The sequence below is a fragment of the Burkholderia sp. BCC0419 genome, from assembly GCF_902830285.1.
In the GTDB taxonomy this organism is placed as follows: domain Bacteria; phylum Pseudomonadota; class Gammaproteobacteria; order Burkholderiales; family Burkholderiaceae; genus Burkholderia.
In genome coordinates, this window is sequence record NZ_CADESR010000001.1 from 801259 (window position 1) to 915744 (window position 114486).

Below are 114486 nucleotides of genomic sequence, written 5' to 3' on the forward strand. Positions count from 1 at the left end.
CTATGCATGGGGCCTCGTCGTGATCGAGTGCCTGACGGGCGATGTCGTCATGCACGGCACCAGCGTGGCCGAGATTCTCTATCAGCAGCTCAGCCCGGTGGATGTCGCGCTCCCGCCGTCGATCGCGTCGCATCCGCTCGGCTCGGTGCTGCGGCGCGCGCTGAACAAGAATCCGGAGCAGCGCGCCGCGTCGGCCGACGAACTGGCGGAGCAGTTCCGCGCGCTGAACTTCGCGGCGCTCGTCGGCCAGTTCGACGCAAGCCGCGCCGGCCGGCAGCGGCGCCCGCACCCGTTCGCGCCGCGTGGCGACACGATCGCGGCGGCCGGCGAGTACCGGCAGGTCACCACGCTGTGCTGTTGCGTGACGATTGCCGGGGAGGGCAGGCAACGCCACGCGGGAACGGATTATGGCGACTTGCTCGACGGCTACCAGGAGCAATGGCTGACCCAGTGCGCCGACATTGCCGTCGGCTATGGCGCGCACGCGGGCGGGCGGCTCGGCGACACGCTGCTGTTCCATTTCGGGCTGCAGGGCGACATCGACCGGCCCGCCCGCCGCGCGGCGCGCGCGGCGCTCGACATGGTGCGGGTGGCCGGGCGCGCGCGGCTGCCGGTGCCGGCGACGGTCGGCGGCATCGGCATCGGCGGCGGCGAAGGCTGGCGCGTCGAAGTGGCCGCTGCGATTCACGTCGGGCAGGTGCTCGCGCATGCATCGCATATGTCGGGCGTATCGACGCCCGCCGCGGCGTCACGATTGCTGAGGCTTGCCGGACCCGGGCAGATCCTGATCAGCGACGATGCGCGGCTCGCGCTCGAACGGCATGCCGACCATCGGCCGACCGCGCTCCGACTGCCGCACGCGGGCCTCCTGCCGCAGCCGGTTCATGAGTTGTTCGGCGAGCGGCGCGCCGATACGCCGTTCGATTCGCTCGACACCGGCGTGCGGGCGCCGCTGGTCGGCCGCGCGCGCGAACTCGACGCACTGTTGCGCCACTGGCAGGAGACGCTCGCACGATATCGTCGCGCGATGCGCGGCGAGCCTGCGCCGCACGGTGTGCCGCGGCTCGTCGTCGGCGAAGCGGGAATCGGCAAGTCGCGCCTCGTGCACGAGCTGTGCGAGGCCGTGCGGAGCCAGGGCCACGCGTTCGCGCATTGCGGGTGCCTGCCGGAACGCGAGAACCATGCGCTGTTTCCGATCCTGCGGTTCATCGGCGCGCATTGGCATATCGACGCCGACAGCCCGGCAGGCGGCGCACTCGACGCGATCGACGCGATGATCGCACCGCTCGAGTGCGACCATGCGGTGGCCCGCGCCGCGCTCGCGACCTGGCTGGGGCTGCCGTGCGATGCGAAGGGGTTCCTGTGGTCGAGCGCACGTGAACGGCACGCGCTGTTCGACGTCCTCGAGCAATTGATCGCGTCGCTCGGCAACGGTGCGCCGGTGCTGCTCGTCGTCGAGGACGTCCAGTGGATCGACCGCTCGACCGAGGATTTTCTCGCGTACCTGCAGCGCTCGCCGCGCGCGGCGGCGCTCGCCGTCGTCTTCACGTCGCGCCCAGACAAGCTCGGGCGCTGGCGCGGCGCGACCGAGCGCCTGGTGCTGCGCCGCCTGCCGCGCGACGATGCGCAGCGCCTGATGTCGGCGTACCTGGGGTGGGGCGCGCCGGATCAGGCCTGGCTCGACCTGCTTGCCCGTCGCACGGCGGGCATCCCGCTGTTCATCGAGGCCGTCGCGCGCGAGCTGACGACGAGCGGCGCGGACGGTTCGCTCGCGGGGCTGCGGGCAACGGATCCTTCTCCGCTGCCGCTGAGTCTCGGCGGCATGCTCGGTCTCGCGTTCGACCGGATCGACGACGCGCGCGACACCGCACAGCTCGCCGCGACCATCGGGCTCGAGGTCGATGCGCAACTGCTCGCCGACGCATCGCCGCACGATCGGACCACGCTCGACGGGCATCTGCGGCTGCTGCTCGAGGAGCGGATCGTGTACGCGCAGCATCGGCGCGATCGCGTGTTCTACGCGTTCCGCCACGCGTTGATCCGCGACGCCGCCTATGAATCGATGCCGCCCGCCGTGCGGCGCGGCAACCATGCGCGGGTCGGCCGCGCGCTGATCGCGGAAGCCGATCGGGGCGCCGGTGCGCACACGTTCGGTATCGCCGGGCACTTCGCGCGCGCGGGCGCCCTGGCCGACGCGATCGCGCATGGCATCGACGCGGCGCGCCGTGCGCTCGAGGGCGCGCGGTACGACGACGCGATCCGCTACGGGCAAGCCGTATTCGAATGGCTCGGCCACGCCGACTACGCGCAACGCGAACACGACAGCGCGCGCATCCGCACGACGTTGACGCACGCGACGATGGCGCGGTTCGGCTGGGCGGACCCGCAGGTGCGCGAGCATGCGGAGCAGCTGCTGCGGCAGGTGCAGACGCTCGGCGACCCGGCGCTCGAGATCAGCGCGCTATGGACCTTGTCGACCTACTACCACGTCGCGGGCGACCGTCCCACCGTGCGCGGGATCGGCTTGCGGCTCGACGCGCTCGCGACCGCGCGCGGCGATGCCGGCGTTCAGGTCGCGGCGGACGCGATGCGCGGCATGAGCCTGTGGGTCGACGGCCACTATGCGCGCGCCCGCGCCGCGTTCGAAGCGGTGCTGGCGGGCTACGACGTGCGGCGCGACGCGAGCCATCGCCGCATCCTCGGGCTCGATACGCGTGCGTGGACGATGGCGTCGCTCGCGAGCGTGCGCTGGTGCATGGACGAGGATCCGCGGGCCGCGCTCGCGATGGCGCACGACGCGGTGTACTGCGCGACCTGCCTCGACCATTTGCCGACGCTCGGCGTCACGATGATGTACCTCGCGCGCACGTACCAGCTTGCGGGCGATCGCGACGCGGCGCTCGCGCTGTCGGAAACGATTCTGCGCCTGTCGGAAATCCACCGGCTGCGCGCGGTCGAGCACTACGCGGCGATCATCCGCGCGTGGGCGCACGGGGATCGCGCGGGTGTCGTCGAGCATCTCGATGCGCAGCGGCAGTCGGGCGGACTGCTCGGGCTGACCTACTACGCGTCGCTGCTGGCGGAGCTGGATGCCGCGCGCGGCGAGCACGGCGCCGCGCTTGCCCGGATCGAAGCGTGCCTTGCCTGGTGCGAGTCGACCGGGGAGCGATATTACGAAGCGCAACTGCTGATGAAGAAGTGCGAGTACTTGCGCCTGGCCGACCCGCGGTGCGGCGGCGTGGCCGCGCTGGACGCGTGCCGGCGCGCGGTCGAAGTTGCAACGACGGCGGGCATGGGCCGCATCGCCAGGCTCGCCGGGACGCTGTTGCAGTCGTTGCCGTAAGTGGTTCCATTCGTCAATCAGGAGAACAGAGAGATGAGCAAGGATCTTCGATTACCGACGTACGAGCAGTTTCTCGAATACCGCGCCACCGTCATCCGGGCAATCGCGCTGGCGTGGCATTCGCCGCCGTTTCTCGACGAACTCGAGGCCGACCCGATCAAGGCGCTGCGCGAGCATTTCGACTATCACTTTCCGTTCCGGCTCGACCTGAAGGTGCAGCCCAAATCGTCCGAGTGGACGCCGACCGTCAACGGCGACTGGACGGCCGGCCGGCGAAACAAGCTCACGCTGTACCTGCCGCCCGCACCGGCGGACGAAGCGCAATTCGTGCAGGCGCTGGCCGCCTACAACGCGAACCACATCACCGTCATCGAATGACCGCGGGGAAACCGACATGGCAAACAACAACGCGAATCCGACGCTCGAATCGATGCTGGAGTTCCAGAAGGTCTATCTGCGCGCGATCGCGCTCTCGTGGCGGAATCCGGAATTCAAGGGCGAGCTGCTGGAGAAGCCGCTGGAGACGCTCGCGAAATACTTCGGTTACCAGTGTCCGTGGATCGTCGACATCGAGATCGTCAAGACGCCCGGCGATCATGGCTGGCAGCGTCACGGCGACGGCAGCGGGAGCTGGCACCTGCCGCGCAACGTGATGACGGTCGGCATACCGGAGCAGCCGGTGAGCCTGGACGAGGAGGCCGTGGCGCTCGCGGCCTACTGCGACGCCGGGCCGAGTTACCTGTTCACCTGCTGCTGACGCGGCGCGTCCGCGTCCTGCACCGTCGCGCGGCCCCGGGGTCGCGCGACGTTCGTTTACCCGCCGTATGGAACCCGACGATGCTCGATGACCTGTCGCGCGTGTTGCGCTTCAAACCGCATTTGCTCGTGCTCGATGCCGGGCCCGAGACCCTGTTCGTCGTCGACGAATTCAAGCGCGTGATGCTGTCCGGCGCGATCTTCGTGCAGATCGCGGCGTGCCTGCGCGCGCGGATGACGATCGCGGAGATCGTGACGTCGCTTGCCGGTGCGTTCGGCGAATGGGAGGTGCTCGCGCGTCTCGATCAACTGGTGCGGCGCGGGTACGTGCGTGCGGACCGGCCGCACGACGACGACGCGGCGCGCGGCTTCTTCGAGCGTGCCGGGCTCGACGGCGACGCGGCCTGCGCGCACGTCGCGCAATTGCGTGTCGCGGTCGAGCGGTTCGGTGCCGACGATACGGCGCTCAGGCGCGCGCTCGATGCGGCCGGCATCGACGTCGTGACGGAGGCCGGGCTGACCGTCGCGATCGCCGATACGCACGATCGCGACGATCTCGCCGCGTGCGCCGCCCGCGTCGCGGCGCGCGGCGGGGCGTTGCTGGTCGTGACGACGGGCGGCGTGCAGACGCTGATCGGGCCGTTGCTGGCCGGCGGCGACGCGCTCGCCGATGCGCCGTGCATCGAATGCGTGCGCTACTGGATTCGCGTCAACCGGCCCGTCGAAGCACTGCTCGCGCGCCATCACGGCAGCGACGCGGCGCGTCTGCCGCAGGCGGCGTCGCGTGCCGCTGCTTCCGCCGCGGCGGCACTCGTGGCGGCAACGGTCGAGCAGATCACGGTCAACCCCGCGGCATCGGAACGGGCGCAGGGGCATATCGTGGCGCAGCGCATCGATACACTGGCCGCCGAGCGGCACCGCGTGGTGAAGCGTCCGCAATGCCCGTGCTGCGGCAATCCCGCGTGGATGCGCGAACAGGCGGCGCGCGCGCCGCGTCTCGCGGATCGTGCGCCGCTGGCGCGGGCCGACGGCGGCTACCGTACCGCCGATCCGCAACAGGTGTTCGCGCGTCATGCCCATCTGGTGTCGCCGATCAGCGGCGCGATCGCTTACCTGCACCCGATGCCGAAGCGGCACGCGGGCCTGCGCAAGGTCTACGCGTCGGGCTTTCTCGTGTGCCCGGCGGCCGTGCCGGGCAGCAACCGCTTCGACAGGATCTGCTCCGGCAAGGGCCGCACGGACGAGCAGGCCCGGGCGAGCGCGCTGTGCGAGGCGCTCGAGCGATTCAGCAGCGTGTACCAGGGGGACGAGGCGACGCTGACGGGAAGCATCGAAAGCCTGCTCGCCGATCCCGCCTGCGACGCCGCGCCGATCCATGTGAACGACCTTCAGCAGTTCAGCGAACGGCAATTCGACGCGCGCGACGCGATCAACGCGCTGACCCGCGATGTTCGCAAACAGGTGCCGCCGCGCTTCACCGCGCGCGACGTCATCGACTGGACGCCGGCCTGGTCGCTCGTAACCGGCCGGCGCCACCTCGTGCCGCTGAGCTACTGCTATGCGGAAACGCCGGACAGCGCGCGGGCGCCGGCCGCCTGCGTGCACAACCCCAACGGCTGCGCGGCGGGATCGAGCGTCGACGAGGCGATTCTGCAGGGCATGCTCGAATTGATCGAGCGCGATGCGGTCGCGATCTGGTGGTACAACCGGATCGCGCGCCCCGGCATCGAACTGTCGAGTTTCGACGATCCGTATTTCGATGCGCTCGTGCGCGAATACGCGACGCTCGGATGGCGCTTGTGGGCGCTCGACCTCACCGCGGATCTCGGCGTGCCGACCGTGGCCGCGCTCGCGGAAAATCCGCAGGACGGGCGCTTCTCGATCGGCTTCGGCTGCCATCCGGACGGCGCCATCGCGATGCAGCGGGCGCTGACCGAAGTCAACCAGTTGCTCGACGTCGCTGCCGACGCGCCGCACCCGTGGGATCGCGACAAGCTCGCGGACACCGGTTTCCTGTATCCGGCGGCCGATCTGCCCCGCACGACCCGCTCGACGTGGCCGCCGATCGGCGCCGCGTCGCTGCCGGCGGCGATCGAGCAGGGTGTCGGACGCATCGCGGCGGGCGGCATGGACGTGCTCGTCGTCGACAAGACGCGGCCCGACCTCGGCCTGTCCGTCGTGCAGGTGATCGCGCCGGGGCTGTGCCATTTCTGGCCGCGCTTCGGCGCGCCACGGCTCTATTCGGTTCCTGTTCGAATGGGCTGGCGCGGGCAGCCGCGCCGCGAGACGGATCTGAACGAGGCGCTGCTGTTTCTCTGACGCGTCGGTCGCCGCGGTCGGCCGACCCGGCACCGCATCGACTGCAGCCGCGCGGCGGCCTCGGCCAGCTTGCCCGAGTGCCGCCGCGCGGTGCCGCTTCGATGCCGGATCGTGCCGTGACGATCGGGACGCGGGCCGGAGGCAGACGGTCGTGAACGGTAAAACTTGATCGGCAAATGCCCGGGGGCGCAGCGAATTATTTTCCGGCTATAGTGGAACGACTGGCGGTAGACGCGGCGCTGTTTGCCGGTGCCGGCCAGGTCATGACTGGACTGTAGACGGGTGCTGTATGAAAAATAAGACCGACAAGACCGCCGGACCGATCTGGGGCGTGGCAGCAGGGTTGCTTCTTGCTGGCGCGGGATTGAGTCTCGGTATTTTCCCGGCGGCGCTGCGCGGCGCGGGAAGCGCAAACGACTTCATGGCGTCAGGCGCCACGATGCTGGGCATCTTCCTCGTCGTCTATTCCACGCACGAACTGCGAAGAAAGCGCTCGTACTGAGCATTCGCGCACCGCTGATTCACGACGATCGACTCGAGCCGGCCGACGGCTCGGGATGCGCTACGTCTTGCGGATTTCGTGGTTGTAGACGAGTTCGACGATGCGCTTCGTCGGAATACTCGTGCGCAGACGGTCGACACCGTCGATCGGAAACCACTTGCATTTCTCGATCTCGTTGTTCGCTTGCGGCGTCTGGTCCGGCCCGACTTCCGCGAAGAACACGTGATGGATCTTCGCGAGCCCGGTGAACTGCATCGAGTACACCAGATGCTGGCCGGTCATGCCGGTTTCTTCGCACAACTCGCGATGCGCGGCTTCGAGCGGGGTTTCCCCGCGCTTGATCGTTCCGCCGGGAAGGGCCCAGCGCGACGCCGCACGCGTGACGAGCAACACGCGCTCGTCGCGATAGCAGACGACGGTCGCGCGTTCCTTGATCGGAACGGCAATCGTTTCGGGGGTGTTGTCGGGCGCGAGGATCGGGGGCATGCCGTGATTCTAACCAGCACAAATCGATCGGCCAAGGCGGCCTGACCGGGTTTGACGATTGATTGCCGCCGCTGCGCGGCCGGCCGCTGCGTGACACGCCCAAAGCACAAGGCTGGTGGCAGGGCCGTGCGCCGGGCCCCTGATGCCGTTTGGCACGACGACCGACGCGGCCCATCCCACGCGCCACGTTGTCGTGCGGTTCGCACCGCGATTGCTTTTACTTCTTTTCCGGCAGGAACCAGTTCATCACGAGCGCGCAGATGCCGCCCGTCGCCACGCCCGATTCCAGCACGTTCTTCAGTGCATGCGGCAGGCTATTCAGGATGTCCGGCACCTGCGACACGCCGAGGCCGAGCGCCAGCGACACCGCGATGATCAGCAGCGCGCGACGGTCGAGGTGGACGCCCGCGAGGATGTTGATGCCCGACGCGGCCACTGCACCGAACATCACCATCGCCGCGCCGCCGAGCACGGGCTCCGGCACGGCCTGCAGCACGCCGGCGACGACCGGGAACAAGCCGAGCACCACCAGCATCCCGGCGATCCAGATACCGACGTGACGGCTCGCGACGCCGGTGATCTGGATCACGCCGTTGTTCTGCGCGAATACCGAGCTCGGGAACGTATTGAACACGCCGGCCAGCAGCGAGTTTGCGCCGTTGACGAGCACGCCGCCCTTGATCCGCTGCATCCACACCGGCCCTTCGACCGGCTCGTTCGAGATCTTGCTGGTGGCCGTCACGTCACCGATCGCTTCGAGCGACGTGACGAGGTAGATGATCAGCATCGGCACGAACAGCGCCCACGAGAAGCCGATGCCGAAGTGCAGCGGCGTCGGCACCTGGAACAGCGCGGCCTGGTGCATGCCGGTGAAATCGAGGCGGCCGAGGAACGCGGCTGCGAGGTAGCCGATCACCAGTGCGATGACGAGCGCGGTGCTGCGCACCCAGACGACTGGCACGCGGTTCAGCAGGATGATCGTGCCGAGCACGAGGCCCGACAGCGTGAGGTTCTCGGCGCTCGCGAACGTGCCCTTGGCCATCGCGCCGTAGCCGCCGCCCATGCTGATGAGGCCGACCTTGATCAGCGTGAGGCCGATCAGCAGCACGACGATGCCGGTGACGAGCGGCGTGATCAGGCGCTTGACGAACGGCAGGATGCGCGACACGCCCATCTCGACGAACGACCCGGCGATCACCACGCCGAAGATCGATGCCATCACGGTCTCGACCGGCGTGCCCTGCTTGACCATCAGGCTGCCGCCGGCGATCAGCGGGCCGACGAAGTTGAAGCTGGTGCCCTGGACGATCAGCAGGCCGGCGCCGAGCGGGCCGAAGCGCTTGCACTGGACGAAGGTGGCGATGCCGGAAATCACCAGCGACATCGACACGATCAGGGTCGTATCGCGGCTGGACACGCCGAGCGCCTGGCAGATCAGCAGGCCCGGCGTGACGATCGGCACGATGATCGCCAGCAGGTGCTGGAGGGCGGCAACGAAGGCGACCATCGGCGCCGGCCGGTCGTTCGGGCCGTAGACGAGGTCGCGGGCCGCTTCTGCGGCGTCGGCGCCGTGGGGGGCGGATGGGGCGGAGGAGGCGGGTTGCATGGCGAGCGGGCCGGACAAGGTGGAAAGTGCGGCATTTTAGCCGAAGGGCCCGCCGGCGCCGCCTGGCCGGGCCGCCTACGCGGCGCGTGCTCCCTTGCCGCGCGCCGCTGCGCGTGGCGGGCGGGAATCCGGATACGCGCGCTGGCAGACGGCGATGACCGTGTCGCGCAGGCGGCGATGGACGGGGTCGCCGTGCATGCGCGGATGCCACAGCGCGGATACGAGGATCGCCGGCAGGCGGACCGGGATCTCGAAACTGCGTAGCCCGAGGGCTTCGGTGAGCCCCGGCGAGCACGCGTTGCCGAGGCTTGAGCGCGGCACCAGCGCGATCAGGTCGGTGCTGGCCGCGACACGCATCGCGTCCGGATAGCCCGGCACGACGACGTGCACGGCGGGGCCCGGGCCGGCCTCGCCGGTCGAGTCGTCGGCCGGCCCGCCGAAATCGCCGAGCTGGGCCGCCATGACGTGCCGGCAGGCTGCATAGCGGGCGGGCGTGATCCGGGCCGACGCGAACAGCGGATGCGCGGCGCGCGCCACCGCGACGTGCCAGTCGTGAAAGAGCATCCGCGTGTGCAGTTCGGGCGCGTCGTCGCCGCGCTTGCCGATTTCCAGGTCGACGGTGCCGTCGCGCAGCGCTTGCGGATCGCGATCGAGCTTCGGGACGAAGCGGATACGCACGTGCGGCGCGACGTCGGCCAGGGCGGCGACGACCGGGCCGGCCAGCATTTCCATGAACGATGCGGCCGCCCGGATGGTGAACGTGGCCGTGAGCGTCGCGAGGTCGACGTCGGCGGTCGCCGGCCGAAGCACGGCGCGCGCGTCGCTCGCGACGGCATGGACGCGGTCGCGCAATGCGGCTGCGTGCGGCGTCGGCACGAGCTTGCGCCCGGCGCGCACGAGCAATGGGTCGCCGGTGGCGATGCGCAGCCGCGTGAGCGTGCGGCTCATCGCGGACGTGCTCAGGCCCAGCCGGCGCGCGGCGCCGGTCACGCTGCCTTCCGACAACAGCACGTCGAGTGCGGTGACGAGGTTCAGGTCGATGTCTTCCATGCGGACAGGATACGCCACTGTGCGGTGTGGCCAGGCGTTCGATGCAATGATGGATTGCATTCGGTGCGTCTGGCGCCTGTCGTGGTGCGCGCCTATAGTGGGTGCATGACGAAACACGGCAAAGGCGAAAAACCATGCAATCGACCGAATCGAATCGACGAAACGTTCCCGCGATCCTGCTCGTTGCGGCGTCGCGCGGCCTCGGGCTGGCGATGGCGGAGGCATTCCTGCACAAGGGCTGGCACGTGACGGGTACCGTGCGCGAAGGATCGGGCCGCACGAAGCTGCACGACCTGGCCGACCGGTTCGACGGCCGGCTCGAGATCGGCACGCTCGACATCTGCGCGCCCGAGCAACTGGCCGCGCTGCGCGAGCGCCTGTCGGGCCGGCGCTTCGACATGCTGTTCGTGAATGCGGGCACGACCAACGATCCGAATGAAACGATCGGCGAAGTGACGACCGACGAATTCGTGCGCGTGATGATCACGAATGCGCTGGCGCCGATGCGCGTAATCGAGACGCTGCAGGATCGGGTGACCGACGACGGGCTGATCGGCGCGATGTCGTCGGGGCAGGGCAGCGTGACCAACAACGTCAGCGGAATGCGCGAGGTGTATCGCGGCAGCAAGGCCGCGCTGAACCAGTTCATGCGCAGCTTCGCCGCGCGTCAGGCCGATACGCGCCGCGCGCTGGCGCTGATGGCGCCCGGTTGGGTCCGCACCGAACTCGGCGGGCCCGACGCACGCCTGACCATCGATGAAAGCGTGCCGAGCCTCGTCGACGTGCTGCTGGCGAAGCGGGCGCGGCCTGGGCTCGAGTATCTCGACTATCTGGGGCGGACGGTGCCGTGGTGAACGTATGCCTTGCCGCGCGCGGTTGGTCTGGAAATAACGTTGCGTACGCAACGATTGAGCGGCGCGCCGACGTGCCGCTCGCTGCATCGCACAACCGACCACGCTTGACACCGGCGCGCTGCCCGCCGTAAATTGCGCAGGCAGATCTAGATAAGAGACTATCTGTAAGATGGTCTCTCCATGCGTCGATCGCATCTGCAATGTCGAGCCTCTTACAGAACAAATATACGGAGGCCGATTGTGCAAACGATCGCGGTCAAGCTTCATGGCATTGAAGACGTCATCTCCTTTCTCGACACGCGCCCCGGTATCGCGGGCAGGGCGGGACTCGTCTGGTGGCTGTCGCTCGGCGGGCTGTTTCTCGACGCATTTTCCAACTCGGCATTGAGTGCCGGCCTCGGGCCGATGACGCGCGAATTGCATCTGTCGGCTGCGCAGGTCGCATGGATGACGTCGTTCGCGTCGTGGGTCGCGATCGCATTCAACCCGATCGGCGGCTGGATGGCCGACCGCTGGGGCCGCGTACGGCCGCTGATCGCCGCGAAGCTGTTGTCGGTGATCGGCGCGCTGCTGGTGGTGTTCGCGCCGGATTTCAATACGATTCTCGCGGGCCGCTTCTTCGTCGGGATGGCGTACGGCATCGACTTCGCGATCGCGATGGCGATGCTCGCGGAGTTCACGCCGGGCCGCCTGAAGAGCCGGCTCAACACCTGGCAGGGCATGTGGTACACGGCCGTGTGCCTGAACCTGCTGCTCGCGCTGCTGTTTCATGCATGGCAGGTCGGCGATTCGATCTGGCGCTATTCGGTGGCGGCGACTGCCGTGTTCGGCGTCGCGATCCTCGCGCTGCAATGCGCGTTCCTCGTCGAAAGCCCGATCTGGCTCACCCGCAAGGAGCGGCTCGACGATGCGGCGCGCGCGATGACGCGCATCTACGGGCAGCCATTCGTCGCCGCGCCCGCGCATGAACGTACACCAGTCGTCAATCCGGCGACGCGCGGCCTCGCGAACGTGCTGCTGATCTTTCGCGGCGTCTACCTGCCGCGCACGATCCTGGCCGCGACCGTGCAGATCGGCCAGTCGATCGAATACTTCGCGATCGGCTGGTATCTGCCGCTGATCAGCGCGGCGCTGTTCGGCAAGGACTTCGTCTACGCGACGCTCGGCGCGCTCGTGTTCAACCTGTTCGGGATCGTCGGCGGCTTCTCGTCGTCGGCGGTCGGGCGCCGTGTCGGCCTGCGTCGCGCGTCGGCATTCGGTTTCGCGGCGGTCTGCGCGATGCTGGTCGCGCTCGGGCTGTTCCAGGCACGCATGCCGCTGTGGCTGTCGGTCGTCGTGCCGTCGCTGTTCATCCTGTTCCACTCGGCCGGCCCCGGCGCGAACGGCAAGAGCCTGTCTTCGCTGTCGTTTCGCGGCGAGCTGCGCGCGGGCGCGAACGGCATCGTCGGTGCGCTCGGCTCGATCGGTGCGGCGCTCGGCCTGCTGGTCTTTCCGCTGTTTCGTGCGCGTTACGGCCTCGAACACACGTTCCTGATCCTCGCGATCGTGCCGTGCGTGGCCAGTGCGATCTGCTTCGCGATCCGCTGGGACCCGACCCGCACCCCCGTCAATCCCGACAACGAACCCGACGCGCCGCACTTCGGCGACGACGCGCGCGTGCCGTCGGCCTTCCTGAAACCCGCCATCGAGAAAACGCAGCGATGACCGAATCCCGAAACGCCATTCTTGCGATCGACGAAGGCACGTCCGGCACGCGCGCCGCGCTCGTCGACGCGAGCGGACACGTGTCGTGCCTGGAATACCTGCCGCTGTCGGTCGAGAGCCCGCGGCCCGGCGTCGTCGAACAGGACGCGAACGCGATCCTCGACAAGACGCTCGCCGTCTGCCGCGCGACGCTTGCACACGCGCATGAACAGGGTGTGCGCATCGTCGCGCTGGCGCTCGCGACGCAGCGTGCGACCGCCGTGCTGTGGGACACGCGCACCGGCCGGGCGCTCGTGCCCGCGATGGTCTGGCAGGACACGCGCCATGCCGCCGAGCTCGATCGGCTCGCGGCCGACTGGGACCGCGTGCTGGTGCCGCAGGTCGGCCGGCCGGCGGGCGTGCGCTCGCCGTATCTGTGGGCCGTGCACCAGTTGCGCACGTCGCGCGCGGTGGCCGACGCGCATCGCGCCGGCTCTCTCGCGTTCGGCACGATCGATACGTGGCTGCTGTGGCATCTGTCCGATGCACGCACGTGCGTGACGACGCCGACCAACGCGACGTCCGCCAGCGCGTATCTGCTCGGCGAGCATCGCTATTTCGATCCGTGGCTCGACGCGCTCGGCTTTCCGCGCGAACTGCTGCCCGCGCTGCGCGAGGACGCCGACGCGTTCGGCCGCACGCGCGAGGACGTGCTCGGCATCGACGTGCCGATCCTCGCGTGCGCGGGCGATCAGTTCGCGGGCGCGGTCGGCCTCGGCTGCGTCGAACGCGGCCAGGCGATGTGCGTGCACGGCACCGGCAGCTTCGTCGACCTGCTGACGGGGACGGCGCGCCCCGACACCGGCTCGCATGCGCAACCCGGTCACGCGCACGACGGCACGCTGGCGATGACCGCGCGGCGGCACGGCGGCGTGTCGCATTACTCGCTCGAAACCTTCGTCGCGACGACCGGCTCGGCGTTGCGCTGGGTCTGCGAAAAGCTGCGCTGGTTCGACGATCCCGCGCAGATCAGCGCGCTGGCGGGCACCGTGCGGTCGGCGCGCGGCGTGACGTTCGTGCCGGCGCTCACCGGCCTGCGCGTGCCGCGGATGGAGCCGAATGCGCGCGCGCTGCTGTCCGGCATCTCGATCGCGACGACGCAGGCCGAGGTCGCCCATGCGGTGCTCGAAGGCATCGCGCATTCGGTCGCGTCGTGCATGGAGGCCAATGAGGCGGTCGCGCAGGCCGGCGTGTCCGAGCTGATCGTCGGCGGCGGCCTCGCGGGCAGCGACACGCTGCTGCAGATCCAGGCCGACGTGAGCGGCGTGCCGGTGCGGCGGATGCGCGAAGGCGATCGCGCGAGCCTGCGCGGCGCGGCGTTTCTCGCGGGCGCGGCGGGGCTGATGTGGGAATCGCTCGATGCGGCCCGCGCGACGCTCGTCACCGACGCCGTGTTCGAACCCTCGATCGATGCGGACAGCCGGCAGCGCCGGCGTGCGGCCTGGCATGCGCGGATCGCGTCCGAGCTCGCGCACGCGGCCGATTTTTCTCATGCGTAAGCACGGAGAACGACCAGCATGATGTTTTTGCCATCCAGAAAACCCCGGACGGACCGGGCCGGCATGACGGCCACCGAGCCGTTGCGCGTGAACCGCGACGAGCATCTGGCGCGACTCGAGGCCGATACGTTCGATGTCCTGATCGTTGGCGGCGGCGTAACGGGCGCCTACGCGGCGTTTGACGCGAGCCTGCGCGGGCTGCGCGTCGCGCTCGTCGAGAAGAGCGACTTCGCGTCGGGCACGTCGTCGAAGTCGTCGAAGATGGTGCACGGCGGGCTGCGCTACATCGAGCAGGGCAATCTCGGGCTCGTGCGCCATTCGCTGCTCGAGCGGCAGCGGTTGCGGCGCAACGCACGCCATCTCGTGCAGCGGCTGCCGTTCCTGTTCCCGGTGATGGAGCGCGAAGGCGTGTTCGACCGGCGTCTCGCGAAAGCTTTCGAAAGCCTGTTGTGGACCTACGACATCGCCGGCGGCTGGCGTGAAGGCATCCTGCACCAGAAGCTGACCAAGGCCGAGGTGCTGTCGCATTGCCCGACCTTCAACGAAACCTACCTGACGGGCGGCTTCCTGTACTTCGACGCGCGCGTCGACGATGCGCGCCTGACGCTGAACCTCGTGCGCACGGCCGCGTTTCATGGCGCGGCGGTGGCGAACCACGCACGCGTGGTCGAGCTGACGCGCGACGGCCACGGCAAGGTCGACGGCGCGATCGTGCACGCCGACGGCCGCGAGCGGCGCGTGCGGGCGCGCGTGGTCGTGATGGCGACCGGCGTATGGCTGCGCGACTGGACCGGCGCGCGCAAGGGCGACACGTCCGCGTTGCAGGTGCGGCCCGCGAAGGGCGTGCACGTCGCGATTCCGTGGCTGAAGATCCGCAACGACTGCACGGTGACGATCCCCGTGCCGGGCCGCAACCGCCGCGCGACGATCACGCGCTGGGGCAACGTGTCGTATCTCGGCACGACCGACGAGGACTACGACGGCGATCTCGACGACGTGCACTGCACGCGGCAGGAACTCGATTTCCTGCTGGAAGGCGCGCGCTCCGCGTTGAAAGTCGACCTGAGTGCTGCCGACGTGGTCGGCAGCATCGCCGGATGCCGGCCGCTCGTCGGGCCGCCCGGCGGCAAGACGATCGAGATGAAGCGCAATCACGAGATCCATGTCGCGCCCGACGGGCTCGTGACGATCGTCGGCGGCAAGCTGACGACGTCGCGGCACATGGCCGAGCAGACCATCGATACGGTCGGCAGGCTGCTCGGCCGCCGCACGCGCTGCCGCACGAAATCGGCGTACCTGCTCGGCGCGGCCGGCTACGACCCGCAGGCGATCGTCGCATCGGGCGGGCTCGCCGCGCATCTCGGCGAGCGCTACGGCACCGAGGCGCGGTTCGTCGGCGACCTCGCCGATGCGACGCCGTCGCTGCTCGCGCCGATCGTCGAAGGGCTGCCGTACAGCGAAGCGGAAGTGCTCTATGCAGTGCGCCACGAATTCGCGCGCAGCGTCGACGACGTGCTGTCGCGCCGCACCCGCGCGCGATTGATGGCGCGCGATGCATCGGCACGCGCCGCGCCGCGCGTCGGCGCCATCCTCAAGGCGGAGCTCGGCTTGTCCGATGCGGCCGTCGCCAGCCAGGTGAGCGACTACGTCGCCGCCGTCGCACTCGAAAAAGCCATCCTCATGGGAGAACACGGATGATCAGCAAGGAAGCCATCAAGCGCGGCTATAACCGCGGCAACTACGTCGTCGGCGCGCATACGCCGCCGCCCTACGCGCTGAACCTGCCTGCGGCAGGCGGCGCGCCGGTCGAGGCCGGCATGCAGCGGGCGCCCGTCGCGGTATCGCCGCAGCAGGTCGACGCGCTGCGCGCGGTGGCCGACGAGGTGCTCGTGCAGCCGGCCGACGTCGTCGCGTGGACGCGCGACTGGTGGGCCGCGTCGATGGTCGCGGAAACGGGCGGCCGGCCCGCGACGCCGCACGCGGTCGTCGTGCGGGTGTCGACGGTCGAGCAGGTGCAGGCCGTGATGCGCATCGCGCACGCGGCGACGCTTCCGGTGACGGCGTCGGCCGGCCGCAGCAACGTGACGGGCGCGGCGCTTCCGGTGCGCGGCGGCATCGTGCTCGACGTGTGCGGGCTGAACCGGCTGATCGGCGTCGACGCCGAGAGCCAGATCGTCGACGTCGAAGCCGGCATGTTCGGCGACGTCTTCGAGGCAACGCTGCAGCGCGAGCACGGGCTGACGATGGGGCACTGGCCGTCGTCGTTCGGGATCAGCACGGTGGGCGGCTGGATCGCGTGCCGCGGCGCGGGGCAGTTGTCGACGCGCTACGGCAAGATCGAGGACATGGTGTTCGGGATGGACGTGGTGCTCGCGGACGGCAGTCTCGTCACGCTCGGCGGCTATTCGCGCGCGGCGGTCGGCCCCGATCTGCAGCAGTTGTTCATCGGCAGCGAAGGCACGCTCGGTATCATCGTGCGTGCGCGCCTGAAGCTGCATCGGCTGCCGGACTACGGGCGCGCGATCGCGTACGGCTTCGACACGTTCGCGGCCGGCCTCGACGCTTGCCGCGAGATCCTGCAGCGCGGCGCGAATCCGGCGGCGCTGCGGCTCTACGACGCACTCGAAAGCGGCGTGCAGTTCGGCCTGCCCGACACGAACGTGCTGCTGATCGCCGACGAAGGCGCGCCGGAGATGGTCGACGCGGTGATGGCGATCGGCGCGCGCGTGGGCGACGCAAGCGGGCGCCGGCTCGACGGCGACGCGATCTTCGAGAAGTGGCTCGACACCCGCTACCTGACCGGCAAGAGCGCGGAAGGCTTCAAGCGCAGCCCGGGTTTCGTCGCCGACACGCTGGAAATGTGCGGCCGCTGGCGCGACCTCGCGGCGATCTATCGCGACGTGGTGGCCGCGTTGCAGGCGGTGCCGGGCACGCTGGCCGGTTCCGCGCACCAGTCGCATGCGTACGCGGACGGCGCCTGCCTGTATTTCTCGCTGCGCGGCGACGTCGCGGTGGCCGAGCGGGCCGCGTGGTACCGCGCGGCATGGGACGCGGCGAACGCGGTGCTGATCCAATACAATGCGGCGTTGAGCCATCACCACGGTGTCGGGCTGTTGCGTGCGCCGTACCTGCGCGATTCGCTGGGCACCGCGTTCCCGGTGCTGCAGGCGGTGAAGCGTGCGCTCGATCCGACGCATATCCTCAACCCCGGCAAGCTCGGTCTCGGCGACGAGACCGGCCCGCACGTCGACCGGTAAACGTCATGGACAAGTCGCTGGGCGCGCGTCTCGCCCGTCATCCCGTCATCGCCACGCTGTACGGCGTCGAGCAGGCCGACAGCTTCATCGACAGCGCGGCGGAGGTCGGCATCGTCGCGAACGTCGACCTGCGGCGGTTGCAGGCGGTGGTCGCGGCGCTCGCCCGGGCCGGCAAGTTCGTGATCGTCAACATCGACAGTTGCGATGGACTGTCGCAGGACAAGGGCGGCGTCGAGTATCTGGCCGATATCGGCGTCGCGAGTGTCGTGTCGACGCGCGTCGCGACGATCCAGCGCGCGAACCGCGCGGGGCTGATCACGATGCAGAAGGTGTTCGTGACCGACCGTTCGACGTGGCCGCGCAGCGTGAAGGCGATCGAGCAGAGCGATCCGAACCTCGTGCAGCTGATGCCGGCGCCGATGCTCGCGCACCTGAGCGAAGCCGACCGGCAGGCGCTGCCGCCGATCGTCGCGTCCGGTTTCGTCAGCAACGCGGACGACGTGCGCAGCGCGCGGCGGCACGGCGCGGTCGCGGTATCGACGAGCGACAGCGCATGGTGGAATTTCGACCCGTCGTCGTGACGGGCTTGTATCGAACCTGGAGCGCAGCATGAACGAACCCTATCTGCAGGTGATCGCGCATTACTTCGCGAAGCCCGGCAACGGCGACCGCGTGGTCGAACTGCTGGCCGAACTCGCGCCGGCCACGCGTGCCGAGCCGAAAAACCTCGACTACGCGTACTTCCGGTCGCCGGAGCACCCCGACCACATCGTGATCCTCGAGCGCTACCGCGATGCGGACGGCCTCGACGCGCATCGGGAAACGCCGCATTTCCAGCGGATCGGAATCGGGGCGATCATTCCGTTGCTCGATCGCCGCGACGTGTCGCGCTACATGGTGCAGCCGGACACCGGCACGGCGACGCCACCGGGAGGCACCCGATGAACCCGTTTCAATTCCGTACCGTTCCGACGCAGATCGTCGAATTCGGCGCCGCGCGCCGGCTCGGCGCGCTGTTGCGCGAACGCTTTCCGGCGCTCGCGCGGCTGTGTGTCGTCACCGATGCGTTCCTGCATCGCAGCGGCGTGCTCGCACCCACGCTGGAGAGCCTCGCCGCGCACGGCTGGCAGGTCACCGTGATCGACGACGTGATCGCCGATCCGCCCGAGCACGTGGTGCTCGAAGCGACCGAGCGGGCCGTCGCGGCCGATGCCGAGATCGTGCTCGGCCTCGGTGGCGGCTCGTCGATGGACGTCGCGAAGCTGATCGCGGTGCTCGCGCCGGGGCAGCAGGCGCTGGCCGACATGTACGGCGTCGACAAGGTCGCCAGCGCACGGCTGCCGCTCGTGCAGATGCCGACCACGGCCGGCACCGGCTCCGAGGTCACGGCCGTGTCGATCGTCACGGTCGGCGAGGCGCGCAAGATGGGCGTCGTGTCGCCGCACCTGTTCGCGGACGTCGCGATCCTCGACGCCGAACTCACGCTCGGCCTGCCGCGCGCGGCGACGGCCGCCACCGGCATCGACGCGATGGTGCATGCGATCGAGGCGTACACGTCCGCGCGGCTGAAGAATCCGGTGTCCGACATGCTGGCCACGCACGCGTTGACGCTGCTGTCGCGCAACCTGCTGGCCGCATGCGACGACGGCCGGAACCGGCACGCGCGCGAAGCGATGCTGGTCGGCGCGATGTTCGCGGGGCAGGCGTTCGCGAATGCGCCGGTCGCGGCGGTACACGCGCTGGCCTATCCGGTCGGCGGGATCTTCCACGTGCCGCACGGGTTGTCGAATGCGCTGGTGCTGCCGCACGTGCTGCGCTTCAACGCGCCGGCCGCTGCGCCGCTGTATGCGGAACTGGCGGCGATCGTCGCGCCGTCGGCCACGGGCAGCGACGAAGCGAGGACGTACGCGCTGATCGCCGAGATCGACCGGCTGATCGTCGCGACGGGGATCCCGCGCACGCTGCGCGAGGTTGGCATCGGCGAGGCGGACCTGCCGAGAATGGCGTCGGACGCGATGCTGCAGACGCGCCTGCTCGTGAACAATCCGCGCGAGGTGACCGAGGCCGACGCGCTGGCGATCTATCGGCAGGCATGGTGACGCGACGGGCGCGATGCTGCCGGCCGGTCGGGTACCGTCAATTCAGGTCGCGATCCTTGCAGGTCGGCTCGAGTTCGCCGTCGAAGTACTGATACAGGTGCACGAGCAACTTGTTGGCGCCGACCTTGCGCCCGAGGTAATGCGTGCCTTCCACCGACGTGCAGGTCGAGAATGCGAGTGGCAAGCCGCCGTCGAGCACGGCTTCCGGGTGTGCGCCCTGACGCACGAAATGCGCGGTGCCGACGACGCCGAAGCCGCGCGTGTCCGCCGGCACCGACTTCGGCAGCGACAGTGCGTACGCGGCGATCGTGCGGTCGTCGTGCAGGCTGTCGAGAATCTGGTTGCCGGGCTTGCCGGCGGGGCCGGTGACCGTCGCGCAGCAGCGCGCGACGCCTTTGTCGTCGTCGGGCAGCACTTGCAGCGACGTGCCTGCCGCGAGATGCGTATTCGGCGTGTAGTAGACGCCGTCGGCGACCACGCCGACCTGCTGCGCATGCGCGGCGAGGGAGACGGCGAGTGCCGGGGCGATCAGGAGCGGACGAGGCGGTCGGATGGGCATGATGGCGGCGATGATACACGTCGTGCGCAAGCGCCGCGCGGGCCGGGCACAGCCCGCGATCAGGCCCGCGACGCGTCGGCGCCGGCCGCGACCACGTACGCCGATGCCTGCTTCGTGCCGTCCGGCTTCGTCTGCAGGTACACGCCCTGGATTTCCGGCTCGAAGCCCGGCAGCGCATTGATCCCGGCTTCGAGCGCGCGGAAGTAGTCGAGCGCCGGGCCGCCCCACGCTTCGCCGGGCACCACGCAGAAGATGCCGGGCGGATAGGGCAGCGCGCCTTCGGTCGCGATCCGGCCTTCGATGCGCTCGAGCGTGACGAGCTCGACGTTGTTGCGGATCAGCTCGGCATTCGCGGCCTGGGGCAGCATCGCCTGCTTCGGGAACTGCGCGCGCCGGAACATCTGTTTCTGCAGATGCTTCATGTCGTGGCTGCGGTAGAAATCGTGCATGCGCTGGCACAGCTGCCGCAGACGCATGTTGCCGTACAGCTCCGGATACGCTTCGCACAGCGACGGAATCGCTTCGCGCAGCGGCGTGTCCTGATCGAGATGGCGCTCGAACTGCGCGAGGTGCGCGACCAGATGCTGCAGCTTGCCGGAACTCTCCGACGGCGTGAGCAGGAACAGGATCGTGTACAGGTCGGCTTTCTCGGGCACGACGCCGTGCTCGCGCAGGTAGCGCGCGAGGATCGGCGCCGGCGCGCCGAACGCCGCGTATTCGTGCGTGTCGCGATCGATGCCGGGCGTGGTCAGCAGCAGCTTGCACGGATCGACGAAATACTGGTCGTTCGCATAGCCTTCGAAGCCGTGCCACGTGTCGGCCGGATGGAAGCGGAAGAAGCGCAGGTCGTCGACGATCTGCTCGGTCGGGTAGTCGGCCCACGGGCGGCCGTCGACATGCTGCGGGACGAACGGGCGGATCTGTCGGCAGGTTTTCAGCAGCAGCTTGCGCGCATCGACGCCGTGTGCGACGCAGTCGCGCCACAGGCGCTTGCCGGCCGGGCCGGCATGCATCTGCGCGTTGACGTCGAGCGCCGCGAACATCGGGTAGAACGGGCTCGTCGACGCGTGGATCATGTACGCGTTGTTGAAGCGCCGGTGATCGCAGAAGCGCTTCTGCCCTTCGATGTGGCTGTCCTTCTTGTGGATCTGCGACGTCTGCGAGAAGCCGGCCTGCTGCTTGTGCACCGACTGCGTGACGAAGATGCCGGGATCGTCGGGGCCGAGCGTCAGCATCAGCGGCGAGCAGTCCTGCATCATCGGGATGAACTGCTCGTAGCCGACCCACGCCGAATCGAACAGGATGTAGTCGCACAGATGCCCGATCCGGTCGACGATTTCGCGCGCGTTGTAGATCGTGCCGTCGTAGGTGCCGAGCTGGATCACCGCGAGCCGGAACGGGCGCGGCAGGTCGGCACGCTCGGGCGCGACGTCGCGGATCGCGTCGCGAATGCGCGCTTCGCCGAGCGCCGCGCTGTCGACGCCGCCGATGAGGCCCCACGCGTTGCGGGCGGTCTCGAGGTAGACCGGCCGCGCGCCGGACAGCACGAGCGCGCCGAGGTGCACCGACTTGTGGTTGTTGCGGTCGAACAGCACGAGATCGTCGGGCGCGAGCAGCGCGCTCGTGACGACCTTGTTCGACGTCGACGTGCCGTTCAGCACGAACCAGGTCTTGTCCGCGTTGTAGATTCTTGCGGCGTTGCGCTGCGCTTCCAGTGCGGGTCCTTCGTGAATCAGCAGGTCGCCGAGCCGGACGTCCGCGTTGCAGAGATCCGCGCGAAACAGCGTCTCGCCGAAGAAATCGAAGAACATCCGGCCGAGCGGATGATTCGAGAAGAACTGGCCGCCCTGATGGCCCGGGCAGTCGAATTCGACGTAACCGCGCTGCACGTATTCGCGCATGACCTTGAAGAACGGCGGCAGCAGGTTCTCGCTGTAGATGTCGGCGGCGGCGGAAATCTGCCGGCCGTAGTAATGGCGGCCGCCGTGGCGAAGCTGGATCACGCCGCTCGCGCTCGGCAGGACCGACGGCGGCACTTCCTGGCCGGGCTCGACCGCGACGAAGAACGGAATCGCGAAACCGGTTTTCTCGACGGTTTTCAGCACCTTTTCCGAGGCATCGATTCCGACGACGATGGCCGCGATATTCGTGAAATCGGTCTGAAATACGTCGACCTGTTCGTGCGTGGTGAGGAAGGCGCCGATCAGCGCCGGCTCGACTGCGATTTTCAACAGGCTCACGCGAACTCTCCGGTAAATGACCTGAAACGGGAGCCGCATTGGCGCCGGCGCGCAATCCTGAACCGATACGCGTTGCAGCCTAATAACGGTCCCGCGAATGCGGAATGGAATGCCGCAGGCGCGCTGCACGAAGAACCCTTGCGCGGCGCGGCACAGCCGCGATTGGGCGGCGCTCGGCGCAGCTGATCGTAGCAACAAAAGCACGCGAATTCAATCGAGCCGAATCGCCAATGCCATGGCGGCATGAGCATGATCAAATAATCGGGAATTGGCGTGCTGCAGTGCACATAAAAATGATCAAATCATGAAATTCGATTTGAAAGGCACCGATTTTTTTCATCGAATCGTCAGCTTTTCAGCGAAAAGCATCTATGGCATAGTCGGCTCCGAATTGGATGGCGAATCAAGCCGGAACTGCGAGCGTCTCATGCCGCTGCCCGTGACCTGCTGTCCGCGTGCTCGTGAGACGAACGATACCAATCGAAGCAACGCAACAGCGAGGGCAAATCATGAATACTTCTGTCGGCGGCATTCGTCGTCTCGGCATGCGTGCGCTACTGGTCGACGACGAAATCGCGCAGGAAACCGCAACCGGGCGTGCGGTCCGCACGCTGAGCGCGGAGCTCGCGCAACGCGGTGTCGACGTGCTGACGGCGACGTCCGCCGACGATGCCATCGTGCTGATCCGCTCCGATCCGTCGATCCAGTGCGTGCTGCTCGACTGGGATCTCGGCGTGGACGGCCACGGGCCGTCCGAGGCGGTGGTCGATGCAATCCGGCATCGCAACGGCAGCGTGCCGATCTTCCTGCTGGCCGACCGCAGCGTCGCGTCGTCGGTACCGGCCGCGGTGATGGGCAAGGTCGACGATTTCGTGTGGCTGCTCGAGGATACGGCCGACTTCATCGGCGGGCGCATCCACGCGGCGATCGAACGCTATCGCTCGACCGTGCTGCCGCCGATGTTCGGCGCGCTCGCGAAGTTCTCGCGCGTCTACGAATACTCGTGGCATACGCCCGGCCACACCGGTGGCACCGGCTTCCTGAAATCGCCGGTCGGCCGCGCGTTCTTCGAATACTTCGGCGAATCGCTGTTCCGCTCGGACCTGTCGATCTCGGTGGGCGAACTCGGCTCGCTGCTCGACCACTCGGGCCCGATCGGCGAAAGCGAACGCTACGCGGCGCGCGTGTTCGGCGCGCATCGCACCTATCACGTGACGAACGGCTCGTCGACGTCGAACCGCATCATCCTGATGGCGAGCGTGAGCCGCGACCAGATCGCACTGTGCGACCGCAACTGCCACAAGTCGGCCGAGCACGCGATGACGATGTCGGGCGCGATTCCGACCTACCTCGTGCCGACGCGCAACCGCTACGGGATCATCGGGCCGATCGCGGCGGAGCGCCTCACGCAGGCGGCGATCCGCGAAGCGATCGCATCGAACCCGCTCGCGGCGGGGCTGGCGGACCGCCAGCCGAAGCATGCGATCGTCACGAACTCGACGTACGACGGCCTCTGCTACAACGTGACGCGTGTCGAGGAACTGCTCGGCGCGAGCGTCGACCGGCTGCACTTCGACGAAGCGTGGTACGGCTACGCGCGTTTCAATCCGATCTACCGCGACCGCCATGCGATGCACGGCGACCCGCGCGACCACCACAAGGATCGGCCGACGGTATTCGCGACGCAGTCGACGCACAAGCTGCTGACCGCGCTGTCGCAGGCGTCGTACATCCACGTGCGCGACGGCCGCAGCCCGATTCCGCATGGTCAGTTCAACGAAACGTTCATGATGCACGCGTCGACGTCGCCGAACTACGCGATCATCGCGTCGAACGACGTCGCGGCCGCGATGATGGACGGCCCCGGCGGCGCCGCGCTGACGCGCGAATCGATCGAGGAGGCCGTCGCGTTCCGGCAGATGATCGCGCGGATGAACGGCGAGTTCGGCGCGAAGGGCGACTGGTTCTTCGAATGCTGGCAGCCCGATACCGTGCTCGAGGCACGCACGGGCCGCACGCTGCCGTTCCACGATGCGCCGCCCGACCTGCTCGCGAGCGACCCGGCGTGCTGGGTGCTGCGCCCCGGCGCGCAATGGCACGGCTTCGGCAATATCGAGGACGGCTACTGCATGCTCGACCCGATCAAGGTGTCGATCGTCACGCCGGGCGTGGCGCCGGCCGGCGGCCTGATGCCGGTCGGCATCCCGGCGAGCGTCGTCACCGCGTATCTCGATGCACGCGGCATCGTGGTCGAGAAAACGACCGATTTCACGATCCTGTTCCTGTTCTCGATCGGCATCACGAAGGGCAAGTGGGGCTCGCTCGTCAGCGCGCTGTGCGATTTCAAGCGCGACTACGATGCGAACCTGCCGCTCGACATGGCGATTCCGTCGCTCGCGAAGGAGCATGGTTCGCGCTATGCGGGCATGGGGCTGAAGGATCTGGCCGACACGATGTTCGCGGCGATGGAGCAGCTCGGCACGACGCGCCTGATGTCGGAGGCGTTCTCGATCCTGCCGAAGCCGGAGATGAGCCCGGTGCGCGCGTACGAGCATCTCGTGCAGGGCCGCATCGAGCAGGTGACGCTCGACGAGCTGGCCGGGCGCACGGCGGCCACCGGCGTCGTGCCGTATCCGCCGGGCATTCCGCTGTTGATGCCGGGCGAGAACGCGGGGCCGGCCGGCGGCCCGGTGCTTGGCTATTTGAAGGCGCTCGAAGCGTACGACCGGCGTTTCCCGGGCTTCGCGCACGACACGCACGGCGTGGAGGTCGAGGACGGCACCTACCGCGTGTACTGCCTGACGGCCTGAAGCCCTGAATCCCGACCGGGCGAACGAGCGACCGGCCGCGCGGCGGCCTCACATCGAAGGATCGAACACCATGGACAACGCAGCGCACCTGTCCGACGCGGCCCCGGCGGCCGCGCGGAAGCACCGGATGAACGTCTGGCAGCTCACCATTCTCACAGCGGTCAACATGATGGGCTCCGGCATCATCCTGCTGCCGGCGAAGCTTGCGCAGGTCGGCACGATCTCGCTGCTGTCGTGGATCGTCACGGCCGGCGGCTCGCTCGCGCTGGCCTATGCGTTCGCGCGCTGCGGGATGCTGAGCCGCAAGCCGGGCGGGATGGGCGGCTACGCGGAGTACGCGTTCGGCAAGGCCGGCAACTACATGGCGAACTACACGTACGGGCTGTCGCTCGTGATCGCCAACGTCGCGATCGGCGTCACGGCGGTCGGCTACGGCACCGTGCTGTTCGACGCGACGCTGTCGCCGCTGCAGACGGGCCTGTGGACGATCTTCCTGCTCGTGCTGACGACGGTCGCGAACTTCGGCGGCTCGCGCATCACCGGCCGGATCGGCGCGGTGACCGTGTGGGGCGTGATCATTCCGGTCGTCGTCGTATCGCTGATCGGCTGGTTCTGGTTCAGCGGCGCGACCTGGGGCGCGGCGTGGAATCCGCACAACATGCCGTTCGGGCCGGCCGTCGGCGGCTCGATCGCGGTGACGCTGTGGGCGTTCCTCGGGCTCGAATCGGCGTGCGCGAACTCGGATGCCGTGGAGAATCCGGAGCGCAACGTGCCGATCGCCGTGCTCGGCGGCACGATCGCGTCGGCGATCTTCTACATCGTGTCGACCAACGTGATCGCCGGGATCGTGCCCAACGCGATCCTTGCGGCGTCGAACGCGCCGTTCGGCATCGCGTTCGCGACGATGTTCACGCCGACCGTCGGCACGATCGTCACCGCGCTGATGGTGATCGCGTGCATCGGCTCGCTGCTCGGCTGGCAGTTCACGGTGGCGCAGGTGTTCAAGAGCTCGGCGGACGTCGGCTACTTCCTGCCGGTGTTCGCGCGCGCGACGCGCACGGGCACGCCGATCGTCGGCATGGTGATCCTGCTGGTCGCGCAGGTCGCGCTGGCGCTGATGACGATCAGCCCGGAGCTGAGCAGCCAGTTCCAGAAGATCGTCGATCTCGCGGTCGTCACGAACCTCGTGCCTTACGTGATGTCGATGGCCGCGCTGATCACGATCCAGAAGGTCGCGAAGGTGCCGCCGGGCAAGGCGCTGGTGACGAACGTGATTGCGATGGTCGCGACCGCGTACAGCTTCTACGCGCTGTTCAGCTCGGGCGAGCAGGCGCTGATGCTCGGCGGCCTGTGCGTGTTCCTGGGCTGGACGCTGTTCGGCTTCGTCAGCGCGCGCTTCTACCAGATGGAAGTCGACGCGCACGTGAAGGAGCCGGGGAAGTCGCTGCAGGCGTGATGGCTAGCGTTGACGTTGCGTCAGCAGCGGCGGGAGTTCGCTTTTCAGCAGATCGACGACAGCGCGCACGCGCGGCGGCAGCGGCCGCTGCGCGTGCACCAGCACGTTGAGCGCGAAGTCGGGGATGTCGTAGTGCGGCAGGAGGCGGACGAGCCGGCCGTGCGCGAGCGCATCGGCGCAAGCCGGGTGCTGGACCACGCCGATGCCGCCGCCCGCCGCGATCGTGTCGAACATCGGGCGCCAGTGGCTGGTGGTCATGACCGTGCGGATGCGCGCGTAGTCGACCGCACCGCCGTCGCGCTGCAGCGGCACCTGTTCGTTCGCGAACACGCCTTTCACGCGGATGAACGGATGGTTCGCGAGATCGGCCTTCGTGTCGAGCGGGCCGTGCCGGTCGAGATACGACGGCGCGGCGACGAGCACGCGGCCAACCGCGCCGAGCGCGTACGCGACGAAGCCGCCGTCGCGGAGCTGGCCGACCCGGATCGAAATGTCGACGCCTTCGGTGACCGGATCGACGATATCGTCGTTCAGCACCAGGTCGATGTGCAGCTTCGGATACGCGGTGCGGATCTGCATCAGCACGGCCGGCATCACGACCTCGCCGAAACATTGCGGCGCCGCGAGCCGGATCGTGCCGTCGAGCGCATTCTCCGTCTTCGACACCGATGCAACGGCCAGTTCGGCCGCCTCGAGCAGCGCCTTGCTGCGTTCGTAGAAGAGGCGGCCTTCCTCCGTGCACGCGAGGGTGCGCGCACTGCGCATCAGCAGCCGCGTGCCGAGATGCTTTTCGAGTTTCTCGATACGCTCGCTGACGGCCGGTTGGCCCATGTCGAGATCCCGCGCCGCGCCGGACATCGTGCCGCGCTCCACGACCCTGACGTAGATGCGCATCGTCGCCAACAAATCCATGAAGTCGCGCCTTGTGTTTTCCGGTTCGATTTTTACCGATCGACGGATGGTACCAAAGCGGCGCAGGGGCGACGGTGTGCTTGAAGCCGATACTGACTATCGGCCGGAACGCGATCGGTGCCGCCGAAGCCGCGTGCGTTCATCCGCTCCGTGAGCGAAAATCGGCTTCCTTCCGCGCGACCGACAGGAGACCCGACATGACGCAACGGAATGAAGCCCGACGCACGCACTGTGTCGCATGGCAGATCGTGCAGACGTGGCAGGCGGCCGAATGGTGCCGGCTCGACGAGTCGCAGACGGGCATCGCGCTGTCGGGGGCGGTGGCGGGCGCGATCGACGGCACGCCGTTTCGCATCGACTACGCGATCGCATGCGGGACCGACTGGCTCACGCGCTCGGCGCGCGTGACGCGGTGGAGCGGCACGGCGCCGCCACGGCAATGGGACATCGCGTGCAATGCAGGGCAGTGGACGATCGACGGTGTCGATGCACCGATGCTTGCGGGTGCAACCGACATCGACCTCGGCTTCAGTCTGTCGACCAATACGCTGCCGATCCGGCGGCTGGCGCTCGCCGTCGGCGAGTCGGCCGAGATTCGCACCGCGTGGCTGCGGTTTCCGAGTTTCGACATCGTGCGCGGCGAGCAGCGCTATACGCGCACGGCGCCGCACGTGTACCGCTACGAGAGCGGCACCTATGCGGCCGATATCGCGATCGACGACGCGGGCCTCGTCACCGACTACGACGAATGGCGGCGCATCGGCGCGGCGCTTGCGCCGTGACGCATCAGCGCGCGCTGGCGACCGACAGCTTGCCCGGAATCAGCTTCAGCGTGCTGAACGCGTCGGCGATGCTCTGCTGGTACGCGACCGTCGCGTCGGTGATCGGCTGCACGCCGTAGCCGGCGCGCTTGAGCGCGACTTCGAGCGTCGGCGCGTCGAGGCCGACGAGCGGCGACAGTTGCGCGGCCACCTCGGGCACGTGATCGCGCGCCCAGCGGTCGACCGCGTCGACTTCGTCGAGTAGCGCGCGCAGCACCTGCGGGTGCGCGGCCGCGTACTTGCGCGCGGCGAGGTAGTACTGCGTGTTGCGCACGAGCCCGTCGCCGTTCGTGACCACGCGCGCGCCGAGCTGCCGTTCGGCGGCGGCCAGGTACGGATCCCAGATCACCCACGCATCGACGCTGCGCTGCACGAACGCGGCGCGCGCGTCGGCCGGCGTCAGGTAGATCGGCTGGATGTCGGCATACGTGAGGCCCGCATGCTCGAGCGCCTTCACCAGCAGGTAGTGGACGTTCGAGCCCTTGTTGAACGCGACCTTCTTGCCGCGCAGTTGCGCGACGGTGCGGATCGGCGAATCGGGCAGCACGACGATCGCCTCGCCCTGCGGCGCGGGCGGCTCGTTGCCGATGTAGACGAAATCGACGCCGGCGGCCTGCGCGAAGATCGGCGGAGTCTCGCCGACCGTGCCGACGTCGATCGCGCCGGCGTTCAGCCCTTCGAGCAACTGCGGGCCGGCCGGGAATTCGAGCCATTGCACGGCGACGCCCTGGCTCGCGAGACGCTTCTCGAGCGTGCCGCGCGCCTTGAGCACGACGAAGTTGCCGTATTTCTGGAAGCCGATGCGCAGCCGCGTGCCGCTGGCGTCGGCGCGGGCGGGGCCGGCCGCGAGCGGCCCGAGCGCGAGCCCGGCCAGCCCGGCGGCCGCGCCGTGCAGCCACCGGCGGCGGCGCGGGTTCGCCGGGGTCGTTTCAAGGTCTGCGTGCGGTGTGTCGTTCATCGAGGCGTCCTGCTGGCGGGTTCACGGGTCGCGCGGGCATGGCGCGATCGGCACGGGACGCGGCCGGTTGCGGGCGATGCGCGCGGCCGGCCCGCGCCGGACTCAAGACGATACGGCCATGCGGGACGGCGGCCAACCAATGAATCCGCATATGCAAATCAGCGGCCGGACGATCCGTGAATGGTGACGCGGCAGGGCGCCGCCGCGCTCACTCGGTGACGAGCGGGCTTTCCTCGATCGAATCGACGCGGTCCGGATAGAACGCAAGGTGCCCGCGAATCGATTCGACGGCCGGATACGGATGCTCGTACGTCCACACCGCATTGATCGCGCGTTCGCCGCCGGCCGGAATCGAGTAGTACGCGCAATCGCCCTTGTACGGGCAGTAGGTCGCGTGGTCGGTGCGTTCGAGCAGCGACATGTCGGCATCCTCGCGCGGAACGTACAGCACCGCCGGATAGCTGGCCTCGCGCAGCGCCAGTGCATGGCGCGTATCGGCGACGACCTTGCCGGCGACCTTCACGACCACGCGCGACGCGTGCGGTTCGATCAGGATCGGATGATCGGGGCCCGGCGACTTGACGGGACGAGAGGGCGTATCGGGGTTGATCGACATCGTGGGTCCTCCAGGAACGGGCGGCGCACCCGCGGGCGCGCCGTGCCGGCATGCGTGCGCCGGTGGATTCCCGCGCACCGGTGCCGGCGTTGGCCAACCGATACGATGCGCCAATTCCGCGGAACCTGCAGAGGGCCGGAAGGACGTCCGCGGCCCTGAGCGAATGGCGCTGCGTCATGTCATGACGCCGGGCCCCGGTGTCGCGGCGGTGTTCGCGAGCCTGCGTGCGGCGCTCGCATGGACATTCTCATGCAGCGGCAGCGGGATGCATCCGCGACGATAAGCAACGCGGAATTAATTGGTAAGCGATCGGCGGGATGCGCGCGAAGATCGACGGTCGTCATTCGCATCGCACCTCTTGCTTCCGTCCCTCACCATGAAGAATCCTTTCGTTTCGTCAGCCGCGCGCCGTACGCGCGGCGTATCGCCTGCCGGCGCCGCGCTTCGCTGCATCGCCGCGTCGTTGCTGCTGGCCGGCGCCGCGACGCACGCGCTCGCGGCACCCACGGGCAAGACGCTCGTGTACTGCACCGAAGGCAGCCCGGCCGGCTTCGATCCCGGCCAGCACACGACGAGCACCGATTTCGATGCGAGCACGTACCCGGTCTACAACGGGCTCGTGCAGTTCAAGCGCGGCACGCTCGATCTCGAACCGGCGCTCGCGACGAGCTGGGACGTGTCGCCCGACCAGCGCACGATCACGTTCCACCTGCGGCGCGGCGTGAAATTCCAGACGACCGCGTGGTTCAAGCCGACCCGGCCGTTCCAGGCCGACGACGTCGTGTTCACGTTCCGCCGGATGCTCGACCCGGACGATCCGTTCCGCAAGGCCTATCCGGTCAGCTTCCCGTATTTCAGCGATCTCGGCTTCGACCGCAACATCGAACGCATCGAGAAGGTCGACGACTACACGGTACGCTTCGTGCTGAAGACGCCCGACGTCGTGTTCGTGCGCAATCTCGCGATGGCGTTCGCGTCGGTGCTGTCGGCCGAATATGCGTCGCAGCTCGCCGCGCGCCATCGCGAGTCGGACATCAACCAGTTCCCGGTCGGCACGGGGCCGTTCCTGCTGCGCACGTACCAGAAGGACGCGCTGATCCGCTACGACGCGAATCCCGACTACTGGAAACCGGACGACGTGAAGCTCGCGCGCCTCGTGTTCGCGATCACGCCCGATCCGGCCGCGCGCTTGCAGAAGCTCGTGGCCGGCGAATGCCAGGTGTCGGTGTTTCCGCGGCCGGCCGACCTCGAGACGGTGCGGCGCGACCCGAAGCTGACGCTGTTCTCGGGGACGGGCTTCAACGTCGGCTTCGTCGCGTACAACACGCAGCATCCGCCGCTCGATCGCGTCGACGTGCGGCGCGCGCTCGACATCGCGATCGACAAGACGGCGATCATCAAGACCGTGTTCAACGGCGACGCGACGATCGCGACGAACCCGATGCCGCCCGCGCAATGGTCGTACAACCCGCGCCTGAAGGACGCGCCGCGCGATCCGGCCGCCGCGAAGGCGCTGCTCGCGCAGGCCGGCTTCCCGAACGGCTTCGACCTGACGCTGTGGGCGATGCCGGTGCAGCGCCCGTATAACCCGAACGCGCAGCTGATGGCGCAACTGATCCAGCAGGACTGGGCGAAGATCGGCGTGCGCGCGAAGATCGTCAGCTACGAATGGGGCGAATACAACCGCCGCGCGAAACACGACGGCCAGCACGACGCGATCCTGTACGGCTGGTCGGGCGACAACGGCGACCCCGACAACTGGCTCGGCACGCTGCTCGGCTGCGACGCGGTGCACGGCAGCAATCTCGCGAAGTGGTGCAACAAGGACTTCGAGCAACTCGTGACCGCCGCGCGTTCGAATGGGGACGTCGCGAAGCGCACGGCGCTGTACGAGCAGGCGCAGGTGGTGTTCAAGGACCAGGTGCCGTTCACGCCGATCGCGACGTCGATCGTGTCGCTGCCGATCTCCAGGCGTGTACACGGGCTGACGTTCTCGCCGCTCGGCGGGCACCGGTTCGACGGCGTGTGGCTCGATTGATGGAAGCGGAGGCCGGTGCGCCCGTGCACGCCGGCATTCGCCGCGTCAGTTGAGTGCGACGGCGGCCGCCGTTTCGACCGGCGTGCCTTCGAGCGCGACCGAAGGCGCGCCGTCGGGGCCGACCGGCACGTCGCCGATGAGCGTCGTGCGATACAGCTGGCGGTCGAAGTCGAGATCGAAGATGTCGACGGGCGCGAGATGCGCGGTCGCACGGTTGTCCCAGAACGCGATGCTGCGCGGTTCCCACTTGAAGCGGATCGTGAATTCCGGCCGCGTCACATGCTCCCACAGCAGTTCGAGCAGCGCCTGGCTCTCGCGCGGCGTCAGCCCGACGATCGATTTCAGGAAGCTCGGGCTCACGTACAGCGCGCGTTCGCCGGTCTCCGGGTGCACGCGCACGAGCGGATGCTCGGTCACGAGCGGGCGGCGCTCGACGGCGTCGTCGAACGCACCGGTCGCGCGCGCGCCGGGCGGCGGCGTGAAGCGATGGATGCCGCGCAGCGTGTCGACGAAGCCGCGCAGCGGCGCGGACAGCGTTTCGTAGGCGCGCACGAGGTTGGTCCAGTGCGTGTCGCCGCCGTACGGCGGGATCGTCACGCCGCGCAGGATCGACGCCCACGGCGGATTCACGGCGGCCGTCACGTCGGTGTGCCAGCCGGTCCAGGGCCGGCGCACCGGCTCGCCTTCGAAGCGCGTCGCCTTGCGATGCTTCGCGATCGAATAGACGGCCGGATGGCCGTCGACGTGCCCGAACACCGGGTGGCCGACCGTCGGCTCGCCGAACTGCGCGGAGAACGCGACATGCTGCTCGTGCGTGAGGAATTGTTCGCGAAAGAAGATCACGCGCCATTGCAGCAGCGCGGCGCGGATCGCCGCGATCTGCGGCGTGGTCAACGGTTGCGTGAGGTCGACGCCGCGGATTTCCGCACCGATATGGGCGGACAGCGGGATCACGTCGACCGGCTGGGCGACGGGTTCGAGTAGGGCGCTCATGCGACGCTCCTGGCGGAAGTGAACGGGGAAGAGAGACGACATCGTTGCGCGTGCAAGCGTCGGTCCGGTGGTGCGAGGTTCATGGCGGGTGTCCTGCGGAGAGGGGCGCGGCGGCGCGCGGGAAAGGGCGCCGCCATGGGACGTGGACGTTATTGCAGCGTGGCGCCCGGCCCTTTCAGCAGGACGCTCTGGCGGCCGTCGATGCCGACCGGCACGTCGCCGTGAACGGTCGCGCGGCGCACGACGCGGCGCGCATCGCCGTAGTCGTTGATCGCGTAGTGCTGCGTCGCGCGGTTGTCCCAGATCGCGACGTCGCCTTCCTGCCAGTTCCAGCGCACGGTGTTCTCGAGGCGCGTCACGTGCTCGTGGAATACCTGAAGCAGATGGGCGGAATCCTGCGCCGACAGTCCCTTGAGCCGCTGCACGAAGTGCCCGAGCACGAGCGTGCGTTCGCCGGTTTCCGGATGCACGCGCACGACCGGGTGCTCGGTTTCGTAGACGGTCGACGTGAACACTTCGCGGTAGCGCTTCAGTTGCGCATCGTCGGCATGCACGTGTGTCGACGCGTAGTCGTAGGCGTTCGTATGCAGCGCCCACAGCGTGTCGGCGAGCGCGCGCAGCGGGTCGGGCAGATGCGCGTACGCGGCGGCCGTGTTGGCCCATACGGTATCGCCGCCGAACGGCGGGATCACGACCGCGCGCAGGATCGAGATCTTCGGGTATGCGTCGACGAAGGTCACGTCGGTGTGCCACGAATTGGCGCGTGCGCCGTGCGCGGAATCGAGTTCGAGCAGGGCCGCGCTGCCGTCGACGGACGGCACGGTCGGGTGCGCGACCGTGTCGCCGAAGCGGCGCGCGAACGCTTCCTGTGTCGTGTCGTCGAGATGGTGCTGGCCGCGGAAGAACAGCACCTTGTGGCGTAGCAGCGCGGCCTGGATCGCGTCGAACGTCGCGTCGTCGAGCGCGGCCGACAGCCGCACGCCGGCGATTTCGGCGCCGATCCGGCCGGCGACCTGGCGAAGCTGAAGCGGGACGGCGGCCGTGCGCGGCGCGGCGTGCGAAGCAGGCGAAGACGAGTGAGCGGCGTGCTGGACATCGGACATCGGGAGTCTCCTGGGAGTCGGGTCGGTCGAGTCTCCATTCAAGCAGGCGCCGCGCGGAACCGGAACCGATGAATCGTCACAACCTTAGCGTGCGCGCTGCGATGAACGATATGTGTCGTCCTGCTGAACAATGCGCACACGTTGCATCGCTACCAAGCGAGCCGCCATTCGCCGATCCGGTGCGGGCGCGCCGCGTCGATGCGCTTGCCGCCCGAACCGTCGTCGCCCGGCGGCTCGCTGTCGTCGAAATCGGCGAGCACGGTATCGCGCAAGCGCGCGAATGCCGGCGAATCCCGCCGGCGCGGGCGCGGCAGCGCGACGTCGACGATGCGCGCGATGCGCCCGGGACGCGGCGCCATCGTGACGACGCGATCGCCGAGATAGACGGCTTCGTCGACGTCGTGCGTGACCAGCATCATCGTGATGCGCTCCTGCTCCCAGATGCGCAGCAGTTCGTTCTGCATCTTCGCGCGCGTCTGCGCGTCGAGCGCGCCGAACGGCTCGTCGAGCAGCAGCACGCGCGGCCGGTTCACGAGACCGCGTGCGATCGCGACGCGCTGCGCCATCCCGCCCGACAACTGGTTCGGAAATGCGTGCTCGAAGCCGTTCAGCCCGACGAGCGCGATGTGTTCCGCGACCGCGCGCCGTTTCGCGGCGACGTTCAGCGGCGCGTTGCGCAGCGCGGCGCCGATATTCTGTTCGACGGTCAGCCACGGGAACAGCCGGTGATCCTGGAACACGATGCCGCGCTGTAGCGACGTGTCCCGCACGCGTTCGCCGCCGGCGCGGATTTCGCCGGTGTAATCGGTGTCGAGCCCGGCGACGAGCCGCAGCAGCGTCGACTTGCCGCAGCCGCTGGCGCCGACGATCGTGACGAATTCGCCGGCGCGTACGTGCAGCGACACGTCGTCGAGCACGGCGAGCGCCGCGCCGCGTTGCGCGTAGTGCTTGCTTACATGGAGGATGTCGAGCGAATCGGAGGCGAGGGTCGTCATGGCGGTACGAAGAAGGGTGCGATACGGAAGGAAAGGGCGGGAAGGAACGGGCGCTCAGCGCGTCAGGTCGCCGCGACGGGCCAGCACCTTGCGCTCGATCGCCCGCGCGGTCGCGTTCAGTGCCCAGCCGGTCACGCCGACGACGATGATCCCGAACAGTACGAGATCCATCCGGAACTGCTCGCTGCCGTCGATCAGCGTGTTGCCGATCCCGCTGCCGGCGACGAGCAGGTATTCGGCGCCGAGCGTCGCGAGCCACGAATAGATCAGGCCGAGATACAGGCCGGTAAAGATCGACGGCAGCGCGGCCGGCAGGATCACGTGGCGGATGAGCTGGAGCCGCGAGTAGCGCAGCGCGCGGGCGACGTCGACATACGTGCGCGGCACCGCGTGAATGCCGTCGCAGGTATGGGCGGCGACCGGCAGCAGCGCGGCGAGCGACAGGAACACGACCTTCGCGACGTCGCCGAGCCCGAACCATACGGAAATCAGCGGAATCCACGCGAACAGCGAGATCTGCTTGAACGTGTCGAAGCTCGGGCCGACCATCCGCGCGGCGACGCGCGACAGCCCGAGCGCGGCGCCGAGCAACAGCCCGCCCGTCGCGCCGATCGCGAACCCGCACGCTTCGCGTGCGAGCGACGCCGACAACGCACGGCCGAGCGCGCCGCTCGCGGCCTGTGCCCACGCGGTATGCAGCACGTCGGCGGGGCCGACGAACAGCCCGCTTTTCACGAGATGGGCGGAAGCGATGGCCCACCAGAGTGCGAACGCCACGAGCGGCAGCACGAAGCCGCGCCAGTCGGGCGCATGCAGGCGGCGGGCGGCCGTGGCGGGCGGTGTGGCTGACGGCGTGGCGGCGTGCGGCACGGGCGATTCTCCTTCGATGGGGCGTGCGGCCCGGTTCAGCCGCGAAACGCGGACGGCACGCCGCGGCGCAGGCGCGCTTCGAGTGCGTCGAGCGCCCGGTTGATCAGCAGGCCGACCGCGCCGACCACGACCACGGCCGCCATCACGAGATCGAGCTGGAACAGTTGCCGCCCGTACACGATCAGGTAGCCGAGCCCTTCGGACGACGCGACGAGTTCGACCACGACGAGCGCGAGCCACGACTTCGTGAACGCGAGCCGCACACCGGTCGCGAGCGTCGGGATCGCGGCCGGCAGCACGACGTGGACGATGCGTTGCCGGCGCGTGTAGCCGAACCCGCGCGCGACTTCGTCGAGGGCGGGCGGCGCCTCGCGAAACCCCTGCAACGTGCTCAGCGTGACGGGGACGAGCGCCGCATGCGCGATCAGCAGGTACTTGAGCGGCTCGCCGACGCCGACGAGCAGCAGCAGGAACGGCAGCCAGCCGAGCACCGGAATCTGCACGAGCGCGTTGAAGCTCGGCAGCACGTAGGCTTCCAGCGTGCGCGACAGCCCGAGTGCGACGCCGATCGACACACCGAGCAGCGTGCCGGCCGCGAAGCCGACGAGCACGCGCTGCAGGCTGATCAGCGTGTGACGCACGAGATCGCCGCTCGACGCGAGTTCGGCCAGCGTGTCGACCACGCGTTCGGGCGGCGGCAGGATTTGCGGCGCGATCCAGCCGCGCGCGCTGCCGACGCTCCACAACGCGAACAGCAGCGCGGGCAGCACCCACGGCGCGAGCTGCCACGCGAGCCGTTTCAGCGCAGCCGCACGGCGCGGCGGCACGGCGAGCGCGTGCGATTCGGACGACTGGGACGACGGGACGGGAAACGCGGTGTCGCTCATCGGGGCGGGCTCGGTCAGGAGAGAGGCTTGCCGGCGGCGTCAAAACGCGGCCAGTAGTGTTCGAGCTTCAACGTGCGCAATGCATTGTCGAGATACTTCGGTTCGAACCAGCCGTCGACGTCGACCGGCTGGCGGATCAGCTTCAGGTTCAGCGCATCCTGGGCGACGGCCTTGTAGCGCGCGACGACGAACGGGTCGATCAGCGGGGACAGGCGGTCCTTCAGGCGCTGGTTCGCATAGTCGGCTTGCCACGACGCATACGGCACGCCGCTTTTCGCCCACAGCTTGAACAGCGCATCGCGGTTCGCCTCGTCGGACGACCATTGCGCGCCCTTCACGAACGCGGTGACGACGCGCTGCACGATGTCCGGGTGCGCGCGGTCGAAATCGTCGAGCACGAGCAGGTGGGTCTGGCGCGTCAGTTGCGGGCCGTCGTTCTGCGATTCGTAGATGATCTTCGCGAGGCCCGCGTCGCGCAGCTTGTAGAGCGCATAATCGCCCACCGACGCGTCGATGCCCTTCGACGCGAGCGCGGCGAGCGAGCTGGCGGCGTCGAGGTTGATCACGCGCAGGTCGCGTTCGCCGAGGCCGTTCCTCGCGAGCGCGTTGTCGGCGACGAGCTGCAGGTTGGTGCCGCGGAAGATCGACACGCGGCGGTCCTTCAGGTCCTTGATCGAGCGGATCGTGGAGTCGGGCGGCACCGCGATCTTGATGCCCGAGCGCACGCTCGCGGCGAGCAGCAGGCGCGTCTTGATCCCGTTCGAGCGCGCGAGCACGGCCGGCAGGTCGCCCTGGTACGCGAAGTCGAGCGCCTTGTTGGCGATCGCCTCGTTGACGGCCGGCCCCGCGCCCTTGAAGAACAGCCATTCCACCTTGATGCCGTCGGCGGCGAATTCCTTTTCGACGAGTTGCTGCAACTGCACGGTGGCGGCGCTCGATCCGCCGAACGTCGGGGGATCGCCCGCGCCTTGCTGGGCGACGCCGATGCGGACAGTGGCGGGCTTGTCCGCGTGCGCGGCGGCGGCCGGCAACGCAACGAGGGACGCGATCAGCAGCGATCGCAGCAGGCGCAGTGGAGACGGGAATCGGTCGATCATGGCGCGTCGGATGGCGAGGGGTGGAAGTCGTGCCGGAGGGCGGCAGAACCATTCTGGAGGACGCATTCGGCGCGGGACAAGCAACGATTTGAACTATGCTTATCGCCGCGTTTCGGGTTGGCAAATCACGCGTGTCGCCGATTGGAAACGGCGGCGCGCGCGAGCGCGGCTCCCGCATGTCGATCGGCGGCAAATCGATCGTCGGTGACGGCGGCGTCAAGCCGAATCGGGCAACACGATCGGGGCGTGCAATATTTTCCGGATCATGCTGGCCAGTACGAAAATAAATACCGGATAGCGCGCCCGCGTGTGCGTTTTAAATTCGGGCAGGAAAATTCGCGGCATATCGAAAAACTGAATAAAAATCATCGAAATGCACGGCGGAAGCAACGATGCATGCCGGTATTAACATTCTTGCGGCGCGCGAAGCCAGGCCTCCCGCCTCACGCTTGAAAAGCGGCAGATGACATGCGCGTATTTCATCGTTGAAGCGCGTCGCCCATAAATGCATCCGACGCTAAATAATTTGAATTCGCCCAAAAAATTGTCTATACCCTAGACGAATTAGCGTGATCCGCATCGTGTCAATGCGGCTACGCAACAGACGCGCGAAAGGAGCGGCAGATGCCATTGCCGTCCACCGCGCAGTGCAGCGATCGAATGGATTCAGGGGAATGCGCACGGCCCGATGCCAGGGCTGCCGCATGAGTCATGAATGGGCGAACGTCGTGCGCGCCACCGAAGCAACGCCGCGTCTTTACATTCAACGGTCGATCACCGACCCCGTCACACGGAGGTTGTCATGCTGCAATACGTCAAGAGCTTGCTGCGCGATGAACGTGGTGTCAGCTCGCTCGAATACGCGGTTCTGGCCGGCATCGTCGTGGTCGCGCTCGCGGCGGTCGGGGTGATTCTCAGCAGCACGTCCGGTGGCTTGCCCGCCGTGTTCACCGCGCTGATCAACAAGGTCACGGCGTTGATCTGATCCTCTGAACCCGAGCGCCGCCGACGAACACACGGATCCGCAGCGGTACGACGTATCCAGCCGGGGCGCGCCGACGGACGGCTCTCCGATGCTCTATCTCGTACAGTCGGCGGCGACGCTCGTGCTGGTGTCGCTCGCGATGCAGGATGCGCGCGCGCGGCGCCTGTCGAATCGTGCGGTACTGGCGTTCGCGATGCTGTATTTCGTCGCGGCGGCACTCGCGCGCGATGGGCTCGCGCAACTCGCCGGTCATGGGGCGACCGCCGCGGCGATGCTGCTGTTGTTCGCCGGCCTGCGTCACGCGGGCTGGATCGGTGGCGGCGACGTGAAGCTGGCGGCGGCGGTGTTCCTGTGGGCCGGCCCGGCGCTCGCGTTCCCGGTGTTGACGATCGTCGGTGCGAGCGGCGCCGCGTGCGGCCTCGCCGCACTCGCGGCCGGCGCATTGCGGCGTCGCGCCGCGCCGGCGCATACGATCGCGACGCGCGGCGTGCCGTACGGCGTCGCGCTCGCGCTCGGCGGCACGCTGGCCGTCTGGGCGCCGTTTCCTCATGCGGTTTCGCTTACCTAGACCCGGGGGACGCACGCCGCCATGCCCAAACCCCTGAGAATGGCCGTCCTGATCATCGCAGCCGCGATCGGTGCGTTCATCCTGCGCCAGCTGTTCGTCGCCGCGGCGACGCCGCCGGCGCCCGGCGAAGCGGCCGAGGTGCGCGTGCGCGTCGCGACGGCGGACCTGCCCGAAGGGCTGCTGCTGCGCGACAACGATCTCGCGTGGAAGCGCATGCCGCGCACGCAGGTGCCGGCCGGCGCGTTCGTCGAGTCGCAACCGGGCGCGAACCTGCAAGGCGCGCTGCTGCGCAACCGGGTCGACGCCGGTGCGCCGATTCGCGCGGAGAACGTGATCCCGGCCGGCGCACCGGATTTTCTCGCGGCCGCGCTGCAGCCCGGCATGCGTGCGATCTCGGTGCCGGTCGACGACGTGTCGGGCAACGCGGGGCTGATCCAGCCAGGCGACTTCGTCGACGTGGTGCTCACGCAGGAGATCGGCGGGTCGGCGACGACGCCCGGCACGTTCGAAGCGGAGACGGTCGTGCGGCGCGCGCGCGTGCTCGCGGTCGGCTCGGAATTCCAGCGTGCGAAGACGCCTGCGAGTGCGCCGGAAGTACCGGCTCGCGCGCGCACGGTCACCCTCGAGGTCGCGCCGCGCACCGCACAGGTCGTGCTGGTCGCGACGCGCCTCGGATCGCTGTCGCTGGCGCTGCGCAGCTTCGCGACGAGCGATCGCCGTCAGGCGGCGGGGGGCGACGAAGCGGAACCCGATACGCCGCCGGTATGGGCCGGCGACGTGTCGCGCGCGGCCCGCGGCGCGGCGCGGGCGCCGTCCGCGAGGACGGACGCCGGCACGCGGCCGGGGTCGCAGGGCAATACGGTCGTGATCTACCGCGGCTCGTCGGTCGACGATGGGTCGCGCGGCAGCGGCACCGGCACGCCGGGCGTGCCGCCGCTGCCGTCGGGTTGGCCGGGTACGCCGGTTGCGCCGGCCGCACCCGCGGGCGGCTACGCCGCCGCGGACGCGACGGCGCAGGCGCCACGGATGGCGGCGCCGCAGTGACGCGGTGACGATTCGGGGCCGGCCGCCCGGCGGCCGGCATTTGACGGGAACACGCATGGTGCGCATCGTTCGTTGGATCGCTTTCTGGTGCCTGGCCTGCCTCGTCGCGCCGGGCGTCGCGCTCGCGCAGCGCCCGCCGGCGGCGGACGCCGGCGCGGCGTTGTCGATCGCGACCGGCAAGGGCGAGATGCTGTCGCTGTCCGAACCCGCGACCGCGATGTTCGTCGCCGATCCGGGCATCGCGGACATCCAGGTGCCGTCGCCGCGCACCGTGTTCGTGTTCGGCAAGAAGGCGGGCACCACCACGCTGATCGCGCTCGGCGCGAACCATCGGCCGATCCTGCGCCGGACGGTGATCGTGCAGGTCGACACCGCCTCGCTGCAGACGGTGCTCGACAGCCGCTTTCCGCAATTGAAGCTGTCGGTGTCCGGCGCGCCGGGCTCGCTGATGGTGTCGGGCAAGGTGCCGAGCGCGGCCGACGCAGACGCCGTGATGCAGTCGCTCGCGCCCTACGTGAACGACAAGGAAAAGATCGTCAATCGGCTCACGCTGTCGCGTCCGATCCAGGTGAACCTGCGCGTGCGCGTGACGGAAGTGAGCCGCAACGTCACGCAGCAGCTCGGCATCAACTGGAGTTCGCTCGGCGCGGCAGGCAACTTCATCGGCGGGTTGTTCAACGGGCGCACGCTGTTCGATCCGACGAACAAGCTGTTCAACCTGTCGCCGACCGGCGCGTATTCGGTGCTCGGCGGCTTCCATACGGGGCGCTGGTCGATCGACGTCGTGCTCGACGCGCTCGACCAGGAAGGCCTGATCACGATGCTCGCGGAGCCGAACCTCACCGCGATGTCCGGCCAGACCGCGAGCTTCCTCGCGGGCGGCGAGATCCCGATCCCGGTCGCGCAGGCCGGCAACACGACCGGCGCGATCACGGTCGAGTTCAAGCCGTTCGGCGTGTCGCTCGACTTCACGCCGACCGTGCTCGCCGACAACCGGATCAGCCTGAAGGTGCGCCCGGAGGTGAGCGAGGTCGACTCGAACAACAGCGTGACGACCGGCGGCATCACGGTGCCGGGGCTCACCGTGCGGCGCGTCGAGACGACGGTCGAGCTGTCGAGCGGACAGAGCTTCGCGATCGGCGGGCTGCTGCAGAGCCAGACGGCCAATACCGTGTCGCAGATCCCGGGCCTCGGCCGGCTGCCGATCATCGGCCGGCTGTTTTCGTCGAAGAACTTCCAGGACAACAAGACCGAGGTCGTCGTGATCGTGACGCCGTACATCGTGCAGCCGACCGGGCCCGGCCAGCTCGAGCAGGCGCTCGACACCGTCGCGCGGCCGAGCAGCGATCTCGAGTTCGCGATCCAGCGCAATCTCGGGATCGACCTGCTGTCGGGCGACACGCCGCGTCTCGTCGGCGCCGCGGGCTTCGTGTACTGACCGGAGGAGCGCGCATGCGAGTTCGAACCCTGTTCACCGCACCGTTGGCGCTGGCGCTCGCGGCCTGCCTGTCGACCCCGCCGCCGATCAACCTGCCCGATGCACGCGCGATCGGCTTCGACGGCGTCCGTGCGGTGCCGCCCGACTGCGCGAAGCTGATGCAGCCGTCGCATCTCGTCGACGCGGGCTTCGGGCGGCCCGGCGTGCCGTTCGGCTGCGCGACCTACACGAACCTCGCGACGATGCTCGCGCGGCCGGAAGATCTCGTCGCGCCCGTGCCGTACGGCGGTGCCGATGCGCAAGTCGCGGCCGACGCGGTGCGCCGCTACGTCGAGGATCGCGTGAAGCAGCCCGCGCCGGGCAAGACGCTGACGACGACCGGCTCGCCCGGCCATTGACCCACTCCCGATGCGATCGCGATGCCGCCCATGAACGTCCTCGACCGCCAGAACGCCAAGCGCGCCGCCTCCGCCGGAGCGGCGGATCTCATCGCGGTCGTATCCGATGCCGGCAGCGAGGATGTGATCCGCCGCGTCGCACAGGACCTGTCGATCACGCGCGCCCATGTGCAGCCGGGCCATTGCGACGATGCGATCCGGCTGCTGCAGCAGCACGAGCGCTCGCCGCGCCAGCTGATCGTCGACGTGTCGGATTCGGTGCTGCCGGTGTCGGACCTGATGCGGCTCGCGGACGTGTGCGAGCCGTCGGTGCGGGTCATCGCGATCGGCACGCAGAACGACGTCGGGCTGTTCCGCAACCTGCTCGGCATCGGCGTGCAGGACTACATCGTGAAGCCGCTGACCGTCGAGCTGATGCGGCGCGCGCTGACCACGACGGAGTCGGTCGTGCAGGTGCGCACCGGCAAGATCGTCAGCTTCGTCGGCGCACGCGGCGGCGTGGGCACGACGACGATCGCGGTCAACCTCGCGCGCTGCCTGGCGGGCGAGAAGCGGCGGCGCGTCGCCTACGTCGACCTGAACCTGCATGGCGGCGGCGCGAACTCGATGCTCGGGCTGTCGAGCAACAACGGGCTGATCGAATTGCTGAACATGGAACTGCGCCCCGACGACGCGCTGTTCGAGCGCATGTTCGTCACGAAAGGCGACCGCCTGCACGTGCTCTCGGCCGAACTCGCGTATGGCGAAGACGCGCTGCTGCGCGACGATGCGATCGCGCAGCTCGTCGACATGCTGAAGGACCGCTTCCATTACGTGCTGTTCGACGTCGGCTACCGTGCCGGCAAGCTGTTCGAGGATGCGCTGACGGCGTCCGATCTCGTCTATATCGTCGCGGATCGGTCGGTGCACGCCGCGTACGAAGCCGCGCGGCTGGCACGCTTCGTGAAGGAAATACCGGGCGAGCGGATGCTGTCGATGGTGCTGAACAATCCGCTCGAGCCGGTCAAGGGGCGCGTCGCGCAGTCCGATTTCGAGGACGCGTTCGGCGGTGTGCGGCTGCGCGAGCTGCCGCACGACGCGCAGTCGCTCGCGGTCGCGGAGAACCTGGCCGAGCCGATCGAAGGCTCGAAACGCCGCGGCTTCCTGGAAGAGATCCGGCTGCTCGCGAACGGCATCACCGGCGAATCGATGGTCGTCGCCGAGCCGTGGTATGCGCGCTTCTTCAAACGGAGGAAAGGATCGTGACGTTCGGTACCCGCAAACGGCCGACGCCGGACCCTGCGCCGGCGGGTTCCCGTGCCGCGCCGCGAGAGGATGCGCCCGCGGCGGGGCCGGCCGTGAGCCCGGCGCCCCCGGCAGCCCCGCCGGCGGCGCCCGCGCCCGCGCGCGGGACGACGGTGGCCGATACGCAGGAGGCCCTGATCCGCTCCGGCAAGTTCGACGCGATCCGCACCGCGGTGTTCGCGTCGATGAACATGTCGGCCGCGCTGATGAAGACGCGCGACGAAGTGCGGGCGGGCATCGAACAGGTGGCCGCGCATACGGTCGAGCGCGAACGCCTGAAGATCACCGCGGGCGAACAGGTGCTGATCGTCGACGCGATCCTGAACGACATGTTCGGCGTCGGGCCGATCGAGCCGCTGCTCGCCGACGACACCGTGTCCGACATCCTCGTGAACGGCCCCGACCAGGTGTACGTCGAGCGCGCGGGCCGGCTCGAACTCACGCCGCTGAAGTTTCGCGACAACGCGCACGTGACGAGCGTCGCGCAGCGGATCGCGGCGGCGGTCGGGCGGCGCGTCGACGAGAGCAGCCCGATGGTCGACGCGCGCCTTGCCGACGGCAGCCGCGTGAACGTGGTGCTGCCGCCGATCGCGATGCGCGGCGCGTCGATCTCGATCCGCAAGTTCGCGAAGCGCGACATCACGCTCGCGCGGATGGCGCATCAGGGCAACATCTCGCACGGGATGCTGCAGGTACTGAAGGTCGCTTGCGCATGCCGGCTGAACATCGTGATCTCGGGCGGCACCGGCTCGGGCAAGACGACGCTGCTCAACGCGCTGTCGCAGCACATCGAGGAGCACGAGCGGATCGTGACGATCGAGGACGCGGCCGAGCTGCAACTGCTGCAGCCGCACGTGGTGAGTCTCGAGACACGGCCGGAGAATACGGAAGGGCTCGGCGGGATCTCGCAGCGCGATCTCGTGCGCAACGCGCTGCGGATGCGGCCGGACCGCATCATCCTCGGCGAAATCCGCGGCGCGGAGGCGTTCGACGTGCTGCAGGCGATGAACACGGGCCACGACGGCTCGATGACGACGATCCATGCGAACTCGCCGCGCGACGCGATCAGCCGGCTCGAAAGCATGGTCATGATGGCGAACGCGAACCTGCAGCTGCTGTCGATCCGGCGCCAGATCGCGAGCGCCGTGCACCTGTTCGTGCAGGTCGAGCGGATGCGCGACGGCGTGCGCCGCGTGACCCGGATCACCGAGATCGTCGGGATGGAGGGCGAGGTCGTGATCACCCAGGACCTGTTCGCGTTCCGCCAGGACGGCGACACGACGCGCGACGCGGTGAAGGGCGTGTTCGAGGCGTCGTCGCTGCGGCCCGCGTTCGCGCCGCGCGCCGCGTACTACGGCGTCGAGGATGCGCTCTCCGAGGTATTCCGGCAATGAGGGCCGCGGACCTGTTCGCGCTCGGCGCGTTCGTCGTGATCCTGGCCGCGGGTCTCGCGCTGTCGGCGTGGCTCGATCGTGCGCGCCACACGCCGGAGCAGCGCGTGCGTGCGCGGATGCGGCACCTTGCGTCATCGCTGGCGGGCCGGGAGGCCGGTGCGACCGCCGCACCCGGCGTCGCGCTGTTCAACCTGCCGCGGCGGCAAGGCCGCGCGCGCGCGCGGCTGCAGCATTACGTGACGCGCGTGCGCGCGGTGGGCGGCGAACGCGGGATGCGGATCGTCGTCGCCGCCACGATCGCCGGCGCGCTGGCCGCGATCGTGGTGGTGGAGCTCGTCGCGTTGCCGCGCATAGTCCATCCGCTGATCTACGTCGGGCTGCCGCTGGTGGCGATGCGCGCCAGCTACCGCGCGCTGGTCGAGCGGTTCCGGCTGCGCTTTCTCGAAGCGTTTCCGGACGCGATCGACCTGATCGTGCGGGCGGTGCGCGCGGGCATTCCGGTCACGCAGGCGATCAGCACGGTGGGCGACAGCGCGGCGGAGCCGGTGCGCTCGACGTTTCGCACGATGGGCGACAGCCTGCGCGTCGGCGCGGATCTGAAGGACGTGCTGACGCACGCGGCCGACCGGCTGATGATCGCGGACTTCTCGTTCTTCACCGTCTACCTGCTGCTGCAGCGCGAGACGGGCGGCAGCCTCGGCGAGACGCTCGACGAGTTGTCGAGCATCATCCGCACGCGTCGCGACATCCGCCTGAAGACACGCGCGCTGACCGCCGAGGGGCGGATCACGACGAAGATCATCTCGGCGGTGCCGTTCGTGATGATCGGCGCACTGTTTCTCGTGAACCGCGCATACGTGATGCTGCTGTTCGACACGCATGCCGGACGCGTGATGCTGACGATCGCCGCGGTGCTGCTGACGATCGGGCTGCTGACGATTCGCAAGATCTCGAAACTGGATACCGCGCGATGACGATGTCGATGCTGGCCGCCCGCGGCCTCGAACTGTTGCTGCTGCTCGCGTGCGTCGCGGCGGCGCTCGCGACGCCGGGCGGCGGCACGCGCCGGCGGATCGCCGTGCGCGTGCAGCAGGCCGCCGGACAGCGGCCGCCGTCGCTGGGCGGGGGGCGCCTGCAGCCGGGCGAGGTGCGTCAGGATCTGACGCGACGGCTCGCGCAGTTGGGCGAGCGGCTGCCCGTGCTCGATCCGATGCAGCGCGCGAAGCTCGGGCTGCAACTGACGCGCGCGGGCTTTCGCGAACGGCGTGCGGTGTCGTCGATGATCGGCATCAAGCTCAGTTGCGGCGTGCTGTTCGCCGGCGTCGCGATCGTGTTCAGCCCGTATATTCCGCGCTTCGGCGAATACTTCGTGATCCGGGCGGTGGCGATGGTCGCCGCGTTCGTGGTCGGCGTGATCGTGCCGGAATACGTGCTCGGCGCGATGATCCGGCGCCGCCGACGGATCATCGCCGCGTGCTTTCCGGATGCGCTCGACCTGCTCGTGATCTGCACGATGGCCGGCAACAGCCTCGTATCGGGCGTGCGGCGCGTTGCGCGCGAACTCAAGCGCATCTGCCCGCCGCTCGCCGACGAGCTGACGGTATGCGCGGACGAGCTGACGCTGAGCGGCAACGTGTCCGAAGCGCTCACGCATTTCGCCGTCCGCGTCGACTTTGCGTCGGCGCGCTCGCTCGCCACGACGCTCACGCAATCGCAGCGGTTCGGCACGCCGATCACGCAGGCGCTGCGGACCCTGTCGCGCAGCGAGCGCACCGAGCAGATCGTCGCGCTCGAGGAGCAGGCCGCGAAGCTCGCGCCGAAGATCACGCTGCCGATGATGCTGTTCATCCTGCCGACGGTCGGCCTGATCGCGGCAGGCCCGGCGGCCATCCGTCTGCTCGAGGTGTTCAAATGAAGCGTTCCGCCATCCGTGCGTTCGCCTTCGCGGCCGTGCTGCCGCTGCTGGCCGGCGGCTGCGCGCCGGGCATCCAGACGCGGCCGGCGCTGTCGCACAAGAGCGACGACCCGCAGGCCGAATTGCGCATTGCCGACAGCGCGCTGGCCGGCGGCAACGTCGATCTCGCGTCGACGCTGTACGGGAAGGTGCTCGCCCGGCATCCCGATTCGCTCGCGGCGCAACTCGGGCTCGCCGACGTCAACTACCGCGCCGGCGATCTGGAGCGCGCACGCATGCTCTACGAGCAGGCACGGCAGCAGGCGCCCGCGGAACTCGGGCCGCAGGTCGGGCTTGCGCGCGTCGCGTTGCGGCAGCGGCGGCTCGACGAGGCTGCGCTCCGCTATCGCGACTTGCTCGCAGCACAGCCGAACCTGCCGCTCGCGGCGCAGGGGCTCGGCACGGTGCTCGACTTGCAGGGCCGCCACGAGGACGCACAGGCCGTGTACCGGGATGCGCTGCGCGCCCATCCGGACGCGCAGGGGCTGCGCGTCGACCTCGGGCTGTCGCTCGTGCTGAGCAATCGTCCGCGCGAGGGCGTGAACGTGCTGCTCGACGTGGCCGGGCTGCCCGATGCGCCGTGGCAGGCGCGCCAGAATCTCGCGTTCGCGTATGGCGTGCTCGGCAACACCGATTCGGCGAAGAAGCTGCTGTCCGCGGATCTGCCCGCGTCGGCGGTGGCCGACAATCTGCGCGTGTACCAGGCGGTACGTGCGCAGCTCGCGTCGCGCCCGGTCGCCGATGCGGCGCGGCCGTTGAAGGGCGCCGCGCTCGAGCCGCGTACCGTGCCGCCCGCCGCGGGGGCCGCAAAATGACACGCGGGGCGACGGGCGCCCGCCACGCGCGCGGCGTCGTATCCCTCGAATTCGTATTGATGCTGCCGTTCCTGCTGATGGTGCTGATCGGCATCATCGACACGAGCCTGCTCCTGTGCGACAAGGCCGTGATCACGAACGCGAGCCGCGAAGCCGCGCGTGCGGGCGTCATGCTGCGCGTGCCGATGCTGACCACGACCCAGATCGCCAACGTCGCGTTGAGCTACACGCAGAACAGCCTGATCACGGGCGGCACCGCAACCACGCCGACCGTCACCGTGACGCAGGCGAACGGCACGACGTCGGGCACCGCGCTGACGGTCACGGTCACCTACACGTATTCGGGAATGGTGCTCGGTTCGGCGTTCAGCGCGCTGACCGGCCCGGTGACGATTTCGGCCAGCTCGGTGATGCTCTATGAGTGACGCGGCCGGCAAGCCATCCAGCGGGACGGCGCGCGAGCGCGGCTCCGTCGCGCTGTTCTTCCTGATGTTCCTGATTCCGCTGTTGTCGTTCGGCGCGCTGGCGATCGACATCGCGTGGGTCGCCACGGTGCGCAACCAGCTGCAGAATGCCGCGGACGCGGCCGCGCTCGCGGGCGCCGATGCGCTGATGTCGCCGACCGGCGGGGCGCTGAACTGGTCGCAGGCCGCGCCGGCGGCGAACGGCGTGATCGCGCGGAATTCGGCGGCGGGCGCACCGCTGGCGAGTGGCACGGTGACGGCCGGCTACTGGAACGTGACGCGCACGCCTGCGTCGATGCAGCCGACCACGATCACGCCCGGCCCCTACGACGTGCCGGCGGTGCAGGTGACCGTGTCGCGCGCGCCGGGCGTCAACGGCGGCTCGATTCCGCTGCTGCTCGGCGGACTGCTGGGCATCCCCGGCGCCTCCGGCGGCGCGACCGCGATCGCGGTGCTCGCCGCGCCGGGCGGGGTCGCGGCGGGCGCGCTCTTTCCGGTCGCGATCGACCAGTGCGTGTACAACCAGTACTGGAATGCGCAGACCAACCAGCCGTTCATCGATCCGCTGACGGGATTGCCGTACAAGTTTTCGATCACGAACGGACAGACGTATGGCGCGCTGTGCATGGGCGGCCAGTGGACGTCGTTCCAGTCGACCGCGACCGACACGACGACGATGGGCGGCCTGATGGTGACCGGCAACCCGACGACGCTCAGTATCGGCGACACCATCAATCTCGCGACCGGCGTGAAGGCGACGCTCTATACGTCGGTGCCGGTCGGCGCGACGGTCGTGCTGCCCGTCGTCACGCAGACGTCGAGCAGCACCAGCGTGCCGATCGTCGCGTTCGCGGCGTTCCACATCGACGTGTCGCTGGGCGGCACGTACAAGTACATCCAGGGGCACTTCGTTGCCGGCGTCAAGATGACCGGCGTCGCGACGGGCGTCGGGCCGTACTACGGCGTGTACGTGCCGCCTCGGCTGGCGTTGTGAGTGTGGCGAGCGTCGTGCCGCGCGCGGCGCAGCAGCACCAGCAGCGCGAAGAGCGTCACGGCCGGGCCGAGCTGCGGCAGTTGCAGCCACGGGTTCAGGTATTCGGCGATCGGCAGCGCCCACATCAGCGCGATCGCGGCCTGTTCGCCGCGCAGCCAGCCGTCGTGCCAGCCGATCGCGAGCATGCAGGCGATCGCGATCGCGAGCCACGCGAGTTCGTAGTGCCACACGTACGGGTTGGCGACCAGCGTCGCGACCGCCAGTACGGCCGCGCGTACGCGGGTGTCGCGCGACTGCGTCCAGACGATGCAGGCGGCGGCGATCGCGATCGCGGCGATACCCGCATGCGCGGCATACGCGGCGCCGAGCGGCACGCCCGCGAGGCGGAACGCGGCGAACGGCGTCGGCGATGCGAACCAGAACACCACGCCATGCTCGAGGACGATCGAGCGGACGAGGCCGGCGCTGGCGACGAACAGGCGCAGCGACTCGACGCCGCAGACGAGCACGCTCAACGCGGCGAACGCGCCGGTCGCGAGCGCGGCCCACGCGATCGTGCGCCATGCGCGCACGGCGACCAGCACGAACGGGAACAGCAGCGCCATCTGCGGCTTGACCGACAGCAGCGCGATGCAGAGGCCGGCATGCAACGGCCGCCGATCCGCCCAATAGACGGCCAGCGCCGCGCACGATGCGGTCAGGAACGTGTTCTGCCCGAGCGTCGCGGTGACGAACACGCACGGCGCGGCGATCAGCGCGAATGCGCCGGCGCGCCATGCGCCGGGAGTCGTGCGGAGGCCGGATACGCGCCACGCGGCGAGGCCGAGCATGAACACGCCGAACGCGACGAACAGCGGATAACCGAGCGCGAAGGGCAGCAGCGCCAGCGGCGTCACGAGCAGCAGATAGGTGGGCGGGTACAGCCACGGGGCGAAGACGTCGCGACGAAGATGCGGGAACAGCTCGGGCAACAGCCGCGAGAATGCGGAGAAATCGTACGCTTGCGCCGGCGAGCCGTGCAGCATGACGTACGAGGCCGACCAGAACACCGAGAAGTCGGCGCCGGGGCGCGACAGGACGCTGCCGGACGCGTGACGAACGACCGTCGTCCAGATCGCGATGAACAGCGCGTACAGCGCCAGCATCAGCGCGCTGTACAGGACGACGCGTCGCGGTGTGAGCCACGCGGCGACCGGGCGCGCCGCCGAGCGTATCGATTGCCGGGGAATGTCCAATTGCCGCGAGCCGGTTCTACTTGAACGACGCTTTGCGGGCGGCGACGCCGGCGGCCGACGGCATCGCCGTCCGGCGGCGGGCCGCGTGCGCACGCTTCAGCGGGAACTGCAGCAGCTTCGAGGCCGGCTGCCCGGCGGCATCGCGCTCGGCACGGTAGCGCCGCCGCACGAGATAGACGGGGCGCTGCTTGGACTCGTGATAGATCCGGCCGAGATATTCGCCGATCACGCCGATGCCGATCAGCTGGATGCCGCCGACGAACAGCACGACGGAAATCAGCGACGGGTAGCCGTGCACCGGATTGCCGTACAGCAACGTCCGCACCACGATGAAGGCGCCATACACGAGCGACAGCATCGCGAACGTGAGGCCGACGTAAGTCCACACGCGCAGCGGCACGGTGCTGAAGCTCGTGATGCCCTCGAGCGCGAAATTCCAGCGCCGCCATCCGGAGAACTTCGAGCGGCCGCCGCTGCGCGGCGCACGCGTGTATTCGACGATCGCGGTGCGAAAACCGACCCACGCGAACAGCCCCTTCATGAACCGTCGCCGCTCGGGCAGCGCGCGCAGCGCATCGACGACCTCGCGATCCATCAGGCGGAAATCGCCGACGTTTTCCGGCATGTCGACTTCGGACAGCGCGTTGTGCACGCGATAGTAGAGCGCCGCGGCCGCGCGTTGCAGGTACGGGTCGCACATCCGGTCGGTGCGTTTCGCGGCGACGACCTCGGCGCCGCCGCGCCAGTGTTCGATCATCGCGGGGATCAGCGCGGGCGGGTCCTGCAGGTCCGCATCGATCAGGATCACCGCGGCGCCGGCCGCCTCGTCGAGGCCGGCGGTGAGCGCCGCTTCCTTGCCGAAGCGGCGGGTGAGATCCACGACGTGCACGCGCGGGTCGCCGGCGGCGACCGAGACCAGCCGGTCGAGCGTGCGATCGCGGCTACCGTCGTTGATGCAGAGGATCTCGAAGCGCACCCCGGCGACCGACTCGAGAACCGGCAGCGTTTCGGCAAAGAACGCGTCGATCGTTTCTTCTTCGTCGTGAAACGGCACGACGAGCGATATCAGCGGCTTCCTGGCGTACGTTGGCATCCTGCGGTCTCCCGAGAGATCCGGCCTGCGCTGCACCGTATGGTTCCGGTTGTCGTTTGCCGAACGGGTCCGGCCCGGTTCGGCGCGAATTCGGTTCCCGCCTGCTTGTCCACCGCCGACCGGACGACAGGCGTTGCATTCATTGTAGGCAGGAATCGCCGATTCGTAACACGTATCGGCGGTTTTGATGGCGGACGGGCTTGCCGGGGGAGATGCCGGTCGGCGGTTGCCGGCGATCCGCGCGCGGCGGCGCCGGGATGGCGTTTTCGACGTCGACGGCGGGCGCCGCACGTTCAGCCAGTCGGGGCCGATGCTGCTGGTTGCCGCGATGCGTACGCTGGTCGCGTCGACGTTCGGCGACGACGTGCCGGATCTCGATATGTCGAAGCCGAACTGAGTACCCGCGAAGCCGGTTACGCAGCCGACAGGTTGCGCACCGCGATCGACGCGACGTCGACCCGCTTCGGCAGGATCGCGTCCGCCGCCGCGCGATCGGCGACGCGTTGCAGCACGTCGATGTCGGCGCCGCTGAGGCTGCGCTGCGCGAGCGCGGCCCGGCGCGCGATATCGGCGGCTGCGTCGGGCGGCAGGCGCGTGAGCGATGCATAGACGCTCGCATAGTCGGCCGGGTGCGCGAGCGCCCATTGGCCCGCACGGGCGAGCCGCGCAAGCACGTCCGCGAGCGCCGCGCGTTTCGCGCCGTCGTTCAGCGTTTCGATCGGCGACGTGAGGAACGCCAGCCCCGAATTGATGCCGCTGCCGTCCCGGACGATGCGCGCGCCGCGTCGCACCGCATGCCCGTAGTACGGGTCGAAGGTCGCCCAGATGGGAATCCGTTTTGCCTCGAACGCGGCGAACGCGTCGACCGGCAGCACGAAGCGCACGTCGACGTCGCGCGGCGCGAGTCCGTGTTCGCGCAGCGCGCCGTACAACTGGTATTGCGAGATGCTGCCGCGCGCCGACGACACGACGACGGTTTGCCCTTTCAGGTCGGCCACCGTGCGAACCGGCGAGTCGGGCTGCACGACGATGCCGAGCGACGCCGGCGAGCCGACGCGCGTCGCGACGATCCGCAACGACGGATCGCCGAGCGCGGCCGTCAGCACGGGCAGGTCGCCGGCCGGCGCGAGATCGATCGCGGCCGCGCGCTGCGCTTCGAACAGCGGCGCGGCGCCCTGGAAGTTGGCCCAGCGGAACCGGTACGGCGTGCCGTCGAGCACGCGCGCCGCTTCGGCGAGCGCCCGCAGGCCGCCGGCCTGGTCGCCGAGCACGAGCGTGACGCCCGACAGGTCGGTGCCGGCCGCGCTTGCGGGCAGCGCGAGGCCGCCCGCAAGCGGCGCGGCGGCGAGGGCGGCAAGGCGCTGCAGCGCGCGGCGGCGCGCTGGGGCGAAAGAGTGGGTCATCGGCGGCGTGTCCTCGGTGATCCGCGCGCGGGCGGCGCGGCTGCCGGGCAGGTTACGGAATCGGTTTCCGGCCGACAAACATCGAATCGTGAAATGCATATTCGCGCGGCGACCGCCGGTGCGGCCGGCGCCGACCCGACGCCCGGGCGCTTGCGCGGCCGCCTTACGCGGCCGGCGCAACCGTGCGCAGGAAGGCCCGCACGGCCGGCGCCTTTTCGAACCGCCGGTGCGCGAGCGCGAGTTCCGACATGATCGGCTTGCCGGCGATCGGCCGGTACACGACGCCCGGCAGCGACACGCAAGCGGCGAGCGCATCGGGAATCACCGCGACCCAGCCGTTCACCGACACGCACGCGAGCACCGCGAGCAGGCCGCCCGGCCGCGCGGCGACGACCGGCGCGAAGCGGCCGCGGCGCGCGACTTCGAGCGTGCCAAGCTCCTGTTCGGGCACCGCGAAGCGCGCGTCGGCGAGGTCCGCCGCGCGCACGGTCGCCATCGCCGCATAGCGCGAATCGGCCGGCACGGCCGCGACGAACACGTCGCGCTGCAGCGTGACGATCCGCAGCCCGCCGGGCAGCGGCAGCGGCGGGCGCACGTACGCGAGATCGAGCCGGCCCGCGTCGAGCTGGTTCGCGACGTCGTCCATCGGCACTTCGCGCAGGTTCAGCTCGATGCGCGGGTGCGCGGCGCGGAACGCGCCGACGGTGCGCTGCAGCGTGCCCGAATAGACGGCCGACGACACATAGCCGATCTCGATCCGGCCGAGTTCGCCGCGTTCGGCCAGCGCGGCGAGTTCGCGGCCGCGCTGCAGATGGTCGAGCGCGGCGCTCGCTTCGGCGAGATAGGCCTCGCCGGCCGCGCTCAGCGTGACTGCGCGGCGCGACCGGTGAAACAGCCGCACGCCGAGCACGCGCTCGGCTTCCTGGATCTGCCGCGTGAGCGCGGGCGGCGCCATGTCGAGCGCCTCGGCCGCGCGCGCGAAATGCAGGTGTTGCGCGACGCTCAGGAATGCGCGCACGTGACGGAATTCGAGCTGGCTCATGGTTGCGATTTTCGTCAATCAAACAGCATTGAAGTATCAATGACAGGCAATACCGGGCAAGCCTAGCATACGGCTCGTTCATCCTGTTCCGGAGTGGCCGATGTCCCAGTCTTCACCGGCGTCGCGCGCGAGCGCGGCTGCCGCCCCGCGCACGGGCACCCGCCTGCCTGCCGCCGCGACGCTCGCCGTCGCGTCCGCGACCTGCTCGCTGATCGTGCTCGACACGAACGTGGTGGCCGTGTCGCTGCCGAGCATCGCGCGCAGCTTTCACGCGAGCTTCGCCGACATCGAATGGGTCGTGAGCGCGTACATGACCGCGTTCGCCGCGTGCCTGCTGCCGGCCGGCGGGCTCGCCGACCGCTTCGGGCGCAAGCGGATGCTTTTCACGGGGCTCGCGATTTTCTTTCTCGCGTCGCTCGGCTGCGGCATCGCGCCGTCGGCCGGCTGGCTGATCGCCGCGCGCGCGGTGAAGGGCGGCGGCGCCGCGCTGCTGCTGACCGCGGCGCTCGCGGTGATCGCGAACCGTTTCCCGGACGGGCGCGAGCGGGCGCGCGCGTGGGCGATCTGGGGCATGTGCATGGGGATCGCGACGGCCATCGCGCCGCTCGTCGGCGGCGCGATCACGCAATGGATCGGGTGGCGCTGGGTGTTCCTGCTGAACCTGCCCGTCTGCCTGCTGCTGGCGGCCGGCGCGCGCGTCGCGATCGACGAATCGAACGATCCGCATGCGAAACGCGTGGACGCGGCCGGCAGCCTGCTGTTCGGCGCGGCGCTCGCCTGTGCGATCGCGGCGCTGATCGGCGCGCCGTCGCACGGCTGGCTGTCGGCCGCGACGCTTGGCCGGCTCGCGCTCGCGGCCGCGCTGCTGGCGGCGTTCGTCGGTGCGGAGCGCTGGCAGGCGCGGCCGATGATCGATCTCGCACTGTTCCGCCAGCCGCGCTTCGTCGGCGCCGTGCTCGCGATGTTCGGTTACGCGGCGTGCGCGCAGGTGATGATGACGTTCCTGCCGCTGTACCTGCAAAACGCGTTCGGGATGTCGGCGATCGACGCGGGGCTCGGCATGCTGCCGTTCGCGTTCGCGATGATCGCCGGCCCGTCGCTCGGCGCGGCGCTCGCCGCGCGCGTGTCGTCCGGCGGCGTGCTGGCGGGGGGGCTCGCGCTGATCGGCGCGGGCAACCTCGCGACCGCGGCGCTGACGGCCAGCAGCGACTACCGGCTCGTCGCGCTCGGCATGTTCGTGACGGGGTGCGGCGCCGGCATCATGAACGGCGACACGCAGAAGGCGATCATGGCGTGCGTGCCGCCGAATCGCACGGGCATGGCGTCGGGCATCAGCACGACGACGCGCTTCTCGGCGATCGTGACGGCCGTCGGCGTGCTCGGTGCGGTGCTGGCCGCGAGTACGCATACCCGGCTCGACAGTCTGCTGTCCGCTACGCCCGGCCTGCGCGCCTTTGCCGATGCATCGTTCATGTCGAGCCTGCTGGCCGGCGACCTCGCGCAGGCGCTCGGCCGCGTGCCGCCGTCGGCTGCCGGTGCGCTCGCGCAGGCGGCGCCGGTCGCGTTCGCGAGCGGGTTTGCCGACGCGCTGACGGTGAGCGGCGTGCTGGCGCTCGGTGCGGCCGTCGTTGCATACACGTTGCTTGCGCAACCGGTGCGCGAACGCGCGTGACGGACAAGCCTGCCTGCGCCGCGCATGGGACGCGCCGGCACGGAACCGTCAAGCTGGCGCGTTCTCGTTTCACGCAGCCTATTCAAGATGTCGTCGACGATCGGGATTCTGTTGCCCGTGTTCGGGCAAATCGCGATCGCACTCGCGCGGCCCGTCGTTTCAACCCTTCGATCCGTCAGCCTTTCAGCGCGTCGCGATCGACCTGCGCGTCATGCAGGTCGCGCGTGGCGTTGCGCAGCTTCGCCTGCTTGTCGGCGAGCTTGCGTTGCGCGTCGTTCAGCTTCCTTGCATCGCCGAGCGCTTCGGCTTCGTGGACGCGCGCCTGTGCGTTGCGTACTTCGTCTTCCGCGTCGCGCAGGTCGCGCGCCTTGTCGGTCAGCTTGCGTTCGGCGCGTGCGAGCTGGCCGGCGTCCGTGCAGTTGGCCTTGATCCGTTCGAGCGCGGCCTGCTGGCGCATCGCCTGTTGCGTGTTGCCGAACCGTTTCGCGTTGTCGATCTGCGTGTGCAGCGCACGGATGCGTGTTGCGCAGTCCTGAGTGCCGGCGAATGCGCCGGTGCTCACGAATAGCGCGACCGGGACGGCCAGCGCGACGAGTACGTTCTTCATGGGTTTCCTCGATTCGATAAAGCGGCCACGGGCGTTCGCGATGCGACGTCCGTCGGCACGTGTTCAAGGCGTCATTCTGACGAGTCGGTGCGGCGCGGGTAAATAGGACCGGTCTGACATGCAGCGGTCGAGCGGATGCTGCCGGCCCGGGTGCGGTGCCGGTCAGTGCGACTTCGTCGAGATGCGATGGATGCGTGCCGCTTGCGCGACGCGCGACGGGTGCGACGCGTGGCAATGCGTGGCCGGTCTGCGGCGCGTGCGCCGGGTGGGCTCGGGCGGATCGGCGACGGCCGGCGGGGTTGTCGCGGTGTCCGCATCGGCCCCGGACGCAGCGACCGCGGCGACGGCCGGCAGCATCGCCTCGGCGTCGAGCCACGCACGCGTCGCTTCCGCGATCAGCCCGCGCAGCCACCGACCGCCTTCCGCGCAGGATCCCGATTCGTTCCACGTCATCCGGTACACGATGTCCGGCGGCTCGGCCGGCAGCGCAACCGCGCTGAGCGGCAGCAGCTTCGCGTAGTGCCGCGCGAGCCGGTACGTGGTGGTGAGGATCATGTCGGTGCGCACCAGCGCATGCGCGGCCAGTTCGAAGTGCGGCAGCGTGACGACGATGCGCCGCTGCAGGCCGACGCGTTCGAGCTGCCGGTCGATCGCGCCGGACGCTTCGAGCCACGACGGCGTCGGGCACAGCTGCGCCGCCTGCGCGAAGTCGGCCGCCGTCATCGCACCGCGTCGCGCGAGCGGATGCGTCGCGCGCATCAGGCATACGACCCGATCGTCGAACAGGTCGTCCTGCCGGAAGCGCGACCGGCGTGCGGGCCGATTGTCGATCACGACGTCGAGCTCGCCGTCGGCGAGCGCGCGCTCGTCGTCGAACCCGTCGCCGAGCGGATGGAACACGAGATGAGCATTCGGCGCACGTTCGCGAAACAGCGCGACGAGCTTCGGCACGAACAGCACGTTCAGGTAGTCGGGGCAGCCGATCCGGTAGGTGCGCACCGACGTGCGTGCGTCGAACGTCGGTTGCTGGATGCGGATGAAGTCGATCACGCGCAGCGCGTTGCGCAGCGGTTCGATCAGCCGCGCGCCGAACTCGGTCGGCACCATCCCGTAGCGGCTGCGCACCAGCAGCGGATCGCCGAGCAGCGTGCGCAGGCGCTTGAGCGCGGCGCTCGTCGCCGGCTGCGACATGTTCAGGCGCACGGCCGCACGCGACACGGTACGCTCGGTCAGCAGCACGAGCAGGATGCGCATCAGCCGTGCATCGAGCACGTCGAGCGCGCCCGCGGCGTCGGACGCGTCGCGGGGCAGGGCGGTCGGGTCTAGCGGGTTCCGCATGCCGATACGCGTCCCGGCGAGACAGGGCGTGCGCGCCACACGGCAGCCGGCCGGCGGCCCGTCATTGTGCGAAGGTTCCCGGCCAGCCGACGATCCGCTTCGGGCGCGGCGGCGCGTACGTGCGGACTTTCGACGTCTTCAGCTTCAGGCGCACCAGCGACTCGGCGAGTGCGACCGCGGCCGACACGCCATCGACGACCGGCACGCCCGTGCATTCCTCGATCTGCCGGTCGAGGCCGGCCATCCCGCCGCAGCCGAGGCAGATCACTTCCGCGTGATCGTCCTTCACCGCGCGCCGCGCCTCGCCGACGATCGACTCGATCGCGCGGGCCGGATTCTCCTCCAGCTCCAGCACCGCGAGGCCGCTCGCGCGCACCGACGCGCAGCGCGCATCGAGCCCGGCGAGCTTCAGGCGATCCTCGATCAGCGGCACCGTGCGGTCGAGCGTCGTGACGACCGAGTAGCGATGGCCGAGCAGCATCGCGACGCTCGCGGCCGCTTCGGTGATGTCGACGACGGGCACCGTCAGCAGTTCCTGCAGCCCTTCGCGGCCGTGTTCGCCGTAGCCGGCCTGGATCACCGCGTCGTACGGCTCGTCGTAGCGCAACACGCGATCCATCACGGCGATCGCCGCGAGGTAGCTCTCGAAGTTGCCTTCGATCGACTCCGCGCCGAAGCGCGGCGTGAGCCCGACGATCTCCGTGCCCGGCGACGCGGCGGCCTGCGCCTGCGCGGCGATCGCGTCGGTGATCGATTCGGTCGTGTTGACGTTGACTACCAGGATTCTCATCGGTAACTCCGTATGCGTGTGTGTCAGTGTTGCGCGCAGGCGACCGCGATGTGTTCGCCGGAGCGTTCTTCGTAGTGCCGTTTGCGATCGGCCAGCAGCCAGTACACGCTGCCCGCGATCGCCGCGCCGAGCAGCCACGAGAACGGCGTCATCGCGCTGAAGGCCGGCACGACGGCGAGCGTGATCGAGATCAGCGCGGACGGCACGAGCGCCGCGAGCGCCTTGCGGTTCACGCCGCGCGTGTAGAAGTAGGCGCCGGTCGGCGCTTCGGTATAGAGATCGGGCACGTTCACGCGCTGCTTGCGCACGAGCCAGTAGTCGACCGTGATGATCCCGTACAGCGGGCCGAGCAGCGCACCGAGGCCGGACAGGAAATAGACGATCACGATCGGGCTGTTGTACAGGTTCCACGGCAGGATCAGCACGGCGATCGTCGCGCTGATCAGGCCCGCGCGGCGGAACGACAGGCGGTGCGGCGCGAGGCTCGTCAGCACGAAGGCCGGCGCGACGAAGTTCGCCATGATGTTCACGGCCACCGTCACGATCAGGAAGGCGAGGCAGCCGAGCACGAGGAACAGCTTGTTCGGTACCGTCGCGATGATTTCGGTCGGGCTGTGAATGATGTGGCCGTTCAGCTTGAACTGCGCGCCCGCGAGCACGAAGCTGATCGTCGCGAACACGAGGATGTTGACCGGCAGACCCCAGAAGTTGCCGACGCGCACCGTCTTCGCGCTCGGCGACGAACGGGAGAAATCGCAGAAGTTGAGCACCAGCGTGCCGTAGATCGCGAGCCACAGCGAGCCGCCCGCGAAGATTTCCGTCCACATCTTCAGGCCGGTCATCGGCTTGCCGATCGACATCGCGAGATGGCCGCCGGTGCGGCTGAACATCCATGCGGCGAGCGACAGCGTCGTGACGAGGATCACCGGGCCGGCGAGCCCCTCGTACTTGCGGACCATTTCCATCCCGTACGTGAGGATGCCGATCTGCACCAGCCAGATCGCGACGAACGTGATCCAGCCGAGCGTCGACAGCCCGAAGATCGCGTTCTGGTCGAACGCGGCGAGGCCCGGCCAGATCGCGGTGAGCAGCACGCGCAGCACGACGGACGCGAGATAAGTCTGGATACCGAACCATGCGATCGCGATCACCGCGCGGATCATCGCGGGCAGCAGCGCGCCGTAGATGCCGAAGCTCATCCGGCTGATCACCGGGAACGGCACGCCGGTCTTCTGGCCCATGTAGCCGGTGAGGTTCATGAAGCAGTAGACGAGCACCGCGCCGATCGCGAGCGATGCGAGCATCTGCCAGCCCGACAGGCCGAGCGCGAACAGCCCGATCGCGAACGAGTAGTTCGCGATGTTGTGCACGTCGTTGGTCCACAGCGCGAAGATGCTGTAGCGGCCCCACGTCCGGCCTTCGGCCTGGGTCGGCGCGAGATCGGGGTTGTGCAGCCGCGGGCTCAGCGCGGGATCGCGCGCGGCCGTGTCGGTTCGATGCGATGCGTCGTCCGCGCCGAGCCCGATGCCCGCGCGGTGGATGGCTTCCAGTTGCACGCCGTTGTCTCCTTCCATGTGCGGGGCGCGAGACCGGCCGCGTGGGTACGCAGCGCGGGCCCGGCCGCCGTGGACGTTATGTCTCGGATTTGTTCGCGAGTATGGGCGGCGGGCCCGGTGATGGGAAATTAAATATTCGGCTGGGCGTCATTCGAAAAATGAATGGGACGCGTGCGGCCAAGGCGGCCGGCGACGGCACGCAAATTGCGGGTCAGCGGGTTCCATCCACATCGACATCAGCGGAGGTGTCATGCAGCGATATTCATTTCGTCACGTATCGCGAGCCGTCTTCGCCGGCCTCCTGATCGCGGGCCTGGCGGCCGGCGCAGGCTGCCAGAAGAAGAGCGACAACGGCGGGGCCAGTTCCGACTCGGGCGCAGCCAGCGGCATGTCGGCCGCGCCTTCCACCGCGCCATCGGCCATGCCGAGCAGCGGGGCGGCCGGCACGAGCATGCCGGGCGCGGCTTCAGCGCCCGGCGCGAGCGGCGGCTGACGCGGTCGGGCGGTCAGGCGGACGGCGCCTGAGCGTGCGGTCCGCCGGCCGGGTGCCGTGCCGGTGGCACGCGCGCCGGAGGGCGCGCGTGCGTGGCCGTGCGCGTGAAAGATTTGCAAGGACCGTTGTAGCGATTTCCGGCCCGGCGGCGACGGCGTGACGCCGGCGTTCGCAGGCCGGCCAAGGAGGTGCGATGCAGAACGCGGAATCGAACCCTACCCCGGAAAAGCAGCGGGAACAGATCGAGAAGAGCCCGGTGAAGACGCCGGCGGCCGGCGACATGCCCGACGCGGCGACCCAGGCCGCGCAGGTGGCGCGGCGTCCGCTGACGCCTGAGGCGGTCGCCGGGAAAATGCCGACCGGCCTGCCGGCGATCGACGTCGACGCGCATGCGGTCGACAGCGGCGATCCGGTGCGCCGGGCGGCCGGCCGGATCGTCACGCTCGACAACGCGAACATGGCGATGACCGACAACACGGTCGACGTCGACGGCAAGGGCATGGAGGCGCGCACCGGCGCGTCGGAGCTGCAGGACAACGTGATCTATTCGAACGCGTCGCTCGACGAAGCGGTCGAGACGCCCGACGAAGGGCTCGGCGGGATCGAGAGCCGGCCGTCCGGCAACCTGCCGCAGATCGCGACGCGGCCGGGCTGGCGCGTGCGCCATGTCGGCGACGTCGATGTCGAGCACGGTGACCGCACGCGTGCCGAGCACGTGATCTGTCTCGAACGGTCCGACGACTGATCCCGGTATTCGACCCGCGGCGGCCGATGCAATCGCACCGGCCGCCGCGATCGTTTCAGGCCCTTACTGCGGCCCCAGTTCCTGCGCGGACGTATCGGCGTTGTTGCCCTGCGCGACGAGTACGTGAATGTCGTTCGGCGTCACGTCGCCGACGCCGCCGGACGGAATCGTCAGGAGCAGCCAGTCCGCGTTGTTGCCGATGCTGACCGGCGCGGTCTTGAGGATCGGTGACTTGCTGCCGGCCGTCGTGACGATCACCTGGTAGGTGCCGCCGTTCAGGTAGACCGAATCCTGCGTCGTGGCCGGCACGGCATTCTGGTAGGCCGCGCCCGCCATCGTCGGGCTTTGCGTCGTGATGTCGGTGCCCGGCGGCACGACGTACACGTCAACGTTCTGCGCATTCGGCGACGCGTTGAAGCTGCGCACGCGCGCCTTGTCCGACAGCAGGCCCTTGTCGTACGGATCGTCGATCACGGAGATCAGCGACGTCGTGCTCGGCAGCGCGATCGTCGTGTAGTGGTGCCCGTTCGCGGCACTGAACGCTTGGGACGCAATGGTCGTGGTCGTGCCCGACACGTCGTAGCTCGCGGTCTGCGTACCCGAATCGACGTCGTGATAGCGCGTCACGCCCTTGTAGGCGACGCCCGACTGGTCGACCTTCGCATTCAGGTAGTAGTCGAGGTTCGGGCCGGCCGGCACCGCGTTGATGAAGCGCGCCTGCGGCTTCGAGATGCCGAGTTCGGTCCCGGCGTCGTCGCCGCCGCCGCACGCTGCGAGCACGGAAATGACCGAGCACAGGGCCACTATCGTTCGTATTGATTTCATGTCGTCCTCTCGTTCAGGAAACCTGCCTTGCGATGCGGGACCGCCGCGCAACGGATCGCGCGGGGCGCAGCGCCGGTTGGAAGGAAGATGGCTGTCCGCCGGATGGCGGGCGCGGGAATGACGCAATCGACGTGCCTGTGCGGAGAAAAAGCGGCGAGCGACGGCGGCACGGCGGCGGGAAGCGCGCACGCGCCGGGCTGGCGGCGTGCGCGGGATGACACGGGGAACGTGGAGGGGGCGGACCGCGCGATCGGCGCGGTTGTAAAAAGGCAGCGTTGCGCGCGCGGCGCGCTGCTCAGTGGTTTATCAGCGGTTCACGAGCCGGGCCGGATACGCGAGCGCGAGTGCGCAGCCGACCAGCATGCACGCGGCGAATCCGACCAACCCGGCGCTTTGCGAATGGAACGTGTCGCGCAGCCAGCCGATGAAATAGGTGCTGCCGAACCCGCCGAGGTTCGCGATCGAGCACGCGAACGCGATCCCGCCGGCGGCGGCCGAGCCCTTCAGGAACGTCGACGGCAGCGCCCACACGACCGGCATCGCGGCGGCCGCGCCTGCGTTGATCAGCGAGAACAGCAGCACCGTGCCGAGCGTGCCGTGCGACGACGAAGCCGCGATCGCCAGCGCGACGGCCGACACCAGGAACGGGACGACGATATGCCAGCGGCGTTCGCGCGCGCGATCGGAGCTGGCGCCGCAGAACAGCGTGGCGAGCACGGCGGCGGCGTTCGGGATCACCATCAGCCAGCCGATGTGATAAGCGTCCTTCACGCCGGTGTCGCGCAGGATCGTCGGCAGCCAGAAGCTCACCGCATACAGGCCGAGCAGCACGCACAGGTCGATCAGGCCGAGCGCCCACACCTTCGGATCGGAGAATGCCTTGCCGAGCGCGTGGCTCTTGTTGCCGGACGGATCGGCGTCGAGATTCGCGCGCAGCATCCGCTTCTCGTCGGCGTTCAGCCATTGCGTGGATTCGATGCCGTTGGGCAGCCAGCGCAGCACCGCGAAGCCGAGCAGCACCGACGGCAGCGCTTCGAGCAGGAACAGCCACTGCCAGCCGCCGAGCCCGTGCGCGCCGTCGAACGCACGCATGATCCAGCCGGAGATCGGGCTGCCGATCATGCTCGACAGCGGCAGGCCCACCATGAACAGCGCGACGATGCGCGCGCGACGCGCATCGGGATACCACTGCGTCAGGTACAGCAGCACGCCCGGCAGGAACCCGGCTTCGGCGGCGCCGAGCAGGAAGCGCACGATGTAGAACTGCATCGGCGTGTGCACGAACATCGTCGCGCCCGACAGCAGGCCCCACGTGATCATGATCCGCGCGATCCACAGCTTCGCGCCGACGCGTTGCAGCACCAGATTGCTTGGGACTTCGAACAGGATGTAGCCGGCGAAGAACAGGCCGGCGCCAAGGCCGTACACGGTGTCGCTGAACTTCAGCGCATCGAGCATCTGGAGCTTCGCGAGCCCGATGTTGATGCGGTCGAGATAGGCCGCGAAGTAACACAGGCAGAAGAGGGTGATGAGGCGCAGCGTGACCTTGCGATAGAGAGCGCCGTGCAGCGCGTCGTCGGCGGACACGGCGGCGCTCGGGTGTGCGGTAGACATGGGACTGCCCCTGTTCGAGTGTGACGGATGAATGGGTGGCGCGATCGACGCAAGCGGGCGTTCCGCTGCGCACAGGAGTCTGTATATCACGTCAAATACATAGCGTACACACTAGAAAATACCGAATTGAGCAGGCATGAATCCGGACACCTTTAAGCGAGCGTTTGCGCGGGAAAAGGCCGTGTTTGCAAAGGGGTTTTGGGCGATATGAAGCATGCGCTGAAAAGGCTTCGTCACCCGTGACGGCATGCACGAAATTCGTGCGTATGCGCTCAAAATTGAAGTGTGTGCGCGAGAGCCGGCAGCAGCGGACGCATACACGTGCGGCAGCCGCTGCGACGGTGCGCGGTCGGGCCGACGCGCCGACGCGATGGGCGGGCGACCCGCTACGGTCGGACGATCGTCACGCGCAACCTGCATGCGATTCCGCGAATCATGATGCACCGCAATGACGCGATCGTGCGCCCGCCGGCTGCACCGATTTGAGGGTGTACACTGCTTGTCTTTCATTTGCATGCGGGCGCGGGCCTGCACTCTCATGGCGTCTTCCAAGGATTCATACGATTTTCACGACCAGGTCGGGCATCTGCTGCGCCGCGCGTACCAGCGGCACGTTTCGATTTTCCAGGAGGCGATCCCCGATTCGGATCTCACGGCCGCGCAGTTCGTGACGCTGTGCGCGGTCAAGGAACGGCAGGCGTGTTCGCTGAACGACATCGTCAAGGCGACCGCGATCGATCAGGCGACGATTCGCGGCGTCGTCGAGCGCCTGAAGACACGCGCGCTGATCGAGGTGTTGCCCGACCCGAACGACGGCCGCAAGCTGATCGTACGCACGACCGCGGCCGGCCTCGCGCTGATCGACCGCACGGTGCCGTTCGCGCGGCAGGTGACGGAGCGCACGTATGGCGCGCTCAATCCCGGCGAACGGGTCGCGCTGCAGTTCCTGCTGCGCAAGATGATGGAAGAAGACGGCGACGCGTGACGCGGGACGCGCGGCGCAGGCCACCCTATGTCGGGCCCGCCGCGACCGATGCGCGGGCCGCGTCGGCGCGCATCAGCCGGCCGGCTTCTTGCAGCGCGGCACGCACGGTTTCCGGCGTGAACGGCGGCGCGTAGAAGCGTACGCCGGTCGCATCGAACAACGCGTTCGCGACCGCGGCTGGGCCCGGCACCGATGCCGACTCACCCGCCCCGAGCGGCGGTTCGCCTTGCCTTGGCATCAACACGACATCGACGTCCGGCACTTCCGCGAACGTCAGGATCGGGTAGCTCGCCCATTCGCGCGACGCGACCTTGCCGTCCGCGAACCGCACGCGCTCCTTCAGCGTGCGGCTCAATACCTGGATCACGTTGCCGTGGATCTGGTGGCGCACGCCGTCCGGGTTGATCATCGTACCGGTGTCCTGGCCGACCGTCACGCGTTCGATGCGGATCTCGCCCGACATGCGGTCGACGCTCAGGTCGACGATCCACGCCGACCACGCCGCGCCGAAGCCGGGGAAGCGGCTGTGCACGTAGCGCGCATACGCGATCCCGCGGCCGCGCACGAGCCGCGATTCGTCGGGTTCGTTCAGCGGGCGCGGCACACGCGGCGTCCAGCCCGCACGGTCGGCCACCGCCTGCAGCAGTTCGGTCGCGCGCGCGTCCTGCAGATGGCGCAGCCGGAACGCGAGCGGATCGACGCCGGTCAGCGCCGCGCATTCGTCGACGAACGCGTCGTGCGCGAACGAGTTCGGCAACGCCGACACGCCGCGCAGCCACGATGCGCGCACGAGCGGCGCGAGATCTTCGCAGACGAAGCGACGATGCGGGCTCGCATACGGCGACACGGCCGTGCGGTCGCCCATCTCGAACACGCGCGGCTCGGGCGCGAGCGCGCCGGTCAGCAGCGCCGCGAGCAGCGGCGCGTCGTTCGACGGATAGCGCGTCGTGAAGTCATAGCCGAGCAGGCGGCCGTCGCGCGTGACGGTGCCCGTCACCTGCATCGACTGGCCCGCGCCTTTCGGTTCCCACAGATGTTCGTCCGCGCGCGACAACTGCACGCGCACCGGGCGGCCGACCGCGCGCGACAGCAGCAGCGCGTCGCCGCACACGTCGTCCGCGCCGTTGCGGCCGTAGCAGCCGGCCGCCTCCATCCGCACGACATCGACATCGGCTTCGTCGCGCGCGACGAGCGTCGCGAGGTCGTAGCGCAGCGACACGGGGTTCTGCGTGCCGGACCACACGGTGATGCGCCCGTCGCCGGGCGCGCGGTAGTCGGCGAGCGCACAGGACGGCCCGATCGAGCCGTGCATCTGGAACGGCCACGCATAGGTGCGCGACAGCGTGAGCGTGTCCGGTTCCGCTCGCGCGGCGTCCACGTCGTCTTCGTCGAGCAGCACGCGGCGTCGGGCCGGCGCGGCGGCGATCGCGGCGGCCGGCTCGTCGAGCGGCAGCAGCGCGGGAAGCGGCCGCCACGTCACGCGCAACTGGCGCGCGGCGCGGATCGCCTGCTCCTCGCGCTCGGCGACGACACCGACGAAATCGCCGATCGCGACGACGGCCACGAGCCCCGGCACGTCGGCCACCGACGCGCGATCGACGTCCACCAGCGACGTGCCGACGAACGGACCGCTGTCGTGGCCCGCATACGGCGGCCGGACGACGCGGCCGTGCAGCATGTCCGGCACGCGCATGTCGTGCACGAACGTGAGCTGGCCGGTCGCTTTCGCGGGCAGGTCGACGCGCGGCGACGAGCGGCCGACGATCCGGTATCGAGCGGGGTCCTTCGTGCGGGTGGTCAGGTCGAGCGTCAGCGCGATCCGCTGCGCGGCGACGAGCGCGGCGAACGTGATCGCCTGTCCATCGGCTGCAATCGTTCCATCGTCGATGGCCAGTTGCCCGGCCTCGACGCCGAACCGCTCGGCGGCGAGCGCCAGCAGCGCGTGACGGGCCTGCGCGGCCGCGCAGCGCAGCGGCGTCGCGGAAATCTGGATCGTCGCGCTCGCGATGGTGGGGCCCTGGTTCGGCGTCGCGGCCGTGTCGCCGAGCACCATCGTCACGCGCGCGGCCGGCACGTCGAGTTCCTCGGCGACGATCTGCGCGAGCGACGTGCGGATGCCGGTGCCGAGATCGACGTGGCCGTTGAACGCGAGGATGCGGCCGTCGTCGAGAATCGCGACGAACACTTCCGGCAGCGCCGGCACGTAGGACGACAGGCTGCCCGGCTGGCCGGGCGCCGGCTTCACGGGCGGCGCGGGCGGCCGGATCACGGTCAGGCAGCCGGTGCGCGCGAGCAGTTCGGAGCGGTTCACGGGGGGGGATCCTGTCGGGGAAGGTGCGGCCGGCGACCGGTCGCGACGGATGCTGCGCGCGTGTAGCGCGCGGCGCACTCGAGACGGCGGGAGACCGCGGCGCGACGGCGCATGCGGTTAATCTAGGTCGCCAAAACCGCAGCGTCAATTGCGCGCGGGTGCTGGCGTAGGCACCGCTCAAGCCGCTTAAGCCGCCCGAACCGCCCGAATGGCCGGAGCCACCCGTGCGACGCGGCAGCTCAGCGCGCCTGCACGGCATCGATCGCCGCGATTGCATCGTCGAGCGGCATCACGGCCGCGTATTTCTGCTGCATGTCGAACAGGTTCGCGTCGTGCGGTGCGATCGCGCGATCGCCGACGCAATCGGCGAGCACGAGCGGGCGGAACCCGTGCGACATCGCGTCGACGACGCTCGCGCGCACGCAGCCGCTCGTCACGGCCCCCGCGACGAGCAGCGTCTGCACCGCGCGCTGCGCGAGCCACGGCGCGAGCTGCGTGCCGAAGAACGCGGACGGCACGGTCTTGCGCACGACGAGTTCGCCGGGCGCGGGCGTGAGTTCGGGCACGATCGCGCTGTTCGGGTGATGCTCGGTCAGCGTCGCCATGCCGGGCACCTTCAGCGAGAACACGTTGTCGTCGCTGCCGTCGTCCGCATACACGATGCGACTGTGCGCGACCGGCCAGCCGCGTTCGCGCGCGAGCGCGAGCGCACGCGTCGTGCGCGCGATCGCCGGCGCGATGTTGCCGCCGCCGAACGTCGCCGGATCGGCGAAGCCGACCACGAAATCGACGATCAGCAGGCCGAGGTTGCCGTGCGGCGGCAGCGGCGTGCCGAAACCCTGCTGGCGATACACGTTCGCTTCGGCGTGACGGGAAAGATCGTTCATGGTGTCGGGCGCTCGTCGGTCAGGCGGGTTGGGTGGATTGTTCGGTCACGCGGCCGTCGCGCACGACGGTCTCGCCGTCGAGTTCGACCGTGCAGCGGCGCAGTGGGATGTCGATATGGCAGGTGGTCGTCCGGCTGCCGCCGCCTTCGTTGTTCGGGCCGAGCGAGAACAGGAAGTTGCCTTCGAATGCGCGCGCATCCATCCCGATCGTCGCCTCGCGGTCGTACAGCCCGAGCGTCGACCAGCGTGCGCGCGGCTGCAGCCCCCAGCCGATATGCGAGATCGCATAGCCTTCGGGGTCGGCGAACGTTTCCATGTAGTCGCGCAGCAGGTCGGCGTCGACGCCGCCTTCGATGCGCGTCGCGTAGCCGCCTTCGACGGTCAGCGCGATCGGCTCGCGCACGTAGTGCTTCTGCGGCAGCAGGATGTCGCCGCGATCGATCACGATCGTGCCGCGTGCGGTGCGATCGTTCGGGTAAGTCAGCGCGAAGCCGCTCGGCCAGTGGTCCCAGCGGCCCGGCGCGTCGACGAAGCCGTATTCGGCGGTCGGCGGGAACTCGCCGAGCGGACACACGAGCGCGGTGCCGGCCGCCGAGCTCACGCGCATCTCGCGGGCGGCGGCGATCTTCTTCGCGGCGCCGAGCACACGCGTGCGGTCGGCCAGGGTCGGCACCATTCGCACGAGCACTTCAGGCGGCTCGACCGCGAGCAGGATCTTCGTGCCCGATTTCAGAATGTCGTGCTGCTCCGGCGAGAACAGCAGCGTCATCAGGTCGAGCACGAGGTCGCTCTCGCGCAGCGCGGCGATTGCGGCCTTGTTGCCGGTCAGCGGCGTCGTGCCGAGGTAGGCGAGCGGGTCGCGGCTGAACGCCTTGTCGCCGTTGACGGGCGGCAGGTCGAGCCGGTTGACGATCGCGCCCAGCGATTGCGTCGCGATCAGCGCGCACGACAGCGTCTGCGGATGGGTGGCCGCGCTCGTCAGGATCGTGACGGTCTGGCCCGGTTCGAGGCGCGACAGCGTGAGGACCTGCTTCCACGCGTCGATCAGTTGGGTATCGCTGACTGGCATCGTCGGCTCCGGTAAAGGCGTGAAGGGAAGAGGCGAGCGCCGCGCGCTCAGGCCGCGAGCGGTGCGCCGAGGAAGTCGCCGAACGCCGCGTAGAAGCCCGCCGCGTTGTCCCACGGGATCATGTGGCCGGCATCGGGCACGCGCACGTGCCGCATCGTCGGCGTCGCGCGCTGCAGTTCGGCGACGTCTTCATCGCGCACCACGTCGCCGCGCTCGGCGGTGATCAGCAGCGACGGCACGGCCAGTTGCGCGGCATCCGCGTGGAAATCGTCGGTGTGGAAGCCTTCGTACGACGTGCGCACCGCGCGCTCGTCGCAGGTATGCAGCCATTCGGCGCGCAACTGCAGTTCGGCGTCGGTCCAGGTCGGGCAGAACGCGCGCATGCCTTCGGCGTCGGTGCCGGCGCGCGCGAGCGCCATCGAATCGATGTACCACGGCAGCTTGCCCGGATAGTCGCGGCGGTTCGGGCCCGAGACGGGCGGATCGACCAGCACGACCGATGCGAGCCCGCGGATGCCGCGCCGGGCCGCGCGCGCGGCGATCCGTGCGCCCATCGAATGGCCGACGAGGCTCGTGCGCGGCAAATCGAGCGCGGCGACGAGCGCCGCGACGTCATCCGCCTGCGCATCGAGGCTGTAGTCGAGCGACGGCGACGCGTCCGACAGCCCGCGGCCGCGCACGTCGAGCACGTAGGTGTCGAACGCCGCGCCGAAGGTTTCGCCGACGAAGCCCCACGTGATCGCGGGGCTCGTGATGCCGGGAATCAGCACGATCGCCGGGCGCGATGCGCGCGCGCCGGTCGCGCCGCCGTAGCGCAGGTAGTGCTGGCGGATGCCGTTGGCGCGGACGTTCGAGCCGTACAGGAAAGTCGAGGACATTGGAATGCTCCGAAGTAGCGGCGGCGCTCAGTACGCGCCGGACAGCAGCGCGCCGGCGCCGGGCACGACCGGTTCGAGATCGAGTTCGCGCAGCATCGCGTAGGTGGTCGCGATCGCGGCAGTGATCACCGGTTTGCCCGTCATCGCCTCGACTTTCGCGACGGCCGGCAGCGACGGCATCTGCACGCACGCGGACAGTACGATCGCATCGGCGTCCTGGTACGGCAGCGTCTTCACGATGTCGGGCAGGCGCGCCGGATCGTGGCGGCCCACGTCGAGATTGTCGGGGATTTCCAGCGCGCGGAACGCGAGCACGTCGAAGCCTTCGTTGCGGATGTAGTCGACCACGAGCTCGGTGAGCGGCAGCATGTACGGCGCGACGACGACGATGCGCTTCGCGCCGATCACCTTCAGCGCGTCGACGAGTGCGCCCGCGCTCGTCAGCACCGGCGCCTGCGCGCCGTTGTCGGCCGTGTGCTTCGTGAGACGCGCCTGCGACACGCGGTGGTAGCCATGACCCATCGCCATGATCGCGACGAGGCACGCGTAGCCGAGCACGTCGACGCGCGCATCGCTCAGTTCCACCGCGCAGCGGTCGGATTCGGCATCCATCGCCGCGAGTTCTTCCTTGACGACCTTCTTCATCCGCATGCGGCTCGAGTGATACGTGAAGCGCTCGGGCCGGATCGTTTCGCGCAGCCGCAGCATCGCGGGGATCTCGGTTTCCATCGTCGTGTTGGAACTCGGCACGATCTGGCCGATGCGGTAGGTCTTGCTCATGACGGGAGGCTCCGTGTCGGTAAGGGTGGGGCGGCACGCTGGCGCGGGATCGCCGGATGTTGGGCAAAGTCTAGTGTGTACATTTGAAAATGGCAATGAATCAAAATGACGTTCGGCATGGGTGGATTGTTGGTGTGCTTGGGGTTTCGACGATTTATTGGTGTTTTCCCGAATGCGTCGGCGGCGATCAACAATCTGCTTGTCCTGAATAAATTGAGTGTGTACGCTACATAAACGCCATTCAATCCGCCCGTCCTCGCGCCGCGTTCGGCAATGGGCCCACGATCAGGAGATCCGCATGAGCAAACCCCGTATCGCAATCATCGGCGCCGGCCTCGGCGGCACGGCCGCCGCGGCGCTGCTTCAGCGCGGCGGCTATGACGTCGCGCTGTACGAGCAGGCGCCCACGTTCTCGCGTCTCGGCGCGGGTATCCATCTCGGCCCGAACGTGATGAAGATCATGCGGCGCATCGGTTGCGAGGACGCGCTGGAAACGATGGGTTCGCATCCGGATTGCTGGTACAGCCGCGACTGGCGGACGGCCGACGTGCTGTCGCGGATTCCGCTCGGCGATTACGCACGCAAGGCCTACGGCGCGAGCTACCTGACCGTGCATCGCGGCGATTTCCATGCGCTGATGACGCAGGCGGTGACGCCCGGCACGATCCGCTTCGGCAAGCGGCTCGCGGCGGTGGAGGACACCGGCAGCGAGGTGCGCCTCACGTTTGCCGACGGCAGCGTCGAGACGGCCGACATCGCGATCGGCGCGGACGGCGTGAATTCGCGGCTCCGCGAGCACCTGCTCGGTGCGGAACCGCCGCGCTACACCGGTTATGTCGCGCACCGCGCGGTGTTCCCGGCATCGCTGCTCGCCAACAAGCCGTACGACATGTGCGTGAAGTGGTGGTCGGAGGATCGCCACATGATGGTCTATTACGTGACCGAGAAGCGCGACGAGTACTACTACGTGACGGGCGTGCCGCAGGCCGAGTGGCCCGAGGGCGTGTCGATGGTCGACAGCAGCCGCGACGAGATGCGCGAGGCGTTCGCCGGTTTCCACGCGGACATCCAGCATCTGATCGACGTATCGCCGTCGATCACCAAATGGCCGCTGCTCGAACGCGATCCGCTGCCGCTGTGGAGCCGCGGCCGGCTCGTGCTGCTCGGCGACGCGTGCCATCCGATGAAGCCGCACATGGCGCAGGGCGCGGCGATGGCGATCGAGGATGCGGCGATGCTCGCGCGCTGTCTCGACGAAATCGGCATCGGCGACCATGCAGGCGCGTTCGCGCTGTACGAGGCGAACCGCGCGGCGCGTGCGTCGAAGGTGCAGCTCGTGTCGCACAACAACACGTGGCTGCGCACCAACGAGGATCCGTCGTGGGTGTTCGGTTACGACGTGTTCGACGTGCCGCTCGAAGCGCCGTCGCGCAGCAACGCGGCGGCCGCGGCCTGACGCGCGGTGCCTGCGCCCGCTGGCGCTTTGCAGCCGCTTCGCCGGCGTGGGATCGATGCACCGCAACGCGCGCATTTCGGCGTGTTATATGTCAGGCGCGCCGGCAGGCGCCAGCCGGCGGCAGTGTGCGCCGTCGGCCGACTCCGGCCCGCATGCCGTATTCCGGATCCATTCATGTCCCATCCCGCTTCTCCGTCGCGGCCGCTGGCGTTTCGCGTAAACGGCGCGCCGCATACCTTCGCCGACGCCGCATCCGACGCGCCGCTGCTGCTGGTCCTGCGCAACGACTGCGCGCTCAACGGCCCGAAATACGGCTGCGGGCTCGGGCAGTGCGGGGCGTGCACGGTGCTCGTCGACGGGCAGGCCACGCGTTCGTGCGTCGTGCCGGCCGCCGCCGCGCACGGGCGCGACGTCACGACGCTGGAAGGGCTCGGGTCGTGCGACGCGCCGCATCCGATCCAGCGCGCGTTCATCGACGAGCAGGCCGCGCAATGCGGTTACTGCCTGAACGGAATGATCATGAGCACGAAGGCGCTGCTCGATCGCAATCCCGCGCCCGACGATGCGGCGATCCGCGATGCGTTGCGCTTCAACCTGTGCCGCTGCGGCACGCATCTGGAGATCATCCGCGCGGTGCATCGCGCCGCGCGCTATCTGCGAGGCGGCGATGAAGCATGACGCGGGTCTGCCCGTGGCACCGGCACGCGTGACGGAACCGGCGCCGCACGACGACGCGGCCGCCGACGCATCGCGCCCGCACCGCGCGCGCTACGCCTGGCCGCTCGGCGATGCGCGCACGCATGCTTCTTTCGATATCGAAACGCGGACCGCGCCCGACGGCCGGATGACGACCTGGCGCTATCGCGCGCAGGCGGCCGGCGAGGGTGCGAGCGATGCTCGCGGCGCAGAGGAACGCGCCGATCCCGGCCCCGCGTCGCCATTCGTCTACCGGCACGCGCAGACGTCGATCGAGCTGGCCGATGCCGGCGGCGCGATTCCCGGTCACGCGCACGTCTTTGCCCGCGAATCCTTCGTCGACGAACTCGCGGGCGCGTTGCGGCGCGACCCGGTCGCGTTGCGGTTGCAGCATCTCGATGCCGCGCGGGATGCGGGGCCGCGCGAAACGATCCGGATGGTCAGCGAACGCGCCGCATGGGGCGTGCCGGCGGCGGCCCGGGCGAACGCGGCGTCGCGTGTCAGCGGTCGCGGTTTCGCATTCGATGGCGAGCGTGCCGATGCGCGCACAGCCGCATCCGGTGACGATGCCGACCGCGACGGCGATTCGCGCTGGTCCGCGTGGGTTGTCGATCTCGACGTCGATTGCGCGACGGGCGACGTCTCGGTGCGGCGCGTGGTGGCCGGGCAGGGCACCGGCGAGCCGGGCGACGCGTCGCTGGCCGGCTTGCCCGCGTGGCAGATCGAGGCCGCGATCTCGCGCGTGATGGGCGCACGGTTGTCCGCGCGGCCCGCGCACGACGAGACCGATGCCGGCGCGCGGCCCGACGCGATCGCGCACGAGCTGGTTGCAGTCGACGCAGCCGCGCATCGCGCGCACGGCGACCTGTCCGCACACGATGCGCGGCGAATCGAACAGGCGGCGGCGCCGGCCGCGGCCGCGATCGCCAACGCGCTGTACGACGCGACGGGCGTGCGTTTTCGCGCACCGCCGTTCGATGCCGCGCACATTCGCGCCGCGCTCGCGCAACCGGTGCCGGCCGATGCCGGCGACGGGCCGCGGGCGGCCCAGCGCCGCGCATCGCGCTGGCGCCGCTGGCTGGCCGGCGGCGGCGGCGCGGGCGGTGTGGTCGGCGGGATCATCGGGCTGGCGTGCGCGATCCTGCCGGGCCCTGCGCCGATCGCGCCTGTTGCGCCCGGCGGCGCGGACGGCGCGATATGGAGCGCGGCGACGCTCGAACGCGGCCGCCAGGTCGCGCTCGCCGGCGATTGCGCGGTGTGCCATACGGCGCCCGGCGGCGCGACCAACGCGGGCGGGCTCGCGCTCGATACGCCGTTCGGCACGATCTACACGACGAACCTCACGCCCGATCCGGAAACCGGCATCGGCACGTGGTCGTATCCGGCGTTCGCCCGCGCGATGCGCGAAGGCATCTCGCGCGACGGCTCGCACCTGTATCCGGCGTTCCCGTACACCGCATTCGCGAAGCTGAGCGAGCCCGACCTGCTCGCGCTCTATGCGTACCTGATGTCGCAGCCGCCGGTGAAGCACGAGCCGCCGAAGACGAAGCTGCCGTTCCCGCTCGACCAGCGGCGTCTCGTGGCCGGCTGGAACGGGCTGTATCACGACGCGCGGCCGTTTGCGCCGGACCCGGCGCGCTCGGCGACGTGGAATCGCGGCAAGTATCTGGTCGACGGCGCCGGGCACTGCGGCGCATGCCACACGCCGCGCAACGCGCTCGGTGCGGAGAAGGGCGGCCGCGCCTACCTGTCGGGCGGCGAAGCGGAAGGCTGGGTCGCGCCGCCGCTCGTCGCGTCGCCGGAGTCGCCCGTGCCGTGGACCGAAGGTGCGCTGTTCGACTATCTGCGCACGGGGTTCTCGGCCCAGCACGGCGTCGCGGCCGGGCCGATGGCGCCCGTCGTCGCGGGGCTCGCGGCGCTGCCCGAGTCCGACGTGCAGGCGATCGCGCATTATCTGGCGTCGCTGTCGCCGCCCGTCGATGCGGCCGTCGCCGCGGATGCGGCCACTCGCCACACGCGCGGCGCGGAAACCATCGCGACGCTCGGCCTCGAGAACGGCCGCCGCGCATTCGACGCGGCGTGCGCGGTCTGTCATGCGGAATCGGGCGGCGTCGGGCATTTCGGCGTGCGTCCGCTGATGGGGCTCAACACGAGCGTCAGCCAGGCGGCGCCGGACAACCTGCTGCGCGTGCTGCATCACGGGATCGACCAGCCGGCCACCCACGGGCTCGGCTACATGCCGGGCTTCGGCGATGCGTTCGACGATCGCCAGATGGCCGAGCTTGCCGCCTACATCCGCGCGCGCTACGCGCCGGGGCAGCCGGCGTGGCGAAACCTCGCGGAAGCGTCCGCGAGCATCCGGCAGGCGGGTGCGCATTGACCGTCACGCCGGCGTGAGCGCCCCGGCCGGCGGGCGCGCCGGGCGAAATGACCTGCCGGACGAAAACGATGGCCGACGATGGCTGTAAATCTTGCCTGATTCGGCCATCGTTTAACCATTCGAAACAATGTGTTCACCGAAAGGGGCATGATCTCCGGCGATCGGGCAGGCATACTGTCGCCTATGTTGCTCAATGCACGTCGACCGGCGTGCGCCTGCCCTCCATGTCCATTCCAGTCTCTTTCCGAACCTTGCGATGGTTGACCATTGCGGCTGCTGCATGCTTGCTTGCCGCGTGTTCGACTGCTTCCGACGTGACCGCGACGTCGAACCCGAACGTGTACACCGTGACGACGCGCACGGTCGGCGTATCGACGACGTGGGCCGACGCCCACGAGAAGGCCGTCAGCGAAGCCACCAACTACTGCACGCAGCGCGGGATGCGCGCGAGCGTGAAGCAGGAATCGCTGACCGGCGGCCGCCGCATCGACGCACGTTCCGAACTCGCGTTCGAGTGCCATCCGACCTTCGAGACGGCGTCGAACCCGCGCGGTTGACCGAGCGGCGGCGCGATTGTTGCGCCGGACACGCCGCACGCGTTTTCCTTCTCCCGCATGCAGACCGACCCGCGATGCCGTTCACGCACATCGCGGGTCGGCGCACGTCCGGCGTCGGCCGGGCGGGTCAGGCCGGCTGCGCCTCGTACAGCTTCACGCACGCGGAGAAGTCGAGCGTGCCGAGCCCCTGCTGGCTCATCGACTGATACAGCTGCTGCGCGAGCGCGCCCATCCAGACCGGCTGATGCGCGCTGCGCGCGGCTTCGGTCGCGAGGCCAAGATCCTTCAGCATCAGGTTCGCCGCGAAGCCGCCCGCATAGCCGCGCGCGGCCGGCGCCGTGTCGCTGACGCCCGGATACGGGTTGTACGCGTCCGAACTCCAGCAGCGGCCGGTCGACGTGTTGATGATGCCGGCCAGCACGGCCGGCTCGATGCCGAGCGCGGCGCCGAGCGCCATCGCTTCTGATACGCCCATCATCGAGATGCCGAGCAGCAGGTTGTTGCAGATCTTCGCGATCTGGCCGGTGCCGGTGCCGCCGCAGTGCACGACGTTCTTGCCCATGTCGAGCAGCACCGGGCGGATGCGCTCGAACAGCGCACCGTCCGCGCCGACCATGAAGGTCAGCGTGCCGGCCTGCGCGCCGCCGGTGCCGCCCGACACCGGCGCGTCGGCGAGCGGAAAGTCGCGCTGCGCGGCGGCGTCGGCCACCGCGCGCACGGTGCCGGGATCGATCGTGCTGCAGTCGATCAGCGTCGCGCCGGCGCGCGCGCCGGCCAGCACGCCGTCGTCGCCGAGGTAGACGGCGCGCACGTGCTGCGCGGCCGGCAGCATCGTGATCACGACCGCGCCGCGCGCGGCCGCGTCGCGCGGCGAGCCGGCCGCCGTCGCGCCGGCGCGCACCGCCGCGTCGACCGCGTGCGCGTCGAGGTCGAACACCGTCAGCGCGTGGCCGGCCTTGAGCAGGTTGGCGGCCATGGGGCCGCCCATGTTGCCGAGTCCGATGAAGGCGATTTCCATGTCGAGGCTCCCCATGCGTCGCATCAGCGCAGCGCGATCGTCGTGTTCACGCCGCCGGCCGTCGCGTCGTCGTCGAACCAGCGCGCGGTGACCGTCTTGGTCTGCGTGTAGAACTGCACGACCTGCTTGCCGTACGGGCCGAGATCGCCGAGCTTCGAGCCGCGCGAGCCGGTGAAGCTGAAGTAGGGCACCGGCACCGGAATCGGGATGTTGATGCCGACCTGGCCGATGTCGATCTCGCTCTGGAACTTGCGCGCCGCCGCGCCGCTCTGCGTGAACAGGCCCACGCCGTTGCCCATCGGGTTGCGGTTGACGAGCGCGATCGCGTCGTCGAGCGTGTCGGCTTCCATCACGACCACCACCGGCCCGAAGATTTCTTCCGTGTAGATCGACATGTCGGCCGTCACGCCCGAGAAGATCGTCGGGCCGACGAAATTGCCGTGCTCGTAGCCGGGCACCTTCACGTCGCGGCCGTCGAGCAGCAGCGTCGCGCCTTCCTTCACGCCGGCGTCGATCAGCGACAGGATGCGTTCCTTCGCCGCCTTCGACACGACCGGGCCGACGTCGGTGCCGGCTTCCGCGCCCGCGTTGACCTTCAGCACCTTCGCCTTTTCGACGAGATCGGGCAGCCAGTCGCGCGCCTTGCCGACCAGCACGACGACCGACGTCGCCATGCAGCGCTGGCCGGCCGCGCCGAAGCCCGCGCCGACCAGCGCGTTGATCGACTGTTCACGGTGCGCGTCGGGCAGCACGACCGCATGGTTCTTCGCGCCCATCATCGACTGCACACGCTTGCCGTGCTGGCTGCCGAGGTTGTACACGTGCGTGCCGACGCGCGTCGAGCCGACGAACGAGATCGCCTTGATGTCCGGATGCGTGCACAGGCGGTCGACCACCGTCTTGCCGCCGTGCACGACGTTCAGCACGCCTTGCGGCACGCCGGCCTCGATCGCGAGTTCGACGAGCTGCATCGTCGACAGCGGGTCCTGCTCCGACGGCTTCAGCACGAACGTGTTGCCGCAGACGATCGCCATCGGGAACATCCACAGCGGAATCATCCCGGGGAAATTGAACGGCGTGATGCCCGCGCAGACGCCGATGGGCTGGCGCAGCGTGTAGGTGTCGACGCCGCCCGCGACGTTCTCCGCGAATTCGCCTTGCTGCAGCGTGCCGATCGAGCACGCGTGCTCGACCACTTCGAGGCCGCGGAAGATGTCGCCCTGCGCATCGGGCAGCGTCTTGCCTTGCTCGGCCGTCAGCGTGTGCGCGATCCGTTCGAGATTGCGGCGCACGAGATCCTGGAACTTCAGCATGATGCGCAGCCGCGCGCCGATCGGCGTCGTCTTCCAGGTCTGGAACGCGCGCTGCGCGGACGCGATCGCGGCATCGACCTCGTCGAGCGTCGCATACGGCACGCGGCCGATGACTTCCTGCGTCGCGGGGTTGACGATGTCGCCCCATTCGGCGCTTTGCGAATCGACGAACGCGCCGTCGATCAGCAGCTTGGCGGTGGGCAGGGCGAGGGTGGTCTGGGGAACTGCGGCGTTCATGGAATTCTCTCCGGGAAACGGTGTGACGATGACAAAGGGGGGCTGCGTCCGCCGCGCGTGCAGGCGCGGCGGGCGGCAGGGCGAACTGAATTCGATCGAATGCCGGCCGGCGTGCTCAGGCCCGCGCCGGACGCATCAACGCGGTACACACGAGCGCGAACACGCCGAAGCCGACGAGGTACGCGATCACATAGTGCGGCTGGCCGCCGCCGGCCTTGAGCAGCGACGTCGCGATCATCGGCGCGAAGCCGCCGCCGATCACGCCGGCCAGCTGCACCGACAACGAGATGCCGCTGTAGCGGATTTCCGCGGGAAACTGCTGCGCGAACAGCAGCGATTCCGGCGCATAGAGGATCGGAAACACGACTCCGAGGCCGAGCACGATCGCCCACCATGCGTACGACGTCTGCTGCGTGCCGAGCATCATGAAGAACGGCGCGGCGAACGCGCACATCAGCACGAGGCCGATCGCGAACATCCGGCGCTGGCCGATGCGGTCGCTGAGGTGCCCGCACAGCGGCATCGTGACGAGCGACAGCGCCGCGCCGGCCGTGATCGCGTGCAGCATCTCGGCCTTCGGCAGATGCAGCTGCTGCGTCGCGTAAGCGAGCGCGAACGTGACGACCATGTAGAACCAGGTGTTCTCGGCGGCGCGCGCGCCGACGATCGTCAGCACTTCGCGCGGATGGCGACGCAGCGCGGCCGTCACCGGCGATTTCTCGGCCTTGCCCTGGCGCTGCATCTTCTCGAAGTCGGGCGATTCCGGCACCTTCGCGCGGATGAACCAGCCGAGGCCGACGAGCGCGATGCTCGCGAGGAACGGCACGCGCCAGCCCCACGACAGCATGTCGGCTTCCGGCAGCGCGGCCACCGCGGCCATCGCCACCGACGACAGGATCAGCCCGAGCCCGACGCCCGTCTGCGGCAGGCTGCCGAACAGCCCCTTGCGGCCCTTCGGCGCGTGCTCGACGGCCATCAGCACCGCGCCGCCCCATTCGCCGCCGACGGCCATCCCCTGCAGGAAGCGCATCGCGATCAAGAGCGCGGCGGCCCAGTAGCCGATGCTGTCGTACGACGGGATCAGCCCGATGATCATGCTCGGCACGCCCATCAGCAGCAGCGTGATCATCAGCATCGACTTGCGGCCGATGCGGTCGCCGAAGTGGCCGAACACGATGCCGCCCATCGGCCGCCCGATGAAGCCGACCGCGAACGTGCCGAACGCGGCGAGCGTACCGACCACCGGGTCCAGCGACGGGAAGAAGATGCGGTTGAACACGAGCGCGGCGGCCGTGCCGTACAGGAAGAAGTCGTACCACTCGATCGTCGTGCCGGCCATGCTGGCCCAGCCGGCCAGCAGGTAGTGCTTCGCGGTGCGGGCCGGTGCCGGCGTCGCGACTGTCGCATGCTCATCGAGGGTGGATCGGGTCTGCATGGTGTCTCCGGTTTTATTGCCCGCGGCTCATGGTCCGCAGGTCACGGTCGAGTATAGTTATGCGCAGATTCATGATGTACCGATAAAGAAACCGGTTGGATGTGCATTTATGCACATCGACGGCCGGCCAGGAGATTCCCGCCCTTTTTTCCCTCGCCGATGCGACATGCCACCCAGCCGGTTTCCGGCAACCTGAACTGGGACGACCTGCGCTTTTTCCTCGAAGTCGCGCGCACGCAGCGCGCGAGCGGCGCCGCGAAGCGGCTCGGCGTCGACTACACGACCGTCGCGCGGCGCATCCGCGCGCTCGAGGCCGCGATGGGCACGCTGCTGTTCGACAAGTCGCGCTCAGGCGGCTTCACGCTGACGGCCGAAGGGCAGCGGCTCGTCGCGTATGCGGACGCGATGGAGACGACCGTGCAGTCCGCGTGCGACCAGGTCGCGAACACCGGCGAGGCGCTGTCGGGCCACGTGCGGATCGGGTCGACCGAAGGGTTCGGCTGCTTTTTCCTCGCGCCGCAGCTCGCGCGGTTCCGCGCCGCGCATCCGCACGTGACGGTCGACCTGCTGCCGGTGCCGCATTTCGTCAACCTGCCGAAGCGCGAGGCCGATCTCGCGATCACGCTCGAGCGGCCCGAGCGCGGGCCTTACGTGGTGACGAAGCTGTGCGACTACCAGTTGCGGCTCTATGCGACGCGCGACTATCTCGCCAACCATGCGCCGATTACCTGCACGGACGATCTCGCACAGCACGCGTTCATCAGCTACGTCGACGATCTCGCGTTCAGCAACGAGCTGCTGTACCTGGACCGCGCGGTGCCCGGCGCGACGGCGGGCTTGCGCACCACCAGCGTGATCGCGCAGGTTTTCGCGGCGCTGCAGGGCGGCGGCCTGGCGATCCTGCCGTGCTTCATGGCGGCCACGCAGCCGGCGCTGGTGCCCGTGCTGCCGAACGACGTGGTCGTCACGCGGTGTTTCTGGCTGACGTGCCGCGAGGATCTGCGCAAGCTGCGGCGCGTGACCGCGCTGTGGGATTACCTGCGCGCGGCGGCGGACGCGAATCGCGCGTTGCTGTCGGGGGAATCGGGCACGCTGCGATTCGTCGGCGAGCAGGGATAGCGGTCGACGGCCGGGGCGTGACGGCGACGCGATGATCGATCTGGATGACGAAACAGCCGGCGGCGATTCGACCGGCTAGCGGGGGAACGGCAGATGGCTTTGACGCAGGCGGGCAAGGTTTTCGTGGTGTGCGTGGTCGTATTCGGCGTGGTCGCTTACTGGCTCGCGTCGCGGATGGTGCGCCGACAGACGGGCGGCAAGCGCGGCTCCGGCGGCGCGGTCGCGTTCTGGTGGCTCGTGTGTTTTTGCCTGGTGTCGCTGTTGTTCCCGTTCGCGTACTGGATCGGCGACGAGCTCTACACACTGGCGGTGTCGCCGAAATACGAAGCGACCGTCGTGTCCTACCAGTCCGAGTGGGACACCTGCGAGCGTCGCGACAGCTCGGGGCGAACTTCTTCGTACCGGTGCATCAAGTACACGTCGATCCTGGAAGCCGTGATGCCGGATGGCGAGCGTATCGTGCTGCCGGGCAACATCCGCTCGGGCGCCGCGCCCGAAATCGGCGAGAAGATCGATGTCGTGTTGCCGCAAGGGGCGCATCAGCTGCATGAACGCAGCGTGCGCAGTATCGGGCTGCTGGCCGGCGGCACGGTGATGGTCGCGATCATCGGGTATTTCGTCTACCTGATCGCGGCGTACGGGGCCGGAAAGAAGATCGACGCCGCCGCCCGCTTCGGCATGGCGGCGGTGCTGAACGGGCTCGTGCCGCTCGGCGCGCTGCTGATGGAAATCGCATTCCTGAGCGTGCCGTACCGTTACTGGGCGCACGGGAATCCGCAGCAATGGCCGGTGTGGGTGCTCGCGCTGTGCATGCTGTTTGCGCTGGCGCTGCTGCCGTTGCTGCTCGTCTATGCGCGGAGCGCATGGCGGGCGGTCGTGAAGTAACGGCGGCGCGGCGCCTCGCGATCGCGGCGCGGGGGCAGGCCGCGCCGCCGGCATTCAACCCGGGCACTCGAGCCGATCCGCGAGTTCGTTCAGGTCCCTGACGTCGAAATCCCACGCATCGTCGGCTTGCAGGTCGGTCGTCTGGCCGGGCCCGTGCTCGGTCGGCCGCAGCACGAACGCGGTCGACAGCCCGAGCCGGCGCGCGGCCGCAAGATCGCCGTTGTGCGCGGCCACCAGGCACAGCTCGGCCGGCGCGAGGCCGAGAATCTCGACCGCTTCGGTATAGACGGCCGGCGACGGCTTGTACGCGCGCGCAACCTCGGCGCCGAGAATCGCGTCCCACGGCAGCCCGCCGTGTTTCGCGACGTCGACCATCAGCCGGATGTTGCCGTTCGACAGCGGCGCGATGATGTAGCGCTGCTTCAGCCGGCGCAGCCCGGCGACGGCATCGGGCCACGGATCGAGCCGGTGCCACGCGAGATTGAGCGCGTCGATGTCGGCATCGGGCACGTCGTCGATCCCGAAACGATCGAGCGTGCGGACCAGGTTCTCGCGATGCAGCACGTCGAGCCGCACGTAGCGGCGGCGTCCACTGCGGATTTCTTCCATCGACGGCGAATAGTCGGCGCGCCACGCATCGGCGAACGCGAACGGGTCGAGCGTCGGCGCGTGGCGCGCCAGGAATGCGGCGGCGCCGCGTGCGACACCGCTTCTCCAGTCGACGATCGTTCCGAAGACATCGAAAACGAGCGCCTTGATTTCGGCAGGGTTCGTCATGGTGATCTAGTGAAGGTCGTTCGATGAGGGTTCACATCGCCGTGCCGCCGGATGGCGCGACGCCGGTTCGATCGACATTGAATCACGGATACGAAAACGCGGCCCGGGAGGCCGCGATGCGTGGCTCGCGCGCCGGTCGCACCGGAGCCAGCGAGCGGGGCGAGGGCGCGCGATACCGGCCGGACGACGGCACCGGCCGCCGCGCGCGCCGGGCCGATCAGCTCTTGTCGTACGAGAACTGGATGCCGGCCGTGCCGCCGGTTTCGATGAACAGGTTCACGAACGCGGGCACGGTGGCGCTGCGCGCCCAGTCGCGCTGCAATTCGCAGAACAGCTGCGCGACGCTGATCATCCGGCCGCCGGCCTGCTCGATGCGGCGCAGCGCGGCTTCGTGCGCGGCGAGCGACGTGCCGCCGACCGCATCGACGACCACGTACACCTCGTAGCCGGCCTTCAGCGCGTCGAGCGCCGGGAACGTCAGGCACGCTTCGGTCCACAGCGCGGTCATGATCAGTTTCTTGCGGCCGGTCGCCTCGACGGCCTGGCGGAACTCGACGTCTTCCCACGAGTTGATGCTCGTGCGGTCGTAGGTCGGATAGCCTTCGAGCGCCGCGCGCAGCGGCGGGATCGGCGGCTTGTTCAGCCCCGTCTTCACGTTGACGGTCGAGTGGATGATCGGGAGGTCGTACGCAACCGCCGCCTTCGATGCGCCGACGATGTTGTTGACCAGCAGCTGGCGATCCATTGACGCGATGGAGTTCACCTGGACCGGCTGGTAATCGATGACGATGAACGCGGCGTTCTGCGGGGTGAGCAGGTGGTCGTTCGCGGGGTCGCGAATCGGTTCGCTTGCCATGGTTGCCTCCAGAGAGTGCAGGAATGTGAAGGGACACGTCGAGACAGGATGCTATGCGTGCAACAACCGGCGTTCCAGTCCCTTAAAATGCCGTCAGTGTTCTATGGGTGGAACAATCATGGATGACCTGAACGACCTCTACTATTTCGTGAAGGTGGTCGAACACGGCGGGTTCACGCAGGCCGGGCGCGCGCTGGACGTGCCGAAATCGACGCTGAGCCGGCGCATCGCGGCGCTGGAAGCGCGGTACGACGTGCGGCTGTTGCAGCGCACGACGCGCCATTTCACGGTCACGGAAACCGGGCGCGAATTCTACGAGCGCTGTCTCGCCGTGCTGGTCGAGGCCGACGCCGCGCGCGAGGTGATCGAGCGCCGCCACGCCGAGCCGCGCGGCATCGTGCGCGTGAGCTGCCCGACCGCGTTGCTCGAATACCGCGTGAGCGAACTCGTTGCCCGTTTCATGGCGATTCATCCGCTGGTGCACGTGCACCTCGAGGCGACGAATCGCCGCGTCGACCTGTTGAGCGAAGGATTCGACCTGGCGCTGCGCGTGCGCTTCCCGCCGCTGGAGGACAGCGATCTCGTGATGCGCGTGCTCGCCGACAGCCCGCAGCGGCTGGTGGCCGCGCCGCAGTGGCTGGCCGGGCGCACCGCGCCGTCGGACCCGGCCGAGCTGATCGGCGCGCCGAGCCTCGACTGGGGCCCGGCGCGGCATCACGTGTGGCAGCTGGTCGGGCCGAACGGCGAGCATGCGCAGTTGCGTCACCACCCGCGCTTCGTGACCGACGACATGCACGCGCTGCGCGACGCGGCGATTCATGGCGTCGGCATCGTGCAACTGCCGTGCATGGTCGTCGAGGACGACCTGCGCAACGGCACGCTGGTCGACGTGCTGCCCGGCTGGGCGCCGAAGGGCGGGGTGGTGCACGCGGTGTTTCCGTCGCGGCGCGGGTTGCTGCCGCGCGTGCGCCTGCTGATCGATTTCCTGGCCGAGCACATCCGGAAGGACTGACGGGCGGCGCGCCCGCACCGTCGTGCAGCGCAGCAACGTGTCATCGCACCGGCCGCCGCCCGCGAGCCGCGCGGCAACCGAGCGTATCCCCTGATGGAAGCAGGTATCCGATCGTCACGGATTGGTGTTAAATACATTTCGACGCACCCTGGCACGGCGCGCAAACGGGGCGCACCGGGCATCGGCGTAAACCCGGGGCGGGACAGGCACGAAATATCGATAACGAATCGGGCGCATCAGACCCGGTCGGACAGACGGCAGGATTCAGCTTGAATACCGAACCGCAAAGTTCTCGCTACAGCCTCGGGCTCGCCGCGGAAGTGCTCGCATCCGAGCAGAGCGTGCTGAGGCTGATCACGCGCAACACGCCGCTGCCGGAACTGTTGGTCGAAGTTTGCCGGCGTGCCGAGGCTTTGCTCGGCGACGGCGCGTCGTGCACGATCCTGCTGCTCGATCCGGACGGCGTGCACGTGCGCGTCGGCGCGGCGCCGTCGCTGCCCGCGCAGTACAGCGCGGCGATCGACGGCGCGACGATCGGCCCCGCGGCCGGCTCGTGCGGCACCGCGATGTACGAGCGCCGGATGATCGCCGTCGAGGACATCGAAACCGATCCGCTGTGGGCCGACTACCGCGCCATCGCGTTGCCGCTGGGCTTGCGCGCGTGCTGGTCGGTGCCGTTCCTCGACGAGGCGGGCATCGTGCTCGGCGCGTTCGCCGTCTATCACCACCGGCCGTGCCGCCCGAGCGGCGAGGAAACCGCACTGTTGCGCGATATCGGCAACAGCGTCGGCCTCGCGGTGCACCAGGACCGGATCGCGCGGCAACTCGCGCGCAGCGAGGAACATCATCGGCTCGTCGTCAACAGCCTGAGCGAGGGCATCCTCGTCATATCGCGCGAGGGCGTCGTGATCGCGAGCAATCCGAGCGCGAACCGGATGATGCGCGTGAAGGGCGAGCTCGTCGGCCGCCGGCTGTCGACGGTGATCCTGCGCAAGCTGCGCGAGGACGGCACGCCGATCGCGCCGCGCGACTGGCCGAGCCTGCGCGCGCTCGAGACGGCCACGCCGATGCTCGACTACACGGTCGGCTTCGGCCTCGCGGACGGCGACATCATCTGGGTGCGCGGCAACGCGGTGCCGATCGTGAGGCCGGGCGAGACGCAGGCCGACTCGGTGCTCGTGTCGTTCAACGACATCGGCCCCGTGCGCGAAGCGCAGCAGCAGTTGCGCTATCTTGCGACCCGCGACGCGCTGACGGGCCTCTACAACCGCCGCTGGCTCGGCGACCGCATGCGCGAGCTGTTCGGCGTGCACGACGCGGCGGCCGGGCCCGCGCGCGTCGCGATCCTGTTCATCGATCTGGTCGGCTTCAAGAAGGTCAACGACACGGCCGGCCACGACGCGGGCGATGCGCTGCTGCGCAGCGTCGCGGCGCGGCTCGCGGCCTGTGCGGACGGCCGCTACGCGCTCACGCGCGTCGGCGGCGACGAGTTCGTGATCCTCGTCGACGACTGCGACGATCCCGACCGTCTCGCGGTGCTCGCGCGCGAGGTCATCGAAGCGATCGCGAAGCCGTTCGCGATCGCGAACAACGAATACTGGCTCGGCGTATCGATCGGCATCAGCGTCGCGCCGCGCGACGGCGACGATGCCGTGACGCTGATGCGCAACGCCGATTCGGCGATGTACGACGCGAAGCAGCGCGGCCGCAATCACTTCACGTTCTTCACCGCGCAGCTCAACCTGCGGCTGCAGCGCCGCTTCGCGATCGAGCAGTCGCTGCGGCGCGCGCTCGCGTCGGACATGCTGCGGCTCGCGTATCAGCCCGTCGTCGATGCGCGCAGCGGCCGCACGGTCGGCGCCGAGGCGCTGCTGCGCTGGACGAGCCCCGAGCTCGGGCCGATGTCGCCGGCGGAATTCATTCCGGTCGCGGAAGACACGGGGCTGATCGTCGCGATCGGCCAGTGGGTGCTCGAAACCGCGTGCCGGCAGGCGGCCGAGTGGCGCCGCACGATCGCGCCGGACCTGATGCTGGCCGTCAACCTGTCGCCGCGGCAGTTTCACGAAGGGCTCGTCGAATCGGTCGCCCGCTGTCTCGCGCAAACGCGGCTCGACCCGTCCGCGCTCGAACTGGAGATCACCGAAGGCGTGCTGATGAACGACACGGATACCGTGCTGCCGATGCTCGAAGCGCTCACGGACATGAACGTGCGGATCTCGGTCGACGATTTCGGCACCGGCTATTCGTCGCTCGCGTACCTGAAGCGCTTTCCGCTGCACAACCTGAAGGTCGACCGCTCGTTCGTGTCGGGCGTGCCCGATCATCACGACTCGGTCGCGATCACGCAGGCGGTCGTCGCGATGGCGCATTCGCTCGGGATGAAGGTCACGGCCGAAGGCGTCGAGACGCAGGCGCAGTCGTGGTTCCTGCAGCAGATCGGCTGCGACATGCAGCAGGGCTATCTGTTCAGCCGGCCGCTGGACGCGAACGACTACGCGCGCCGGCTCGGCGCAGCCTGAGCGCAGCGCGCTCGCTGGTGGTACCCGCTAGCGCGCGTCGAACCCGCCGGTGCCCGGCGGCGGCGACGACGGATCGATCTCGACCCGGTTCTTGCCTGCGTGCTTCGCGCGATAGAGCGCGCGGTCGGCCGCCTCGATCAGGACGGTCGTCGGCAGGCCGGGCGCGGGCACGATGCTCGCGCCGCCGATGCTGATCGTCACGGTGTGGTTGCCCGTCGACGAATGCGCGTGCCGCAGTCGCAGCGCCTCGACCGCGAGCCGGATCTTCTCGCCGAGCAGCCGCGCGGCGCCCGGCGACGTGGCCGGCATCACGACCGCGAATTCCTCGCCGCCGAAGCGTGCGGCGAGATCGCCCGACTGCCCGAGGCAGCGTTCGATCGTCGATGCGATCTGCTTGAGCACGCTGTCGCCCGACACGTGCCCGTACGTGTCGTTGTACAGCTTGAAGTTGTCGACGTCGATCATCAGCAGCGACAGCTCGCTGCGCTCGCGCGTGCCGCGCCGCCACTCGGCGGCCAGGTATTCGTCGAGATAGCGCCGGTTCGACAGCCCGGTCAGGCCGTCGGAGTGCGTGAGGCGCCGCAGTTCGAGATTGGCTTCGAGCAGTTGCTGTTGCGACTGCCGCAGCGCGCGATAGGCTTCGTCGCGCTGCAGCAGGTTCATGTACGAGCGCGAGTGGTAGCGGATACGCGCGATGAGCTCGATGCGGTCGGGCAGCTTGACCAGATAGTCGTTCGCGCCGGACGCGAACGCGGCGCTCTTGATCACCGGTTCTTCCTGCGTCGACAGCACGATGATCGGCACGTCGCGCGTCGCCGGATTCGCGCGGTACGCCCGCACGAGGCTCAACCCGTCGATGCCCGGCATCACGAGATCCTGCAGGATCACGGTCGGGCGCGTCTCGATCGCGGTGGCCATCGCGTCGTCCGAGCGCGGGCAGTAGTGGAAGTCGATGCCTTCCTCGTCGACGAGCGCGCGCCGCACGGCTTCCGCGACGATCGTCTGGTCGTCGACCAGCAACACCATCGCCGGCGTGTCGGCGGGCGACGCGGTCGGGCTGCCTGGCGGGCGAGTCAGGTCAATCGTCATGGTCGAGGCGGGGCGTTGCGGTTGTCGCAGGGGCAGGCATGGGTGTCGCGCGCGGTCATCGTCGGGCTCAGATCCGTGCGAGCGCCGCCAGCTCGCCCGCGATGCGCCCGAGCGGCAGGATCGCGCGTGCCGCGCCGAGCGTCGCGGCCGCCTTCGGCATCCCGTACACGGCGCTGGTCGCCTCGTCCTGCGCGATCGTATGGTAGCCCTTCATCCGCAGCGCCTTCAGGCCGATCGCGCCGTCGCGCCCCATCCCCGTGAGCAGGACGCCGATCACGCGGCCGGGCCAGTGCTCGGTCAGGCTGTTGAAGAACACGTCGACCGACGGACGATACGGCGTGGCGGCCGGTTCCCGCGTGTATTCGAGCGTGCCGGCGCGCGTGATGCGCAGGTGATCGTCGGTCGCGGCGAGCAGCGCGACGCCCGGCTGCGGACGGTCGCCTTCGCGCGCGACGCGCACGGCGATCCGGGTCTGGCCGTCGAGCCATTGCGCCATGCCTTCGGCGAACGCGCGATCGACGTGCTGCACGATCACGATCGGCGCATTGAAATCGGCCGGCAGGCTGCCGAGGATCGACGCGAGCGCGCCGGGGCCGCCGGCCGATGCGCCGATCGCGATCAGCGGGCCGCCGCCGCGCGCGGCCGCGCCGGCGACGCGCGTGCCGCCCGGCGCGTCGAGCAGGCGGCCGATCTGGTCGATCTTTGCGAGCAGGAGTTTCGTCGTGTCGCCGGCGGCGCCGTCGCCGAGCCGCGGCGTGTCGACCGCGTCGAGCGCACCGGCGCCCATCGCCTCGAACACGCGCCACGCGTTCGCGCCGATGCAGCTCGTCACGATCAGGATCGCGCACGGTCGTTCGGAACGCATGATCCGCCGCGTCGCTTCGATCCCGTCGAATTTCGGCATGATCAGATCCATCAGCACGATGTCGGGCGGCTGCGCGGCGCACAGTTCGACGGCCTGCGCGCCGTCGGTCGCGACCCACAGCACGCGGTGCTCGGGCCGTCGCGCGATCGCGCGGCGCATCGCCTCGACGGCAAGCGGGAGGTCGTTGACGATGCCGATGTTCACAAGCGGAATTCTCCGGTCGGTTCGTAGTGTTGTTGGAGCTGGGCCGGGTTCATGGAGGGGGCTGCCTGTTCGGCGCGGCCGGGCGGCATCGGCGGCCGGACGGCGCGGCATTCTTTTCGGTTGACGACGCCCGAATGCTGTCATGCAGCGCGGGCGGCGGCAATCGAAAAATGTGCGCATGATGCCGTTTCAGTGCGTTTCCTCTATGACCGGGCCGCATTGCCTGCAAGCGGGCCAGCCGATGCTGTCCGGACAGGCCGCAAAAGTCCGCATGTTACCGTGCCGGCATCGACAAAAAAGAAAGGGGAGAACCGGATGACCGCGCCCGATACCGTACTCGCCAGCCGCGACCCGTACGCGCCGATCGTGATCGAGCAGGACGGCCGTTTGCTGTACCGGATCTACATCGAGAGCGGGCACGCGTCGTTCTACCGCGATTTTCCGGTCGAACCCGATGTGGTGCGCGTGCTGCGCGACGATGCCGAGCGCTATTACTTCCTGTTCGCGGCGCTTCACCATCCGTACCAGTTGAGCGCGACGAACCTGCCCGACGCGGAGCGCGAGCGTTATTTCAGCACGATCCTGTTTGCCGGCCACGATGCGGTCGAAGCCTTCATGACGGAACGCGATCGCGCCAGCAACGGCGCGGTGGCGAACTTGCTGAGGATCTTCACGCAGGCCGATTACCGGCAACTGCGCGAGGGCCGGTGGTTCGGCGTGGGCGCGGGCACGCCGGCCGCGTAGCGGGCTGCACCGGGCACCATGCCGCACGGCGGACGCGCCGCCGCGCCGCGCCGTCAATGGCTGCGCGCGTAGCCCTGGATCAGCGCGCGCATCATCCCTTCGACCGTCGCGTCGAGCAGGTCGCCTTCCTGTTCGGCTTCCTCGACGAGCGCGGCATAAGCGGTCGCGAGCGTCACGCGGTCGACCTCCTGGCGTTGCTCCATCAGCGTCACCATCCCGTCCTTCGCCAGATGAGCGGAGAACGCGCGGCTGCCGATGGTCTGGAATACGTCAATCATGGCGGCTCTCCCGTACGTTGCCGATGCTTTTCAGTGTAGTCGGCAGGTCGGGGCCGCGCCACGCACGCGGGCCGGCCCGATTCGTCCGATGAAATGCGACCGACACACGGCGCGTGCACGGTATCCAGCGGGCTTCAACGTTTACCCGAACCGGCGAATCGTCGACTTTTTATCGATAAAGTCTCGTGCTAGATTTCGCCGTCCGAGCCCGATGCAAACCGGGCCGGCAGTGCGTGGCCGACGTGCCGCGCGCCCAGACACGAGGAGGGGAAATGCTGGTGCTGATTGGGGTGCCGATCGTCGTGATCGGCTTCGCGCTGCGCTTCAATGCGCTGCTGGTGGTCACGATCGCGGGGCTCGCGACGGGGCTGGCTGGCGGGCTGAATCTCGTCGACATCGTCAGCGCGTTCGGCAAGGCGTTCACCGAGAACCGCTACATGGGGCTGATCTGGCTCACGCTGCCGGTGATCGCGCTGCTCGAGCGCAACGGGCTCAAGGAGCAGGCGAGGCGAATGATCTCGCGTGTGCAGGCGGCCACCACGGGCCGCGTGCTGATGCTGTACTTCGTGCTGCGCCAGGCGACGGCCGCACTCGGTCTCACGTCGCTCGGCGGCCACGCGCAGATGGTGCGGCCGCTGATCGCGCCGATGGCCGAGGCCGCCGCGGTCGGCCGGCACGGCGAGCTGCCCGAGTCGGTGCGCCAGCAGATCCGCGCGCATGCGTCGGGCGCCGACAACGTCGCCGTGTTCTTCGGCGAGGACATCTTCATCGCGATCCAGTCGATCCTGCTGATCAAGGGCTTTCTCGAACAGAACGGCATCTCCATCGAGCCGCTGCACCTGTCGGTGTGGGCGATCCCGACCGCGATCGCCGCGCTGCTGATCCACTGCACGCGCCTCGCGCTGCTCGACCGCCGGCTCGCGCGCGGCTTCGGCCTGGTGACGCAGGAGGGCGCGCGATGATCGGCCTCGAATCGCTGTACACGCTCGCGGGGCTGATGTTCGCCGCGTTCGCGTACTTCAACCTGACGGACCGCACGAACCCGCGGCGCGTCGTCAATTTCGCGTTCTGGGCCATCTACGCGGTCACGTTCCTGTTCGGCGCGCTGCTGCCGCATTTCGTCATGGGTTGCCTCGCGATCGCGCTCGCGCTGATCGCCGGTTCGGGCAAGCTCGGCCGCGGCCAGTCCGACGAGGCCGGCGAAGCGGCGGCCGTGCGGCGCGAGACGCTCGCCCAACGGTTCGGCAACCGGCTGTTCCTGCCCGCGCTGCTGATTCCGGTCGTCACGCTGATCGGCACGTTCGCGCTGAAACTCGTGCCGTTCGTCGAGCCGAAGAGCGTGACGCTGATCTCGCTCGTGCTCGGCACGATCGTCGCGTTCGGCGTCGCGCTCGCGATGCTGCGCGATTCGCCCGTGCATGCGCTGAAGGAAGCGCGCCATACGATGGATGCGGTCGGCTGGGCCGCGATCCTGCCGCAGATGCTCGCCGCGCTCGGCGCGCTGTTCGCGGTCGCGGGCGTCGGCGGCGTGGTGTCGGGGCTCGTGAAGGCGTGGGTGCCGATCGATTCGCCGTTCGCGGTGGTCGCGGCCTACACGGTCGGCATGGCGCTGTTCACGATGATCATGGGCAACGGCTTCGCCGCGTTTCCGGTGATGACGGCCGGCATCGGCCTGCCGCTGATCGTCCATCAGTTCCACGGCAATCCGGCGATCATGGGCGCGATCGGGATGCTGAGCGGCTTCTGCGGTACGCTGATGACGCCGATGGCCGCGAACTTCAACATCGTGCCCGCGGCGCTGCTCGAACTGAAGGACAAGAACGGCGTGATCAAGACGCAGTGGCCGACGGCCGTGCTGCTGCTGGCCGTGAACACGCTGCTGATGTACGCGTTCGTATTCCGCTTCTGACTCGATGGACGAGATCCTCATGACCGACCGACTCACCCCCGAACTCGCGTCGAAATTCGCGTCGCTCGCGCTCGCACACCTGACCCGCGAATATCCGAACAAGCTCACGCATGCGCTCGAAGGTCCGCACGACGTGCAGGGGCCGCGCGCGCTGCATCCGATCTTCTACGGCAGCTACGACTGGCACTCGTGCGTGCATGGCTACTGGCTCGTGCTGCGCGTGCTCGAACGCTACCCGGCATTGCCGGAGACCGAGCGCATCGTCGCGATCGTCGACGCGCATTTCACCGACGCGAACGTTGCCGGCGAGCGTGCGTATCTCGCGCGGCCGCACAACAGCGGCTTCGAGCGGCCGTACGGCTGGGCGTGGCTGCTCGCGCTCGCCGCGCAGCTCGAGCGACTCGCGCTGAAGGGCGCGCTGCCGCAGGCCGCGCGCTGGGCGAAGACGATGGCGCCGCTGGCCGACCTGTTCGTGTCGCGCTTCGAGACTTTCCTGCCGAAGGCCACCTATCCGCTCCGCGTCGGCACGCACTTCAACACCGCGTTCGCGCTGGCGCTCGCGCTCGATTTCGCGCGCGACACGCAGCGCGACGGGCTTGCCGCGCTGATCGTCGATACCGCGAAGCGCTGGCACCTGAACGACGTCGCATGCCAGGCGTGGGAGCCGTCGGGCGACGAATTCCTGTCGCCCGCGCTGATGGAAGCCGAGCTGATGCGGCGCGTGCTGCCGGCCGCCGAATTCGACGGCTGGTTCGCGCGCTTCCTGCCCGACCTCTTGCGCGGCGAACCGGCGACGCTGTTCGAGCCGGCGACCGTCAGCGATCGCAGCGACGGCAAGATCGCGCATCTGGACGGGCTGAACCTGAGCCGCGCGTGGTGCCAGCGTTCGCTGGCCGGCGCGCTGCCGGCAGGCGATGCGCGGCGCGCGAAGCTGCTCGATGCGGCCGACCGGCATCTCGCGAGCGCGCTCGCGCACGTGGCCGGCGACTACATGGGCGAGCACTGGCTCGCGACGTTCGCGTTGCTCGCGCTGGACGCGTAGCGCGCGACACCCCGCCGGCTCATGCATGAACGCGCGCGGCCGCATCAGCCCGGCGGCGCGCCGTCGGCCGCATGCAACAGCGGCGCGAGCCGCGTGGCCGCGTCGCGCATCTTCGGCACGTTCTCCAGCAGATCGTTGAGCGTCGCGCGCGCGGTCGGCGCATGCACGGCGAGCGCCGCGAGCACGCGACCGCTCGCGGCATCCTTCACCGGCACCGCGACGGCCACCATTCCCCGTACGAATTCCTCGTTGTCGATGCCGACGCCGCGCGCGGCCAGCCGGTCGAGCTCGGCCGCGAGCAATTGCGCATCGGTCAGCGTCCGGTAGGTCATCTTCTGCAGCGAGAGCCGCGCGAGCAGCGCGTTGCGCTCCAGCGCATTCATCTGCGACAGGAACAGCTTGCCGCTCGCCGTGCAATGCAGCGGCACGTGTATGCCGGGCCGCATCTCGAGCCGCAGCGGCTCGGTCGTCTCCACACGTTCGACGTACAGCACCGTGTCGCCGTCGAGCGCGGCGAGGTTGCAGGTCTCGCCGAGCACGTCGACGAGCGCGCGCAGCACCGACCGGCAGCCGCGCGTGAACGTGTTGTTCGACAGCGCCGCGAGCGCGAACTGCGCGGCGCGCGGGCCGAGCGCGATGCCGCGGTCGTGGCCGCGCGAGTCGGGCATGTGGATCACGTAGCCGCGTGTTTCGAGCGATTCGATCAGGCGCAGCAGCGTCGCCTTCGGAATGTGCAGCCGTGCGGCGAGCTGCGACAGCGTGTACGGCTGTCCGGCCGATGCGAGCGCTTCGAGCACGGCGAGCGCGCGCAGCACGCGCGCATCGTCGGCGGGCGCGCCGTCGGGCGGCGCGGGGGCGGTGTCGCGCATGTGTCTCCTCCGTCGGGATCGGCGGGCGTCCCGGGATGGTGTGTGCGAGGGAAATGAAACGAATTGAACGGTTTTTGTACCACATTCACCGCGTGGACAATAAATCGGCTTGTACGCGTTCCGTGTGCTCAATAAATTTGGACAAAACATACCGGATTTTTCTCATACCCCGGAACGGAGACACGGAATGACACGCAGCTTCGACTATGTCGTGGTCGGCGCGGGATCGGCCGGTTGCGTCCTCGCCAACCGGCTGTCCGACGGCGGCCGCCATACGGTGTGCCTGCTGGAGGCGGGCCCCGCCGACCACTCCATGTGGATCCACGTGCCGATCGGTTATGGCAAGACGATGTTCCACCCGGTGTACAACTGGGGCTTCCACACCGATCCCGACCCGAACATGCACAACCGCCGCCTGTACTGGCCGCGCGGCCGCACGCTCGGCGGCTGCAGCTCGATCAACGGGCTGATCTACGTGCGCGGGCAGCAGCAGGATTACGACCACTGGGCCGCGCTCGGCAACCGCGGCTGGAGCTGGCGCGAATGCCTGCCGTATTTCCGGCGGCTCGAACACAACACGCTCGGCGAAGGCCCGACGCGCGGCACCGGCGGCCCGCTGTGGGCGTCGGCGATCCGGCAGCGGCACGAACTCGTCGATGCGTTCGTCGCCGCGTCGAACCGGCTCGGCGTGCGCACGGTCGATGATTTCAACACGGGCGATCAGGAAGGTGTCGGCTACTACCAGCTCACGACGCGCAACGGCTTGCGCTGCTCGACCGCGGTCGCGTACCTGAAGCCCGCGCGCGGGCGGCCGAACCTGCACATCGAGACCGACGCGCAGGCGCTGAAGGTGCTGTTCGACGGCGCGCAGGCGTCCGGCGTGCACTACGTGCAGCACGGCAAGGTGCATGAAGTGCGCGCGCTGCGCGAGGTGATCCTCGCGGCCGGTGCGCTACAGTCGCCGCAATTGCTTCAGGTGTCGGGCGTCGGCCCCGCGTCACTGCTGGACCGGCACGGGATTGCCGTCGTGGCCGACCGGAAGGGCGTCGGCGAGAACCTGCAGGATCATCTGCAGGTGCGGCTGATCTACGAGGTGACGAAACCGATCACGACCAACGACGAGCTGCATTCGTGGGTCGGCCGCGCGAAGATGGGGCTGCAATGGGCGCTGTTCCGCGGCGGTCCGCTCGCGATCGGCATCAACCAGGGCGGGATGTTCTGCCGCGCGTTGCCGGACGAATCGGCGACGCCCGACATCCAGTTCCATTTCTCGACGCTGTCGGCCGATTCGGCTGGCGGCAGCGTGCATCCGTTTCCCGGCTGCACGTATTCGATCTGCCAGTTGCGGCCCGAATCGCGCGGTACCGTACGGATTCGTACCGGCGATGCGCGCGACGCGCCGTCGATCCAGCCGAACTATCTCGACACCGAGCGCGACCGCCGGACGACGCTGGCCGGCGTGCGCTTCGCGCGCCGTGTCGCGGCCGCCGAGCCGATGGCGCCGCTGATGAAGCGCGAGGTGCGGCCCGGCGCGCACGCGCAGACGGACGACGAGCTGCTCGAATTCTGCCGCGAATACGGACAGACGATCTTCCATCCGTCCGGCACCGCGAAAATGGGCGTCGCGAGCGATCCGCTCGCGGTCGTCGACGAGCGGCTGCGCGTGTACGGCACGCGGGGCTTGCGCGTGGTCGACTGCTCGATCATGCCGACGCTCGTATCGGGCAATACCAACGTGCCGATCGTGATGGTCGCCGAGAAGGCGTCCGACATGATTCTCGAGGACGCGCGCGAGGCCGATCGCGGCCGCAGCGTCGCGCCGGCCGCCGAGGCGCTCGCGTAGCGCGAAGCGCCCGCGCGGCCCGTGCTCCTGCGCCCGGACGGCCGCCGCGCGCTCATCGATGCCCCCGCCGGCACGGCGTCGGGGCAGGTTGCGGCGCATCCTTACCTGGAGAAGCTCGCATGGCAATCGATTCCCGGGTCGTCCGACGCGTGGCCGCGGCCAGCGTGATCGGCGCGACCGTCGAGTGGTACGACTTTTTCCTGTACGGCGTGGTCGCCGGCATCGTGTTCGACAAGCAGTACTTTCCGTCCGGCGACGCGTTCGTGTCGACGATGCTCGCGTATGCGACGTTCGCGGTCGGCTTCGTCACGCGGCCGCTCGGCGGCTTGCTGTTCGGCCATCTCGGCGACCGCGTCGGGCGCAAGTCCGCGCTGATCCTGACGATGCTGATCATGGGCGTGTCGACGGCCGGCGTCGCGTTCCTGCCGACCTACGCGCAGATCGGCATGTGGGCGCCCGTGCTGCTGCTGACGCTGCGCGTGCTGCAGGGTATCGGCCTTGGCGGCGAGTGGGGCGGCGCGGTGCTGATGGCGTACGAATACGCGCCGCCGCACCGGCGCGGGCTGTATGCGAGCCTGCCGCAGATCGGTCTCGCGATCGGGCTGTGTCTCGCGGCCGGCGTCGTCGCGGGGCTGTCGCGCGCGCTGCCGGACGCCGCGTTTCTCGCGTGGGGCTGGCGTGTCGCGTTCGCGGCGTCGCTGCTGCTCGTCGCGGTCGGCTTCTATATCCGCACGCGTGTGGCCGACACGCCAGAGTTCGTCGCGCTCAAGCGCCAGCGGCGCGACACGAAGCTGCCGGTGGTCGAACTGCTCGGCAATTACCGGCAGGCGATCCTGCTCGGGATGGGCGCGCGTTATATCGACGGCGTGTTCTTCAACGTGTTCGCGGTGTTCTCGATCGGCTACATGACGCGCAACCTGTCGATCTCGCGCGGCGACGCGCTGCTCGGCGTGATGAGCGCGGCCGTCGTGATGTGCGGGTTCATCCCCGTGTTCGGCAGCCTGTCGGACCGGCTCGGCCGCGCGCGCGTGTACCGGTGGGGCGCGACGCTGTGCGGGCTGTCGGTGCTGCCCGCGTTCTGGCTGCTGCAGACGCAGTCGACGAACCTGCTCGCCGTGTGGCTCGCGCTGGTGATTCCGTTCGGGATCTTCTACGCGATGGCGTACGGGCCGGAGGCCGCGCTGTTCGCGGAGCTGTTCGACGCGAACGTGCGTTACACGGGCATTTCGTTCGTCTACCAGGTGTCGGGCATCTTCGCGAGCGGCCTCACGCCGATCGTCGCGACCGCGCTGCTGCGTGCGAACGGCGGCGCGCCGTGGCTCGTCGGGGTTTACGTGATGTTGTCTGCACTCCTGTCGATCGTGTCCGTGCGGGCGATCGAGAAACGCGGCGGCATGGCCGGCGTCGCGGTGCGCGCGACGTGACGTGACGCCTGAGCCGGGCGGGTGGCGGTGTGCGGGGGCGTATCGGCGCGGTGGCGCCGCGGCCTCGCGTTCGCGCCTGCCGCCTGCCACCGGTTGCCCCGCGCGCCGGCCCGCGCGCTGGTCCAAGCGAATCCGGCCCACTGGCCCTACCTGCGGTAAATCGGCCTGCCTACACTTTCCTCGACAGATCGCCGCATGGAAGCATCTGCACACGATCGACCCGAAGAGAACGATCAGGAGACAGGCATGACCAACAGGCAGTCGGCAGCATCCGCCCGCGCGGCGGACACGCGCCCCGCATCAGTCAGTCGAATCGCCTCGTGCGCCGGTTGCGGCGCAACCGGCACGCCCGCATCGGAGGGCTGACCATGTCGACCTCTTCCATCGAACGCACCACGCGCGGTTTCGCGGGCGGCCGGCCGAACGATACGCGTTACGACCCGACCTACGATCCGCTCGTGTCGCCGGGCCCCGGTTGCGGCAAGCAGTACGCGCCGACCTACTGGGTCGCGACGGCCGGCACCCCGCCGCCCGACGACGGCCCCGTCACGCGCGATCTCGATGTCGACGTCGCGATCATCGGCGCCGGCTACACGGGCCTCGCGACCGCGCTGTGCCTCGCGCGGGACCACGGCATCAAGGCCGTCGTGCTCGAGGCCAACCGCACCAGCTGGGGCTGCAGCAGCCGCAACGGCGGCCAGGGGCAGAACGCGTCGGGCCGGCTGTCGCGCTCGCAATGGATCGAGCGCTGGGGCAAGGACGTCGCGTTGAAGATGCACGACGAGATCCTCGAAGGCTTCGAGCACTTCAAGTCGCTCGTGTCGGAAATCGACTGCGATCCGCAGCCGGGCGGGCATTTCCTGATCGCGCACCGCCCGCGCATCATGGCGAAGCTCGCGGCCGAGGCGAAGGTGTGGAAGGACGTGTTCGGCTATCCGTCCGAACTGCTGAGCGCGGAGACGTTCCGCCGCGAATTCATCGACGATCACGAGGCGGCCGGCGCGCTGCACGAGCCGGAAGGCATCGGCATCCATGCGCTGAAACTCGCGTTCGGCTACCTGCGCCTCGCGCGCGAAGCCGGCGCGAAGGTGCATACGAGCAGCCCCGTGCTCGGCTTCGAGACGATCGACGGCGTGCATCACCTGCGCACGCCGGGCGGCGTGGTGCGGGCCCGCGCGGTCGGCATCGCGACCGGCGCGTACACCGCGCAGACGCTGCATCCGTCGCTGCGCGGCAAGGTGATGCCGATCCTGTCGAATTCGATGGTCACGCGGCCGCTGACCGACGCCGAGATCGACGCGTGCAACTTCCGCACGACGCAGGTGCTGACCGACACGCGCACGCTGCGCTTCTACTACCGTTTCCTGCCCGATCGCCGCCTGCAGATCGGCAGCCGCAGCGCGATCACCGGCGACGATGCGCCGAACCCGCGCCACCTCGATTTGCTGAAGGAAGGCATGGCGCGCAAGTTTCCCGCGCTGCGCGGCGTCGAGATCGATTACGCGTGGTGGGGCTGGGTCGACGTGAGCCACGACATGATGCCGCGCGTGTGCCAGCCCGATCCGCGGCAATCCGTGTACTACGCGCTCGGCTACGGCGGCAACGGCGTGTCGTATTCGCAGCAGGCCGGCCGCCGGCTCGCCGAGCAGATCGCGGGGAAGGGCGCACGCCCGACGCTGCCGATCTTCACGTCGCCGCTGCCCGGCCACCCGTTCGCGCCGTTCCGGCGCCTCGGGCAACGGATGCTCTACCTGTCGTACTTCAGGAACGACGAAAAGCCCTGAGCGCAGTGCGCGCGACCCTGCGCGATGCAACGCAGCGCGCGGGGCGACACAACACAATAAAAGCAACAGAAATCCGTGCGGCCGGGGCTGCAGGTGCCCCTGCACGCGCCGTCGCCGGCGGCGCCCGCGTTCACCCGAAGGTGGCGCGGGCGGCGCCGGACAACTGGATATGGAGAAGACATGCAACCCTCGAACCAGAGTGACCTGAAGTGTGGGCTCAAGCAGCGCCACATGACGATGATCGCGCTTGGCGGCGTGATCGGTGCCGGGCTGTTCGTCGGCAGCGGCGTGGTGATTCAGCAGACCGGGCCGGCCGCGATCCTGTCGTTCCTGATCACGGGCGTGCTCGTCGTGCTCGTGATGCGAATGCTCGGCGAGATGGCGTGCGCGATGCCGGCCGTCGGCTCGTTCTACGAGTACGCGCGGCTCGCATTCGGCAACTGGCGCGGGCCGGGCAGGATGGCCGGCTTCCTGACCGGCTGGATGTACTGGTATTTCTGGGTGATCGTCGTCGCGCTGGAAGCGGTCGCGGGCGCCAGGCTGATCCAGTTCTGGCTGCCCGACACGCCGGCGTGGATCATCAGCCTCGCGCTGCTGGTCGTGCTGACGCTCACGAACCTGATCTCGGTCGGCAGTTACGGCGAGTTCGAATTCTGGTTCTCGTCGATCAAGGTCGGCGCGATCGTCGTGTTCCTGTTCCTCGGCGGCCTCTACGTGCTCGGCCTGTGGCCCGCGTCGATGCACACGACGGCCGTGCTGCCGACGCTGCTCGGTCACGGCGGCTTCATGCCGCTCGGCATCGGGCCGGTGATGAGCGGGGCGGTCGCGGCTACCGGATTCTACTTCGGCGCGGAAATCGTCACGATCGCGGCGGCCGAAGCGAAGGAGCCGGCCAAGGCGGTTGCGAAGGCAACCAACTCGGTGATCACCCGCGTGCTGGTGTTCTACGTCGGCTCGGTCGCGCTCGTCGTCGCGCTGGTGCCGTGGAATTCCGCGCAGATGGCCACGCCGTACGTGAGCGCGCTGGAAGTGATGGGCCTGCCTGCCGCCGCCAACGTGATGAACGCGATTGTGCTGACCGCCGTGCTGTCCGCGCTCAATTCGGGCCTCTATGCGGCCTCGCGGATGCTGTTCGCGCTGACCCGCCATGGCGACGCGCCGGCCGCGCTCGCGAAGGTCAACAAGCGCGGCGTGCCGGTGCGCGCGATCCTGCTCGGCACGGTGTTCGGCTACGTGTCGGTCGTGATGTCGTACGTGTCGCCCGATACGGTATTCGCGTTCCTCGTCAATTCGTACGGCACCGTCGCGCTGTTCGTGTACGTGCTGATCGCGTTCTCGCAACTGCGCCTGCGCAAGCGTCTCGACCCGGTCGCCGCCGGCAAGCTGCGCGTGAAGATGTGGGCGTACCCGTACCTGACCTGGGTCGCGATCATCGGCATGGTCGGCATCCTCGTCGCGATGGCGTTCATCCCGGACCAGCGCAAGCCGCTCTGGCTCGGCGTCGCGAGCCTCGGCGTACTCGTCGTCGCGTACGGGCTCACGCGCCGCAGCCGTCGCGAGCATCTCGACGACAGCGAACTGCTCGCGTATCCGCCGCGCTGACCGGCAACACCGCATGACGCCGCAGGCCCGGTGCGTGCGCCGGGCCTGCGCGCATGCGGCCCGCCGGGTGGCGGGCGCAACTATCAGGCTGACCGATAGCACCGATCGGCGGATGCGACTTTATGTCGGCCGCCGGCCGGCATAGCATGGATGAACCGATTCACCGGTGCGCCCCGACGGAGCGCACCGTCATCCGCGAACGAGGACAGACGATGGAACATCGGGCACGCGAGCGCGACGAGCAGGCCGAGATCAAGACGACGACCTGCTACATGTGCGCATGCCGCTGCGGCATCCGCGTACACCTGCGCGACGGCGAAGTGCGCTATATCGACGGCAATCCGCAACATCCGCTGAACCAGGGTGTCATCTGCGCGAAAGGTTCGTCGGGGATCATGAAGCAGTACTCGCCCGCGCGGCTCACGCAGCCGCTGATGCGCAAGCCGGGCGCCGAGCGCGGCGATGCGCAGTTCGAGCCGGTGTCGTGGGAAGTCGCGTTCGACGTGCTCGAGAAGCGCCTGTCGCATCTGCGCGCGACCGACCCGAAGCGTTTCGCGCTGTTCACGGGCCGCGACCAGATGCAGGCGCTCACCGGCCTGTTCGCGAAACAGTTCGGTACGCCGAACTATGCGGCGCACGGCGGGTTCTGCTCCGCGAACATGGCGGCCGGGATGATCTACACGATCGGCGGCTCGTTCTGGGAGTTCGGCGGCCCCGATCTCGACAACGCGAAGCTGTTCTTCATGATCGGCACCGCCGAGGATCACCATTCGAATCCGCTGAAGATCGCGCTCGGCAAGTTCAAGCGCGCGGGCGGCCGCTTCATCGCGATCAATCCGGTGCGCACCGGTTATGCGGCGATCGCCGACGAATGGATTCCGATTCGCCCCGGCACCGACGGCGCGCTGTTCATGGCGCTGATGCACGAGCTGATCGCACGCGATGCGTTCGACCACGAATTCGTGTCGCGCTTCACGAACGCGGCGGAACTGATCGACCGGCGTGACGGCGCCGACACGTTCGGGCTGTTCGTGCGCGACGCCGATGCGCCGGAGGTCAACGCGCTGTACCCGCAGAACCGGATGTGGTGGGACACGAAGACGAACCGCGCGGTGCTGCACCACGCGGAAGGCGCGGAGCCGGCGCTCGACGGCCGCTATACGCTCGACGACGGCACGCCGGTCGCGCCGTCGTTCACGCTGCTGCGCGAACAGGTGGCCGACTGCACGCCCGAATGGGCGGCCGACATCACCGGCATCGCGGCCGACACGATTCGCCGCCTCGCCAGCGAGATGGAGACGGTTGCGCGCGAGCAGGCGATCGAGCTGCCGGTACGCTGGACCGATTCGTGGGGCAACGCGCATGAATCGGTGAAGGGCGTGCCGATTGCATTCCACGCGATGCGCGGGCTGGCCGCGCATTCGAACGGCTTCCAGACGATTCGCGCGCTCGCGGTGCTGATGTCGCTGCTCGGCACGATCGACCGGCCGGGCGGCTTCCGCCACAAGGCGCCGTATCCGCGCGCGGTGCCGCCTTCGGCGAAACCGCCGAACGATCCCGGCCAGATCAGGCCGAACACGCCGCTCGCGACCGGCCCGCTCGGCTGGCCGGCCGGCCCGGAGGACCTGTTCGTCCATCCGGACGGCACGCCCGCGCGGCTCGACAAGGCGTTCTCGTGGGAATACCCGCTCGCGGTGCACGGGCTGATGCATTCGGTGATCACCAACGCGTGGCGCGGCGATCCCTATCCGATCGACACGCTGCTGATCTTCATGGCCAACATGGCGTGGAATTCGTCGATGAATACGACGGAAGTGCGCAAGATGCTGGTCGACAAGCGCGACGACGGCGAATACCGGATTCCGTTCCTCGTCGTGTGCGACGCGTTCGCGTCGGAGATGACCGCGTTCGCCGACCTGATCCTGCCCGACACGACCTACCTCGAACGGCATGACGTGATGTCGGTGCTCGACCGGCCGATCTCCGAATTCGACGGGCCGGTCGACTCGGTGCGCGTGCCGGTCGTGCCACCGACCGGCGAATGCAAACCGTTCCAGGAGGTGCTGATCGAGCTGGCCAGCCGGCTGAAGTTTCCGGCCTTCACGACGCCGGACGGGCAGCGCAAGTACCGCGACTATCCGGATTTCGTCGTCAATTTCCAGACCGCGCCGGATTCCGGCACCGGCTTCCTGATCGGCTGGCGCGGCAAGAACGGCGACAAGGCCGTCGTCGGCGAGCCGAACCCGGACCAGTGGAAACGCTACGCGGAGAACAACTGCGTGTACCACCACCGGCTGCCGGAGCCGCTGCAGTACATGCGCAACTGCAACGGGCCATACATGCAATGGGCGGTCGACAACGGGATGCGCAAGTTCGGCGTGCCGATCGTGATCCAGCTCTACTCGGACGTGATGCAGAAATTCCGGCTCGCCGCGCAGGGCCGCACGTCGGGCCGCCAGCCGCCGGATCATCTGCGCGAGCGCATCGCGCGCTATTTCGACCCGCTGCCGTTCTGGCATCCGTCGCTCGAAAGCGGGCTGACCGACGCGAACCGCTATCCGCTCGCGGCGATCACGCAGCGGCCGATGGCGATGTACCACTCGTGGGATTCGCAGAACGCGTGGCTGCGGCAGATCCACGGCGAGAACCACCTGTTCGTGAACCCCGTGACGGCCGCTGCGCAGCAGATCGACGACGGCGCATGGATCTACGTCGAATCGCCGTGGGGCAAGGTGCGGTGTCGCGCCCGCTACAGCGAGGCCGTCGAGCCTGGCACCGTATGGACCTGGAACGCGATCGGCAAGGCGGCCGGCGCGTGGAACCTCGGCCCGCAAGCGGGCGAATCGCAGCGCGGCTTCCTGCTCAATCACGTGATCACCGACGAGCTGCCCGACGCGGCGCGAAGCGGTGCGCGGCTGTCGAACTCCGATCCGGTGACCGGACAGGCCGGCTGGTACGACGTGCAGGTGCGGATCTACCCGGCCGAGGCCGATGCGGCGACCACGCTGCCGCAGTTCGCGCCGATGCCGGCGCTGCCGGGCACGCCGCGCGTGCTGCAGCGCGTGCAGGCGTATTTCGCGGGAACCGGCGCATTCGCCGCGCGGCTGCGGCGCGCGGCGTCGACGGGCCCGAAGTCTGACGATCGCTGATCGAAGGAGCGCAACCATGACCCAGATGGCCCTCGTCATCGACCTGAACGTGTGCGTCGGCTGCCATGCCTGCGTGACGAGCTGCAAGGAATGGAACACGTCGGGCGAAGCCGGCAGCCTCGCCGACCTGCGCCCGTACGACGACGATCCGTCCGGCACGTTCTTCAATCGCGTGCAGACCTACGAAGCCGGCGTGTTCCCGATGACGGACACGATCCACTTCCCGAAGTCGTGCCTGCACTGCGAGGATCCGCCGTGCGTGCCGGTCTGCCCGACCGGCGCGAGCTTCAAGCGCAAGTCGGACGGCATCGTGCTGGTCGACTACGACAAGTGCATCGGCTGCAAGTACTGCGCGTGGGCATGCCCGTACGGCGCGCGCGAACTCGACGAAGGCCGCAAGGAGATGACGAAGTGCACGCTGTGCGCGGACCGCATCGACAACGAAGCGCTGCCCGAACGCGATCGCAAGCCGGCGTGCGTGCTCGCGTGCCCGACGTCGGCACGGCTGTTCGGCGACGTGCACGATCCCGAATCGGACGTGTCGCGTGCGATCCGCGACCGTGGCGGCTATGCGCTGATGCCCGAGTGGGGCACGCGGCCGTCGAACCATTACCTGCCGCGCGTGAAGACCGAAGCGTCGTGCGGGTGCGGCAGCAGCAGCGGATGTGGCAGCGCGTCGAACGGGCGCGACGACGACGCGTCGTTCGAGGCCCGTGCGGCGCGCGGCGAAATCGATCTCGTGACGCTGGCGACCCGGCGCTGAGCGTCGCGCATTTCATTCAGACACTGACGGAGTTTCCATGCGCCCAGCCTTTTCGGTCGTTTTTCTCACCACGCTGTGCGGCGCCGCACAGGGCCTGCTGCTGACGCTCGTGATCGTCGAGGCGCTGGCGCGGCTGGCCGGCGTCGACGTGGCGGCCGCGTTCTACGTGACCGGCGCCGCATTGTCGGTCGCGCTCGGCGTGCTCGGCCTGTTCGCGTCGTTTTTCCATCTCGGCCACCCGGAACGCGCATGGCGCGCGATCGCGATGTGGCGCACGTCGTGGCTGTCGCGCGAGTGCATCGCGCTGCCGGTGTTTCTCGCATGCGCGTTCGCGTATGGCGCGGCGCATCTGTTCGGCTGGCTCGGCACGCTGCTGATCGGGGCGGCGGGCGCGCTCGCGAGCGTCGCGCTGTTCGTCTGCACCGCGATGATCTACGCGTGCCTGCGCTTCCTGCAGGAATGGGCGAGCCCGCTGACGCTCGTGAATTTCATGCTGCTCGGCTGCGCATCGGGCTGCACGCTCGCGACGGCCTGCGCCGCGTGGCTCGCGCCGGCGCTGGTCGGCCGGCTCGCAGTGGCCGCCTGCGTGCTGACGTTCGCGGGCGGCGTGGCCCGGCTCGCGTCGCTCGCACGCAATGCACGGCTGCGGCCGAAGTCGACCGTGCAGAGCGCGACGGGGATCCGCCATGCGAAGGTCGAGCAGAAGTCGCGCGGCTTCACGGCCAGCGCGTTCAACACGAAGGAGTTCTTTCACGGGCAGGGCAACGGCACGCTGCGCGCGGTGAAGGCCGGCTTCCTGATCGGCGCATTCGCGGTGCCGTTCGTGCTGACCGGCGCCGGCGCGCTCGCGCCGACCTCGATCGCGACGGCCGTCGCGATCGGCGCGGCGTTCGTGATCCAGTACGCGGGGCTGGTCGCGGAGCGCTGGTTCTTCTTCGCGGATGCGCGGCATCCGCAGAATATCTACTACCAGCGCGCGTCATGACGCGGCAGGCGCGCCGCCGCGCGGCACTAGAACGTTTGCGCGAGCGCGCGGGCCGCGTCCTGCAGCCGCGGCACGTGGTCGAGCAGCCGCGACAGCGGCGCGCGCGACACCGGCGCATGGACGGCGACCGCGGCGATGCATGCGCCGTCGGCGTCGAGCACCGGCGCCGCGATGCAGGCGATCCCCGCGACGAATTCCTCGTTGTCGATCGCGATGCCCTTGTGCGCGGTGCGGTCGAGTTCGGCTTCGAGCAGTTCGGGGTCGGAGATCGTGTTCGGCGTATGGCGCGGCAGCGCCATCGTGCGCACCAGCGCCGCCCGTTCGTCGCGCGGCAGCAGCGCGAGCAGCAGCTTGCCGCTGGCGCTGCAGTAGGCGGGCACGCGCGAGCCGGGTTTCAGGTCGAGCCGCAGCGGCCAGTCGGCCTCGACGCGGTCGAGATAGACGACTTCCGTGTCGTGCAGGGCGGTCAGGTTGCAGGTCTCGGCGAGGTCGGCGACGAGCCGTTCGAGGATCGCATGGCGCAGCCGCCGCGTGCCCGCGTGCAGCATCACGCCGGTGCCGAGCCGCGCGAGGCGCGGGCCGACCGCATACGCGTTCTTGCGGCCCGGCTCGCGAATCACGAGCCCGCCGGCTTCGAGCGACGCGAGCATCCGGTGCAGCGAGGCCTTCGGGATATCGACGTCGCGCGCGAGATCGGCGAGCGACACGGCGTCGCCGGCCTGGACGAGATGTTCGAGCAGCGCGAAGGCGCGCAGCGTGGGCGTATCCGCGGGCAGCATGTCGGGCGTTCCGGAAACTGGACTGCGGCCATTGTACCGAACGGTCCGGCAGGCCGGCCGCACGGCGCGGTGTGCCATAGGAACCCGGCACGCATGTTGGGCAGCGGAACGAATCGTTCCGTCGACAGGATCGACGCAGGCGCCATCGACGCCTGCGCAACAGGCAACGACAGGAGCGCAACGCGATGGATGGGGTGACGAACAAGCCGGACTGCATGGTGTCGGCTCGCGAACGGTTCGGTTTCGATTCGGACCTGATGGTGCCCGCGTTCAGCGTGCGCGACGATCACGTACCCGATATCGACGACGCGTACCGCTTCAACCCGGACGTCACGCTCGCGATTCTCGCGGGCTTCGCGCGCAACCGCCGCGTGCTCGTGCAGGGGATGCACGGCACCGGAAAGTCGACGCATATCGAGCAGGTCGCGGCGCGGCTGAACTGGCCGTGCGTGCGCGTGAACCTCGACGGCCACATCAGCCGGCTCGACCTCGTCGGCAAGGATGCGATCGTCGTGCGCGACGACGTGCAGGTGACCGAATTCCAGGAAGGGATCGTGCCGTGGGCGCTGCAGCGTCCGGTCGCGCTGATCTTCGACGAATACGATGCGGGGCGGCCCGACGTGATGTTCGTGATCCAGCGGATCCTCGAGCGCGACGGCAGGTTCACGCTGCTCGACCAGAACCGCGTGATCCATCCGCATCCGTCGTTCCGGCTGTTCGCGACCGCGAACACGGTCGGGCTCGGCAACCTGAACGGGCTCTACCACGGCACGCAGATGCTCAACCACGCGCAGATGGACCGCTGGAACGTGGTCGCGACGCTCGACTACCTGCCGCGCGACGAGGAGATCGGCATCGTGCGCGCACGCGTGCCGGCACTCGCGGACGAGGCCGGCCGCCCGCTGCTCGAATCGATGGTGAGTCTTGCCGAGCTGACGCGCAACGGTTTCGCGATTGGCGATTTGTCGACGCTGATGTCGCCGCGCACGGTGATCGACTGGGCCGAGAACTGCCAGATCTTCCGCGATCCGGCGCTTGCGTTCCGGCTGACGTTCCTGAACAAGTGCGACGACGCCGAGCGGCCGGTCGTCGCCGAGTATTACCAGCGCTGCTTCGGCGAGGAACTGGCGGTCGCGTCGCGCGCCGGCGGCGGCGAGCCGGGAGCGGGACGGTGAGTACCGATCGCGACGCGGCGCGCCGTGCTGCCGCGCGCGAAGCGCTGGGCGCGTCGACCGTGCGGGCGCTGACGCGCGATGCGGCGCTGCATTACCGTGCGGGCCGCGTATGCCGCGACCTGCGGCCGCTGCCGATCCATGCGCCGCATCTGCGCGCGCAGGCTGCAGACGACGATCTCGCGTCGTGGCGCGGCGCGACCGACGGCGCGGCATTGCGCATCCTGCACTCCGATGCCGACCTGCATCGCGCGCTGTCCGGCGACGATCCGGTCGAACGCGTGCTGTTCGAGATGCTCGAGCAACTGCGCTGCGAATCGCTGGCGTCGCCGGCGATGCGCGGTGTCGTGCAGAACCTGCGCCATCGTTTCGAAACCTGGTCGCGCGCGTTTCACCGGTCGGGGCAAGCCGATACGCATGTCGGAATCCTGGTCTACACGGTCGCGCAGATCGCATGGTCGCGGCTGACCGGATGGCCCGTGCTCGAGGAAACGGAAGACCTGATCGAAGCGTCGCGCGCGGCGCTCGTGCCGGAGATCGGCGGGGCGCTCGCGGGGCTGCGCCGCTGCCGGCACGACCAGCGCGCGTTCGCCGACCATGCACTGGCGCTGGCGCGACGCATTGCGTCGATGATCCGCGACGCGCGCGCGACCGTCGTCGAAACCGAGACGCAAGACGCGCGCGAGCAGGACGACGCGCTGACGAACTTCTCGCTGTGGGTCGATTTCGACGAGACGGGCATCGACCTGCCGGCGCTCGTGGAGACCGGCGACAGTGCCGTGTTGCAAGGCGGCGGCGCCACGTATCGGTCGTACACGACGCGCTACGACCGCGAATTCGAGCCGGCTGCGCAGATCCGCGCGGCCTTGCTGCGCGAGTATCGCGACCGGCTCGACGCGCAGGTGGCCGCGCAGCGGATCAACGTCACGCGGCTCGCGCGCGTGCTGCGCGCGGCGCTCGTCGTTCCGCAGGCGGACGGCTGGTCGTTCGGCGAGGAACACGGCCGCCTCGACGGCCGCCGGCTCGCGCAGCTGGTCAGCTCGCCGGCCGAACGGCGCTTGTTCCGGCTCGAACGCGTGCGGCCGCAGGCCGATTGCGCGCTCGCGTTCCTGATCGACTGCTCGGGCTCGATGAAGGCGTGGATCGACGGCGTCGCGCTGATGGTCGACACGCTGGCGCGCGCGGGCGACGCCGCGGGCCTCGCGACCGAGGTGCTGGGTTTCACGACGCTCGCATGGAACGGCGGCCGCGCGCGTCAGGACTGGCTCGCGCGCGGCAAGCCGCGCCATCCGGGACGCCTCAACGAAGCCGGCCACCTGGTGTTCAAGGACGCCGATACGCGCTGGCGGCACGCGCGTGCCGGCATTGCCGCGCTGTTCAAGGCCGACCTGTTCCGCGAAGGGATCGACGGCGAAGCGGTCGAATGGGCGTGCGCGCGGCTCGCGGCGCGGCCGGAGGCGAGAAAGATCCTCGTCGTGATCTCGGACGGCAGCCCGATGGACGGTGCGACGGCGCTCGCGAACGATCCGTTTTACCTCGACAACCATCTGAAGCAGGTGGTCGCGCGCCAGCAGGCGGCCGGCCGCATCGACGTGCTCGGACTCGGCGTCGGGCTAGATCTCGGCCCGTACTACCGGCACCGGCTTGCGATCGACCTGGCATCGGCGCCCGACATGAAGCGGCTCGTCGAAATCGCCGGCTGGATCGGCGCGCGGCGGTGAAATCGACGGGGAACGACAGGGAATCAGCCGCGATGCAGCAGCGGCGGCAGCGACGTCGCGATCAGCCCGACGCCGATCGCCATCAGCACGCCGAACGCGAGCCGGCGCAGCGCGACCGGCGACAGCGGCGGCGGGTAGTGTCGGCCGGCGACCGTCGTCAGCATCACGACCGGCGTCGCGAGCGCGGCCAGCAGCCAGATGTCGCGATCGAGCTGGCCTTCGCAGGCGCTGTACAGCACGCGCGTGGCCGACGTGGTCGTGAACAGCACGATCAGTGCGCAGCGAATCTGCACGAGCGTCAGCGGCTGCCGGTAGAACTGGAAGATCAACGGCGGCCCCGACACGCCGAACATCCCGCTCAGCAACCCGCCGAAGAGGCCGCTGACGAAGAAGCTGCGGTTGTCCGAGCGTGCCGTCAGCGGCGTCGGGCGCAGCGCCGCGCTCAGGCCGCCGTACAGCACGACCGCGCCGAGGATCAGTTGCAGCAGGTCGGCCGCCGAGCGGCTCAGGCATTCGAGCAGTACCACGCCCGCGACAACTGACGGCAGGATGCCGAGCGTTGCCGCGCCGACCGCACGCCAGTCGATGTGATGCAGCCGGCCCGGCAGCGCGGTCGCACCGTTTGCGAGCGACACGACGCTCATCAGCGTCGCGACGGTGGCGAGCGGCGCGAGCCCGAAGCCGCTCGTCGCGCCCATCACGATCATCCCGAGCCCGAAGCCCGTGACCGTCTGGAAATAGCTGCCGGCGCCGATCACCGCGATCAGGATCGCCAGTTTGTCGGCTGTCATGCGTGCGCGGCCTCGCCGGTTGCGGCCCGTTGCGCGGCCGCCTGCGCCTGCACGGTGGTTGCCGCGATCACGTGATACACGTCGTCGGCGCTGCAGCCGCGCGACAGGTCGTTCGCGGGCCGGCGCAAGCCCTGCAGCAGCGGGCCGACGGCCTTCGCGCGGCCGATCCGCTCGGCGAGCTTGTAGCCGATGTTGCCGGCTTCGAGGCTCGGGAACACGAGCACGTTCGCGTGGCCGCCGACCTGCGAATGCGCGATCTTGCGCTCGGCGATTTCCGCGACGATCGCCGCGTCGAGCTGCACGTCGCCGTCGATCGCGAGCGCCGGGCGCAACTCGCGCACGTGCGCAGTCGCGGCCGTCACCTTGTCGACCGCCGCATGGTGCGCGCTGCCGCTCGTCGAGAACGACAGCATCGCGACGCGCGGTTCCTCGCCGAGCAGCGCGTGCGCGCTGTCGGCGGCGGCCATCGCGATCTCGGCGAGCTGGCCGGCATCCGGATCGACCACGAGCGCGCAGTCGGAGAAGATCAGCCCGCCCTTGATCGTATGGAACGGCTCGCACAGCATCATCAGGAAGAAGCTCGACACGATCCGGAATGCCGGATCGACGCCGATCAGCTGGATCGCCGCGCGCACGACGTCGGCCGTCGCATGCACGGCGCCCGCGACCGAGCCGTCCGCATCGCCGAGCCGCACCATCAGGTTCGCATGGCAGAGCGGGTCGAGCACCGCGTCGCGCGCGGCGTCGGCCGTCATGCCCTTGGCCTGGCGCAGCGCATGCAGGGCGTCGGCATACGCGTCGCGTTGCGGGGCGGTGGCCGGATCGACGAGCGCCATGCCGTCGAGGTCGAGCGCGTCGCGCGCGGCCGCCGCGTGGATGGCCGCGCGGTCGCCGACGAGCACGATGCGGGCGATGCCGTCGCGCGTCGCGCGGGCGGCGGCGTGCAGCACGCGCGGGTCGTCGGCTTCGCACAGCGCGATGCGCATCGGCTGGCGGCGCGCGGATTCGAGAATGCGGTCGAGGGCTTTCATCGGGAATTCGAAGTAAAAAAGGCCGGATGCGGCGGCCCGCACGGGGCACGGCGTCCGGCCGGGTTCCGGCCGTGCGGGGAGGGCGCGGCCGGAGGCGGGTGCGTCAGCGACGCGGCATCACACGTAGTCCTTGTACTTGTCGAGCATGCGAACCGGCTTCGACAGTGCGTCGCGGCGGAACGGATCGCCGAGTTCGCGCGTGCACATGATCTCGATGATCGTCGTCTTGCCTTCGTTCATCTGCAGGTCGATCGCGCGCTTGAGCGCCGGGCCGACCTCCTCGAGACGGTCGACCGTGATCCCTTCCGCGCCCATCGCGCGGGCGATCGCCGCGAAGCTCTGGTTGTCGAGCTCGCCCGCAACGAAGCGGCGGTTGTAGAAGTCGACCTGGTTCTTCTTCTCCGCGCCCCATTGACGGTTGTGGAACACGACGGCCGTCACCGGGATGTCGTGGCGCACGCAGGTCATCGTTTCCATCAGGCTCATGCCCCACGCGCCATCGCCCGCATACGACACGGCCGGGCGGTGCGGTGCGGCGACCTTCGCGCCGATGATCGTCGGGAACGCGTAGCCGCAGTTGCCCCAGCTCATCGCCGCGAAGAAGCTGCGCGGCTTGTTGAAGCGCAGGTAGCTGTTCGCGACCGAGTTGATGTTGCCGATGTCGGTCGACACCATCACGTCCTCGGGCATCGCCTTTTCGAGCTCGCGCAGCACCTGGCGCGGATGCAGGTAGCGTCCGCCGTTGAAGGTCTTTTCGTGCTTCTGCTCCTCGATCATGTCGAGGCTGTATGCGTCGCGCTCGTGCGTCCAGTCGTCGAGTTCCTTTTCCCACGCGGCCTTCTCGGTCGCGATCTGGTCGGCGCGCTCGCCGCGCGAGCCGTCGCATGCGAGCGTGCGGCCGTAGAGGCGCTGCGTGAGCGCGACGGCGGCCGCCTTCGAGTCGCCGCAGATGCCGACCGAGATCTTCTTCACGAGGCCGAGCATCTTGTGGTCGGCGTCGATCTGGATGATCTTCGCGTCCTTCGGCCAGTAGTCCATCCCGTGCTGCGGCAGCGTGCCGAACGGCCCGAGGCGCGAGCCGAGCGCGATCACGACGTCCGCGCGCGACAGCAGCTTCATCGCCGCCTTCGAGCCCTGGTAGCCGAGCGGGCCGCACCACAGCGGGTGGTTCGCCGGGAACGAGTCGTTGTGCAGGTAGCTGTTGACGACCGGTGCGCCGAGCCGTTCGGCGAGCGCCTTGCATTCGTCGATCGCATCGGCCATCACGACGCCGCCGCCCGAGATGATCACCGGGAATTTCGCCTGCGCGATCAGATCGGCCGCGTCGTTCAGGCTCTGTTCGCCGCCGGGGCCGCGATCGAGCCGGCGCGGTTGCGGAATCTCGACCTTGACCTTGCCGTAGAAGTAGTCGCGCGGAATGTTCAGCTGTGTCGGGCCCATCTCGGCCTGTGCGCGGTCGAAGCAGCGCGCGGTGAATTCGGCCATCCGCGCCGGGTGCGTGACGTGGCCCTGGTACTTCGTGAATTCCTGGAACATCGGCAACTGGTTCGCTTCCTGGAAGCCGCCGAGACCGATGCCCATCGTGCCGGCTTCCGGCGTGACGATCACGACCGGGCTGTGAGCCCAGTACGCGGCCGCGATCGCGGTCACGCAATTGCTGATGCCGGGGCCGTTCTGGCCGATCACGACGCCGTGGCGGCCCGACACGCGTGCATAGCCGTCGGCCATGTGGCCCGCGCCCTGTTCGTGCACGACCGGGATCAGCCGGATGCCGGCCGGCGCGAAGATGTCCATCGCGTCCATGAACGCGGAGCCCATGATGCCGAACATGTCGGTCACGCCGTTGGCCGCGAGGGTCTCGACGAAGGCTTCGGACGGAGTCATGTCCTGCGGGCCGCCGGTCGATGCACGCAGGGAAGGGGATTGTTCGCTCATGGGTTGTCTCCGATTGTTCAATTAACGGAACGTCTTGTTCCAGATGCTATTGGCTGGGAAAAACCGGTCAAGTCATTCCGTCCGCTGGCGGGGAATGTGGAATGAAATGAAATGATTCGTTTCAAAATGCGCGTTCGGGCTGCTTGGCTCGAACGCACGCGACGGGGCGCGCTCAGGCCGGCTGCTTCGGCCGTTCCTTGCGGAATGCGCGCTTGACGGCGATCAGCCCGTCGCGGAATTCGAACAGGTCGCAGCCTTCGGCCTCGATGCGCCAGCCTTCCGCGTGCGTGCCGGTGAACACCCATTCGGATAGGCCGTGCTCGCCGGTGACGGTGTGGCTGCCGTGGCCCCAGTGCGCATCCGGGAAGGTCTTGAACACGGCTTCGAACGCGGCGCGTACCGCGTCGCGGCCGACGAAGCGCGTGCCGTGAATGTCGGGCCCGCCGGCCGCGTCGAACACGCAGTCCTCGGTCATGAAGCCCATCAGCGCGTGGGCGTCATGCCGGTTGAAGGCGTCGGAAAATGCCGCGAGCGTGGCGGCCGTGACGGGGGCGGTAAGCGTGTCGGACATAACGTGTCTCCTGTCGAATGATGGGCGGTGCGCAAGGCGCTGGCGCGCATGCGGCACGCGGTATCGACACGTTAGTGAGCGCTCGTTTTTGGCGGTAGCGCCAGTGGGGGGGATTCGGTTGGGCCAGGGGGGCGGTGGTTCGACTCGTCTTCGGTCCTTTCTCGCGCCGTGCCGGACGACTCGACATTGGATCAAGGATGCGGGTCTGAATGGTCTCGAGAAATCACTGACGGGGAATCAGGTTTGATTGAGATCGGGGTGGTTATTAAATTGCTGTTGGGAAATCAATCGGATAAGTTCTAAATATAATTTTATTTTGGCATTGCCTATATTTAACAATTGTTTTAATTTTTCATGTGATCTCATGGTGGCGTTCATCGACCAAAATCGCCACAGAGAACGATGAATAAAAAGTCCTGCTGCCTGGTGTATTCCAGTTTCCGTGGAATGGTCGTGGCTCTCGAGTAAACGGCTAGCGCCTTGGCGACACGCGCTTGCTGATTGGCGCTGCTTCGCTAGCGGCACGCCATCCATTGACCGGCACGCATGCGGTCCAGGCGTATAACGGATTGCCGCAGGTGAATGCCACAAAACCATCGCGTGCCGGGGAGGGTGGTCAACGGCTCTATTGTGTTATCCCGCTTTGCAATGCAGATTAATCTAAAAAAGCGGAGCATGCGGGATGACCTCAGTAACGCTCGATTTAGGTTCAGGAAAACGCGCGACGTTGACTCGCGCCACAGGTTCTATCGGTGCAAACCAATCGACGGGACAACGCGGCGCTGTTTCGGAATTGATGCTGCACTGGCCGAGATATGCGGGCCTCACTACGAACGCATTGACGTACATGCGGCAACTCGGCCTGGATGTGCTCCAGGGCACACCGCTCGACGCGCTAAAATCCGCCATAGAAACCGGTCGCGTGGCGGTCGAAATTGATCGCAAAGTAGGCGGCGGTGGCGGTGGCGGTGGCGGCCAGCCGTCAACCCGGCCTTTCCCGCGAGTCAGCAGGCGTGCCGGCGTGCCGGGCATGACTTCGCTGCCGGCCGACAAACCCCTACCGAGTTGGGCGACGCCTAGCGGCGTGTCCGGCGACTCGCTGTTGGGTTACTTGGAAAGCGTTATCAGCGGGAGTGGCGCGGGCGG

General features: G+C 69.0%; 99 protein-coding genes (2 of these 99 cut by a window edge). 55 read left to right on the forward strand and 44 right to left on the reverse strand.

Features of this window, described 5'->3' with window-relative positions; all coding sequences use genetic code 11:
• The 5 genes from HWW87_RS03575 to HWW87_RS03595 form a co-directional block, all read left to right on the forward strand.
• On the forward strand, positions 1-3343 hold the 3' portion of the coding sequence (locus HWW87_RS03575; RefSeq protein ID WP_175819252.1) for a TOMM system kinase/cyclase fusion protein. The gene continues 707 nt to the left of window position 1, outside the view; the window shows 3343 of its 4050 coding nt (coding positions 708-4050); the start codon falls outside the window, past its left edge; it ends in the stop codon at positions 3341-3343.
• 33 nt (positions 3344-3376) lie between these two features.
• Complete coding sequence (locus tag HWW87_RS03580) at positions 3377-3721, forward strand: BMA_0021/BMA_0022 family TOMM bacteriocin (protein WP_175819253.1); 345 nt, start codon at positions 3377-3379, stop codon at positions 3719-3721.
• Positions 3722-3737: 16 nt separating this feature from the next.
• Complete coding sequence (locus tag HWW87_RS03585) at positions 3738-4100, forward strand: BMA_0021/BMA_0022 family TOMM bacteriocin (protein WP_175819254.1); 363 nt, start codon at positions 3738-3740, stop codon at positions 4098-4100.
• 80 nt (positions 4101-4180) lie between these two features.
• Positions 4181-6418 (forward strand): TOMM precursor leader peptide-binding protein, encoded by a 2238-nt coding sequence (locus HWW87_RS03590; protein WP_175819255.1) that lies wholly within the window; start codon positions 4181-4183, stop codon positions 6416-6418.
• A 289-nt stretch (positions 6419-6707) separates the two neighbouring features.
• Positions 6708-6920, forward strand: coding sequence for a hypothetical protein (locus HWW87_RS03595; protein ID WP_175819256.1), 213 nt, complete (start codon positions 6708-6710; stop codon positions 6918-6920).
• Positions 6921-6980: 60 nt separating this feature from the next.
• Here HWW87_RS03595 and HWW87_RS03600 read toward each other — a convergent pair whose 3' ends face one another.
• The 3 genes from HWW87_RS03600 to HWW87_RS03610 all read right to left on the reverse strand — a co-directional run bounded on the left by HWW87_RS03600 (position 6981) and on the right by HWW87_RS03610 (position 10062).
• Positions 6981-7406: an NUDIX hydrolase gene (locus tag HWW87_RS03600; RefSeq protein WP_175819257.1), complete on the reverse strand. Its 426-nt coding sequence runs from the start codon at positions 7404-7406 to the stop codon at positions 6981-6983.
• 217 nt (positions 7407-7623) lie between these two features.
• On the reverse strand, positions 7624-9012 hold the full coding sequence (locus HWW87_RS03605; RefSeq protein ID WP_175819258.1) for a nucleobase:cation symporter-2 family protein: 1389 nt from the start codon (positions 9010-9012) through the stop codon (positions 7624-7626).
• A gap of 75 nt (positions 9013-9087) precedes the next feature.
• Positions 9088-10062, reverse strand: a complete 975-nt coding sequence (locus HWW87_RS03610) for a LysR family transcriptional regulator (RefSeq protein ID WP_175819259.1) — start codon at positions 10060-10062, stop codon at positions 9088-9090.
• A 134-nt stretch (positions 10063-10196) separates the two neighbouring features.
• Here HWW87_RS03610 and HWW87_RS03615 point away from each other — a divergent pair, with 134 nt between their 5' ends.
• The 8 genes from HWW87_RS03615 (at position 10197) to HWW87_RS03650 (ending at position 19514) form a co-directional block, all read left to right on the forward strand.
• Complete coding sequence (locus HWW87_RS03615) at positions 10197-10916, forward strand: SDR family oxidoreductase (protein WP_175819260.1); 720 nt, start codon at positions 10197-10199, stop codon at positions 10914-10916.
• Positions 10917-11156: 240 nt separating this feature from the next.
• A complete protein-coding gene (locus HWW87_RS03620) occupies positions 11157-12620 on the forward strand; it encodes an MFS transporter (protein ID WP_175819261.1) in 1464 nt (487 codons plus the stop codon).
• Entirely contained in the window at positions 12617-14158 is a 1542-nt protein-coding gene (locus tag HWW87_RS03625) for an FGGY family carbohydrate kinase (protein WP_175819262.1), read from the forward strand. Before HWW87_RS03620 ends, HWW87_RS03625 begins: the two co-directional genes overlap by 4 nt.
• Before the next feature lie 18 nt (positions 14159-14176).
• Positions 14177-15856, forward strand: coding sequence for a glycerol-3-phosphate dehydrogenase/oxidase (locus HWW87_RS03630; RefSeq protein WP_175819263.1), 1680 nt, complete (start codon positions 14177-14179; stop codon positions 15854-15856).
• Positions 15853-17415 (forward strand): FAD-binding oxidoreductase, encoded by a 1563-nt coding sequence (locus HWW87_RS03635; protein WP_175819264.1) that lies wholly within the window; start codon positions 15853-15855, stop codon positions 17413-17415. Before HWW87_RS03630 ends, HWW87_RS03635 begins: the two co-directional genes overlap by 4 nt.
• 5 nt (positions 17416-17420) lie before the next feature.
• Positions 17421-17996, forward strand: coding sequence for a glycerol-3-phosphate responsive antiterminator (locus HWW87_RS03640; protein ID WP_175819265.1), 576 nt, complete (start codon positions 17421-17423; stop codon positions 17994-17996).
• 28 nt (positions 17997-18024) lie between these two features.
• Positions 18025-18360 carry a putative quinol monooxygenase gene (locus tag HWW87_RS03645; protein ID WP_059237196.1) on the forward strand — a complete coding sequence of 112 codons (336 nt, stop codon included), beginning with the start codon at positions 18025-18027 and terminating at the stop codon, positions 18358-18360.
• Positions 18357-19514, forward strand: a complete 1158-nt coding sequence (locus HWW87_RS03650; RefSeq protein ID WP_175819266.1) for an iron-containing alcohol dehydrogenase — start codon at positions 18357-18359, stop codon at positions 19512-19514. Before HWW87_RS03645 ends, HWW87_RS03650 begins: the two co-directional genes overlap by 4 nt.
• 37 nt (positions 19515-19551) lie before the next feature.
• On the opposite strand, the gene HWW87_RS03655 is transcribed toward HWW87_RS03650, so the two are convergent.
• Both HWW87_RS03655 and HWW87_RS03660 read right to left on the reverse strand, forming a co-directional pair.
• Positions 19552-20073, reverse strand: coding sequence for a hypothetical protein (locus HWW87_RS03655; protein ID WP_175819267.1), 522 nt, complete (start codon positions 20071-20073; stop codon positions 19552-19554).
• Positions 20074-20132: 59 nt separating this feature from the next.
• The gene (locus HWW87_RS03660; RefSeq protein ID WP_175819268.1) at positions 20133-22313 is read right to left on the reverse strand and encodes an ornithine decarboxylase; all 2181 of its coding nucleotides are present in this window, start codon (positions 22311-22313) and stop codon (positions 20133-20135) included.
• Positions 22314-22822: 509 nt separating this feature from the next.
• Here HWW87_RS03660 and HWW87_RS03665 point away from each other — a divergent pair.
• Both HWW87_RS03665 and potE read left to right on the forward strand, forming a co-directional pair.
• On the forward strand, positions 22823-25123 hold the full coding sequence (locus HWW87_RS03665) for an Orn/Lys/Arg decarboxylase N-terminal domain-containing protein (protein WP_175819269.1): 2301 nt from the start codon (positions 22823-22825) through the stop codon (positions 25121-25123).
• Positions 25124-25193: 70 nt separating this feature from the next.
• Positions 25194-26579 (forward strand): putrescine-ornithine antiporter, encoded by a 1386-nt coding sequence (gene potE, locus HWW87_RS03670; protein WP_174432467.1) that lies wholly within the window; start codon positions 25194-25196, stop codon positions 26577-26579.
• 3 nt (positions 26580-26582) lie between these two features.
• Here the strand turns inward: potE and HWW87_RS03675 are convergent, their stop codons facing one another.
• Positions 26583-27491: a LysR family transcriptional regulator gene (locus HWW87_RS03675; RefSeq protein WP_175819270.1), complete on the reverse strand. Its 909-nt coding sequence runs from the start codon at positions 27489-27491 to the stop codon at positions 26583-26585.
• Between the two features lie 197 nt (positions 27492-27688).
• Here HWW87_RS03675 and HWW87_RS03680 point away from each other — a divergent pair, with 197 nt between their 5' ends.
• A complete protein-coding gene (locus HWW87_RS03680; protein ID WP_175819271.1) occupies positions 27689-28273 on the forward strand; it encodes a putative glycolipid-binding domain-containing protein in 585 nt (194 codons plus the stop codon).
• A 4-nt stretch (positions 28274-28277) separates the two neighbouring features.
• Here the strand turns inward: HWW87_RS03680 and HWW87_RS03685 are convergent, their stop codons facing one another.
• Positions 28278-29270 (reverse strand): sulfonate ABC transporter substrate-binding protein, encoded by a 993-nt coding sequence (locus HWW87_RS03685; protein ID WP_175819272.1) that lies wholly within the window; start codon positions 29268-29270, stop codon positions 28278-28280.
• Between the two features lie 208 nt (positions 29271-29478).
• A complete protein-coding gene (locus tag HWW87_RS03690) occupies positions 29479-29886 on the reverse strand; it encodes a DUF427 domain-containing protein (protein ID WP_175819273.1) in 408 nt (135 codons plus the stop codon).
• Positions 29887-30262: 376 nt separating this feature from the next.
• On the opposite strand from HWW87_RS03690, the gene HWW87_RS03695 reads away from it, so the two are divergent.
• Positions 30263-31924, forward strand: a complete 1662-nt coding sequence (locus tag HWW87_RS03695; RefSeq protein WP_175819274.1) for an ABC transporter substrate-binding protein — start codon at positions 30263-30265, stop codon at positions 31922-31924.
• A 45-nt stretch (positions 31925-31969) separates the two neighbouring features.
• On the opposite strand, the gene HWW87_RS03700 is transcribed toward HWW87_RS03695, so the two are convergent.
• The 6 genes from HWW87_RS03700 to HWW87_RS03725 all read right to left on the reverse strand — a co-directional run bounded on the left by HWW87_RS03700 (position 31970) and on the right by HWW87_RS03725 (position 37869).
• Entirely contained in the window at positions 31970-32917 is a 948-nt protein-coding gene (locus HWW87_RS03700; protein ID WP_175819275.1) for a TauD/TfdA family dioxygenase, read from the reverse strand.
• 149 nt (positions 32918-33066) lie between these two features.
• Complete coding sequence (locus HWW87_RS03705) at positions 33067-34020, reverse strand: TauD/TfdA family dioxygenase (RefSeq protein ID WP_175819276.1); 954 nt, start codon at positions 34018-34020, stop codon at positions 33067-33069.
• 149 nt (positions 34021-34169) lie between these two features.
• A complete protein-coding gene (locus tag HWW87_RS03710; RefSeq protein WP_175819277.1) occupies positions 34170-35015 on the reverse strand; it encodes an ABC transporter ATP-binding protein in 846 nt (281 codons plus the stop codon).
• 54 nt (positions 35016-35069) lie between these two features.
• Positions 35070-35885 (reverse strand): ABC transporter permease, encoded by an 816-nt coding sequence (locus HWW87_RS03715; protein ID WP_175819278.1) that lies wholly within the window; start codon positions 35883-35885, stop codon positions 35070-35072.
• Between the two features lie 35 nt (positions 35886-35920).
• Positions 35921-36772: an ABC transporter permease gene (locus tag HWW87_RS03720; protein ID WP_175819279.1), complete on the reverse strand. Its 852-nt coding sequence runs from the start codon at positions 36770-36772 to the stop codon at positions 35921-35923.
• 14 nt (positions 36773-36786) lie between these two features.
• Positions 36787-37869, reverse strand: a complete 1083-nt coding sequence (locus HWW87_RS03725; RefSeq protein ID WP_175819280.1) for an ABC transporter substrate-binding protein — start codon at positions 37867-37869, stop codon at positions 36787-36789.
• An 802-nt stretch (positions 37870-38671) separates the two neighbouring features.
• Between HWW87_RS03725 and HWW87_RS03730 the strand changes: the two genes are divergently transcribed.
• From HWW87_RS03730 to HWW87_RS03785, 12 genes are all read left to right on the forward strand, one after another.
• Positions 38672-38854 (forward strand): Flp family type IVb pilin, encoded by a 183-nt coding sequence (locus HWW87_RS03730; RefSeq protein WP_174434244.1) that lies wholly within the window; start codon positions 38672-38674, stop codon positions 38852-38854.
• A gap of 88 nt (positions 38855-38942) precedes the next feature.
• Entirely contained in the window at positions 38943-39422 is a 480-nt protein-coding gene (locus HWW87_RS03735; protein ID WP_175819281.1) for a prepilin peptidase, read from the forward strand.
• Positions 39423-39443: 21 nt separating this feature from the next.
• On the forward strand, positions 39444-40466 hold the full coding sequence (gene cpaB / locus HWW87_RS03740) for a Flp pilus assembly protein CpaB (RefSeq protein WP_175819282.1): 1023 nt from the start codon (positions 39444-39446) through the stop codon (positions 40464-40466).
• Positions 40467-40521: 55 nt separating this feature from the next.
• Entirely contained in the window at positions 40522-41904 is a 1383-nt protein-coding gene (locus tag HWW87_RS03745) for a type II and III secretion system protein family protein (RefSeq protein ID WP_175819283.1), read from the forward strand.
• A gap of 14 nt (positions 41905-41918) precedes the next feature.
• Entirely contained in the window at positions 41919-42302 is a 384-nt protein-coding gene (locus HWW87_RS03750; RefSeq protein WP_175819284.1) for a CpaD family pilus assembly lipoprotein, read from the forward strand.
• Between the two features lie 21 nt (positions 42303-42323).
• On the forward strand, positions 42324-43547 hold the full coding sequence (locus tag HWW87_RS03755) for an AAA family ATPase (RefSeq protein WP_175819285.1): 1224 nt from the start codon (positions 42324-42326) through the stop codon (positions 43545-43547).
• On the forward strand, positions 43544-44980 hold the full coding sequence (locus HWW87_RS03760) for a CpaF family protein (RefSeq protein ID WP_174434238.1): 1437 nt from the start codon (positions 43544-43546) through the stop codon (positions 44978-44980). The genes HWW87_RS03755 and HWW87_RS03760 overlap by 4 nt, the downstream gene beginning before the upstream one ends.
• Positions 44977-45954, forward strand: a complete 978-nt coding sequence (locus HWW87_RS03765; protein WP_175819286.1) for a type II secretion system F family protein — start codon at positions 44977-44979, stop codon at positions 45952-45954. Before HWW87_RS03760 ends, HWW87_RS03765 begins: the two co-directional genes overlap by 4 nt.
• On the forward strand, positions 45951-46895 hold the full coding sequence (locus HWW87_RS03770) for a type II secretion system F family protein (protein WP_175819287.1): 945 nt from the start codon (positions 45951-45953) through the stop codon (positions 46893-46895). The genes HWW87_RS03765 and HWW87_RS03770 overlap by 4 nt, the downstream gene beginning before the upstream one ends.
• The gene (locus HWW87_RS03775; protein WP_175819288.1) at positions 46892-47749 is read left to right on the forward strand and encodes a tetratricopeptide repeat protein; all 858 of its coding nucleotides are present in this window, start codon (positions 46892-46894) and stop codon (positions 47747-47749) included. Before HWW87_RS03770 ends, HWW87_RS03775 begins: the two co-directional genes overlap by 4 nt.
• Positions 47746-48174 (forward strand): TadE family protein, encoded by a 429-nt coding sequence (locus HWW87_RS03780; protein ID WP_175819289.1) that lies wholly within the window; start codon positions 47746-47748, stop codon positions 48172-48174. The genes HWW87_RS03775 and HWW87_RS03780 overlap by 4 nt, the downstream gene beginning before the upstream one ends.
• Positions 48167-49207 carry a TadG family pilus assembly protein gene (locus HWW87_RS03785; RefSeq protein WP_175819290.1) on the forward strand — a complete coding sequence of 347 codons (1041 nt, stop codon included), beginning with the start codon at positions 48167-48169 and terminating at the stop codon, positions 49205-49207. Before HWW87_RS03780 ends, HWW87_RS03785 begins: the two co-directional genes overlap by 8 nt.
• Here the strand turns inward: HWW87_RS03785 and HWW87_RS03790 are convergent.
• Both HWW87_RS03790 and HWW87_RS03795 read right to left on the reverse strand, forming a co-directional pair.
• Positions 49171-50442 carry a glycosyltransferase family 87 protein gene (locus tag HWW87_RS03790; RefSeq protein ID WP_175819291.1) on the reverse strand — a complete coding sequence of 424 codons (1272 nt, stop codon included), beginning with the start codon at positions 50440-50442 and terminating at the stop codon, positions 49171-49173. The two genes, HWW87_RS03785 and HWW87_RS03790, sit on opposite strands and share 37 nt — an antisense overlap.
• A 16-nt stretch (positions 50443-50458) precedes the next feature.
• Positions 50459-51535, reverse strand: a complete 1077-nt coding sequence (locus HWW87_RS03795) for a glycosyltransferase family 2 protein (protein ID WP_175819292.1) — start codon at positions 51533-51535, stop codon at positions 50459-50461.
• Positions 51536-51719: 184 nt separating this feature from the next.
• On the opposite strand from HWW87_RS03795, the gene HWW87_RS03800 reads away from it, so the two are divergent.
• Entirely contained in the window at positions 51720-51932 is a 213-nt protein-coding gene (locus HWW87_RS03800; protein ID WP_175818730.1) for a hypothetical protein, read from the forward strand.
• Between the two features lie 16 nt (positions 51933-51948).
• On the opposite strand, the gene HWW87_RS03805 is transcribed toward HWW87_RS03800, so the two are convergent.
• Together HWW87_RS03805 and HWW87_RS03810 are read right to left on the reverse strand one after the other, a co-directional pair.
• On the reverse strand, positions 51949-52938 hold the full coding sequence (locus HWW87_RS03805) for an ABC transporter substrate-binding protein (RefSeq protein ID WP_175819293.1): 990 nt from the start codon (positions 52936-52938) through the stop codon (positions 51949-51951).
• Between the two features lie 163 nt (positions 52939-53101).
• Positions 53102-53980 carry a LysR family transcriptional regulator gene (locus tag HWW87_RS03810; protein ID WP_175819294.1) on the reverse strand — a complete coding sequence of 293 codons (879 nt, stop codon included), beginning with the start codon at positions 53978-53980 and terminating at the stop codon, positions 53102-53104.
• Positions 53981-54080: 100 nt separating this feature from the next.
• Here HWW87_RS03810 and HWW87_RS03815 point away from each other — a divergent pair, with 100 nt between their 5' ends.
• Positions 54081-55652: an MFS transporter gene (locus tag HWW87_RS03815; protein WP_175819295.1), complete on the forward strand. Its 1572-nt coding sequence runs from the start codon at positions 54081-54083 to the stop codon at positions 55650-55652.
• Positions 55653-55827: 175 nt separating this feature from the next.
• Here HWW87_RS03815 and HWW87_RS03820 read toward each other — a convergent pair whose 3' ends face one another.
• From HWW87_RS03820 to HWW87_RS37070, 5 genes are all read right to left on the reverse strand, one after another.
• Positions 55828-56259, reverse strand: coding sequence for a DUF1090 family protein (locus HWW87_RS03820; RefSeq protein ID WP_175819296.1), 432 nt, complete (start codon positions 56257-56259; stop codon positions 55828-55830).
• Between the two features lie 162 nt (positions 56260-56421).
• Positions 56422-57597: a LysR family transcriptional regulator gene (locus HWW87_RS03825; protein ID WP_175819297.1), complete on the reverse strand. Its 1176-nt coding sequence runs from the start codon at positions 57595-57597 to the stop codon at positions 56422-56424.
• A 61-nt stretch (positions 57598-57658) separates the two neighbouring features.
• A complete protein-coding gene (locus HWW87_RS03830) occupies positions 57659-58387 on the reverse strand; it encodes an aspartate/glutamate racemase family protein (RefSeq protein WP_175819298.1) in 729 nt (242 codons plus the stop codon).
• A 23-nt stretch (positions 58388-58410) separates the two neighbouring features.
• A complete protein-coding gene (locus tag HWW87_RS03835) occupies positions 58411-59961 on the reverse strand; it encodes an NCS1 family nucleobase:cation symporter-1 (protein WP_175819299.1) in 1551 nt (516 codons plus the stop codon).
• 252 nt (positions 59962-60213) lie between these two features.
• A complete protein-coding gene (locus tag HWW87_RS37070; RefSeq protein WP_174434220.1) occupies positions 60214-60396 on the reverse strand; it encodes a hypothetical protein in 183 nt (60 codons plus the stop codon).
• Between the two features lie 233 nt (positions 60397-60629).
• Between HWW87_RS37070 and HWW87_RS03845 the strand changes: the two genes are divergently transcribed.
• A complete protein-coding gene (locus tag HWW87_RS03845) occupies positions 60630-61181 on the forward strand; it encodes a DUF3005 domain-containing protein (protein ID WP_175819301.1) in 552 nt (183 codons plus the stop codon).
• Between the two features lie 63 nt (positions 61182-61244).
• On the opposite strand, the gene HWW87_RS03850 is transcribed toward HWW87_RS03845, so the two are convergent.
• Both HWW87_RS03850 and HWW87_RS03855 read right to left on the reverse strand, forming a co-directional pair.
• Positions 61245-62006 carry a DUF4397 domain-containing protein gene (locus HWW87_RS03850; protein WP_175819302.1) on the reverse strand — a complete coding sequence of 254 codons (762 nt, stop codon included), beginning with the start codon at positions 62004-62006 and terminating at the stop codon, positions 61245-61247.
• Between the two features lie 306 nt (positions 62007-62312).
• Positions 62313-63620: an MFS transporter gene (locus HWW87_RS03855; RefSeq protein WP_175819303.1), complete on the reverse strand. Its 1308-nt coding sequence runs from the start codon at positions 63618-63620 to the stop codon at positions 62313-62315.
• Positions 63621-64158: 538 nt separating this feature from the next.
• On the opposite strand from HWW87_RS03855, the gene HWW87_RS03860 reads away from it, so the two are divergent.
• Positions 64159-64605 carry a MarR family winged helix-turn-helix transcriptional regulator gene (locus HWW87_RS03860; RefSeq protein ID WP_174388519.1) on the forward strand — a complete coding sequence of 149 codons (447 nt, stop codon included), beginning with the start codon at positions 64159-64161 and terminating at the stop codon, positions 64603-64605.
• Positions 64606-64630: 25 nt separating this feature from the next.
• On the opposite strand, the gene HWW87_RS03865 is transcribed toward HWW87_RS03860, so the two are convergent.
• The 5 genes from HWW87_RS03865 to HWW87_RS03885 form a co-directional block, all read right to left on the reverse strand.
• Positions 64631-66916, reverse strand: a complete 2286-nt coding sequence (locus tag HWW87_RS03865) for a molybdopterin cofactor-binding domain-containing protein (RefSeq protein ID WP_175819304.1) — start codon at positions 66914-66916, stop codon at positions 64631-64633.
• Between the two features lie 239 nt (positions 66917-67155).
• Positions 67156-67803 (reverse strand): isochorismatase family protein, encoded by a 648-nt coding sequence (locus HWW87_RS03870; RefSeq protein WP_175819305.1) that lies wholly within the window; start codon positions 67801-67803, stop codon positions 67156-67158.
• Positions 67804-67822: 19 nt separating this feature from the next.
• On the reverse strand, positions 67823-68872 hold the full coding sequence (locus HWW87_RS03875; protein ID WP_175819306.1) for a 2,5-dihydroxypyridine 5,6-dioxygenase: 1050 nt from the start codon (positions 68870-68872) through the stop codon (positions 67823-67825).
• A 47-nt stretch (positions 68873-68919) separates the two neighbouring features.
• Entirely contained in the window at positions 68920-69750 is an 831-nt protein-coding gene (locus HWW87_RS03880; protein WP_175819307.1) for an alpha/beta hydrolase, read from the reverse strand.
• A gap of 27 nt (positions 69751-69777) precedes the next feature.
• Positions 69778-70530, reverse strand: coding sequence for an Asp/Glu racemase (locus HWW87_RS03885; RefSeq protein ID WP_174433881.1), 753 nt, complete (start codon positions 70528-70530; stop codon positions 69778-69780).
• Between the two features lie 298 nt (positions 70531-70828).
• Here HWW87_RS03885 and HWW87_RS03890 point away from each other — a divergent pair, with 298 nt between their 5' ends.
• The 4 genes from HWW87_RS03890 (at position 70829) to HWW87_RS03905 (ending at position 75619) form a co-directional block, all read left to right on the forward strand.
• On the forward strand, positions 70829-71986 hold the full coding sequence (locus tag HWW87_RS03890) for an FAD-dependent monooxygenase (protein ID WP_175819308.1): 1158 nt from the start codon (positions 70829-70831) through the stop codon (positions 71984-71986).
• A gap of 174 nt (positions 71987-72160) precedes the next feature.
• Positions 72161-72664: a (2Fe-2S)-binding protein gene (locus tag HWW87_RS03895; RefSeq protein WP_175819309.1), complete on the forward strand. Its 504-nt coding sequence runs from the start codon at positions 72161-72163 to the stop codon at positions 72662-72664.
• A complete protein-coding gene (locus HWW87_RS03900; protein ID WP_175819310.1) occupies positions 72654-75062 on the forward strand; it encodes a c-type cytochrome in 2409 nt (802 codons plus the stop codon). The genes HWW87_RS03895 and HWW87_RS03900 overlap by 11 nt, the downstream gene beginning before the upstream one ends.
• 224 nt (positions 75063-75286) lie before the next feature.
• Complete coding sequence (locus HWW87_RS03905; RefSeq protein WP_174433885.1) at positions 75287-75619, forward strand: hypothetical protein; 333 nt, start codon at positions 75287-75289, stop codon at positions 75617-75619.
• 127 nt (positions 75620-75746) lie between these two features.
• Here the strand turns inward: HWW87_RS03905 and mmsB are convergent, their stop codons facing one another.
• From mmsB to HWW87_RS03920, 3 genes are all read right to left on the reverse strand, one after another.
• Positions 75747-76637, reverse strand: a complete 891-nt coding sequence (gene mmsB / locus HWW87_RS03910) for a 3-hydroxyisobutyrate dehydrogenase (protein WP_175819311.1) — start codon at positions 76635-76637, stop codon at positions 75747-75749.
• 23 nt (positions 76638-76660) lie between these two features.
• Positions 76661-78187 carry a CoA-acylating methylmalonate-semialdehyde dehydrogenase gene (locus HWW87_RS03915; RefSeq protein ID WP_175819312.1) on the reverse strand — a complete coding sequence of 509 codons (1527 nt, stop codon included), beginning with the start codon at positions 78185-78187 and terminating at the stop codon, positions 76661-76663.
• A 115-nt stretch (positions 78188-78302) separates the two neighbouring features.
• Positions 78303-79622 carry an MFS transporter gene (locus HWW87_RS03920; protein ID WP_175819313.1) on the reverse strand — a complete coding sequence of 440 codons (1320 nt, stop codon included), beginning with the start codon at positions 79620-79622 and terminating at the stop codon, positions 78303-78305.
• A gap of 159 nt (positions 79623-79781) precedes the next feature.
• Here HWW87_RS03920 and HWW87_RS03925 point away from each other — a divergent pair, with 159 nt between their 5' ends.
• Both HWW87_RS03925 and HWW87_RS03930 read left to right on the forward strand, forming a co-directional pair.
• The gene (locus tag HWW87_RS03925) at positions 79782-80741 is read left to right on the forward strand and encodes a LysR family transcriptional regulator (protein WP_175819314.1); all 960 of its coding nucleotides are present in this window, start codon (positions 79782-79784) and stop codon (positions 80739-80741) included.
• A gap of 93 nt (positions 80742-80834) precedes the next feature.
• Positions 80835-81626, forward strand: a complete 792-nt coding sequence (locus tag HWW87_RS03930; protein WP_175819315.1) for a uracil permease — start codon at positions 80835-80837, stop codon at positions 81624-81626.
• Positions 81627-81680: 54 nt separating this feature from the next.
• Here the strand turns inward: HWW87_RS03930 and HWW87_RS03935 are convergent, their stop codons facing one another.
• Both HWW87_RS03935 and HWW87_RS03940 read right to left on the reverse strand, forming a co-directional pair.
• Positions 81681-82403, reverse strand: coding sequence for a haloacid dehalogenase type II (locus HWW87_RS03935; protein WP_175819316.1), 723 nt, complete (start codon positions 82401-82403; stop codon positions 81681-81683).
• Positions 82404-82620: 217 nt separating this feature from the next.
• On the reverse strand, positions 82621-83259 hold the full coding sequence (locus tag HWW87_RS03940) for a hydrolase (RefSeq protein ID WP_175819317.1): 639 nt from the start codon (positions 83257-83259) through the stop codon (positions 82621-82623).
• Positions 83260-83377: 118 nt separating this feature from the next.
• On the opposite strand from HWW87_RS03940, the gene HWW87_RS03945 reads away from it, so the two are divergent.
• Both HWW87_RS03945 and HWW87_RS03950 read left to right on the forward strand, forming a co-directional pair.
• The gene (locus tag HWW87_RS03945; RefSeq protein WP_175819318.1) at positions 83378-84271 is read left to right on the forward strand and encodes a LysR substrate-binding domain-containing protein; all 894 of its coding nucleotides are present in this window, start codon (positions 83378-83380) and stop codon (positions 84269-84271) included.
• Between the two features lie 269 nt (positions 84272-84540).
• Positions 84541-86790: an EAL domain-containing protein gene (locus HWW87_RS03950; RefSeq protein WP_175819319.1), complete on the forward strand. Its 2250-nt coding sequence runs from the start codon at positions 84541-84543 to the stop codon at positions 86788-86790.
• A 27-nt stretch (positions 86791-86817) separates the two neighbouring features.
• Here HWW87_RS03950 and HWW87_RS03955 read toward each other — a convergent pair whose 3' ends face one another.
• Both HWW87_RS03955 and HWW87_RS03960 read right to left on the reverse strand, forming a co-directional pair.
• The gene (locus tag HWW87_RS03955) at positions 86818-87879 is read right to left on the reverse strand and encodes a diguanylate cyclase (protein WP_175819320.1); all 1062 of its coding nucleotides are present in this window, start codon (positions 87877-87879) and stop codon (positions 86818-86820) included.
• 67 nt (positions 87880-87946) lie between these two features.
• Positions 87947-88948: a chemotaxis response regulator protein-glutamate methylesterase gene (locus HWW87_RS03960; protein ID WP_175819321.1), complete on the reverse strand. Its 1002-nt coding sequence runs from the start codon at positions 88946-88948 to the stop codon at positions 87947-87949.
• A 315-nt stretch (positions 88949-89263) separates the two neighbouring features.
• On the opposite strand from HWW87_RS03960, the gene HWW87_RS03965 reads away from it, so the two are divergent.
• Positions 89264-89692, forward strand: coding sequence for a hypothetical protein (locus tag HWW87_RS03965; protein ID WP_175819322.1), 429 nt, complete (start codon positions 89264-89266; stop codon positions 89690-89692).
• A gap of 53 nt (positions 89693-89745) precedes the next feature.
• Here the strand turns inward: HWW87_RS03965 and HWW87_RS03970 are convergent, their stop codons facing one another.
• The gene (locus tag HWW87_RS03970) at positions 89746-89970 is read right to left on the reverse strand and encodes a hypothetical protein (protein WP_060263547.1); all 225 of its coding nucleotides are present in this window, start codon (positions 89968-89970) and stop codon (positions 89746-89748) included.
• A gap of 272 nt (positions 89971-90242) precedes the next feature.
• On the opposite strand from HWW87_RS03970, the gene HWW87_RS03975 reads away from it, so the two are divergent.
• Genes HWW87_RS03975 through HWW87_RS03985 form a run of 3 tightly spaced genes read left to right on the forward strand, consistent with a single transcriptional unit; the run spans position 90243 to position 92921 of the window.
• The gene (locus HWW87_RS03975) at positions 90243-90932 is read left to right on the forward strand and encodes a DUF969 domain-containing protein (RefSeq protein ID WP_174433898.1); all 690 of its coding nucleotides are present in this window, start codon (positions 90243-90245) and stop codon (positions 90930-90932) included.
• Entirely contained in the window at positions 90929-91879 is a 951-nt protein-coding gene (locus HWW87_RS03980) for a DUF979 domain-containing protein (protein ID WP_175819323.1), read from the forward strand. The genes HWW87_RS03975 and HWW87_RS03980 overlap by 4 nt, the downstream gene beginning before the upstream one ends.
• 19 nt (positions 91880-91898) lie before the next feature.
• Positions 91899-92921, forward strand: coding sequence for a DUF2891 domain-containing protein (locus HWW87_RS03985; RefSeq protein ID WP_175819324.1), 1023 nt, complete (start codon positions 91899-91901; stop codon positions 92919-92921).
• Positions 92922-92965: 44 nt separating this feature from the next.
• Here HWW87_RS03985 and HWW87_RS03990 read toward each other — a convergent pair whose 3' ends face one another.
• Positions 92966-93790, reverse strand: coding sequence for an IclR family transcriptional regulator (locus HWW87_RS03990; protein WP_175819325.1), 825 nt, complete (start codon positions 93788-93790; stop codon positions 92966-92968).
• Positions 93791-93977: 187 nt separating this feature from the next.
• Here HWW87_RS03990 and HWW87_RS03995 point away from each other — a divergent pair, with 187 nt between their 5' ends.
• The 7 genes from HWW87_RS03995 (at position 93978) to HWW87_RS04025 (ending at position 105340) form a co-directional block, all read left to right on the forward strand.
• Positions 93978-95633, forward strand: coding sequence for a choline dehydrogenase (locus tag HWW87_RS03995; protein ID WP_175819326.1), 1656 nt, complete (start codon positions 93978-93980; stop codon positions 95631-95633).
• A gap of 119 nt (positions 95634-95752) precedes the next feature.
• Entirely contained in the window at positions 95753-97057 is a 1305-nt protein-coding gene (locus HWW87_RS04000; RefSeq protein WP_175819327.1) for an MFS transporter, read from the forward strand.
• Between the two features lie 368 nt (positions 97058-97425).
• The gene (locus tag HWW87_RS04005; protein ID WP_175819328.1) at positions 97426-98841 is read left to right on the forward strand and encodes an FAD-binding oxidoreductase; all 1416 of its coding nucleotides are present in this window, start codon (positions 97426-97428) and stop codon (positions 98839-98841) included.
• A gap of 180 nt (positions 98842-99021) precedes the next feature.
• Entirely contained in the window at positions 99022-100443 is a 1422-nt protein-coding gene (locus tag HWW87_RS04010; protein ID WP_175819329.1) for an amino acid permease, read from the forward strand.
• A gap of 212 nt (positions 100444-100655) precedes the next feature.
• Positions 100656-103592 (forward strand): molybdopterin oxidoreductase family protein, encoded by a 2937-nt coding sequence (locus HWW87_RS04015; RefSeq protein WP_175819330.1) that lies wholly within the window; start codon positions 100656-100658, stop codon positions 103590-103592.
• A gap of 16 nt (positions 103593-103608) precedes the next feature.
• Positions 103609-104355, forward strand: coding sequence for a 4Fe-4S dicluster domain-containing protein (locus tag HWW87_RS04020; protein WP_175819331.1), 747 nt, complete (start codon positions 103609-103611; stop codon positions 104353-104355).
• A gap of 37 nt (positions 104356-104392) precedes the next feature.
• On the forward strand, positions 104393-105340 hold the full coding sequence (locus HWW87_RS04025; RefSeq protein WP_175819332.1) for a DmsC/YnfH family molybdoenzyme membrane anchor subunit: 948 nt from the start codon (positions 104393-104395) through the stop codon (positions 105338-105340).
• A gap of 26 nt (positions 105341-105366) precedes the next feature.
• Here the strand turns inward: HWW87_RS04025 and HWW87_RS04030 are convergent, their stop codons facing one another.
• Positions 105367-106119: an IclR family transcriptional regulator gene (locus tag HWW87_RS04030; RefSeq protein WP_175819333.1), complete on the reverse strand. Its 753-nt coding sequence runs from the start codon at positions 106117-106119 to the stop codon at positions 105367-105369.
• A gap of 185 nt (positions 106120-106304) precedes the next feature.
• Between HWW87_RS04030 and HWW87_RS04035 the strand changes: the two genes are divergently transcribed.
• Both HWW87_RS04035 and HWW87_RS04040 read left to right on the forward strand, forming a co-directional pair.
• Positions 106305-107294, forward strand: a complete 990-nt coding sequence (locus HWW87_RS04035) for an AAA family ATPase (RefSeq protein ID WP_175819334.1) — start codon at positions 106305-106307, stop codon at positions 107292-107294.
• Positions 107291-109012: a cobalt chelatase gene (locus tag HWW87_RS04040; RefSeq protein ID WP_175819335.1), complete on the forward strand. Its 1722-nt coding sequence runs from the start codon at positions 107291-107293 to the stop codon at positions 109010-109012. The genes HWW87_RS04035 and HWW87_RS04040 overlap by 4 nt, the downstream gene beginning before the upstream one ends.
• Positions 109013-109035: 23 nt before the next feature.
• Here HWW87_RS04040 and HWW87_RS04045 read toward each other — a convergent pair whose 3' ends face one another.
• From HWW87_RS04045 to HWW87_RS04060, 4 genes are all read right to left on the reverse strand, one after another.
• Positions 109036-109803, reverse strand: a complete 768-nt coding sequence (locus HWW87_RS04045; RefSeq protein WP_175819336.1) for a sulfite exporter TauE/SafE family protein — start codon at positions 109801-109803, stop codon at positions 109036-109038.
• Positions 109800-110834, reverse strand: a complete 1035-nt coding sequence (pta, locus tag HWW87_RS04050; protein WP_175819337.1) for a phosphate acetyltransferase — start codon at positions 110832-110834, stop codon at positions 109800-109802. The genes HWW87_RS04045 and pta overlap by 4 nt, the downstream gene beginning before the upstream one ends.
• Before the next feature lie 117 nt (positions 110835-110951).
• On the reverse strand, positions 110952-112769 hold the full coding sequence (xsc, locus tag HWW87_RS04055; protein WP_175819338.1) for a sulfoacetaldehyde acetyltransferase: 1818 nt from the start codon (positions 112767-112769) through the stop codon (positions 110952-110954).
• 172 nt (positions 112770-112941) lie between these two features.
• Positions 112942-113340 (reverse strand): nuclear transport factor 2 family protein, encoded by a 399-nt coding sequence (locus HWW87_RS04060; protein WP_175819339.1) that lies wholly within the window; start codon positions 113338-113340, stop codon positions 112942-112944.
• Between the two features lie 682 nt (positions 113341-114022).
• Here HWW87_RS04060 and HWW87_RS04065 point away from each other — a divergent pair.
• Positions 114023-114486, forward strand: partial view of a hypothetical protein gene (locus HWW87_RS04065; RefSeq protein ID WP_175819340.1) — the 5' portion only. 289 nt of this gene lie beyond the right edge of the window; only the first 464 of its 753 coding nucleotides appear in the window; the start codon lies at positions 114023-114025; its stop codon lies off the right edge, out of view.

What these genes read in the sequence shown, in the direction of transcription:
- HWW87_RS03900 (WP_175819310.1), top strand. Translation starts at nt 72,654, where the DNA reads ATGAAGCATGACGCGGGTCTGCCCGTGGCACCGGCACGCGTGACGGAA.
- HWW87_RS03605 (WP_175819258.1), bottom strand. Translation starts at nt 9,012, where the DNA reads ATGCAACCCGCCTCCTCCGCCCCATCCGCCCCCCACGGCGCCGACGCC.
- HWW87_RS03815 (WP_175819295.1), top strand. Translation starts at nt 54,081, where the DNA reads ATGTCCCAGTCTTCACCGGCGTCGCGCGCGAGCGCGGCTGCCGCCCCG.
- HWW87_RS03870 (WP_175819305.1), bottom strand. Translation starts at nt 67,803, where the DNA reads ATGAACGATCTTTCCCGTCACGCCGAAGCGAACGTGTATCGCCAGCAG.
- HWW87_RS03650 (WP_175819266.1), top strand. Translation starts at nt 18,357, where the DNA reads ATGAACCCGTTTCAATTCCGTACCGTTCCGACGCAGATCGTCGAATTC.
- HWW87_RS03595 (WP_175819256.1), top strand. Translation starts at nt 6,708, where the DNA reads ATGAAAAATAAGACCGACAAGACCGCCGGACCGATCTGGGGCGTGGCA.
- potE (WP_174432467.1), top strand. Translation starts at nt 25,194, where the DNA reads ATGGACAACGCAGCGCACCTGTCCGACGCGGCCCCGGCGGCCGCGCGG.
- HWW87_RS04020 (WP_175819331.1), top strand. Translation starts at nt 103,609, where the DNA reads ATGACCCAGATGGCCCTCGTCATCGACCTGAACGTGTGCGTCGGCTGC.
- HWW87_RS03850 (WP_175819302.1), bottom strand. Translation starts at nt 62,006, where the DNA reads ATGAAATCAATACGAACGATAGTGGCCCTGTGCTCGGTCATTTCCGTG.
- HWW87_RS03820 (WP_175819296.1), bottom strand. Translation starts at nt 56,259, where the DNA reads ATGAAGAACGTACTCGTCGCGCTGGCCGTCCCGGTCGCGCTATTCGTG.
- HWW87_RS03930 (WP_175819315.1), top strand. Translation starts at nt 80,835, where the DNA reads ATGGCTTTGACGCAGGCGGGCAAGGTTTTCGTGGTGTGCGTGGTCGTA.
- HWW87_RS03720 (WP_175819279.1), bottom strand. Translation starts at nt 36,772, where the DNA reads ATGAGCGACACCGCGTTTCCCGTCCCGTCGTCCCAGTCGTCCGAATCG.
- cpaB (WP_175819282.1), top strand. Translation starts at nt 39,444, where the DNA reads ATGCCCAAACCCCTGAGAATGGCCGTCCTGATCATCGCAGCCGCGATC.
- HWW87_RS03675 (WP_175819270.1), bottom strand. Translation starts at nt 27,491, where the DNA reads ATGGATTTGTTGGCGACGATGCGCATCTACGTCAGGGTCGTGGAGCGC.
- HWW87_RS03630 (WP_175819263.1), top strand. Translation starts at nt 14,177, where the DNA reads ATGATGTTTTTGCCATCCAGAAAACCCCGGACGGACCGGGCCGGCATG.
- HWW87_RS03890 (WP_175819308.1), top strand. Translation starts at nt 70,829, where the DNA reads ATGAGCAAACCCCGTATCGCAATCATCGGCGCCGGCCTCGGCGGCACG.
- HWW87_RS03610 (WP_175819259.1), bottom strand. Translation starts at nt 10,062, where the DNA reads ATGGAAGACATCGACCTGAACCTCGTCACCGCACTCGACGTGCTGTTG.
- HWW87_RS03710 (WP_175819277.1), bottom strand. Translation starts at nt 35,015, where the DNA reads ATGACGACCCTCGCCTCCGATTCGCTCGACATCCTCCATGTAAGCAAG.
- HWW87_RS03690 (WP_175819273.1), bottom strand. Translation starts at nt 29,886, where the DNA reads ATGTCGATCAACCCCGATACGCCCTCTCGTCCCGTCAAGTCGCCGGGC.
- HWW87_RS03795 (WP_175819292.1), bottom strand. Translation starts at nt 51,535, where the DNA reads ATGCCAACGTACGCCAGGAAGCCGCTGATATCGCTCGTCGTGCCGTTT.
- HWW87_RS03730 (WP_174434244.1), top strand. Translation starts at nt 38,672, where the DNA reads ATGCTGCAATACGTCAAGAGCTTGCTGCGCGATGAACGTGGTGTCAGC.
- HWW87_RS03580 (WP_175819253.1), top strand. Translation starts at nt 3,377, where the DNA reads ATGAGCAAGGATCTTCGATTACCGACGTACGAGCAGTTTCTCGAATAC.
- HWW87_RS03895 (WP_175819309.1), top strand. Translation starts at nt 72,161, where the DNA reads ATGTCCCATCCCGCTTCTCCGTCGCGGCCGCTGGCGTTTCGCGTAAAC.
- HWW87_RS03940 (WP_175819317.1), bottom strand. Translation starts at nt 83,259, where the DNA reads ATGGCAAGCGAACCGATTCGCGACCCCGCGAACGACCACCTGCTCACC.
- HWW87_RS03625 (WP_175819262.1), top strand. Translation starts at nt 12,617, where the DNA reads ATGACCGAATCCCGAAACGCCATTCTTGCGATCGACGAAGGCACGTCC.
- HWW87_RS03845 (WP_175819301.1), top strand. Translation starts at nt 60,630, where the DNA reads ATGCAGAACGCGGAATCGAACCCTACCCCGGAAAAGCAGCGGGAACAG.
- HWW87_RS03925 (WP_175819314.1), top strand. Translation starts at nt 79,782, where the DNA reads ATGCGACATGCCACCCAGCCGGTTTCCGGCAACCTGAACTGGGACGAC.
- HWW87_RS03775 (WP_175819288.1), top strand. Translation starts at nt 46,892, where the DNA reads ATGAAGCGTTCCGCCATCCGTGCGTTCGCCTTCGCGGCCGTGCTGCCG.
- HWW87_RS03830 (WP_175819298.1), bottom strand. Translation starts at nt 58,387, where the DNA reads ATGAGAATCCTGGTAGTCAACGTCAACACGACCGAATCGATCACCGAC.
- HWW87_RS03635 (WP_175819264.1), top strand. Translation starts at nt 15,853, where the DNA reads ATGATCAGCAAGGAAGCCATCAAGCGCGGCTATAACCGCGGCAACTAC.
- HWW87_RS03765 (WP_175819286.1), top strand. Translation starts at nt 44,977, where the DNA reads ATGAGGGCCGCGGACCTGTTCGCGCTCGGCGCGTTCGTCGTGATCCTG.
- HWW87_RS03880 (WP_175819307.1), bottom strand. Translation starts at nt 69,750, where the DNA reads ATGTCCTCGACTTTCCTGTACGGCTCGAACGTCCGCGCCAACGGCATC.
- HWW87_RS04035 (WP_175819334.1), top strand. Translation starts at nt 106,305, where the DNA reads ATGGATGGGGTGACGAACAAGCCGGACTGCATGGTGTCGGCTCGCGAA.
- HWW87_RS03805 (WP_175819293.1), bottom strand. Translation starts at nt 52,938, where the DNA reads ATGACCCACTCTTTCGCCCCAGCGCGCCGCCGCGCGCTGCAGCGCCTT.
- HWW87_RS03945 (WP_175819318.1), top strand. Translation starts at nt 83,378, where the DNA reads ATGGATGACCTGAACGACCTCTACTATTTCGTGAAGGTGGTCGAACAC.
- HWW87_RS03990 (WP_175819325.1), bottom strand. Translation starts at nt 93,790, where the DNA reads ATGCGCGACACCGCCCCCGCGCCGCCCGACGGCGCGCCCGCCGACGAT.
- HWW87_RS03735 (WP_175819281.1), top strand. Translation starts at nt 38,943, where the DNA reads ATGCTCTATCTCGTACAGTCGGCGGCGACGCTCGTGCTGGTGTCGCTC.
- pta (WP_175819337.1), bottom strand. Translation starts at nt 110,834, where the DNA reads ATGAAAGCCCTCGACCGCATTCTCGAATCCGCGCGCCGCCAGCCGATG.
- HWW87_RS03685 (WP_175819272.1), bottom strand. Translation starts at nt 29,270, where the DNA reads ATGAACGACACACCGCACGCAGACCTTGAAACGACCCCGGCGAACCCG.
- HWW87_RS04010 (WP_175819329.1), top strand. Translation starts at nt 99,022, where the DNA reads ATGCAACCCTCGAACCAGAGTGACCTGAAGTGTGGGCTCAAGCAGCGC.
- HWW87_RS03955 (WP_175819320.1), bottom strand. Translation starts at nt 87,879, where the DNA reads ATGACGATTGACCTGACTCGCCCGCCAGGCAGCCCGACCGCGTCGCCC.
- HWW87_RS03855 (WP_175819303.1), bottom strand. Translation starts at nt 63,620, where the DNA reads ATGTCTACCGCACACCCGAGCGCCGCCGTGTCCGCCGACGACGCGCTG.
- HWW87_RS03935 (WP_175819316.1), bottom strand. Translation starts at nt 82,403, where the DNA reads ATGACGAACCCTGCCGAAATCAAGGCGCTCGTTTTCGATGTCTTCGGA.
- HWW87_RS03875 (WP_175819306.1), bottom strand. Translation starts at nt 68,872, where the DNA reads ATGCCAGTCAGCGATACCCAACTGATCGACGCGTGGAAGCAGGTCCTC.
- HWW87_RS03920 (WP_175819313.1), bottom strand. Translation starts at nt 79,622, where the DNA reads ATGCAGACCCGATCCACCCTCGATGAGCATGCGACAGTCGCGACGCCG.
- HWW87_RS03755 (WP_175819285.1), top strand. Translation starts at nt 42,324, where the DNA reads ATGCCGCCCATGAACGTCCTCGACCGCCAGAACGCCAAGCGCGCCGCC.
- HWW87_RS03750 (WP_175819284.1), top strand. Translation starts at nt 41,919, where the DNA reads ATGCGAGTTCGAACCCTGTTCACCGCACCGTTGGCGCTGGCGCTCGCG.
- HWW87_RS03975 (WP_174433898.1), top strand. Translation starts at nt 90,243, where the DNA reads ATGCTGGTGCTGATTGGGGTGCCGATCGTCGTGATCGGCTTCGCGCTG.
- HWW87_RS03700 (WP_175819275.1), bottom strand. Translation starts at nt 32,917, where the DNA reads ATGAGCGCCCTACTCGAACCCGTCGCCCAGCCGGTCGACGTGATCCCG.
- mmsB (WP_175819311.1), bottom strand. Translation starts at nt 76,637, where the DNA reads ATGGAAATCGCCTTCATCGGACTCGGCAACATGGGCGGCCCCATGGCC.
- HWW87_RS03785 (WP_175819290.1), top strand. Translation starts at nt 48,167, where the DNA reads ATGAGTGACGCGGCCGGCAAGCCATCCAGCGGGACGGCGCGCGAGCGC.
- HWW87_RS03585 (WP_175819254.1), top strand. Translation starts at nt 3,738, where the DNA reads ATGGCAAACAACAACGCGAATCCGACGCTCGAATCGATGCTGGAGTTC.
- HWW87_RS03655 (WP_175819267.1), bottom strand. Translation starts at nt 20,073, where the DNA reads ATGCCCATCCGACCGCCTCGTCCGCTCCTGATCGCCCCGGCACTCGCC.
- HWW87_RS03970 (WP_060263547.1), bottom strand. Translation starts at nt 89,970, where the DNA reads ATGATTGACGTATTCCAGACCATCGGCAGCCGCGCGTTCTCCGCTCAT.
- HWW87_RS03780 (WP_175819289.1), top strand. Translation starts at nt 47,746, where the DNA reads ATGACACGCGGGGCGACGGGCGCCCGCCACGCGCGCGGCGTCGTATCC.
- HWW87_RS04005 (WP_175819328.1), top strand. Translation starts at nt 97,426, where the DNA reads ATGTCGACCTCTTCCATCGAACGCACCACGCGCGGTTTCGCGGGCGGC.
- HWW87_RS03640 (WP_175819265.1), top strand. Translation starts at nt 17,421, where the DNA reads ATGGACAAGTCGCTGGGCGCGCGTCTCGCCCGTCATCCCGTCATCGCC.
- HWW87_RS03905 (WP_174433885.1), top strand. Translation starts at nt 75,287, where the DNA reads ATGTCCATTCCAGTCTCTTTCCGAACCTTGCGATGGTTGACCATTGCG.
- HWW87_RS37070 (WP_174434220.1), bottom strand. Translation starts at nt 60,396, where the DNA reads ATGCTCGTGCCGGCCGCCCCGCTGCTCGGCATGGCCGATGGCGCGGTG.
- HWW87_RS03680 (WP_175819271.1), top strand. Translation starts at nt 27,689, where the DNA reads ATGACGCAACGGAATGAAGCCCGACGCACGCACTGTGTCGCATGGCAG.
- HWW87_RS03600 (WP_175819257.1), bottom strand. Translation starts at nt 7,406, where the DNA reads ATGCCCCCGATCCTCGCGCCCGACAACACCCCCGAAACGATTGCCGTT.
- HWW87_RS04000 (WP_175819327.1), top strand. Translation starts at nt 95,753, where the DNA reads ATGGCAATCGATTCCCGGGTCGTCCGACGCGTGGCCGCGGCCAGCGTG.
- HWW87_RS03645 (WP_059237196.1), top strand. Translation starts at nt 18,025, where the DNA reads ATGAACGAACCCTATCTGCAGGTGATCGCGCATTACTTCGCGAAGCCC.
- HWW87_RS03615 (WP_175819260.1), top strand. Translation starts at nt 10,197, where the DNA reads ATGCAATCGACCGAATCGAATCGACGAAACGTTCCCGCGATCCTGCTC.
- HWW87_RS03965 (WP_175819322.1), top strand. Translation starts at nt 89,264, where the DNA reads ATGACCGCGCCCGATACCGTACTCGCCAGCCGCGACCCGTACGCGCCG.
- HWW87_RS03705 (WP_175819276.1), bottom strand. Translation starts at nt 34,020, where the DNA reads ATGTCCGATGTCCAGCACGCCGCTCACTCGTCTTCGCCTGCTTCGCAC.
- HWW87_RS03725 (WP_175819280.1), bottom strand. Translation starts at nt 37,869, where the DNA reads ATGATCGACCGATTCCCGTCTCCACTGCGCCTGCTGCGATCGCTGCTG.
- HWW87_RS03885 (WP_174433881.1), bottom strand. Translation starts at nt 70,530, where the DNA reads ATGAGCAAGACCTACCGCATCGGCCAGATCGTGCCGAGTTCCAACACG.
- HWW87_RS03980 (WP_175819323.1), top strand. Translation starts at nt 90,929, where the DNA reads ATGATCGGCCTCGAATCGCTGTACACGCTCGCGGGGCTGATGTTCGCC.
- HWW87_RS03590 (WP_175819255.1), top strand. Translation starts at nt 4,181, where the DNA reads ATGCTCGATGACCTGTCGCGCGTGTTGCGCTTCAAACCGCATTTGCTC.
- HWW87_RS04045 (WP_175819336.1), bottom strand. Translation starts at nt 109,803, where the DNA reads ATGACAGCCGACAAACTGGCGATCCTGATCGCGGTGATCGGCGCCGGC.
- HWW87_RS03995 (WP_175819326.1), top strand. Translation starts at nt 93,978, where the DNA reads ATGACACGCAGCTTCGACTATGTCGTGGTCGGCGCGGGATCGGCCGGT.
- HWW87_RS03770 (WP_175819287.1), top strand. Translation starts at nt 45,951, where the DNA reads ATGACGATGTCGATGCTGGCCGCCCGCGGCCTCGAACTGTTGCTGCTG.
- HWW87_RS03860 (WP_174388519.1), top strand. Translation starts at nt 64,159, where the DNA reads ATGGCGTCTTCCAAGGATTCATACGATTTTCACGACCAGGTCGGGCAT.
- HWW87_RS03985 (WP_175819324.1), top strand. Translation starts at nt 91,899, where the DNA reads ATGACCGACCGACTCACCCCCGAACTCGCGTCGAAATTCGCGTCGCTC.
- HWW87_RS03825 (WP_175819297.1), bottom strand. Translation starts at nt 57,597, where the DNA reads ATGCGGAACCCGCTAGACCCGACCGCCCTGCCCCGCGACGCGTCCGAC.
- HWW87_RS04060 (WP_175819339.1), bottom strand. Translation starts at nt 113,340, where the DNA reads ATGTCCGACACGCTTACCGCCCCCGTCACGGCCGCCACGCTCGCGGCA.
- HWW87_RS03915 (WP_175819312.1), bottom strand. Translation starts at nt 78,187, where the DNA reads ATGAACGCCGCAGTTCCCCAGACCACCCTCGCCCTGCCCACCGCCAAG.
- HWW87_RS04015 (WP_175819330.1), top strand. Translation starts at nt 100,656, where the DNA reads ATGGAACATCGGGCACGCGAGCGCGACGAGCAGGCCGAGATCAAGACG.
- HWW87_RS03835 (WP_175819299.1), bottom strand. Translation starts at nt 59,961, where the DNA reads ATGGAAGGAGACAACGGCGTGCAACTGGAAGCCATCCACCGCGCGGGC.
- HWW87_RS03695 (WP_175819274.1), top strand. Translation starts at nt 30,263, where the DNA reads ATGAAGAATCCTTTCGTTTCGTCAGCCGCGCGCCGTACGCGCGGCGTA.
- xsc (WP_175819338.1), bottom strand. Translation starts at nt 112,769, where the DNA reads ATGAGCGAACAATCCCCTTCCCTGCGTGCATCGACCGGCGGCCCGCAG.
- HWW87_RS04025 (WP_175819332.1), top strand. Translation starts at nt 104,393, where the DNA reads ATGCGCCCAGCCTTTTCGGTCGTTTTTCTCACCACGCTGTGCGGCGCC.
- HWW87_RS03665 (WP_175819269.1), top strand. Translation starts at nt 22,823, where the DNA reads ATGAATACTTCTGTCGGCGGCATTCGTCGTCTCGGCATGCGTGCGCTA.
- HWW87_RS03745 (WP_175819283.1), top strand. Translation starts at nt 40,522, where the DNA reads ATGGTGCGCATCGTTCGTTGGATCGCTTTCTGGTGCCTGGCCTGCCTC.
- HWW87_RS03810 (WP_175819294.1), bottom strand. Translation starts at nt 53,980, where the DNA reads ATGAGCCAGCTCGAATTCCGTCACGTGCGCGCATTCCTGAGCGTCGCG.
- HWW87_RS04030 (WP_175819333.1), bottom strand. Translation starts at nt 106,119, where the DNA reads ATGCTGCCCGCGGATACGCCCACGCTGCGCGCCTTCGCGCTGCTCGAA.